The 111,655-nt window shown below is 66.5% G+C and carries 109 protein-coding genes and 1 other RNA gene (2 of these 110 only partly in view); 49 read left to right on the top strand and 61 right to left on the bottom strand.

Annotation, left to right across the window (positions count from 1 at the left end; genetic code table 11):
- The 13 genes from ACQY8M_RS20155 to ACQY8M_RS20095 all read right to left on the bottom strand — a co-directional run.
- Positions 1-549, bottom strand: partial view of a hypothetical protein gene (locus ACQY8M_RS20155; protein ID WP_428658706.1) — the 5' portion only. It extends 462 nt beyond the left edge of the window; 549 of the gene's 1,011 nt are visible here — the first part of the coding sequence; it begins with the start codon at positions 547-549; its stop codon lies off the left edge, out of view.
- A 3-nt stretch (positions 550-552) separates the two neighbouring features.
- Positions 553-1,068: a protein TolR gene (gene tolR / locus ACQY8M_RS20150; RefSeq protein WP_428658703.1), complete on the bottom strand. Its 516-nt coding sequence runs from the start codon at positions 1,066-1,068 to the stop codon at positions 553-555.
- The gene (gene tolQ / locus ACQY8M_RS20145) at positions 1,068-1,802 is read right to left on the bottom strand and encodes a protein TolQ (protein WP_428658700.1); all 735 of its coding nucleotides are present in this window, start codon (positions 1,800-1,802) and stop codon (positions 1,068-1,070) included. Before tolQ ends, tolR begins: the two co-directional genes overlap by 1 nt.
- A 28-nt stretch (positions 1,803-1,830) precedes the next feature.
- On the bottom strand, positions 1,831-2,313 hold the full coding sequence (ybgC, locus tag ACQY8M_RS20140) for a tol-pal system-associated acyl-CoA thioesterase (protein ID WP_428658697.1): 483 nt from the start codon (positions 2,311-2,313) through the stop codon (positions 1,831-1,833).
- Entirely contained in the window at positions 2,310-3,395 is a 1,086-nt protein-coding gene (ruvB, locus tag ACQY8M_RS20135; protein ID WP_428658694.1) for a Holliday junction branch migration DNA helicase RuvB, read from the bottom strand. The genes ybgC and ruvB overlap by 4 nt, the downstream gene beginning before the upstream one ends.
- The gene (gene ruvA, locus ACQY8M_RS20130; RefSeq protein WP_428658691.1) at positions 3,392-4,003 is read right to left on the bottom strand and encodes a Holliday junction branch migration protein RuvA; all 612 of its coding nucleotides are present in this window, start codon (positions 4,001-4,003) and stop codon (positions 3,392-3,394) included. The genes ruvB and ruvA overlap by 4 nt, the downstream gene beginning before the upstream one ends.
- Positions 4,000-4,491: a crossover junction endodeoxyribonuclease RuvC gene (gene ruvC, locus ACQY8M_RS20125; RefSeq protein WP_428658688.1), complete on the bottom strand. Its 492-nt coding sequence runs from the start codon at positions 4,489-4,491 to the stop codon at positions 4,000-4,002. Before ruvC ends, ruvA begins: the two co-directional genes overlap by 4 nt.
- 558 nt (positions 4,492-5,049) lie before the next feature.
- Positions 5,050-5,808, bottom strand: coding sequence for a YebC/PmpR family DNA-binding transcriptional regulator (locus tag ACQY8M_RS20120; RefSeq protein ID WP_428658685.1), 759 nt, complete (start codon positions 5,806-5,808; stop codon positions 5,050-5,052).
- A 301-nt stretch (positions 5,809-6,109) separates the two neighbouring features.
- Entirely contained in the window at positions 6,110-6,916 is an 807-nt protein-coding gene (locus ACQY8M_RS20115; protein WP_428658682.1) for a TIGR00282 family metallophosphoesterase, read from the bottom strand.
- Between the two features lie 3 nt (positions 6,917-6,919).
- Positions 6,920-7,495: a 5-formyltetrahydrofolate cyclo-ligase gene (locus ACQY8M_RS20110; RefSeq protein ID WP_428658679.1), complete on the bottom strand. Its 576-nt coding sequence runs from the start codon at positions 7,493-7,495 to the stop codon at positions 6,920-6,922.
- 141 nt (positions 7,496-7,636) lie between these two features.
- Positions 7,637-7,793: non-coding RNA, 6S RNA (gene ssrS, locus ACQY8M_RS20105), on the bottom strand.
- Positions 7,794-7,958: 165 nt separating this feature from the next.
- Positions 7,959-8,294 carry a cell division protein ZapA gene (locus ACQY8M_RS20100; protein ID WP_428658676.1) on the bottom strand — a complete coding sequence of 112 codons (336 nt, stop codon included), beginning with the start codon at positions 8,292-8,294 and terminating at the stop codon, positions 7,959-7,961.
- 55 nt (positions 8,295-8,349) lie between these two features.
- Positions 8,350-8,589, bottom strand: coding sequence for a hypothetical protein (locus ACQY8M_RS20095; protein ID WP_428658673.1), 240 nt, complete (start codon positions 8,587-8,589; stop codon positions 8,350-8,352).
- 176 nt (positions 8,590-8,765) lie between these two features.
- Here ACQY8M_RS20095 and tkt point away from each other — a divergent pair, with 176 nt between their 5' ends.
- Both tkt and gap read left to right on the top strand, forming a co-directional pair.
- Entirely contained in the window at positions 8,766-10,754 is a 1,989-nt protein-coding gene (gene tkt / locus ACQY8M_RS20090) for a transketolase (RefSeq protein ID WP_428658670.1), read from the top strand.
- A 12-nt stretch (positions 10,755-10,766) separates the two neighbouring features.
- On the top strand, positions 10,767-11,774 hold the full coding sequence (gap, locus tag ACQY8M_RS20085) for a type I glyceraldehyde-3-phosphate dehydrogenase (protein ID WP_428658667.1): 1,008 nt from the start codon (positions 10,767-10,769) through the stop codon (positions 11,772-11,774).
- A gap of 67 nt (positions 11,775-11,841) precedes the next feature.
- Here the strand turns inward: gap and ACQY8M_RS20080 are convergent, their stop codons facing one another.
- On the bottom strand, positions 11,842-12,471 hold the full coding sequence (locus ACQY8M_RS20080; RefSeq protein WP_428658664.1) for a peptidoglycan-binding domain-containing protein: 630 nt from the start codon (positions 12,469-12,471) through the stop codon (positions 11,842-11,844).
- 199 nt (positions 12,472-12,670) lie between these two features.
- Between ACQY8M_RS20080 and ACQY8M_RS20075 the strand changes: the two genes are divergently transcribed.
- The 3 genes from ACQY8M_RS20075 to ACQY8M_RS20065 all read left to right on the top strand — a co-directional run bounded on the left by ACQY8M_RS20075 (position 12,671) and on the right by ACQY8M_RS20065 (position 18,705).
- On the top strand, positions 12,671-16,357 hold the full coding sequence (locus tag ACQY8M_RS20075) for a TIR domain-containing protein (protein WP_428658661.1): 3,687 nt from the start codon (positions 12,671-12,673) through the stop codon (positions 16,355-16,357).
- Positions 16,358-16,697: 340 nt separating this feature from the next.
- Positions 16,698-17,387 carry an FkbM family methyltransferase gene (locus ACQY8M_RS20070; RefSeq protein ID WP_428658658.1) on the top strand — a complete coding sequence of 230 codons (690 nt, stop codon included), beginning with the start codon at positions 16,698-16,700 and terminating at the stop codon, positions 17,385-17,387.
- Positions 17,388-17,490: 103 nt separating this feature from the next.
- The gene (locus ACQY8M_RS20065; protein WP_428658655.1) at positions 17,491-18,705 is read left to right on the top strand and encodes a glycosyltransferase family 61 protein; all 1,215 of its coding nucleotides are present in this window, start codon (positions 17,491-17,493) and stop codon (positions 18,703-18,705) included.
- Here the strand turns inward: ACQY8M_RS20065 and ACQY8M_RS20060 are convergent.
- The 3 genes from ACQY8M_RS20060 to ACQY8M_RS20050 all read right to left on the bottom strand — a co-directional run bounded on the left by ACQY8M_RS20060 (position 18,702) and on the right by ACQY8M_RS20050 (position 21,838).
- Positions 18,702-19,574, bottom strand: coding sequence for a hypothetical protein (locus ACQY8M_RS20060; RefSeq protein WP_428658652.1), 873 nt, complete (start codon positions 19,572-19,574; stop codon positions 18,702-18,704). The two genes, ACQY8M_RS20065 and ACQY8M_RS20060, sit on opposite strands and share 4 nt — an antisense overlap.
- Before the next feature lie 206 nt (positions 19,575-19,780).
- Positions 19,781-20,482, bottom strand: coding sequence for a GntR family transcriptional regulator (locus ACQY8M_RS20055; RefSeq protein ID WP_428658649.1), 702 nt, complete (start codon positions 20,480-20,482; stop codon positions 19,781-19,783).
- Between the two features lie 75 nt (positions 20,483-20,557).
- On the bottom strand, positions 20,558-21,838 hold the full coding sequence (locus ACQY8M_RS20050) for a Zn-dependent hydrolase (protein ID WP_428658646.1): 1,281 nt from the start codon (positions 21,836-21,838) through the stop codon (positions 20,558-20,560).
- Positions 21,839-21,907: 69 nt separating this feature from the next.
- Between ACQY8M_RS20050 and ACQY8M_RS20045 the strand changes: the two genes are divergently transcribed.
- From ACQY8M_RS20045 to ACQY8M_RS20000, 10 genes are all read left to right on the top strand, one after another.
- Positions 21,908-22,822 (top strand): polysaccharide deacetylase family protein, encoded by a 915-nt coding sequence (locus tag ACQY8M_RS20045; protein WP_428658643.1) that lies wholly within the window; start codon positions 21,908-21,910, stop codon positions 22,820-22,822.
- A gap of 46 nt (positions 22,823-22,868) precedes the next feature.
- The gene (locus tag ACQY8M_RS20040; protein ID WP_428658640.1) at positions 22,869-23,963 is read left to right on the top strand and encodes an ABC transporter ATP-binding protein; all 1,095 of its coding nucleotides are present in this window, start codon (positions 22,869-22,871) and stop codon (positions 23,961-23,963) included.
- A gap of 11 nt (positions 23,964-23,974) precedes the next feature.
- Complete coding sequence (locus ACQY8M_RS20035) at positions 23,975-25,009, top strand: extracellular solute-binding protein (protein WP_428658637.1); 1,035 nt, start codon at positions 23,975-23,977, stop codon at positions 25,007-25,009.
- 91 nt (positions 25,010-25,100) lie between these two features.
- Complete coding sequence (locus ACQY8M_RS20030) at positions 25,101-25,946, top strand: ABC transporter permease (RefSeq protein ID WP_428658634.1); 846 nt, start codon at positions 25,101-25,103, stop codon at positions 25,944-25,946.
- Entirely contained in the window at positions 25,939-26,760 is an 822-nt protein-coding gene (locus tag ACQY8M_RS20025) for an ABC transporter permease (protein ID WP_428658631.1), read from the top strand. The genes ACQY8M_RS20030 and ACQY8M_RS20025 overlap by 8 nt, the downstream gene beginning before the upstream one ends.
- A 10-nt stretch (positions 26,761-26,770) precedes the next feature.
- Positions 26,771-27,241 (top strand): ureidoglycolate lyase, encoded by a 471-nt coding sequence (locus tag ACQY8M_RS20020; RefSeq protein WP_428658629.1) that lies wholly within the window; start codon positions 26,771-26,773, stop codon positions 27,239-27,241.
- A gap of 14 nt (positions 27,242-27,255) precedes the next feature.
- Positions 27,256-28,179, top strand: a complete 924-nt coding sequence (locus ACQY8M_RS20015) for an allantoinase PuuE (protein WP_428658626.1) — start codon at positions 27,256-27,258, stop codon at positions 28,177-28,179.
- Positions 28,180-28,185: 6 nt separating this feature from the next.
- The gene (locus tag ACQY8M_RS20010; RefSeq protein WP_428658623.1) at positions 28,186-29,259 is read left to right on the top strand and encodes an autotransporter outer membrane beta-barrel domain-containing protein; all 1,074 of its coding nucleotides are present in this window, start codon (positions 28,186-28,188) and stop codon (positions 29,257-29,259) included.
- A gap of 19 nt (positions 29,260-29,278) precedes the next feature.
- Complete coding sequence (locus ACQY8M_RS20005) at positions 29,279-29,596, top strand: hypothetical protein (protein ID WP_428658620.1); 318 nt, start codon at positions 29,279-29,281, stop codon at positions 29,594-29,596.
- Complete coding sequence (locus ACQY8M_RS20000) at positions 29,593-30,531, top strand: allantoinase PuuE (RefSeq protein ID WP_428658617.1); 939 nt, start codon at positions 29,593-29,595, stop codon at positions 30,529-30,531. The genes ACQY8M_RS20005 and ACQY8M_RS20000 overlap by 4 nt, the downstream gene beginning before the upstream one ends.
- A gap of 426 nt (positions 30,532-30,957) precedes the next feature.
- Here the strand turns inward: ACQY8M_RS20000 and ACQY8M_RS19995 are convergent, their stop codons facing one another.
- The 3 genes from ACQY8M_RS19995 to ACQY8M_RS19985 all read right to left on the bottom strand — a co-directional run bounded on the left by ACQY8M_RS19995 (position 30,958) and on the right by ACQY8M_RS19985 (position 35,588).
- On the bottom strand, positions 30,958-31,578 hold the full coding sequence (locus ACQY8M_RS19995; RefSeq protein WP_428658614.1) for a hypothetical protein: 621 nt from the start codon (positions 31,576-31,578) through the stop codon (positions 30,958-30,960).
- Between the two features lie 702 nt (positions 31,579-32,280).
- Positions 32,281-33,858: a hypothetical protein gene (locus ACQY8M_RS19990; RefSeq protein ID WP_428658611.1), complete on the bottom strand. Its 1,578-nt coding sequence runs from the start codon at positions 33,856-33,858 to the stop codon at positions 32,281-32,283.
- 443 nt (positions 33,859-34,301) lie between these two features.
- Positions 34,302-35,588, bottom strand: a complete 1,287-nt coding sequence (locus ACQY8M_RS19985) for an MFS transporter (protein ID WP_428658608.1) — start codon at positions 35,586-35,588, stop codon at positions 34,302-34,304.
- A 124-nt stretch (positions 35,589-35,712) separates the two neighbouring features.
- Here ACQY8M_RS19985 and ACQY8M_RS19980 point away from each other — a divergent pair, with 124 nt between their 5' ends.
- The 5 genes from ACQY8M_RS19980 to ACQY8M_RS19960 all read left to right on the top strand — a co-directional run bounded on the left by ACQY8M_RS19980 (position 35,713) and on the right by ACQY8M_RS19960 (position 38,993).
- Positions 35,713-35,973 carry an antitoxin gene (locus ACQY8M_RS19980; RefSeq protein ID WP_428658605.1) on the top strand — a complete coding sequence of 87 codons (261 nt, stop codon included), beginning with the start codon at positions 35,713-35,715 and terminating at the stop codon, positions 35,971-35,973.
- Positions 35,973-36,383 (top strand): type II toxin-antitoxin system VapC family toxin, encoded by a 411-nt coding sequence (locus ACQY8M_RS19975; protein ID WP_428658602.1) that lies wholly within the window; start codon positions 35,973-35,975, stop codon positions 36,381-36,383. Before ACQY8M_RS19980 ends, ACQY8M_RS19975 begins: the two co-directional genes overlap by 1 nt.
- A gap of 71 nt (positions 36,384-36,454) precedes the next feature.
- The gene (locus tag ACQY8M_RS19970; protein WP_428658599.1) at positions 36,455-37,375 is read left to right on the top strand and encodes a class I fructose-bisphosphate aldolase; all 921 of its coding nucleotides are present in this window, start codon (positions 36,455-36,457) and stop codon (positions 37,373-37,375) included.
- Positions 37,376-37,809: 434 nt separating this feature from the next.
- The gene (locus tag ACQY8M_RS19965; RefSeq protein WP_428658596.1) at positions 37,810-37,983 is read left to right on the top strand and encodes a hypothetical protein; all 174 of its coding nucleotides are present in this window, start codon (positions 37,810-37,812) and stop codon (positions 37,981-37,983) included.
- Between the two features lie 239 nt (positions 37,984-38,222).
- On the top strand, positions 38,223-38,993 hold the full coding sequence (locus ACQY8M_RS19960; RefSeq protein ID WP_428658593.1) for a Hint domain-containing protein: 771 nt from the start codon (positions 38,223-38,225) through the stop codon (positions 38,991-38,993).
- 148 nt (positions 38,994-39,141) lie between these two features.
- Here the strand turns inward: ACQY8M_RS19960 and ACQY8M_RS19955 are convergent, their stop codons facing one another.
- On the bottom strand, positions 39,142-40,146 hold the full coding sequence (locus ACQY8M_RS19955) for a M23 family metallopeptidase (protein ID WP_428658590.1): 1,005 nt from the start codon (positions 40,144-40,146) through the stop codon (positions 39,142-39,144).
- Between the two features lie 274 nt (positions 40,147-40,420).
- Between ACQY8M_RS19955 and ACQY8M_RS19950 the strand changes: the two genes are divergently transcribed.
- The 3 genes from ACQY8M_RS19950 to thiE all read left to right on the top strand — a co-directional run bounded on the left by ACQY8M_RS19950 (position 40,421) and on the right by thiE (position 43,034).
- Complete coding sequence (locus tag ACQY8M_RS19950) at positions 40,421-41,860, top strand: MFS transporter (RefSeq protein ID WP_428658587.1); 1,440 nt, start codon at positions 40,421-40,423, stop codon at positions 41,858-41,860.
- 80 nt (positions 41,861-41,940) lie between these two features.
- Positions 41,941-42,399 (top strand): N-acetyltransferase family protein, encoded by a 459-nt coding sequence (locus ACQY8M_RS19945; protein WP_428658584.1) that lies wholly within the window; start codon positions 41,941-41,943, stop codon positions 42,397-42,399.
- Positions 42,396-43,034 carry a thiamine phosphate synthase gene (gene thiE, locus ACQY8M_RS19940; RefSeq protein WP_428658581.1) on the top strand — a complete coding sequence of 213 codons (639 nt, stop codon included), beginning with the start codon at positions 42,396-42,398 and terminating at the stop codon, positions 43,032-43,034. The genes ACQY8M_RS19945 and thiE overlap by 4 nt, the downstream gene beginning before the upstream one ends.
- Positions 43,035-43,141: 107 nt before the next feature.
- Here thiE and epmA read toward each other — a convergent pair whose 3' ends face one another.
- Positions 43,142-44,137 carry an EF-P lysine aminoacylase EpmA gene (epmA, locus tag ACQY8M_RS19935; protein WP_428658578.1) on the bottom strand — a complete coding sequence of 332 codons (996 nt, stop codon included), beginning with the start codon at positions 44,135-44,137 and terminating at the stop codon, positions 43,142-43,144.
- Positions 44,138-44,181: 44 nt separating this feature from the next.
- On the opposite strand from epmA, the gene ACQY8M_RS19930 reads away from it, so the two are divergent.
- On the top strand, positions 44,182-44,628 hold the full coding sequence (locus tag ACQY8M_RS19930; RefSeq protein WP_428658575.1) for an MmcQ/YjbR family DNA-binding protein: 447 nt from the start codon (positions 44,182-44,184) through the stop codon (positions 44,626-44,628).
- Between the two features lie 6 nt (positions 44,629-44,634).
- Here the strand turns inward: ACQY8M_RS19930 and ACQY8M_RS19925 are convergent, their stop codons facing one another.
- The gene (locus ACQY8M_RS19925) at positions 44,635-45,393 is read right to left on the bottom strand and encodes a Hint domain-containing protein (protein WP_428658572.1); all 759 of its coding nucleotides are present in this window, start codon (positions 45,391-45,393) and stop codon (positions 44,635-44,637) included.
- A gap of 281 nt (positions 45,394-45,674) precedes the next feature.
- Here ACQY8M_RS19925 and efp point away from each other — a divergent pair, with 281 nt between their 5' ends.
- Together efp and ACQY8M_RS19915 are read left to right on the top strand one after the other, a co-directional pair.
- Positions 45,675-46,244 carry an elongation factor P gene (gene efp / locus ACQY8M_RS19920; protein WP_428658569.1) on the top strand — a complete coding sequence of 190 codons (570 nt, stop codon included), beginning with the start codon at positions 45,675-45,677 and terminating at the stop codon, positions 46,242-46,244.
- 67 nt (positions 46,245-46,311) lie between these two features.
- A complete protein-coding gene (locus tag ACQY8M_RS19915) occupies positions 46,312-47,148 on the top strand; it encodes an inositol monophosphatase family protein (RefSeq protein WP_428675411.1) in 837 nt (278 codons plus the stop codon).
- A 51-nt stretch (positions 47,149-47,199) separates the two neighbouring features.
- On the opposite strand, the gene ACQY8M_RS19910 is transcribed toward ACQY8M_RS19915, so the two are convergent.
- Entirely contained in the window at positions 47,200-48,450 is a 1,251-nt protein-coding gene (locus ACQY8M_RS19910) for a type II toxin-antitoxin system HipA family toxin (RefSeq protein WP_428658566.1), read from the bottom strand.
- Entirely contained in the window at positions 48,434-48,778 is a 345-nt protein-coding gene (locus tag ACQY8M_RS19905) for a helix-turn-helix domain-containing protein (protein ID WP_428658563.1), read from the bottom strand. Before ACQY8M_RS19905 ends, ACQY8M_RS19910 begins: the two co-directional genes overlap by 17 nt.
- 91 nt (positions 48,779-48,869) lie before the next feature.
- Between ACQY8M_RS19905 and ACQY8M_RS19900 the strand changes: the two genes are divergently transcribed.
- On the top strand, positions 48,870-49,064 hold the full coding sequence (locus ACQY8M_RS19900; RefSeq protein ID WP_428658560.1) for an inositol monophosphatase family protein: 195 nt from the start codon (positions 48,870-48,872) through the stop codon (positions 49,062-49,064).
- 85 nt (positions 49,065-49,149) lie between these two features.
- Here the strand turns inward: ACQY8M_RS19900 and ACQY8M_RS19895 are convergent, their stop codons facing one another.
- Entirely contained in the window at positions 49,150-50,460 is a 1,311-nt protein-coding gene (locus ACQY8M_RS19895; protein ID WP_428658557.1) for an amidohydrolase, read from the bottom strand.
- 353 nt (positions 50,461-50,813) lie between these two features.
- Between ACQY8M_RS19895 and ACQY8M_RS19890 the strand changes: the two genes are divergently transcribed.
- Both ACQY8M_RS19890 and ACQY8M_RS19885 read left to right on the top strand, forming a co-directional pair.
- Positions 50,814-52,334 carry a hypothetical protein gene (locus ACQY8M_RS19890; protein ID WP_428658554.1) on the top strand — a complete coding sequence of 507 codons (1,521 nt, stop codon included), beginning with the start codon at positions 50,814-50,816 and terminating at the stop codon, positions 52,332-52,334.
- A gap of 6 nt (positions 52,335-52,340) precedes the next feature.
- The gene (locus ACQY8M_RS19885) at positions 52,341-53,747 is read left to right on the top strand and encodes a peptidoglycan -binding protein (RefSeq protein ID WP_428658551.1); all 1,407 of its coding nucleotides are present in this window, start codon (positions 52,341-52,343) and stop codon (positions 53,745-53,747) included.
- A 290-nt stretch (positions 53,748-54,037) separates the two neighbouring features.
- Here the strand turns inward: ACQY8M_RS19885 and ACQY8M_RS19880 are convergent, their stop codons facing one another.
- Positions 54,038-54,361, bottom strand: coding sequence for an NIPSNAP family protein (locus ACQY8M_RS19880; RefSeq protein ID WP_428658548.1), 324 nt, complete (start codon positions 54,359-54,361; stop codon positions 54,038-54,040).
- 141 nt (positions 54,362-54,502) lie between these two features.
- Positions 54,503-54,937: a cupin domain-containing protein gene (locus tag ACQY8M_RS19875; RefSeq protein WP_428658545.1), complete on the bottom strand. Its 435-nt coding sequence runs from the start codon at positions 54,935-54,937 to the stop codon at positions 54,503-54,505.
- Positions 54,938-55,008: 71 nt separating this feature from the next.
- Here ACQY8M_RS19875 and ACQY8M_RS19870 point away from each other — a divergent pair, with 71 nt between their 5' ends.
- Positions 55,009-56,634 carry a GMC family oxidoreductase gene (locus ACQY8M_RS19870; protein WP_428658542.1) on the top strand — a complete coding sequence of 542 codons (1,626 nt, stop codon included), beginning with the start codon at positions 55,009-55,011 and terminating at the stop codon, positions 56,632-56,634.
- Positions 56,635-56,723: 89 nt separating this feature from the next.
- Here the strand turns inward: ACQY8M_RS19870 and ACQY8M_RS19865 are convergent, their stop codons facing one another.
- The 7 genes from ACQY8M_RS19865 to ACQY8M_RS19835 form a co-directional block, all read right to left on the bottom strand.
- Positions 56,724-56,936, bottom strand: coding sequence for a hypothetical protein (locus ACQY8M_RS19865; protein WP_428658539.1), 213 nt, complete (start codon positions 56,934-56,936; stop codon positions 56,724-56,726).
- 3 nt (positions 56,937-56,939) lie between these two features.
- Positions 56,940-57,506, bottom strand: a complete 567-nt coding sequence (locus ACQY8M_RS19860; RefSeq protein WP_428658536.1) for a hypothetical protein — start codon at positions 57,504-57,506, stop codon at positions 56,940-56,942.
- A gap of 235 nt (positions 57,507-57,741) precedes the next feature.
- Positions 57,742-58,515 (bottom strand): SDR family NAD(P)-dependent oxidoreductase, encoded by a 774-nt coding sequence (locus tag ACQY8M_RS19855; protein ID WP_428658533.1) that lies wholly within the window; start codon positions 58,513-58,515, stop codon positions 57,742-57,744.
- A 95-nt stretch (positions 58,516-58,610) separates the two neighbouring features.
- The gene (locus tag ACQY8M_RS19850; RefSeq protein ID WP_428658530.1) at positions 58,611-58,907 is read right to left on the bottom strand and encodes a hypothetical protein; all 297 of its coding nucleotides are present in this window, start codon (positions 58,905-58,907) and stop codon (positions 58,611-58,613) included.
- Positions 58,908-58,923: 16 nt separating this feature from the next.
- On the bottom strand, positions 58,924-59,463 hold the full coding sequence (locus tag ACQY8M_RS19845) for a hypothetical protein (protein ID WP_428658527.1): 540 nt from the start codon (positions 59,461-59,463) through the stop codon (positions 58,924-58,926).
- A 14-nt stretch (positions 59,464-59,477) separates the two neighbouring features.
- Complete coding sequence (locus tag ACQY8M_RS19840) at positions 59,478-59,885, bottom strand: hypothetical protein (protein ID WP_428658524.1); 408 nt, start codon at positions 59,883-59,885, stop codon at positions 59,478-59,480.
- Between the two features lie 111 nt (positions 59,886-59,996).
- Positions 59,997-61,463 carry a DUF2252 domain-containing protein gene (locus tag ACQY8M_RS19835; RefSeq protein ID WP_428658521.1) on the bottom strand — a complete coding sequence of 489 codons (1,467 nt, stop codon included), beginning with the start codon at positions 61,461-61,463 and terminating at the stop codon, positions 59,997-59,999.
- A gap of 148 nt (positions 61,464-61,611) precedes the next feature.
- Between ACQY8M_RS19835 and ACQY8M_RS19830 the strand changes: the two genes are divergently transcribed.
- The 5 genes from ACQY8M_RS19830 to ACQY8M_RS19810 all read left to right on the top strand — a co-directional run bounded on the left by ACQY8M_RS19830 (position 61,612) and on the right by ACQY8M_RS19810 (position 64,986).
- Entirely contained in the window at positions 61,612-62,847 is a 1,236-nt protein-coding gene (locus ACQY8M_RS19830; RefSeq protein ID WP_428658518.1) for a DUF3300 domain-containing protein, read from the top strand.
- Positions 62,844-63,767 (top strand): DUF2950 domain-containing protein, encoded by a 924-nt coding sequence (locus tag ACQY8M_RS19825; RefSeq protein WP_428658515.1) that lies wholly within the window; start codon positions 62,844-62,846, stop codon positions 63,765-63,767. Before ACQY8M_RS19830 ends, ACQY8M_RS19825 begins: the two co-directional genes overlap by 4 nt.
- A gap of 123 nt (positions 63,768-63,890) precedes the next feature.
- Positions 63,891-64,112, top strand: a complete 222-nt coding sequence (locus ACQY8M_RS19820; RefSeq protein ID WP_428658512.1) for a hypothetical protein — start codon at positions 63,891-63,893, stop codon at positions 64,110-64,112.
- Between the two features lie 10 nt (positions 64,113-64,122).
- Positions 64,123-64,443, top strand: a complete 321-nt coding sequence (locus ACQY8M_RS19815; RefSeq protein ID WP_428658509.1) for a hypothetical protein — start codon at positions 64,123-64,125, stop codon at positions 64,441-64,443.
- A 99-nt stretch (positions 64,444-64,542) separates the two neighbouring features.
- Complete coding sequence (locus ACQY8M_RS19810) at positions 64,543-64,986, top strand: hypothetical protein (RefSeq protein WP_428658506.1); 444 nt, start codon at positions 64,543-64,545, stop codon at positions 64,984-64,986.
- A 146-nt stretch (positions 64,987-65,132) separates the two neighbouring features.
- Here the strand turns inward: ACQY8M_RS19810 and ACQY8M_RS19805 are convergent, their stop codons facing one another.
- Positions 65,133-65,597 carry a DUF1489 family protein gene (locus tag ACQY8M_RS19805; RefSeq protein ID WP_428658503.1) on the bottom strand — a complete coding sequence of 155 codons (465 nt, stop codon included), beginning with the start codon at positions 65,595-65,597 and terminating at the stop codon, positions 65,133-65,135.
- 94 nt (positions 65,598-65,691) lie between these two features.
- Between ACQY8M_RS19805 and ACQY8M_RS19800 the strand changes: the two genes are divergently transcribed.
- Together ACQY8M_RS19800 and pbpC are read left to right on the top strand one after the other, a co-directional pair.
- Entirely contained in the window at positions 65,692-70,674 is a 4,983-nt protein-coding gene (locus tag ACQY8M_RS19800) for an alpha-2-macroglobulin family protein (RefSeq protein WP_428658500.1), read from the top strand.
- A 118-nt stretch (positions 70,675-70,792) separates the two neighbouring features.
- A complete protein-coding gene (pbpC, locus tag ACQY8M_RS19795; RefSeq protein ID WP_428658497.1) occupies positions 70,793-72,838 on the top strand; it encodes a penicillin-binding protein 1C in 2,046 nt (681 codons plus the stop codon).
- Here the strand turns inward: pbpC and ACQY8M_RS19790 are convergent.
- The 5 genes from ACQY8M_RS19790 to ACQY8M_RS19770 all read right to left on the bottom strand — a co-directional run bounded on the left by ACQY8M_RS19790 (position 72,825) and on the right by ACQY8M_RS19770 (position 75,990).
- Positions 72,825-73,412, bottom strand: a complete 588-nt coding sequence (locus tag ACQY8M_RS19790) for a LysE family translocator (RefSeq protein WP_428658494.1) — start codon at positions 73,410-73,412, stop codon at positions 72,825-72,827. The two genes, pbpC and ACQY8M_RS19790, sit on opposite strands and share 14 nt — an antisense overlap.
- Positions 73,413-73,671: 259 nt before the next feature.
- Positions 73,672-73,878 (bottom strand): DUF433 domain-containing protein, encoded by a 207-nt coding sequence (locus ACQY8M_RS19785; RefSeq protein WP_428658491.1) that lies wholly within the window; start codon positions 73,876-73,878, stop codon positions 73,672-73,674.
- Between the two features lie 3 nt (positions 73,879-73,881).
- Positions 73,882-74,787 (bottom strand): hydroxymethylglutaryl-CoA lyase, encoded by a 906-nt coding sequence (locus tag ACQY8M_RS19780; RefSeq protein ID WP_428658488.1) that lies wholly within the window; start codon positions 74,785-74,787, stop codon positions 73,882-73,884.
- Between the two features lie 38 nt (positions 74,788-74,825).
- Entirely contained in the window at positions 74,826-75,158 is a 333-nt protein-coding gene (locus ACQY8M_RS19775; protein ID WP_428658485.1) for an antibiotic biosynthesis monooxygenase family protein, read from the bottom strand.
- A gap of 112 nt (positions 75,159-75,270) precedes the next feature.
- A complete protein-coding gene (locus ACQY8M_RS19770) occupies positions 75,271-75,990 on the bottom strand; it encodes a sulfite exporter TauE/SafE family protein (RefSeq protein WP_428658482.1) in 720 nt (239 codons plus the stop codon).
- A gap of 200 nt (positions 75,991-76,190) precedes the next feature.
- On the opposite strand from ACQY8M_RS19770, the gene ACQY8M_RS19765 reads away from it, so the two are divergent.
- Positions 76,191-77,084 carry a LysR substrate-binding domain-containing protein gene (locus tag ACQY8M_RS19765; RefSeq protein ID WP_428658479.1) on the top strand — a complete coding sequence of 298 codons (894 nt, stop codon included), beginning with the start codon at positions 76,191-76,193 and terminating at the stop codon, positions 77,082-77,084.
- Here ACQY8M_RS19765 and ACQY8M_RS19760 read toward each other — a convergent pair.
- From ACQY8M_RS19760 to ACQY8M_RS19740, 5 genes are all read right to left on the bottom strand, one after another.
- Positions 77,065-77,871: an ABC transporter permease gene (locus tag ACQY8M_RS19760; protein WP_428658476.1), complete on the bottom strand. Its 807-nt coding sequence runs from the start codon at positions 77,869-77,871 to the stop codon at positions 77,065-77,067. The genes ACQY8M_RS19765 and ACQY8M_RS19760 overlap by 20 nt on opposite strands.
- A gap of 148 nt (positions 77,872-78,019) precedes the next feature.
- Positions 78,020-78,838, bottom strand: a complete 819-nt coding sequence (locus tag ACQY8M_RS19755) for an ABC transporter permease (protein ID WP_428658473.1) — start codon at positions 78,836-78,838, stop codon at positions 78,020-78,022.
- Between the two features lie 82 nt (positions 78,839-78,920).
- Positions 78,921-79,946 (bottom strand): extracellular solute-binding protein, encoded by a 1,026-nt coding sequence (locus ACQY8M_RS19750; RefSeq protein WP_428658470.1) that lies wholly within the window; start codon positions 79,944-79,946, stop codon positions 78,921-78,923.
- Positions 79,947-79,966: 20 nt separating this feature from the next.
- Positions 79,967-80,941: an ABC transporter ATP-binding protein gene (locus tag ACQY8M_RS19745; protein WP_428658467.1), complete on the bottom strand. Its 975-nt coding sequence runs from the start codon at positions 80,939-80,941 to the stop codon at positions 79,967-79,969.
- On the bottom strand, positions 80,938-82,242 hold the full coding sequence (locus tag ACQY8M_RS19740) for an aspartate aminotransferase family protein (RefSeq protein ID WP_428658464.1): 1,305 nt from the start codon (positions 82,240-82,242) through the stop codon (positions 80,938-80,940). The genes ACQY8M_RS19745 and ACQY8M_RS19740 overlap by 4 nt, the downstream gene beginning before the upstream one ends.
- Before the next feature lie 98 nt (positions 82,243-82,340).
- On the opposite strand from ACQY8M_RS19740, the gene ACQY8M_RS19735 reads away from it, so the two are divergent.
- Positions 82,341-83,087 carry a GntR family transcriptional regulator gene (locus ACQY8M_RS19735; protein WP_428658462.1) on the top strand — a complete coding sequence of 249 codons (747 nt, stop codon included), beginning with the start codon at positions 82,341-82,343 and terminating at the stop codon, positions 83,085-83,087.
- An 18-nt stretch (positions 83,088-83,105) separates the two neighbouring features.
- Positions 83,106-84,035 carry an aminotransferase class IV gene (locus ACQY8M_RS19730; protein WP_428658459.1) on the top strand — a complete coding sequence of 310 codons (930 nt, stop codon included), beginning with the start codon at positions 83,106-83,108 and terminating at the stop codon, positions 84,033-84,035.
- Positions 84,036-84,099: 64 nt separating this feature from the next.
- Here the strand turns inward: ACQY8M_RS19730 and ACQY8M_RS19725 are convergent, their stop codons facing one another.
- Positions 84,100-85,320, bottom strand: a complete 1,221-nt coding sequence (locus tag ACQY8M_RS19725) for an MFS transporter (protein WP_428658456.1) — start codon at positions 85,318-85,320, stop codon at positions 84,100-84,102.
- A gap of 274 nt (positions 85,321-85,594) precedes the next feature.
- On the opposite strand from ACQY8M_RS19725, the gene ACQY8M_RS19720 reads away from it, so the two are divergent.
- On the top strand, positions 85,595-86,575 hold the full coding sequence (locus ACQY8M_RS19720) for a hypothetical protein (RefSeq protein ID WP_428658453.1): 981 nt from the start codon (positions 85,595-85,597) through the stop codon (positions 86,573-86,575).
- Positions 86,576-86,600: 25 nt separating this feature from the next.
- Here the strand turns inward: ACQY8M_RS19720 and ACQY8M_RS19715 are convergent, their stop codons facing one another.
- From ACQY8M_RS19715 to ACQY8M_RS19705, 3 genes are read right to left on the bottom strand one after another with little or no spacing between them, the layout of a single operon-like run.
- A complete protein-coding gene (locus ACQY8M_RS19715; protein ID WP_428658450.1) occupies positions 86,601-88,613 on the bottom strand; it encodes an acetyl/propionyl/methylcrotonyl-CoA carboxylase subunit alpha in 2,013 nt (670 codons plus the stop codon).
- Entirely contained in the window at positions 88,613-89,395 is a 783-nt protein-coding gene (locus ACQY8M_RS19710; RefSeq protein ID WP_428658448.1) for an enoyl-CoA hydratase/isomerase family protein, read from the bottom strand. Before ACQY8M_RS19710 ends, ACQY8M_RS19715 begins: the two co-directional genes overlap by 1 nt.
- A 7-nt stretch (positions 89,396-89,402) precedes the next feature.
- Positions 89,403-91,010, bottom strand: a complete 1,608-nt coding sequence (locus ACQY8M_RS19705) for a carboxyl transferase domain-containing protein (protein WP_428658445.1) — start codon at positions 91,008-91,010, stop codon at positions 89,403-89,405.
- Positions 91,011-91,240: 230 nt separating this feature from the next.
- On the opposite strand from ACQY8M_RS19705, the gene ACQY8M_RS19700 reads away from it, so the two are divergent.
- Together ACQY8M_RS19700 and ACQY8M_RS19695 are read left to right on the top strand one after the other, a co-directional pair.
- Positions 91,241-92,950 (top strand): N-acyl-D-amino-acid deacylase family protein, encoded by a 1,710-nt coding sequence (locus tag ACQY8M_RS19700; protein WP_428658442.1) that lies wholly within the window; start codon positions 91,241-91,243, stop codon positions 92,948-92,950.
- Positions 92,951-93,164: 214 nt separating this feature from the next.
- Positions 93,165-93,854 (top strand): site-2 protease family protein, encoded by a 690-nt coding sequence (locus ACQY8M_RS19695; RefSeq protein ID WP_428675285.1) that lies wholly within the window; start codon positions 93,165-93,167, stop codon positions 93,852-93,854.
- Positions 93,855-94,049: 195 nt separating this feature from the next.
- Here the strand turns inward: ACQY8M_RS19695 and ACQY8M_RS19690 are convergent, their stop codons facing one another.
- The 5 genes from ACQY8M_RS19690 to dapA form a co-directional block, all read right to left on the bottom strand.
- Positions 94,050-95,108 (bottom strand): TRAP transporter substrate-binding protein, encoded by a 1,059-nt coding sequence (locus ACQY8M_RS19690; protein WP_428675284.1) that lies wholly within the window; start codon positions 95,106-95,108, stop codon positions 94,050-94,052.
- Between the two features lie 111 nt (positions 95,109-95,219).
- Positions 95,220-96,356 carry an acyl-CoA dehydrogenase family protein gene (locus tag ACQY8M_RS19685; RefSeq protein WP_428675283.1) on the bottom strand — a complete coding sequence of 379 codons (1,137 nt, stop codon included), beginning with the start codon at positions 96,354-96,356 and terminating at the stop codon, positions 95,220-95,222.
- A gap of 164 nt (positions 96,357-96,520) precedes the next feature.
- The gene (locus ACQY8M_RS19680) at positions 96,521-97,201 is read right to left on the bottom strand and encodes an SDR family oxidoreductase (RefSeq protein WP_428675282.1); all 681 of its coding nucleotides are present in this window, start codon (positions 97,199-97,201) and stop codon (positions 96,521-96,523) included.
- Between the two features lie 12 nt (positions 97,202-97,213).
- Positions 97,214-97,681: an SsrA-binding protein SmpB gene (gene smpB / locus ACQY8M_RS19675; protein ID WP_428675281.1), complete on the bottom strand. Its 468-nt coding sequence runs from the start codon at positions 97,679-97,681 to the stop codon at positions 97,214-97,216.
- A 53-nt stretch (positions 97,682-97,734) separates the two neighbouring features.
- Positions 97,735-98,613, bottom strand: coding sequence for a 4-hydroxy-tetrahydrodipicolinate synthase (gene dapA, locus ACQY8M_RS19670; RefSeq protein WP_428675280.1), 879 nt, complete (start codon positions 98,611-98,613; stop codon positions 97,735-97,737).
- Between the two features lie 153 nt (positions 98,614-98,766).
- Here dapA and ACQY8M_RS19665 point away from each other — a divergent pair, with 153 nt between their 5' ends.
- Complete coding sequence (locus ACQY8M_RS19665) at positions 98,767-100,845, top strand: transglycosylase SLT domain-containing protein (RefSeq protein WP_428675279.1); 2,079 nt, start codon at positions 98,767-98,769, stop codon at positions 100,843-100,845.
- A gap of 13 nt (positions 100,846-100,858) precedes the next feature.
- Entirely contained in the window at positions 100,859-101,971 is a 1,113-nt protein-coding gene (locus tag ACQY8M_RS19660; protein ID WP_428675278.1) for a hypothetical protein, read from the top strand.
- On the opposite strand, the gene ACQY8M_RS19655 is transcribed toward ACQY8M_RS19660, so the two are convergent.
- Entirely contained in the window at positions 101,958-102,929 is a 972-nt protein-coding gene (locus ACQY8M_RS19655) for an aldo/keto reductase (protein ID WP_428675277.1), read from the bottom strand. The genes ACQY8M_RS19660 and ACQY8M_RS19655 overlap by 14 nt on opposite strands.
- A gap of 228 nt (positions 102,930-103,157) precedes the next feature.
- Here ACQY8M_RS19655 and ACQY8M_RS19650 point away from each other — a divergent pair, with 228 nt between their 5' ends.
- Together ACQY8M_RS19650 and ACQY8M_RS19645 are read left to right on the top strand one after the other, a co-directional pair.
- A complete protein-coding gene (locus tag ACQY8M_RS19650) occupies positions 103,158-103,847 on the top strand; it encodes a haloacid dehalogenase type II (protein WP_428675276.1) in 690 nt (229 codons plus the stop codon).
- A complete protein-coding gene (locus tag ACQY8M_RS19645) occupies positions 103,847-104,830 on the top strand; it encodes a threonine ammonia-lyase (protein ID WP_428675275.1) in 984 nt (327 codons plus the stop codon). Before ACQY8M_RS19650 ends, ACQY8M_RS19645 begins: the two co-directional genes overlap by 1 nt.
- Positions 104,831-105,092: 262 nt before the next feature.
- Here the strand turns inward: ACQY8M_RS19645 and ACQY8M_RS19640 are convergent, their stop codons facing one another.
- The 3 genes from ACQY8M_RS19640 to ACQY8M_RS19630 form a co-directional block, all read right to left on the bottom strand.
- Positions 105,093-106,049 (bottom strand): ABC transporter permease, encoded by a 957-nt coding sequence (locus tag ACQY8M_RS19640; protein WP_428675274.1) that lies wholly within the window; start codon positions 106,047-106,049, stop codon positions 105,093-105,095.
- Positions 106,043-107,587, bottom strand: a complete 1,545-nt coding sequence (locus ACQY8M_RS19635; RefSeq protein ID WP_428675273.1) for a sugar ABC transporter ATP-binding protein — start codon at positions 107,585-107,587, stop codon at positions 106,043-106,045. The genes ACQY8M_RS19640 and ACQY8M_RS19635 overlap by 7 nt, the downstream gene beginning before the upstream one ends.
- 207 nt (positions 107,588-107,794) lie before the next feature.
- Positions 107,795-108,748 (bottom strand): sugar-binding protein, encoded by a 954-nt coding sequence (locus ACQY8M_RS19630; protein WP_428675272.1) that lies wholly within the window; start codon positions 108,746-108,748, stop codon positions 107,795-107,797.
- A gap of 147 nt (positions 108,749-108,895) precedes the next feature.
- Here ACQY8M_RS19630 and ACQY8M_RS19625 point away from each other — a divergent pair, with 147 nt between their 5' ends.
- Both ACQY8M_RS19625 and ACQY8M_RS19620 read left to right on the top strand, forming a co-directional pair.
- Positions 108,896-109,918 carry an adenylate/guanylate cyclase domain-containing protein gene (locus ACQY8M_RS19625; RefSeq protein ID WP_428675271.1) on the top strand — a complete coding sequence of 341 codons (1,023 nt, stop codon included), beginning with the start codon at positions 108,896-108,898 and terminating at the stop codon, positions 109,916-109,918.
- A gap of 142 nt (positions 109,919-110,060) precedes the next feature.
- A complete protein-coding gene (locus tag ACQY8M_RS19620; RefSeq protein ID WP_428675409.1) occupies positions 110,061-110,411 on the top strand; it encodes an endonuclease domain-containing protein in 351 nt (116 codons plus the stop codon).
- A gap of 63 nt (positions 110,412-110,474) precedes the next feature.
- On the opposite strand, the gene ACQY8M_RS19615 is transcribed toward ACQY8M_RS19620, so the two are convergent.
- Both ACQY8M_RS19615 and ACQY8M_RS19610 read right to left on the bottom strand, forming a co-directional pair.
- On the bottom strand, positions 110,475-111,437 hold the full coding sequence (locus ACQY8M_RS19615; protein WP_428675270.1) for a branched-chain amino acid ABC transporter permease: 963 nt from the start codon (positions 111,435-111,437) through the stop codon (positions 110,475-110,477).
- A protein-coding gene (locus ACQY8M_RS19610; RefSeq protein ID WP_428675269.1) for a branched-chain amino acid ABC transporter permease crosses the window boundary here: on the bottom strand, positions 111,434-111,655 show its 3' portion. 660 nt of this gene lie beyond the right edge of the window; only the last 222 of its 882 coding nucleotides appear in the window; the start codon falls outside the window, past its right edge; its stop codon occupies positions 111,434-111,436. The genes ACQY8M_RS19615 and ACQY8M_RS19610 overlap by 4 nt, the downstream gene beginning before the upstream one ends.

The following is a 111,655-nucleotide window of genomic DNA, read 5'->3' as shown; positions in this document are numbered from 1 at the left end:
CGGAGGCCGGGGCGGCTCGGGCTTCCTCACCTCCTTCGGCGGTTCCGGCTTGGCCGGCTCCGGCTTCTTCACCTCGGGCTTGGGCGGCTCCGGCTTGGGAGGTTCGGGCTTCTTCTCCTCCTTCGGCGGCTCCGGCTCCTTCGGCTTCATCGCGATCACGTCTTCCACTGGCTTGGGTGGATCGGGCTTCGGCTTCTCCACGGGCACCGGCGGCGTCGGCTTCGCCTCGGCGACCTGTGGCTTGGGCGGCTCTGGCGGCGGCGGTGGAGGCGGCGGCGGCGACGGCTCGGCCGTCTTGGGCGGCGGCGCCTTGCTCGTCTCCTCCGCGATCTTGGCCTTCTCCGGCTGCTGCTCCTGGACACCGACCTTGGGAGCGGCGGCCTTGGCGGCGATCGCCACGAAGTCGACCATCACCGGCTCGGGCTCCATCGGCGGCGAGCTGAAAAAATTGAAGTTCACGATCGCCGCCACCACGGCAACGAGATGCACGCCCGCCGACAACACGGCCGGCGTGCGCATCTCGATGCTGGATGGATGGCGGCCGGCCACGGCTCACCGACGCGGCGCTGGAGCCGGTGCCGCCGGCCTTGCCGAGCCCGTCGGCGCCCCTCCGCTCGCCGGCGCCGCTCCGCCCCCCTGCTCGCCGAGCAGGCCGAGCTGGCGGAAGCCGGAGTCGATCACCACGCCCATGACTTCCATCATGCGGCCGTAGTTGATCGCCTTGTCGCCGCGGATGAAGACGCGCTGATCGGGCTTCTCCTCGTGCACCGCCTTGAGCTTGGTGATGAGCTCGGCGAGCTCGTACTTCGTCTCGCCCAGGAACACCTCGTCCTTGGAATTGACCGACACGACCAGCGGCTCGTCCTTGCCGCCGACCTGCTGCGCGCTGGTCTTGGGCAGGTCGACCGGCACGCCCACCTGCAAGAGCGGCGCGGTGACCATGAAGATGATCAGCAGCACCAGCATGACGTCGACCAGCGGCGTGACGTTGATCTCGGCGATCGGCGTGAAGCGCCGCCGCCGGAAGCGCCCGGTCGTGCCGCCGCCGGCCGGAACGATGCCGGCCATCAGCCCTGCTCCTCGAGCTGGCGCGACAGGATGGTGATGAACTCACCGGCGAAGGCTTCGAGCTGCAGCGCGTAGCGCTGCACGTGGCCGGACAGGATATTGTACGCACCGGCTGCGGGGATCGCGGCAACGAGACCGATCGCGGTCGCGAACAGCGCCTCGGAGATGCCGGGCGCCACGACCGCCAGCGACGTGTTCTTCGACTGCGCGATATGGCCGAAGGCGTTCATGATGCCCCACACCGTGCCGAACAGCCCGACGAAGGTGGCGTTGGCGCCGACCGTCGCGAGGAAGCTGAGCCGCTTCTCGATCGCCTCCATCTCGCGCTGGATGGTGACGCCCATGACCTGCTCGATGCGCTGGCGCAGGGCGGCGCGCGCCGTGGCGGTGGTCGCCAGTCCCTTGGACACCGAGCGCCGCCATTCGCGCATCGCGGCGGAGAAGATGCTCGACATCGGATCGTCGGGCTTGGAGCCGACACGGTCATAGAGATCCTCGAGCGAAACGCCCGACCAGAAGGTATCCTCGAACGCCTGCGCGCTCTTCTTGAGCGCGCGCAGCCGGAGCATCTTCTCGAAGATGATCGCCCACGACCAGAACGACGCCAGGAGCAGCGCGATCATCACCGCCTTGACGACCCAGTCGGCCTGCATGAAGAGGCCGTAGACCGACATGTCGATCGGAGGAGTGCTGCCGCCAAGGGGGGTGCTGGCGACCTGCGCAAACGCGTCCATTTTTTTAGTACTCCGTCGTTCTAGAGCTTCATATCCGAATATGGCGTGAGCGGGGCGACTCCACAGGCACTGCAACCGCGTCCAACGCCGCCCGGGCATCGGCTGGTATCCGCATTGGCCGACCTGCGTCGTTCATGCAAGCGACGAGAAGCTCGGCATGGAGCAAAACTTCGCCGTCCCTGCGCGCTTCCTGCAGCATCTCGAGCGAGGCGCCGCGCATTTCCCCGCATCGGGTGACGACGTCGATCGTCTCGTCGAGCCGTGCAGGTTTCAGATAATCTACGGTGCAGCGGCGCACGACCCAGCAGATGCCGCGCTCGGCACGCAAGGCGGCATGCTCCAGCCCGAGCAGGCGGAGCAACTCGGTCCGGCCGCGCTCCAGGAACCGCAGCCAGTTCGCGTAGTAGACGATGCCCTGCGCGTCCGTGTCCTCGTAATAGATCCGCAACGGCAGGATGTGCCGGCCGCCTTCGATCCGGCCCGAGGTCGGTCCTTCGTGCGCCGCGCTCACGCCTCTTCGTCCTGCCCGCCATCGCCCGGCATGCCCGTGAGCAGGTCGAGCTGCTGCTTCTGCTCCTTCGGCACGGTCTTGCCGATGTGGCGATAGCCGGCTTCCGACAGGAGCCGCCCGCGCGGCGTGCGCATCAGCAGGCCGAGCTGCATCAGGTACGGCTCGATCACGTCCTCGATCACGTCGCGCTGCTCGGACAGGGCCGCCGCCAGAGTCTCGACGCCGACCGGACCGCCGCCGTAGTTCTCGGCGATGCAGGCGAGGTAGCGACGGTCCATTGCGTCGAGCCCGCGGCCGTCGACCTCGAGCCGGGTCAGAGCGAAGTCGGCCGCCTTGGCGTCGACGATCCTGGTGCCGCCGACATCCGTGAAGTCGCGCACCCGGCGCAGCAGGCGGTTGGCGACGCGCGGCGTGCCGCGCGAGCGCTTGGCGATCTCCGCGCCGCCGTCGGGCGCCATCTGCATCTTGAGCACGCGCGCGGCGCGATGGACGATCGTCTCGAGCTCGGCCGGCTCGTAGAATACCATGCGCAGCGGGATGCCGAAGCGTTCGCGCAGCGGCCGCGTCATCAGCCCCGAGCGAGTCGTCGCGCCGACCAGGGTGAAGGGCGGCAGCTCGATGCGCACCGAGCGCGCTGCCGGCCCCTCGCCGATCATCAGGTCGAGCTGGAAGTCCTCCATCGCCGGATAGAGAATCTCCTCGATCGCCGGATTGAGGCGATGGATCTCGTCGATGAAGAGCACATCGTGCGCCTGCAGGTTGGTGAGCTGTGCGGCGAGATCGCCTGCCTTCTGGATCACCGGACCGGACGTTGAACGAAAGCCGACGCCCATCTCGCGCGCCACGATCTGCGCGAGGGTCGTCTTGCCGAGGCCGGGCGGGCCGTGGAACAGCACATGGTCGAGCGCCTCGCCGCGCCCCTTGGCGGCCGCGATGAAGATCTTGAGGTTCTCGCGCACCTGCTTCTGGCCGATGAAGTCGTCGAGCGTCTGCGGGCGCAGCGCGAGCTCGGCCGCATCCTCCTCGGCGCGTTTGCCAGTCACCAGCCGATCGGGAGGCGGGTTGGGTGCCTGCGCGTTCATCGCGCCAGCTCCTGCAGCCCGCCACGGATCACGGCATCGAGCGGTGCATCAGGCCCGAGACGCTGCGTCACGCGCGCGACGGCACCGAACGCCTCGACCCGTCGATAGCCGAGATTGACCAGCGCCGAGACGGCATCTTCGTTGACCGACGCGCCCACCACCGGCGCCGCCGTGTCGGTCGTGCGCGCCGACGCTGGCACGACGCCGAACGCGGCAGCCTTGTCCTTGAGCTCGGTGGCAAGCCGCGCGGCGAGCTTCGGTCCGACGCCGGCGGGCCGGCTGAGGCTCGCCCTGTCGCCGGCGGCGATGGCCCGCGCGATCTCGTCGGGCGACAGGGTCGACAGGATCGACAGCGCGACCCGCGCACCGACGCCCTGCACCGTCGTCAGGATGCGGAACCAGTCGCGCTCCGCCGTCGCGAGGAAGCCGAAGAGTGCGATCGCGTCCTCGCGCACGATGGTCTCGACCAGCAGGGTCGCGGCACCACCGACGGCGAGGTCGCGCAACGTGCGTGACGAGGCCGAGACCAGATAGCCGACGCCGTTCACGTCGATGACGGCGCCGCCCTCGTCGATCGACTCGACGACGCCCTTCAGCCTGGCGATCAAAGCGCTGCCTCTATGCGCCTGGCGGTGGCGCGATGGTGAGCATGGCAGATCGCGACCGCGAGCGCGTCGGCGGCATCCGCAGTCGCCTCCACGCCGGGCAGCAGGCGGCCGACCATCATCGCGACCTGGCGCTTCTCGGCATGGCCCGCGCCGACGACCGACTTCTTCACCAGGTTGGCGGAATATTCGAACACCGGCAGGCCCGCCCGCGCCGGTGCCAGCATCACCACGCCGCGCGCCTGGCCGAGCTTCAGGGTCGAGCCGGGATTGACGTTCACGAAGGTCTCCTCGACCGCCGCCTCGGCCGGCTGCTGCTCGGCGACCACCGCGGCGATCGCCTCGAACAGCGCACAGAGGCGTTCGGCCAGCGACTGGTCGGCCGGCACCTTCACCGCGCCGTGCGCGACATGGCGCAGCCGGTTGCCGTCGACGTCGATCACGCCCCAGCCGGTCAGCCGCAGACCGGGATCGAGGCCGATCAGTCTCATGGCCGGGAGCGCGGCTCTCCAGAGCCGCTCATGGAGTGTTGCAACCAGCGTCTATGAGCGGCTCTGGAGAGCCGCGCTCCCAGCAGTCTGAAAGAGTCACAAGCTCTCAGAGCTTTTGAATTTATTGGCCGACGGTGAAATGACCGGTCTGGCAACCCTCCCGCCTCATCCTGAGGAGCGTAGCGCAGCGGAGCGTCTCGAAGGATGGCGACTCGAAGGACGTGGCAACGGTGCTGGAAACACGGGAGTTCAGCAAGGTCGTGCGCGTTGCCACCCTTCGAGACGCTCCGCTGCGCTGCGCTCCTCAGAGTTTGTGAATTTTTCGTCGGTCTTGTCCTCGGCGGCTGATTGAAGAAACAAAGATCCCTCGCTGCGCTCGGGATGACAGCATTGTTGTCATCCCGAGCGCAGCGAGGGATCTTTCGTTTCGTCGACTCCACGACTGAAGAAGCTGGATTGAAAAATTCACAGGCTCTCAGGGTGAGGTAAGGGGGTGGCGAGATCGTCATTGAGTCGCGCCGTCGATTTTTTCACAGGCTCTCAGGATGAGGTGCACAGCTACGCCGCGAACTTCGCCAGGGCGTCGTCCGACAATTCGAAATTGGCGTAGACGTTCTGGACGTCGTCGTTGTCGTCGAGCGCGCCGATCATGTCGAGCAGGGTCTGCGCGGCGTCGCCCTCGATCGGCGTGGTGTTCTTGGGCCGCCACATCAGCTTGGCCGACGTGGGCTCGCCGAGCGACTTCTCGAGCGCCTCGCGAACGGCGCTGAAATTCTCCTGCGCACAATAGATCTCGTGCGCGCCTTCCTCGCCCTCACCGCTGACCACGTCGTCGGCGCCGGCGTCGATCGCCTTCTCCATCACCTCGTCGGCCGTGCCGGCCTTGAGCGGAAAGCGGAACTCGCCCAGGCGGTCGAACATGAACGACACGCTGTTGGTCTCGCCGAGATTGCCGCCGTGCTTGGAGAAGATCGAGCGCACTTCGCCGGCGGTGCGGTTGCGGTTGTTGGTCAGCGCCTCGACGATCACGGCAACACCGCCCGGGCCGTAGCCCTCGTAACGCACCTCGTCGTAATTGGCGTCGGCATCGCTGCCCGAGCCGCGCTGGATCGCGCGATTGATCGTGTCGCGCGTCATGTTGGCTTCGCGCGCCGCGATCGTCGCCGCCCGCAGGCGCGGATTGGCGGCCGGATCGGCCGCCCCCAAACGCGCCGCCGTGGTGATTTCACGGATCAGCTTGGTAAATATCTTCGCCTTGACCGCGTCCTGGCGGCCCTTGCGATGCATGATGTTCTTGAATTGGGAATGGCCAGCCATCGCCCTGACAACCAGATTGAGTGAGATGTGAGGCCGGCTATACCACTTCTCGTGGGCTTTGGGACTGTTAGAGACCGCTTGGACGGGGCCCGGAACAAAAAAAGGCGGGGGCCGAAGCCCCCGCAAAAAACGTCGGAACCTTGATTCCGACGCCCCCTCTAACCTGAAGACAGTTTCGCCGGAGCGGCGAAAAATCCTTTAACATCAAAAGGATGCCGCTTTTCCCCCAGGCCGTCAATCGCCGTCTTTTGCCACCGGTAATAGGTGCTGACGGGCCCTGGTAACTACCAGATGCTGAAATTCAGCCGGCCGGCGGCAGCCGTCCGCCGATCCGGATCGGTCGCACTGCCTTCGCAAGGCCACTTTTGTCGTCGGTTTCGACAAGGGCCGCGCACATTGTCCCCTCGCCCTCGGCCGGGGCGAGCCGGTCGCCCGGCACTTTCTTGATGAAGCGCAGCACGGCGCCCTCCTTCTTCATGCCGATGACCGAATCGTAATCGCCGCACATGCCGACGTCGGTCTGGTAGGCCGTCCCGCCGGGCAGCACCCAGGAATCCGCCGTCGGGATGTGGCTGTGGGTGCCGAGCACGGCGGAGACGCGGCCGTCGAGATGGTGGCCCATCGACTGCTTCTCGCTGGTCGCCTCACCGTGCACGTCGATCAGGATGAAATGCGCCGAGCGGCCCAGCGTGTACTTGGCAATCTCCGCATCGACGGTGCGGAACGGGTCGTCGAGCGGGTCCATGAACAGCCGGCACATCACGTTCACGACCACGACCTTCTGGCCGCGCGCCGTCTCGTACTGGCTGGCGCCCCAGCCCGGCGTGCCGGGCGGAAAGTTGATCGGCCGCAGCAGTCGCTTGTCCTGGGCGATGTACGGGATGATGTCGCGCTGATCCCAGACGTGGTTGCCGGTGGTGATGCAGTCGACGCCGGCGCCGTGCAGCTCGGCGCAGATCTTGGCGGTGATGCCGAAGCCCGCAGCGGCGTTCTCGCCGTTCACCACCACGAAATCGAGGCCGAGCTCCTGGCGCAGGCGCGGGATATTCCTGGTTACCGATTCACGGCCGGACCGGCCAACGATGTCGCCACAAAACAAAACCTTCATGATTCAGACAAAGGCGCAAGCCCGCTTGTCGGTCAACAACCAATCGAGCCGCTGATCGTCCGGACCGTGTGGCACATGGGGTATCAGCTGGGCGTCGAAGCCCACCCCGACCGCCGTGATCGTCTTCTTCGCGCGCAAGCCTTCGAGCGTACGGTCATAGAAGCCGCCGCCATAACCGAGCCGCCAGCCCTCCTCGTCGCAGGCAAGCAGCGGCACGATCAACGCATCGGGCTCCACGACGTCGCACCGGGGCGACGGATGAAGTGTGCCGAACACGCCCGCCTCCAGGGGATCGTCCGGCCGCCAGGCACGAAAGACCAACGGCTGCTTCTTGCCGACCACGACGGGCAGCGCGAGCTGGCAGCCCTGCACGAACAGCTCGGTCATGAGCGGGCGGATGTCGAGCTCCTCGGCCATCGGCCAGAAACCCGACACGATGGCCGGCGTCCTCACCGGCCGCTCCAGCCGCCACATCCCGAGCAAGCCGGCAGCCGCCTCCCGCCGTTCCTCCTCGCCGAGGCCGCCGCGCCACGCGAGCATGGAACGACGCAGACTGCGCTTGTCGTCGATCAGGGTCATGGCATTCTTCCGTCGTCCCGAGCGAAGCCGAGGGACCTGTTCATATCAGCAGAAGCAAATGAAGAGGTCTCTCCACTCCGCTTCGCTAAAGCGCGGAGATTACTCCGCGCGAGTCGAGACGCGGAAAGGAGGGAAAAGTGGGGCGGCTCCACGATGGGCCGTGGCACGTGAAACCTCCAAGGCCTGCGTAAGCAGGTGGGCACCGTGTAGCCAAGACCACAGTCAAGGCCAGGAACAGTTCCCAGGAGATCTTATTGGCCCCGGGGTTTTAAGCGAACCACGCACCGCGCAGAATTCCGCCCCGTCGGTAATGTAGGCTTCCCGGGCCTCGACCGCCAGTGAGCCGACGCCCGGATCGTGGATTTCATGATCGGATCGCCGGGAGCGCGGCTCTCCAGAGCCGCTCTTCCTTCGGTTTGCCAGCCCTTGACCGGCTCTGGAGAGCCGCGCTCCCAGCGAAGGGCTAGGCGGCGCCGCTGACCTTTTTCGCGAGCTTGTCGACGCGCGAGGTGATGAGCTCCTCGAAAGCGGTCGCCAAGGTCTCGGCGCTGTCGGCCGCGGACGCGCGCGCCGTCTCCGCCTGCTTGGCGATGCCGCGCGCCTCGCGGCTCTCCTCGGCGAGCAACAGGGCGGCGAACACCAGCAGCTTCACCTCGGGCGTGCCCGGCATCAGCTGCCGGCGCAGCTCGCTCACCTTCTCGTCGACGTAGGCGGCGAGCTCGTGGACGCGCTTCTCCTCGCCTTCACCACAGGCGAGCTCATAGGTGCGGTTGGCGATGTTGATCGACACCTGCGGCATGACCGCTACTCCTGTTTATTGCGCCGTTATTCGGCGTTTGAGGGGGACGTGAACTCTACTGCTGATCCGCCGCGAGAAGCGAGCGGATATATTCCATCGCGCGCTCGAGACGCTCTTCGACCTCCATCGAGACTCTCTTCAACTCCGCGTACTGTTCCTCGAGCCGAATCATACGCCGGGCAAGCTCGTCGGCGCGCTCCCGCTCATCGCGCAGGCGTTCGTCGACCAGCGACTCGAGTCGGGAGAGAGCGGTGTCTACCCGACGCAGTTGGCCGCCGGGCTGCGTTTGGTCCATGCGGCAGGATAAGGGCGGCCGCGGCCGGCGGTCAATATTTTGTCCCTGTGGACCAGTTGTCCCCGCAACATCTTGCATTTCCACCGGATTTCACCCCGATTTTTTGCGCGTTGACGCCATGGGGGGTCGCCGTCATGTTGCCGGCCATCCCCAAAACCCCATGGCATAAGCCTCAAATGACAGATCAAGCCGCTGCCCCTCGCGACCTCGCGAACGCCATCCGGGCCCTGGCCATGGACGCCGTGCAACAGGCCGACTCCGGCCATCCCGGCCTGCCGATGGGCATGGCCGACGTGGCCACGGTCCTGTTCACCAAGTTCCTGAAGTACGATCCGACCCAGCCGCACTGGCCCGACCGCGACCGCTTCATCCTGTCGGCCGGCCACGGCTCGATGCTGCTCTATTCGCTGCTCTATCTCACCGGCTATCCGGACATGACGCTGGAGGACCTGAAGAACTTCCGCCAGCTCGGCTCCAAGACCGCGGGCCATCCCGAATACGGCCATGCCTCGGGCATCGAGACCACCACCGGGCCGCTCGGCCAGGGCCTCGGCAACTCGGTCGGCTTCGCGCTCGCCGAACGGCTGCTCGCGACGCGCTTCGGCACCGACATCGTCGACCACTTCACCTACGTGATCGCGGGCGACGGCTGCCTGATGGAAGGCGTCGGCCAGGAAGCCATCACCCTGGCCGGCCATCTCGGGCTCGGCCGCCTGATCGTGCTGTTCGACAACAACAGCATCTCGATCGACGGACCGACCTCGCTCGCGACCTCCGAGGATCACCTCAAGCGCTTCACCGCCGCCGGCTGGCATGTCCAGGCCGTCGACGGCTTCGATCAGGAGGCCGTGGCGCGGGCCATCCGCAAGGCACAGAAGGTCACCGACAAGCCGTCGATGATTGCCTGCAAGACCATCATCGGCTACGGCGCGCCGACCAAGGCGGGCACCGCGGGGGCGCACGGCTCGCCGCTCGGCAAGGACGAGATCGCGGGCGCCCGGCAGAACCTCGGCTGGCCCTACCCGCCGTTCGACATTCCCGAGCCGATCTTCACCGCCTGGCGCAAGGCGGGCGCCAGAGGCAAGTCGGCATGGCGCAAGTGGGCCCAGCGGCATGCCGGAATGGCCGAGGCCGATCGCGCCGAGTTCGATCGTCGCCAGAACGGCGACATCCCGGCGTCCGTCGACGAGGTGATCAAGGCCTTCAAGGCGAAGATGGCGGCCGACAAGCCGTCGTGGGCCACGCGCAAGTCGAGCCAGGAAGTGCTCGAGGTAATCAATCCGGCGCTGCCCGACACGGTCGGCGGCTCGGCCGACCTCACCGGTTCGAACAACACCAAGACCAAGACGATCAATACCCAGAGCGCCAGCGATCCGTCCGGCCGCTATGTCCATTACGGCATCCGCGAGCACGCCATGGCGGCGGCGATGAACGGCCTCGCCCTGCATGGCGGCGTGATCCCGTACGGCGGCACGTTCCTGACCTTCACCGACTACTGCCGCGGCTCCATGCGCCTCTCCGCGCTGATGGGCATCCGCGTCATCTACGTCATGACGCACGATTCGATCGGCCTGGGCGAGGACGGCCCGACCCATCAGCCGGTCGAGCACCTCGCCGCGCTACGCGCCATCCCCAACATGCACGTGCTGCGGCCGGCCGATGCGATCGAGACGGCAGAATGCTGGCAACTCGCGCTCGAGACGCGGACCGGCCCGACGGTTCTGGCACTCACCCGCCAGAATCTGCCGACAATCCGCGGTGCCGGCGATGACAATCTGTGCGCCCGCGGCGCCTATATCCTGGCCGGCGCGGCGGCGGACCCGATCCGCCTGATCGCCTCGGGTTCGGAAGTGGAGCTGGCGCTCGGCGCGCGCGAGCTCCTGGCCAAGGACGGTCTTGCCGCGGCGGTCGTCTCGATGCCGTCGTGGGAGCTGTTCGCCAAGCAAAGCGAAACCTGGCGCAACGAGGTCATGGGCGGCGATAGCACAGTTCGTGTAGCGTGCGAGGCGGCGACGGGATTCGGCTGGGAGCGCTGGCTCGGCGCCAAGGGCGCTTTCGTGGGCATGACGGGCTTTGGCGCTTCGGGCAAGGCCTCGGATCTCTACAAGCATTTCGGCATCACCGCCGAGGCGATCGCGGAAGCGGCGCGTCGGCTGACGGCGTAACGGAGGAGAACAATGGCAGTTCGGGTTGCAATCAACGGGTTCGGTCGCATCGGGCGCAACATCATGCGCGCCATCATCGAATCGGGCCGCAAGGACATCGAGGTGGTGACGATCAACGATCTCGGCCCGGTCGAGACCAACGCACATCTCTTCCGCTTCGACTCGGTGCACGGCCGCTTCAACGGCGAGGTCAAGGTCGACGGCGACATGATCGATGTAGGCCGCGGCAAGATGAAGGTCACCGCGGAGCGCGATCCGTCGAAGCTGCCGCACAAGGAAATGGGCGTCGACATCGCGCTCGAATGCACCGGCTTCTTCACCTCGAAGAAGGCGGCGAGCGCCCATCTCGACGCCGGCGCCAAGCGCGTGCTGGTTTCCGCCCCCGCCGACGGGGCGGACCTCACGGTCGTCTACGGCGTGAACCACGACAAGCTTACCAAGGACCATGTCGTGGTCTCGAATGCGTCGTGCACGACCAACTGCCTCGCCCCGGTGGCGAAGGTGCTGAACGACGCCGTCGGCATCACGCATGGCTTCATGACCACGATCCATGCCTATACCGGCGACCAGCCGACGCTCGACACGATGCACAAGGACCTCTACCGCGCGCGTGCGGCGAACCTGTCGATGATCCCGACCTCGACCGGTGCCGCCAAGGCCGTCGGCCTGGTGCTGCCCGAGCTGAACGGCAAGCTCGACGGCGTGTCGATCCGCGTGCCGACGCCGAACGTCTCGGTCATCGACCTGAAGTTCGTCGCCTCGCGCAAGACCGACAAGGACGAGATCAACAAGGCGATCAAGCTCGCCGCCGCCAACCAGCTCAAGGGCATCCTGGGCTGGACGGATCAGCCGAACGTCTCGATCGACTTCAACCACGACAGCCACTCGTCGACCTTCCACATGGACCAGACCAAGGTCATGGACGGCACGCTGGTGCGTGTGATGAGCTGGTACGACAACGAGTGGGGCTTCTCCAACCGCATGGCCGACACCGCCGTCGCGATGGGCAAGCTGAGCTGAGCGGCCCTTTCATCTTCGGTCGTTGCGAGGCCCGCGTCACCCCGTGACGCGGGCCTTTGCATTGGCCCTAGTAGCCGTAGCCGTAATAGCCGGGCGGCGGGCCGTAGTAGCCGGGACCGGGGCCATAGTAGCCAGGGCCATAGCCGCGGTTGTTATTGTTGCTGTTGGCGATCGCGGCTCCGATGATCGGCGCGATCTGCGACACGACGTTGCCGAACTGGCTGGTCGCGGGCGCCGGTGCCGATGAGTGGGCCTGGGAGGTTTGAGCCGGCTGGGCAGCCCGCGAGCGTGCGGCGACCTCGTCGTAGGTCAGGCGCGGCGCCGTGTCGGCCTTGAGGCGCGCGAGAAACTCGCCATCGATCGACACGTGGCCGTTGCCGCCCCGACTCAGATCGTACTGCTGCGCGGCGGACGTGGTGGCCGGACCGATTTGGCCATCGGCCGGGCCGGGATTGAAGCCCAGGGCGATCAGCTGATTCTGCACTTCGCTCACGTTCTCAGGCCCGAGGGGTATCGCAGGCTGGGTCTCCGCCGTGCCGGCTGCCGGCAGGGAAGCCTGTTGCGTCGGGGCAGCAGAACTATCAGTGGTGGTCTGGGCGCCGACGCCTGCCGCCCAGCCGATCAGGAGGGCGGCGACAGCTGTGCTCGCGAACAGCTTCAGCGGTTTGGGGTGGGAGCGGAACATCAAATTGGACATGGTTGTTCACCTCAGGGAGGGAACGCCCCAGAGGAATTTGGGTTGCCAGCGGCGCCCCCCGGCTGAGCGGTCCGCCCTTCACTTTGATCTTTGCGAAGCCCGCGTGACGCCGGCTTGTGCATGCCGGAGCTTCATTCCTGCTTCCGACGGTTGATTATTTGTTCACATCACACGTATTGACCGCAATACTCGGCACGCAATGCATGACCCGACGACCCCACGGATATTCGTCACCTACGACCCCAGCGATGTCGCGTTCGCACGAGAGCTACAGGCTGTCCTGCAGGCATCCGGGCTGTCGCTCTACCGGGATCTTGCCGATCTCGAGGGAGCCCAGGATTGGTGGTGGCAAGTCGAGACCACCATCAAAGTAGTCGACCATGTAATTCTGGTGCTCACGCCCAAGGCCCTGACGTCGCACTACATCCCGATAGAATGGCGGCTTGCCCTGCAGGAGGGCAAACATGTCTGGCTGGTTGCTGGCCCGGGACGGCTCGATTTCTCGCGCTTGCCGCGCTGGATGAGACGCGCCCCTCGATACGATATCGCCGTCCCGGAGAGCCGGAATCGCCTCGTCGCCGGGCTAAGGACCCTGGCGCTGCCCCGGCGCGTGCCCTTCATGGTTGACGCCGCGCCGGAAGGATTCGTCCCGCGGCCGGAGAAGGTCAGCGAGATCAAGCGCAAGCTCCTCGATGCTCACGGCAAGCCGGTGCCGGTCACGCTGGCCCTGTGCGGCACCAGTGGCTCCGGCAAGACCTCGCTCGCCAGCGCGCTGTGCCACGATCCCGACATCCGCGAGGCCTTCGACGGCGGAATCCTGCGCGTGACCCTGGGCGAGAAGCCCGACGATCTCGTGCGGACGATGGCCGAGCTCATCTTCATGCTGAATGGCAAGCGTCCGGATGTGACGTCCGCGGAAGACGCCAAGGCCAGGCTGGCCGAAGCGCTCGATGGCCGCCGGTGCCTGCTGGTGATCGAAGATGCCCGACGATTGGGCGATCTCGAGCCCTTCCTCCGCCGCGGGCGCAGGGACAGCTCGACATGCCTGATCACCACACGGGACGATCGCGTCCTTCCTTTGGAAGTCGAACGCATCGCCGTCGACGCCATGACGCCGGCCGAGGCGCTGGAGATGCTGGTTCGCGGCCTCCCCGAAGGAGCGGTGACGGCGGACCCTTCGCGGCTCGCGAAGCTCGCGGCTCGCCTGTGCGAATGGCCTCTTCTGCTGGGCCTCGCCAATGGCGTCCTGCGCAGCCGGCTTGCTCACACTGCGACTGCAGAAGCGTCGCTCGACTATCTCGAGCAGGCATCGAGGCGACCCCGGACAGCAGCTGGAATTCTCGATCTGAGCCTCGAGCAGCTGGAAGCCGACGAACGCGACCGCTTCATGGAGTTGAGCGTGTTCGCGCAGGACGCCGAGATTCCCATCCAGGCCGCGCTCGGCCTGTGGCAGACATCCGCGCAGCTCGGTCGACGTGAGGGCGAGGGTCTGCTGGTGCAGCTCGACGAGCTGTCCTTGCTGCTCCACTTCGACCGAGGCAAGGGAACATTCCGCCTTTACGACCTATTTCGCGAGCTGATGGGCGCGCGCCAGTCGACCGACCGGCTCGCCGCACTGGACCGCGGGCTGATCGTGCATTTGCGCTCGACCTGTCCCGATGGCGACCTCGCTTTTCTGTCGGATGCCTACGGTTTGCGACACGCGATCGGTCACCTGCGCCGCGGCGGTGAGGATGCCGTCGCCGACGCGCTGTTGCTCGATCCGCACTGGATGCAGAACAAGCTCGAAGCGCTCGGCGTCCAGCCGCTCCTTTCCGACTATGCCGGATGCTCGCCCGACACGGCGCAGGGCTTGATCGGCGCAACGCTTGCTCTCGTCGCGAACGCCATAGCGCACCGGCCCCGGGAGCTTGCGCCGCAACTGATCGGACGCCTGAGCGCAGGAAACGCTCCAGGGCTGGAGGCGTGCCTTTCGAAGGCAAAGGCCCTTCTCGGTCCCCCGGTCTTGCAGCCACTCCGTCCAACGCTGGCTCTGCCCGGTCCCGAAATGCGACGGTTCGAGGGGCATGGAGGCTCGGTCACTTGCGTGGCCGTGCTGCCCGACGGCCGATGCGCTCTCACGGGATCGGAGGACAAGACCCTTCGCCTCTGGAACATCGATTCTGGCGCCGCGTTGCGAGCCCTCGAGGGGCATGAAGGCTCAGTCACCTGCGTGGCGGTGCTGCCCGACGGGCGGCACGCCCTCTCGGGGAGCGAGGACAACACGCTGCGCCTCTGGGACATCGAGTCGGGTGGCCAGTTGCGACGATTCGAAGGACATGAGGGGCCTGTCACCAGCGTCGCGGTGCTGCCCGACGGGCGACGCGCCCTCTCCGGGTCCAAGGATAACACCCTTCGTCTCTGGGACATCGAGACGGGTGCGGAGCTGCGACGCTTCGAGGGGCACGACGACTGGATCAATTGCGTCGCGGCGCTGCCCAACGGGCGACACGTCCTCTCGGGGTCTGACGACAACACCCTACGCCTCTGGGACATCGAAGCGGGCGCCGAGCTGCGACAGTTCGAGGGGCATGGCGGCACATTCACCTGCCTGGCCGTGCTGGCCGACGGGCAGCGCGTCCTTTCGGGATCCGACGACAACACCATGCGTCTCTGGGACCTCGAGTCGGGCGCGGAGCTGCAATGCTTCGAGGGGCATGAATATTGGGTCACGAGCGTGGCGGCGCTGCCCGATGGGCGGCGCGCCCTCTCGGCGTCCTCCGACAATACCTTGCGCCTTTGGGAGATCGAATCGGGCGTCGAGCTGCGCCGCTTCGAGGGCCATGAAAGCGCCGAAGGAATTGAAGGCGATATCGCCAGCGTCGCGATCCTGCCGGACGGACGACGCGCCCTCTCGGGAGCCAACGACAACATGCTTCGCCTCTGGGACATCGAGTCGAGCCCCGAGTGGCGACGCTTTGAAAGGCATGAAGGCCCGGTCACGAGCCTGTCGGTACTGGCCGACGGGCAGCGAGTCCTCTCGGGGGCGCAGGACGACACTTTCCGCCTGTGGCACATCGCGTCGGGTGCCGAGCTGCGGCGCTTCGAAGGACATGAAAGAGGGACCACCAGCCTGGCGTTGCTGCCCGACGAGCGGAGCGCTCTCTCGGCGTCCTATGACCACACCATGAGCCTCTGGGACATCGAGTCGGGCACCGAGCTGCGACGCTTCCGCCATAAGGACATCGTCAGCGATCTCGTGGTGCTGCCCAAGGGACGACGCGCCCTGTCGGCACCCCACGACGGCACCCTTTTCCTCTGGAGCATCGCGTCGGGTGTCGTGCTGCGACGCTTCAGAGGGCATAGGGACTTCGTCACCTGCGTGGCGTTGCTGGCCAACGGGCGACGCGCGCTCTCGGGCTCCTTCGACGACAGCCTTCGCCTCTGGGACATCGCGTCGGGCACCGAGCTGCAATATTTCGAGGGCCATACGGACCGCGTCCAATGCGTGGCGATGCTAACCGACAGGCGGCGCGCCCTCTCAGGGTCCGATGACTGCACCCTGCGACTGTGGGACATCAAGTCCGGTGCCGAGCTGCGACGTTTCGAGGGACATCGAGACCAAATCACCTGCGTGGCGGTGCTTCCCGAGGGGCAACGCGCACTCTCTGGATCCTTCGACAACAGCCTTCGGCTCTGGGACATCGCGTCGGGCACCGAGCTGGCAAGCTTGACGTTCGATGAGCACGTCGGCGCTATCGCCTGGTCCGAATCGCTGAAGGCTGCCGTGGTCGGCGACGGTCTCGGACGCATCCACGCCATCGGGATAGTGGATAGCGCTCCAGACAGCGATTGCTGGACTCCGGTGAACGCCGCTAAGCGCCGCTCGCCCGGCGGTCGACTATAGCCAGTGCACGGCCACGACTTCGCCGGCCAGCACGAGAACCGTCAGCGCTGCGATCAGGGTGAGTGGGTCACGAATCAGGTTGATCATGGGAGGCCCTCATATCAACGGCATCGTAATCAGCGGTATCGTAAGGGTAGGTGCAAAGGGTACGCCCAACCTCGCCGCAGGTTACCGTGGCAAAGTTGGGGCATCGGGGGATCGTTTCGGCAGTCGGGCACGCGCCTGGTCTTGACCGGCGTCTTCTTTTCCTTCGTCCCGACGACCGAGGCTCGACGCGCCCCCAGGTCATCGGCAAGATCACGGCAGTACGCTGGGCAGAAGTAACTTGAGCAGATCCGATATGACCGAACTGCATGCTGCAGCAATGCCCGCCGGAAAGCGGCCCAAAGCGCGTGCGGGCAAGGCGACGTACTCGCAGTTCGCCGAGGACATCATTGCACAGCACTATCTCAAGGGAACCGAGCGCGGTACCTACGTGGATGTCGGATGCTGCTATCCGATCCTGGCGTCCAACACCTACGGCTTCTACCAGAAGGGATGGCGGGGCATCTGCATCGACGCCAATCCCGCCACTCGAGCGGCGTTCGAGGAACACAGGCCGGAAGACGTCTTCGTGCATGCGGGCATCGCCGAGCAGGAAGGCGAGAAACCGTACTATCGGTTTTCGAGTCCCGTTTACAACACGTTCGACCGGTCACGCGCCGACAAGGTGATCGCCAAGAACAAGCCGAGCGCCCGCTTTCTGGGCGAGATCAAGGTTGGGCTGTCGAGGCTCTCGACCGTTCTGGATCGATCCGGCAGCCCGACGAAGATCGACCTCATGAGCATCGATGTCGAGGGGCTGGAGCTCAGCGTGATCCGGTCCAACGACTTTGGGAAATACAGGCCTCGGCTGTTGATCTGCGAGCTGATCTGCAAGAGCGTCGCCGACGCCCTTTCCTCGGAAGTCTCGCAGACGATGACGGCCCTCGGCTACCGGCTGATCGCGGCAACAGGACACGACTGCTTTTTCCTGGACGAGCGCAGCTGACGGTTTCATGGCGTCGCCGCCGCCTGATCGTGGCAATGCGGAATCAGACCTCCTAAGCTGAACAAGTTCCAGCCCGACTTTCCGAGCGTTCGAGATCCAGTCGATGACCTTCAAGTACGGCATTCGGTCGATCAGCGATTTTGCAGGTGGAGAGCTCACGGTTTCGCATCTTCCGGAGATCGCGGCGGAGCATCGACCGTTCTTTCACGGATGGTCACGGCCGATGGCCCGTTTTACCCGCGATCATCGCCAGAAGGTAGCCTATCGATTCGGGCCGACCATTACCGAGCCCGGCATCGCCGAGCGCTGGCAGGATTTCGAGGCTCGCTACCGTTCGCAGAAGCGGCTCGACACGTTCTGGATGGCGGCAATCCACGATGTCGTCGTGGAGCCCCGGCTCCTGACCGTCCTGTCGGACGGTCTCTTCGTCCAGGAGAACATCCGGCCGGCAACCGATTTCCCCAAGCTCTTCCCCGGCATCGACGATCACGACATCAAGCGCGTCGTCGATTCACCGAACGAAAGGTTCGATTCGGGAATCGCCTTCACCCCGACCGTTACGGTCGATGAAGCTTTCCTGCTGGGTTCGGGAATTTTCAGAAACTACTACAATTGGACCGTGCGGTACGCGTCGCGCCTGCGGATCTTCAAATCCTTGCCCAAGCACGTGAAGCTGCTCACGCCGCCGTTGAAACGACACATCCTCGGATCTTTAGCCCTGCACAACGTCAACCGCCGGCGCGTCGTGCCGGTCAAGAAGCCGGTCTTCGTACGCACGCTCCATCTCTGCGCCCCCTCCTCCGTCGGTCGTCACGAGCTTTCGCCGCAGCTCGTCCTCGGATTGCGCAGGCCGTCGCTTCCGAAAGGCGGGGAGGCTCCGACTGCCAAGAGGCTTTTCATCCCCCGCGTAAACGTCAAGGTGCGTCGAGTGGTGAACGAAGCGGAGGTCATCGGCGCCCTCTCGAAACTGGGTTTCACGGTCTTCGACTGCGCGCAGCACTCGGTCGCGGAACAGGCTCGCGCATTTCACGCCGCCGAGATGATCGTCGGAACGCATGGCGCCGGTTTCGCGAACATCGTCTATTCGAGACCGGGAACGACGGTCGTGGAGATCATTCCGGAAGGCTATGATCAGGGCGTCACGTCCTACAGGAGCCTGGCCGACCACTTTCGATTGAAATACATACCCCGGTTCGCCCAGGAAATCGTCCCGGACCCGACAGGAAACCGGTGCAACAGCGACGTGCGCATCGACGTAGCGGAACTCGTGAAAACCGTCGTCCACCTCGCCAAAGCGAGGGCTGCGGCCCAGGGCTAGGGGACGATCTCCAACTGCCAGCCGGTCACGGACATGCCGATCTGGGCGAACGACCCCTCGGGCGCGTAGACCTCGGGATTCAGATTGATGTGACGGATCTCGTAGTCCGCGGGATCGTCCGAAAACCTCGTCGCGAGCTCCGGATATTTCGCCTTCATCATGGCAACCGCCGCCCTCACTTGCGGGGCACCGATCACGAAGGTGTAAGAGCGTGGGTCCGAAAACGGCTGACCGCCGAACGCAGTCGTCGGATATCCGCGATCCAGCAACGTGTTCGAGTGCGCGGCCGTCGCCTGGACGATCGGCTGGTTGGTCCCCTTGTCCCACATCGCGTGCTCGAGGCCTTCGCTCCTCCGGTAGGACCAGCCGCGCGAATCGAACAACACCATGCCGAACCAGAAGCTCTGCCTGTGGACCCTGTCGCGGAGATTGTAGTAGGCCACGGCCTGCGACACGCCGCGGTTGGATTGGCGGGACCGCGGAATCTTCGCGACGAAGGAGTATTTTGCCTTCCTGCCCGACGCAAAGGGCCGGGCCGGCGCCGCCAGATCGGCACCCAGCACGATGGTGCCGAGATCGAACCTGTCGCGCAGGTTGGCCGCGATGCTGGCGCTGTGGATGTTGATTCCGATTTCGCCGCCGCAGGCCTGGATGGCGGTGGCGCCGGGTGAGGCGGGAGCGACGGAGAGCTGGCAGTTCCGCCGCGGCGCCGGCGGTGCGAAGCCGGTGTCGTTCGCGAGCGTTCGATCCTCCGTCGGCTGCAGCTGGTAGTGCGCGCCCCAAAGCGTGACGCCCGCGGCGCCCCTCGGCGGATTCGAGTCGACGTACGAGATGGATCGCGCGTCGGTCACATCCGTCGGCTGGCTCACGAGGACCTGGGCGCCTGCCCCGGAAACGTCGAGCAGCGCGGCGACAGCCAGACATATCGCCCGGAATGAGGTAACTGGCGCCGCCGGTCCTGGCTTTCGCATCGAAGCATGGAACCGCTTTTCATCTGAGCGCGCCACTCCAGTGGCGCTCATGATCATGAGATGAGCGCCACTGGAGTGGCGCGCTCCGACGAGCGGAGGCCGCGTCAGTCGCGGAAGGCGCTCTCGAGCGTGATCGATGAAGGCGCCGGCGGCCGCGCCGACTGCAGGGCGACGAGGCCGACGAGATGAACGAGCATCAGCTTGCTCGCCTTCTCCGCCTTGCGCTCCAGGATCGCCTCGACGATGTCGCCGTGCTCGTGCGGGCCGGCGCAGTTGTGGAAGCGCTCGGGCGCGGCGAGCGAGAAGTGCATCGTCGAGCGGGTCAGCAGCGAGCGCACCAGCCTGGTCAGCTCCTCGTTGCCGCACAGCTCCGCCAGCAGGATGTGGAAGTCGCCGGAGAGCGCGAACAGGCGGCCGCGGTCGTTGCTGCGGGTCGCCGCCTTCTCCTGCGCGACATGCGACTTGAGGCGCCGGGCGGCGGCGGTTGAAAGTTCTGCGCTGAGGCGGCGGACGATGGCCGCTTCGAGCATCGAGCGCACGTCGTAGATCTCGCGCATCTCCTCGACCGTGAGGGAGGGCACGAACGTGCCGCGGTTGGGAACGGCGGTGAGCCAGCCTTCGTGCACCAGCCGGTGCAACGCCTTGCGTACCCGCTCGCGGCTCACCGCGAGCACGCGGGCAAGGGCGGGCTCCTGCAGCTTCATGCCCGGCGCCAGCCGGCCCCGATGCATGGCGCGCCGGATCGCGTCGTAGACCGCGGCGTCGGCCGCGACGTCGCCTTTCTTGGGCCTCGACTTGGGGCTCATTGCTGGGAGCGCGGGTCTCCAGACCCGCTCATGAATCTGAGCGGGTCTGGAGACCCGCGCTCCCAGCGATGAGCCCTAAGCCGCATCGATCTCCTCCACGGCGGCGACCAGCAGCCGGAGGCCCTGGGCGAAGTCGGCGAGATCCATCGCCTCGTCGGGATTATGGCTGCCGTGGTCGTTGCGCACGAAGATCATGGCGGTCGAGACGCCTTGCGTGCCGAACACCGCCGAATCGTGGCCGGCGCCGCTCGCCATCGACACGGCCGGAATGCCGAGCTCGCCGGCGAGACGTTCGAGCCGCGCGCGGAGGCCCTTGTCGATCGGGCCCGGCAGCGCGTTGGTGCAGGCGCCAAGATCGATCGTCACGCCGCGCCGCGCGCCGATCTCGGCCGCGACCGTCCGCAGCTCGTGGTCGATCGCGAGCAGCACTTCGTTATCCTCGCTGCGGATGTCCATCGAGAACCAGACCTCGCCCGGGATCTTGGTCATGGTGTGGACGGCGGTGTCGGTATGGAACTGACCGACGGTCGCAACCAGGTCCTTGCCCGCCGCCTCGTGCGCCAACCAAAGCTGTTCCAGCCGACTAACGAACTCCACGGCGGCCAGCACCGCGTCCTGCCGCGACTCCCGCGGCTCGGCACCGGCATGGCCATAGCGGCCGGTCACATGGCAATCACGATAGCGCAGGTTGCCGCGGATGCCGGTGACGATGCCGACCGGCAGGCCCTTCTGCACCAGCACCGGCCCCTGCTCGATATGCAGCTCGAGGAAGCATTTTATTCGCGCGGCATCGAGCTGTTTCTCGCGCGCCCGGATGCGCTCGGGTTCGAAGCCCCGCTCCGCCATGTGCTGCGCAAGGGAACGGCCGGTGTCGGGCCGCTTGCAGAAATCGAGCGCCTCGGGTTCGAGCAGACCGAAGGCCGCGCGGCTGCCGATATAAGGCGCGGGAAACCACGACAGCTCCTCGGCACGCACGCCCATCACGGTGATGTCCCGTTCCGGCTGGCGGCCGGCGCGACGCCAGCGCGCCAGCATCGCCATGCCGGCGACCACGCCCGCCGCGCCATCGTAGTTGCCGCCCTCCGGCACCGAATCGAGATGCGAGCCGGTCATGATCGCGGGCAGGCTGCGGTCCCGGCCCGGCAGCGTCAGATAGAGGTTGCCGGCGGCGTCGATCCGCTTCTCCAGCCCGAGCGTCTGGCCGATGGCTTGCATCAGCTCGTGCGCCATCTGCTCGCCGTCGCCGTAGGAGGCGCGGGTGACGCCGAGGCGGCCCTGCGAATGGCGGCGCAGATGGTCGAACCACTGGCCGGCCTGCGCGGCTTCCGCCTGGAGATCGCTGTGGAGATTTGACATGGGGCCGTCCAGGACTGGTAAGATAATGTGCACATTACGTCAAGGAATGTGCACATCGTTGGGGGGACGATGACGATTGCTCCATATCCGCGCGACCTGATCGGCTACGGCGGCAAGCCGCCGGCCTGGAAGCTGCCGAACGGCGCCAGGGTGGCCGTGTCGATGGTGATCAACTTCGAGGAAGGCGCCGAGATGTCGGCCGGCGACGGCGACCCTTCCACCGAGAAGCTCGGCGAGATCGTCAGCATCATCCCCAACGGCAAATGGGACCAGGGCACCGAGCAGGTCTTCGCCTACGGCATGCGGGCCGGCATCTGGCGCATGCTCGACTGGCTGAAGCGGCACGACCGGCGGATCACCTTCTACATGTGCGGCCGGGCGATCGAACGCTCCCCGCAGATCGCCCGCGCCATCGTCGAGGCGGGACACGAACCGGCGAGCCACGGCTGGCTGTGGCGGCCGCAGTCGGACTACGACAGCGAGGCTACCGAGCGCGCCGACTTCGAGCGCTGCATCGCCGCCACGATCGCTGCGACCGGCGAGCGGCCGCAGGGCTTCTTCAGCCGCGGCAGCGAGAGCCCGTGGACGCGCACGATCCTGCGCGACCTCGGCTTCGCCTACGCCAGCAACGGCTTCGACGACGACTTCCCCTACTGGGACCGCACCGACGCTGCCCGCCCCCTGCTCGTCGTGCCCTACGCGCTCGACAGCAACGACATGAAATTCTTCCATCCCAACGCCTTCGTGAATGCCGACGATCTGGTCGCCTATGTGCGCGATGCGCTGGAGGTGCTGGTGGCCGAAGGCGAGGCCGGCTATCCGCGCCTGCTCAATATCGGCTGGCATCTGCGGATCGCCGGGCGGCCCGGCCGCTTCGCCGCCTTCAAGCGCATCCTCGAACTTCTGGACGGTTACGGCGACAAGGTGTGGGTCACCCGGCGCATCGACATTGCCCGTTGCTGGCAGGAGCAGTTTCCGGCGTAATTGGCATGCGGCTTGCGTTTCACCCCAACCAAGGGAGACGACGGGCGTGCAATCAGCACTGAGGGACAAGGCGGCGCGCACGCTCGATATCGAGGATGTGACGGTCCGCTACGGCGCGGCATTGGCCGTCGACGGCGTCAGCCTGTCGATCGAGCCGGGCGAGGTCGTGGCGTTGCTCGGGCCATCCGGCTGCGGCAAGACCACCCTGCTCCGCGTCGTCGCCGGCTTCGTCCGCCAGGTCTCGGGCCGCGTGCGCGTCGACGGCGCGCCGATCGATCACCTGCCGGCCAACCAGCGCAACATCGGCATCGTCTTCCAGAACTACGCCCTGTTCCCGCACATGACCGTGGCCGAGAACGTCGCCTATGGGCTGCGCGCCCGCGGCACACGCGGACCGGAGGTCGCCGCCACGGTCAACCGCTTCCTCGAGACGGTGCAGCTCGGCGGCTTCCGCGATCGCCTGCCGCGCCAGCTCTCGGGCGGCCAGCAGCAGAGGGTGGCGCTGGCCCGCGCGCTCGCGGTGGAGCCGTCGATCCTGCTGCTCGACGAGCCGTTCGCCGCGCTCGACCGCAACCTGCGGCTCGACATGCAGATCGAGGTCAAGCGCCTGCAGCGCACGCTCGGCCTCACCACGATCCTGGTGACGCACGACCAGGACGAGGCGATGAGCGTCGCCGACCGCATCGCCGTCATGAACAAGGGTAAGGTCGAGCAGTTCGATTCGCCGGTCGCGATCTACGACCGCCCGCAGACGCTGTTCGTCAACGGCTTCATCGGCTCGTCCAACCTGCTCGGCGGCAAGATCGCCACGATCGAGGACGGCATCGCGACCGTGACGCTCGATGCCGGTGCCATCCTGCGGCTGCCCGCGCCATCCGGGCTCGCGGTGCGAAGCGACGTGCTGCTCTCGATCCGGCCCGAGCAGCTCACCCTGTCGACCATTCCCGGCCCGGCGCTGTGGCGCATCGAGCCCGGCCTCAGCCTGCCGCTCGGCGGCCAGCTGGTGCACGAGGCGCGTACCGCCGACGGCACGACCCTCAAGATCGCCGAGCCGCGGCTCGCCGCGCCCAAAGGCCTGCCGCGCGTCTATTGCGGCCTGTCGCCCGACGCCCGCCCGTCCCTGTTCCCGCGTTCCACCTGAAGGAGATCCCCATGTCCAGCCGCAGCACGTTCACCCGCAGAAGCCTGCTCGCCGGCGCCACCGCGCTCGGCGGCGTCTCCCTCCTCCCCGGCCTCGCCCATGCCAAGGGCAGCCTGGTCGCCACGACCTATCCGGGCACCTGGGAGGATGCCTACCGCTCGATCGTCGTGCCGCTGCTCAAGAAGAAGGACGACATCGACCTCGAGATGGCGCCGCTGTTCGCCATGGACCAGATCGGCAAGGCCAAGGCCGCGCGCGGCGCGCCACCGTTCGATGTCTTCGTGCTCGATCCGGGCCCGCGCATCGTGGGCATCGAGGGCGGCATCTTCGAGAAATTCGAGGGCAAGAAACTCTCCAACCTGTCGAAGATCCCGGACGGCTTCACCGATGAATGGGGCGTGTGCGTGAGCGCCCAGGTCGTCGGCATCGCCTACAATCCGAAGAAGCTGCCGGCGCCCAAGGGCTGGACCGACCTCTTGAAGGATCCGTGGGTGTCGCGGCTCGGCCTCACCGGATTCCAGACGACGTTCGGCACGTCGTCGATCATCGAGATCAGCAAGCAGTTCGGCGGCTCGCTGACCAACGTCGATCCGGCGCTGGTCGAGCTCAAGAAGGTGCTGCCCAAGATCGCCGCGGTCGGCCTGCCGGCCGCCATGCCCGGCCTGTTCCAGCAAGGCCAGTGCGACGTGATGTACACCAACACCCAGACCGTCGCGACGCTCAAGGGCAAGGGCGTCGACATCGAGTTCGTGAAGCCGGAATCGGGCGCGATCTCGTTCTACACCACGATGCACATCGCCAAGGGCACGGCGGAGACGGCCAACGCCTACAAGTATCTCGACGTGGTGGTCGGCAAGGACGTGCAGGAGGCGCTGATGAAGGCGCCCTACAACTTCCTGCCGGTCAACAAGGACGTCCCGCTGGCGGCCGACCTGCCGATGAAGAGCCTCGACGAGATGGCCAAGTACGTCAATCACGACTGGGCGAAGATCAATCCTCTGCGCGCCGCATGGATCGAGAAGTTCAACAAGGAAATGGCCAAGTGATTTCGCTGGGGGCGCTCATGGTCTTCCGGACCGCGAGCGTCCCGCTCGCTCGGACTCTTGAGCGAGCGGGACGCTCGCGGTCCGGAAGAGCATGAAGTTTCGGCTGTTCCGCGAGTGGCAGCTCGCGCTGCCGCTGGCGCTGGCCTTCGCGGCGCTGTTCCTGGCGCCGCTGCTGCTGCTGGTCGGCGTAAGCTTCTACAATGACGACAAGATCACCCAGCCGGGGTTCGCGAGCTGGCTCAAGTTCTACGGCGACCCGTTCAACTACAAGGTGATCGGCGACACGCTGCTGCTCGGCGCCAAGACCGTCTGCACCACCGTGCTGATCGGCTATCCGCTGGCGCTGGTCTATCTCGATCTCTCGGCGCGCCTGCAGAAGGTGCTGCTGTTCATCATTGTCATGCCGCTGCTGCTCTCGGTCGTGGTGCGCACCTTCGCCTGGATCGTGGTGCTGGGCCACGAAGGCGTGGTGAATTCCGTGCTGATAAGCCTGGGCGTGATCTCCGAGCCCCTGAAGCTGCTGCAGACGGAGCTCGGCCTGGTGATCTCGCTGACCCAGATCGAGATGCCGCTGATGCTGCTGCCGCTGATCAGCGTGATGTCGCGGCTCGATCCCAACCTGCGCGACGCCTCGGCCGCCCTCGGCGCCTCGCGCTGGCGCACGCTGTTCACCGTCATCCTGCCGCTCAGCATGCCGGGCCTGGTCGCCGGCTGCCTGCTGGTCTTCGCGAGTTCGACCACCGCCTTCATCTCGCAGACCGTGATCGGCGGCGTGCGGCTGATCTACCTGCCGCTGGTCATCTGGCAGCAGTCGCTGGTCGTCTATCACTGGCCGCTCGCCGCCGTCGCCTCGCTCTCGCTCGTCGTCTCAGTGCTGTCGATCGTCGCCGCGCTGTCGTGGGTCGGCCGCCGCTCGGGAGGCTACGTCAATGGGTAGGCGGCGGAGCTTCGCCGACATCACCTACGGATTGCTGATCGGCGGGCTGGCGATTCTCGCCGTCACCATCATCGTGGCGCCGGTCGTCATCGTGCTGATGACCTCCTTCACCGAAGGCCAGGTGCTGAAGTTCCCGCCCAAGGGCTTCTCGCTCGCCTGGTACGACCAGCTGTTCGATCCGGTGAAGTCGCGCCAGATCCACAGGACCGCCGGCAACTCGTTGACGATCGCGGCCTGGTCGACCCTGTTCGGGGTCGTGCTCGGCACGCTCGCCTCGCTCGGCCTGGCGCGCAATCGCACGAAACTGGCACGGGTCGCCGACAGCTTCTTCATGTCGCCGCTGGTGCTGCCCGGCATCACCTTCGGCCTCGCCGCGCTCGTCTATTTCAGCCTGCTCGGCTTCCGCCCGTCGATCGACCTGATGATCGCGGGCCACATGATCGTCACCATGCCGTTCATCCTGCGCACCACGACAGCCAGCCTCTCGCAGCTCGATCCGGCGCTGCTCGATTCGTCGCAGAGCCTCGGCGCCTCGTGGTTCTACACGCTCCGCCGCGTGACCCTGCCGCTGATCGCGCCGGGCATCGCGGCCGGCGCCTTCCTCGCCTTCATGGCCTCGATCGACAACGTGCCGGTGTCGCTGTTCCTGTCGAACGCGCGCACCGACACCTTGCCGATCCGCATGTGGGGCATGATGGAATCGACTCTCGACGTGCGGGTGGCGGCGGTGTCGGGCGTCTTGATCGCGTCGGCCTTCGTGCTGATGCTGATCATGGAATGGACGGTGGGCCTCACCCGCCGCATGCGCGACTAGGGATACGCCAATGGAGATCACGCCGCAGCCGCTGACGAAGGAAGCCTTCGCTCCCTTCGGCGACCTCATCGACATGCCGACCGCCGCCGGCCGCTTCTATTACGACGCCGCGCTCGGCAATCTGCGCCCCGGCGCGAGCCCGAGCCTGTCGGTGGCCTTGAAGGCCGAGACGCCCGAGCGCCCCCTGAAGTCCGAGATGATGGAGCGGCACGAGTTCTCTTCGCAGACCTTCGTTCCGGTCGATGTCGGCCGCTGGCTGATCGTCGTGGCACCGCACGCTGCCAAAGGGGGGCCTGACATGATGCAAGCGCGCGCCTTCATCGCGGACGGCACACACGGCGTGACCTACAAGGCGAACACCTGGCATCACGGCCTGACCACGCTCGACAAGCCCGGCAGCTTCGCCGTTTTCATGTGGAAGGCCGGCACCGAAGACGAGGAGTTCGTCCCGGTCGAGCCCTTCACTGTCAAGATCCCCTGAAATCGGAGACGAGTATGGTCTATCAGGTCCGCCGCGATTTCGTCGGCTACGGCGCCAACCCGCCCGATCCGAAATGGCCCGATGGCGCGCGGCTCGCGGTCAATTTCGTGCTGAACTACGAGGAGGGCTCGGAGCCCTCCGTGCAGGACGGCGAAGGCCACACCGACACCGGCCTCACCGACGCGCACGGCATGGGCCAGACGATCAGCGGGCGCGATCTCGCCGGAGAGAGCCTGTTCGAGTACGGCAGCCGGGTCGGCTTCTGGCGCATCAACCGGCTGTTCCGCGAGCGCGACCTGCCGATGACCATTTATGGCTGCGGGCTGGCGTTCGAGCGCAATCCCGAGGTCTCGAAGGCGATCAAGGAAGCGGGCTACGACATCTGCTCGCACGGCTGGCGCTGGATCAAGCACTACGAGCTCTCCGAGCAGGAGGAGCGCGAGCACATCCGCAAGGCGATCGTGTCGACCGAGAAAATGATCGGCGAGCGGCCGAGCGGCTGGTACTGCCGCTATGGGCCGGGCGAGAACACCCGCCGGCTTATCGTCGAGGAAGGCGGCTTCCTCTACGATTCGGACTACTACGGCGACGACCTGCCGTTCTGGGTCACGGTCGACGGCAAGCCGCAGCTCGTCGTGCCCTACTCGCTGACCAACAACGACGGCAAGTACATGATCGGCATCGGCAACTCCGACCAGTGGTTCACGCTGGTGAAGGATGCCTTCGACATGCTCTACCGCGAGGGCGCGACGCAGCCCAAGATGATGTCGGTCGGCATGCACTGCCGCCTCCTCGGCCACGCCGCCCGCGCGGTCGGGCTGGAGCGCATCCTCGACTATATGGGCAAGCACAAGGGCGTGTGGATCACCAAGCGGGTCGAGATCGCCAAGCACTGGCACAAGACGCACCCGTACCCGGGCAAGGGATTGAACGAGTAGGCTTCGATGCGGACGCAACGTCGCTTCCTGCCCGGCCGCCTGCGCCGGCAGCTGGTCTCGCTCCTGGTGGTCGGCGCAATCGCCACTGGCGGGACGGTTGTGCCTCGTCCGGCTGCGGCATTCGACTTCAACGAAGCGCCACTCGCGCTCGTGGTCATCTTCGCAATTTCCATCGGCGGCATTGATCGTTTCCATCCGTTCGGCATGCAGGACAGGACGGCGTCGCTGAGCTGTCCGGTGTTCATCGGCTCCGGTACTCTCCTGGGCGAGGACGATTGCGCCTGGGTGAAGGCCACTGGCCAATGGACCAGCCAATCGGGAAGCAGCGGCAGCTCTGCAGTCGTTCGCATCGGCGGACAGAAAGAGATTGCGCCAGGCTGGTTCCTGGGCGGCTCCTTTGGTGCCGGTTCGCAATGGCTTCAGGACGGCAACGGCTATCTCGGCAATGGCCAGCTGTTCGATGGCAGCGTGGCGCTGAAACGCACCGTCGGGCCGTGGCTCTTCGCCGGTGCGATCGCCTTCTCCTCGGCGTCGCTGCACGTCGCGCCGATCGGCCTGGGCCTCGCGGGAGACAGCAATATCTACAACGGCGGGATGAGGCTGCGCGGCGCGTACGACGTCGACTTCACCGGCTGGTACGTGCGGCCGCGCCTCGATCTAGATCTCGTCCATTCCTGGCAACCAGGCTTCCAGCTCACGGGGCCTGGCCCAGCCGGGTTCGGCCTGGCCGGCATTTCTGTCGACGGCACGAGCAAGACCAGCTTTGCGGCGACGCCGATGGTCGAGCTGGGCGCTCGCTTCGATACCGAGCAGAAGCTCGTAATCCGGCCCTACGCCGCGGTGGGAGCGAGCTTCCTGCCCGACAACAACACGACGGTGACCGCGAGCTTCACGGGGCCGCTCGCCGGCCTGGGCCGGCTGCAGTCGACGAGCAGCGGTCCCAGCGTCCTGGCGAATGTCGAGGCGGGTCTGCAGCTCTACAAGGCCGGCGGATTCGAGGCGAAGGCCGATTACCGGCTGTCGGCCGGCGACGGCTTTATCAGCCAGGGCGCTTCCCTGCGCGGCGCCTACCACTTTTAGCAGGGTGAAACACAGACTCATGATCGTGCGGGACTGGCGGCAGACAGAAGCGGCGTTGCGAACAGCGCGTGAGGATGGCGCAGCGCCGACGCTGGTCACGCCGGAAGACGCGGCATCGTTCTACGGCGCGGGTTATCTCGCCGCGCTGCAGGACCGCGCCCGCCGGGAATTCCCCGACGTGGCCTTCACCCTGGTCGTCGACTGCGGCGACGCGCCGGGCCATGCGCTGGCCTGCCTGCGCGCGGGAGTGAAACTGATCTCGATGGACCCGATGAACGAGAAGATCGCCGACATCGCCCGGCAGATGGGCGCCGAACTGATAAGGAGACCGACATGAGTGCTTCGCAAGAACATTGGCAACCGAAACGCGACTTCCACGGCTACGGCGAGAAGCCGGTCGATCCGAAATGGCCCAACGGCGCGCGCCTCGCCGTCAACTTCGTGATGAACTACGAGGAAGGCTCCGAGCCTTCCGTGCAGGACGGCGAGGGCTTCACCGAGACCGGCCTCACCGAATCGACGACCAGCCAGGTCGGCATGAACGGCCGCGATCTCGCCGCCGAGGGCATGTTCGAATACGGCAGCCGAGTCGGCTTCTGGCGCCTGATGCGCGCCTTCCAGGAGCGCGGCCTGCCGATGACCGTGTTCGGCTGCGCTCTCGCGCTCGAGCGCAATCCCGCCGCGGCGGCCGCGATCAAGGCGTCGGGCTTCGACGTCTGCAGCCACGGCTGGCGCTGGATCAAGCACTTCATGCTGACCCCGGAAGAGGAGCGCGAGCACATCGCCAAGGCGGTGAAGTCGTTCCAGCAGACCGTCGGCCAGTCGCCGGCCGGCTGGTACTGCCGCTATGGACCCTCGGTCAACACGCGCCGCCTGGTCGTCGAGCATGGCGGCTTCACCTACGACAGCGACTATTACGGCGACGAGCTGCCATTCTGGCAGACCGTCGAGGGCAAGCCGCACCTCATCATCCCCTACTCGCTCACCAACAACGACGGCAAGTACGCCAACACGATGGGCCATTCGGACCAGTGGTTCGGCCTGGTGAAGGACGCCTTCGACGTCCTCTACAAGGAGGGCGCCACGATGCCCAAGATGATGTCGGTCGGCATGCACATGCGCATCATCGGCCACCCCGGTCGCGCCGCCGGCCTATGGCGCCTGCTCGACTACATGCAGAAGCAGCCGGGCGTGTGGATCACGCGGCGGGTGGACATCGCGAACCACTGGGTGAAGACGCACCCGTATCAGGGCAAAGGCTTGAACGAATGAGGCGCTTTTCTTAACGCTACAGAGACTCGATCTGCGGAGCGAGGAAAGCGACCGTTCTTCCGAGACCACAGCGCAGCATGGCCTGGAGCAGTTGCTCCGGGTCATGCGGAGGAGCTGCGCGAAGCCGCATTCGCTTGAGAGCTTTCACTGCGTCGGCTGGATAGATCTCCAGGGCACGGAGGACGAACTCATCCGCAATCAGAGCGTTAAGGCCATATCGTGCCACAATCACGGACGAGAAATCCTTGAGGTTCTCCGTCACGATGACGTTCGTACCGCCGCGAATTGGCGGCCGCGAGCACATGGCGATCACCTATACAGGGCCAATTCCAGGCAGTGAGCGGCGCTGGCACATCCAGTTGCAGCCGTGACATCTATCGAATGTGGTTTCGTCAAGTGTTCGTGCTCTCTCCTCGAGGGCAAGTCTCATTTGAAGTTGCCAATTTGCTTATGGCTTCGAACGCAAGCGACAATTGCGCCAATACCTCCGAACGGACCTGCCGCCTTTTCAGCGCCTTCGACAATCGTTCCCTTCGGACTACCATCCTTCACCGCCTCGAACGTGTATTCGGATGGTCCTCTTTCACCCTGCCCCGGGAAGAACACGTAGAGAAGTTTGGATGGCCAGTTCCGCTTCGGTCGAACGTCGCCCCCGCGCTTATCCTGGTAGGGATAGGGGAACGTCACGCCTTTCTTGTAGGGCAGATTGGCTGCATCGCACTGGGCAGGCGTCATACTCTTGCAGACGTTAGGATCGTAAGGGGGTGCCTCACGCGTTCCGCCATACGCCAAGACTTGATGCACCGCGATCGAACCTTCCCCAAATTTGTTGGCCGGCCCAACGTCGCCGACCACCACAGCAACCGCTCGCGGCGGTGGACGGTCGTTGTCTATTAGGGTTGCTCCATCCGACACAACAAACCCGAACTCGCCTTTGGCGATTGGCAGATCAGTGTCCCTCGGTGCAACGACAAACGGCAATTTGGCCGCATCTAGCGAGCCGCCGTTTCCGTGCCTCAACGCCGTCGACGAATTGAAGTGTTGCATTCTGCGCCCGTTGGCGTCGACGACACGGCTGTGAACAGGCGCGCGAGCTGGAGTGCCCGCCCCCACAAGCCTCGAGCTTGCACCACATTTTTCCCCACCCTCAACCTCAAAACCGAAGACGCAAATGCTGTGCCTCATTCTTGGCGGGAATACTACGTTTCCGTCCACCACTGGAACACCGTCAATCTCAGCTACGGCACCCAAGCAGGCTGCGATATCTTTGACGCCTCTTGGACCATCACCTATCCCAACTGTGGCGCCATCACATAGATAGGAAAGTCCATGCTGTCCTCGCACTGCATAGGCAGCATCGGCGCCATCGGCGTTCACGCGCATATCCTGGCCGATGATCAGTGCTGTGGGTCCATCTGGAAGCCGATACTTCCAAACAGCGAGTTGCCCCTGGTCGTGCGGGATCGGCTGCGCTTTCTCGACGGCGGGACATGACGTTGCCTGAGCAACTCCGGAAGTAGCTGCCAGGCATATAGTGAACGCTGCTAGGACCAGTCGCATTGCAAACTTCCCCTCCAATTTGCGAATCGTGTTGTTCGAAATCGGCGGACCAGATGCCAATTGCTGACTCTGCCGCGACTAGTGCTTGCTGAGACCGGCGGGATCAAAGGGGCGCGTTAGTTTTCATTTGCGACACCATCTGCGGCCGCCGCATGCAATCCAGACCGACTTGGCGAGCCACAGGTCTTATCAGTTTGATGCTATCACCGCGTCGCGCCGTGGAAGCAACGGGGCGTTGGGCCGCGCTGTTCTCTCGTGCCGCTCGCAGTCGGCGAACTCCTGGTTGGTTGGCGGTCGAACCTCAATTAGTTGAGCTGGCGCGCCGGGCGCGGTGTTCTTTGGACCATAAAGAGCCACAACGACGTCTGGCTTGCTGCCGTTCCATAGGAACACCGTTGCACCACGTCGGTTTCCGTCGGCCTCCTGCTTCGGGTAAGCTTCGTTGGTGCAGTGATACCGTGTGTATCCACTGATGGAAGCAAGTTTGCTCAGTGCGCCTTGCTGCCCAAAGGGTTCTCCCCCCCAGAGAACGGCCTGTTCCAGCACCGAACGCGCTCGTTCCTTCGTAGCGGGATCCCCGCCAGCTGCCAGAATGTGCTGGGCGACATCGCCGATCGTATCAAAGCTCAGCCGACCGCCTTCGACAGGAGTAGGGGACGTCGCATAGTCCTCAAGTCCGAGGTCCTTTCCCAACTTCTGGTAGTTTGGAAGGCATCTCGACCACAGTGCAACCTGAAGATCGGAGCGGGTGGGCAAAGGTGATTCATCCTGCAGTAGACGCACCGTAATCACTGTCGCATCGATAACGTTAAAACCAGCCGTTTGCACTTTGCCAAACAAATCCTTGCAGGCGGTGGTCCAAGCTTCCGGTGTCTTGGGATCACGCACCGCCAATTGCAGTGTGGCATCGTTGGATAGCACGGTGCGAACCTGGTCATACGCCGGACCGGGACGAAGTACTCTAAAGGCAGGATCACCAGGAACGGCTGTATTCATCGATGGTAGCTTGTTGTTTTCGATGGACAGGGGGGCTTCTCTCAGCGTTCGTCTCGTCTTAAGCTCAATCTTAACGGTTGCGATTGCGCCAAGATCAAGATCCGTGATCCGCCAAAGCGTGTACTGACGCGCGCCGCCGAACGCATTCACCTGCTCCGTCGCCGAGCTGACTAAGCTAAAGTTCCGTAGGTTCTGTATGCCCTTATCGAGGCCGGCGGTGATCTGATCAACGACTGGCTGCAAAGCGGCTGACAGTGCCCAGCCAGGTGCCGACGCCAGGGTCTGAGCGAGCTTGCCGCCTTCACGGAATAGATTCATCTCTCCGCCTCGAACAGCGGCGTATGAAATCTTGTAGGCATAGTTGCTGCCGCCGCTGATAGCCACATTCGGCGTGATCGAGCTTACCGCTCGTTCAATCGTCAGCTTCGTCCCCGATTGGTCGTCACGTTTGATGCTTATGACCGGCAAAGGTGGCAGTCTAACATCATTGATGGACGGTTCTACGACCACTACGTAAGATTCGGTTCTTGTATCGACATTAAGAAAGGTCCTGACCCGATCCCAAAAATTCCTAGCTGCGGGCCCTTGGACTATCTTGGATTGGTTCGGAGTATCGTCGAACGTCACAGTTACTTCGATCGCGCCGTACCAAGGGATCGGGTTGCCGATATATGGCAGTGCCTCGCCGTATATCGGGCCGACCAAACCCGTGCTGCCCTGTGCAATACACGGCAGCACGCCGGTCGACGCGACGCTCGCGGCCACAACCATCGCGTACAAGTATCGTAGCATAGAATCCCCATCGCTGACGCTCCAGTGGCATACTGCCTTGAGATGATCTACAATCACAAGAAGAATTTTTTACTTCTATGCTATCAACCAAAAGTCGTATTCCTTGATTCGATTATACGGGCGAGCCACAAGCCCCGGCGCTCCGCGTGCCGTCTGTGTTGTGCAGCTTGATCACAGGAAGGCGATAGCCTTGGTATGAGAAGATGCCACAGCGTCGTCGCGCGCCACGCCGACGCATTGTCGTCAGCGCGCCAAGGCGCACTTTGTCGCCTCGGCGCATTTGTCAGATCTCGATCAGCGCGTCGAACGAATGCGGAGGAAGCGACCGAACACGTTGACCTAAATCCTTCGGTTTCTCGTGCCAGAGCACTAACGAGAGATTCATCTTGTCCAGGCAAGGCCCCCAATAAGTAGCCCCATCTTCAAAGACTCCCCGCCACCACCCGCACCTTCCGCGGCGACGCCAGCCACAGCGCCCCCGCGCAGACCACACTGAGCACGATCCCGAGGGCGAACGCGATCCGGTAGTTGCCCGTCCAGTCGTACAGCAGCCCGGTAACCAGCGGCCCCAGCGCGCCGCCGAAGATCAGCGAGACCATGAGCAGGCTGAACACCGAGCCGAAGTGTGGGCCTTCGAAGATCTCGGCCACGACCGGTCCCATGATCGCCGTGAAGGCGTAGCCCAGCAGCCCCTGGCTCAGCACCATCACCCACAGCAGCGGCTGCGACGGCGCGACGGCGAGCAGCAGCAGCGCCACGTAGCAGATCGCGAAGCCCGCGCAGCTCAGCGACCAGACGATCTCGCGCCCGATCCGGTCGGACAGCGCGCCGAGCGCGATCTGGCCCGGAATCGACGCCATCGCGACGATGCCGAGCGACCACGCCGCCTCCATCGGCCTGAAGCCGATCTCGACGAGATACTTCGTCTGATGGACCTGGACGGCGTACCAGATGTAGCCGCCACAGAAGAAGCTGACGACGATCCACCAGAAGCGGGCGGTGCGGATGGCGCGCGCCACCGTCCAGTCGACCGCCGCCCACTCGGCGTCGACGACGTTCACCGGCTTCCGCCTTGTGCCGCCGGCGGGGACCTGCTCGCCGTCGGGCAGCAGGCCGAGCGCCTCCGGGCTCTTGCTGACCAGGAGGTTGATCGGCGCCAGCACCACGACCATCACGACGCCCAGCACCCAGCAGGCCGTGCGCCAGCCCTCGTGCAGGATGATCGACTGCAGCCACGGCAGGAGCACCATGCCGCCGGCGCCGACGCCCGAGAAGGCGATGCCGATGGCGAGCGCGCGGCGGCGCACGAACCAGTTCGGCAGGAACTGCGAGTGAACCGAATAGCTCATGAAGTTGGCGCCGGTCCCGACCAGCAGGCCGAGCGTCAGGTAGAGCTGCCACGGCGTGGAGATCAGCGTGGCACCGACCAAGCCGGCGGCGGTGACCAGCACGCCGATCTCGATCACGAAGCGCGGGCCGCGCCGGTCCATCAGGCGGCCGATGATCGGGCTGAGCACGGCCGACACCAGGAAGCCGAAGGAGAACGCGCCTGCCGCCAGGCCGCGGTCCCAGCCGAACTCGTCGACGATCGGCGGGAACATCAGCGAGAACGCCGTCCGCGCCGACACGCCGAGCGCCACGGTGACGAAGCCGACGGCGATGATCACCCAGCCGAAGAAGAACGGAAGGCGGCCCGCGAGGCGCTTCATGGTCTGCTGCTGCATCGACATGGCCGACGGGACTACCCCGGCCGCGACTGCGGAGCAATTTCGTGGAAGGTAATCGGTACGGCCTTGAACGACCGGGCGGCGATATCTATCATTGGTAGATATCATGGCTCCCAAGTCGACCGCCAAGATCTTCATGCATGGCCGCAGCCAGGCCGTCCGGCTGCCGAAGGAATTCCGGCTGCCCGGCAAGGAGGTGACCGTGCGCAAGGTCGGCAACGGTGTGCTGCTCGAGCCGATCGAGGAGAAGTTCGACGTCAAGGCATGGCGGGAGAAGCTGCGCGCTTCGGGCGCGAAGGACTTCCTGCCGGAAGGGCGACCGGAGCAACCGCCGTGGCCTGAAGATGACGACGTGTCCTTCGACTGATGTTCTGTCTCGATACGAATGTCGTCATCGCCGCGATCAACGAGCGATCCGCCTCTGTCGCCGAAAGGTTGGATCGGGAGCTTCGGCGAGGAACACGCCTCTTGGTTCCATCGATCGTGTTATTCGAGTTGCGTTTCGGGATCGCCAATAGTGCTCACCGCAGCAGCAACGAGCGCAATCTGGAGATTTTCTTGTCTACTCCCATCGAGACGCCGACCTTCGACCAGGGTGACGCGACCGAAGCAGCCGATGTTCGGATGTTCCTGAAGGGCAAGGGCACCCCCATCGGCCCCTATGACATCCTGATCGCCGCCCAGGCCCGCCGCCGCGGCGCGACGCTGGTCACCGCCAATACAAGGGAATTCCGACGGGTCCCGCGCCTGCCGGTCGAGGACTGGGCCAGGCCGTAGACAAAACCCCACTCCAACCGCTAAATCGGCGGCGTTTCGGACCGAATGAACCCCTGCCCGGGAGCACAGCCGTGAGAATCAGCCGCGTCGTCAAGAAGATCCTCGACAACTACGAGAGCGATTGCCCCGGCACCAAGACCAACCTTGCCCGCATCCTGATGCACGGCAAGCTGGGCGGAACGGGCAAGATGGTGATCCTGCCGGTCGACCAGGGCTTCGAGCATGGCCCGGCGCGCTCCTTCGCGCCCAACCCCGACGCCTACGATCCGCACTACCACTTCCAGCTGGCGATCGATGCCGGCCTCAACGCCTACGCCGCCCCGCTCGGACCGCTCGAGGCGGGTGCCGACACCTTCGCGGGCGCGATCCCGACCATCCTGAAAGTCAATTCGGCCAACAGCCTGTCGACCAACAAGGACCAGGCCGTCACCGCCTCGGTGCAGGACGCGCTGCGGCTCGGCTGCTCGGCGATCGGCTTCACGATCTATCCCGGCTCGGAAGACCAGTACGAGATGATGGAAGAGATCCGCGAGATGTCGCTCGAGGCCAAGGAGGTCGGCCTTGCCGTCGTCATGTGGTCCTATCCGCGCGGCGGCAAGCTCGACAAGGCGGGCGAGACGGCGCTCGACGTCTGCGCCTATGCCGCCCACATGGCCGCCCTGCTCGGCGCCCACATCATCAAGGTCAAGCCCCCCACGAACGTTCTGTGGCAGCCGGAGGCCAAGGCCGCCTACGAGAAGGCCAATGTCGACATCTCGACCATGGCCAAGCGCATCGAGCACGTCATGCAGGCGACCTTCAACGGCCGGCGCATCGTGGTGTTCTCGGGCGGCGAGGCGAAGGACCTCGAAGGACTGTTCACCGAGATCCGCGGGCTGCGCGACGGCGGCGCCAATGGCTCGATCATCGGCCGCAACACTTTCCAGCGCCCGCGCGCCGAGGCGCTCGACATGCTCGACAAGATCATCGGCATCTACCAAGGCAAGATGTGAGCCGAGCGCCATAGAAGACCTGCCTGCCCTCTTGGGGTTACCCTCTTGGGGTAACCCTTTTTGGGTAGCTCGGCTCAAGAGCACGTCTCACAGGGCCCGCCATTCGAGTGGCGGGCCCTTCGCGTAGGGTCATGCGCCGGGCAAGGCAACGCGCTCGTGCGTTCTGCGGCAAGGCCGGCCACGCCTGGCTTCAATGCCAAAAGCCCCTCTCGACCGCCGCCATGACGCGCCTTCCGTAGCACCCCTATTGCGCCCACCTCGCTCCAAGGGAGCCATGGTGCGCCGAGGCGGAGACACCATAAATTCGTCCCAACCATAATTCAGTGTCTCCCCATGCTGATTGTGGTCAGGGCCGGGCGGGGAGTTTCCGAAGTCTCCCCCGCCCGTTGCCCGACGAATCATTTCGCCTGTCTGTGGGGCCAGAGAGGGCAATCTTGGAAGCGATGATCTGGGAGACCTTCGGCTGGGCCCTCGATAATCCGATTTGGTCGGCGCTTATCGGAACTATCGTGGTCGTCATCGTCTTTGCCCTTCCATTGCCGACCGCGACAACAAGCAGACAATCGGTATCCGCAAGCAAAGAAAACCCCGGCCGAAGCCAGGGCTGATCGCTTGCTCAATCGCGGCGGATACCCGAAGACGACATCACGGTCGCCAGTAGCCGATTGAACCGGCATTCAACGCCCCAAATGAGGCGCCATTGGGGCGTGCCGCACGCACATCGGTCATGAACTCTTCGGGGTAGCCCCAATGTCCCCGCTCGCTTCTGCTTTCGCTCCATGGCCTGGCGACAGCCCGATGCTCATACTGAGTGAAGTTCAGTGTCATTTATTGTCTGGAGGTCAGCGTGAATAGAACTCCCCAAGTCGATCGCGTACGGCGCAATGCGCTGAAGGCAACCGGTTTGATTCTGGGTGCTATCGTGGCGAACGGCGTTCCGTTCAAGGGGGCATCGGCGCAGTCTCCGCTTGGCCCCAACCTTCCCGGTCCGCCGGTCATGGCGCCGCCTCCCCCGAAACCCAATAACTGGGTCAATTGTTTCGCGCGGGGCACGCAAATCCGGACACGCGCGGGCTATCGCCCGATCGAGACGATGGCCGCGGGCGACGAGGTCGCGGTGCGTTTCGGGGGCTTCGCGCCGATCAAGGCAATGACCAACCACACCTTGAACGGCGTGGCAGGCAAATGGGAAGGCACCCCGGATAACTTGCCCGTTGTCATCCAGCGCGGCGCTCTGGGCGAGAACCTGCCGAGCGCAGATCTCTGCCTCACGGCTTTGCATGCCGTCTACGTCGATGGTTTCCTGATGAAAGCCGGCGACCTGATCAATGGGACCAGCATCCTCCTCAAGGCGCCCGACGGTCAGGATAATCTCGACTTTTTCAACATCGAGCTTGAACGCCACGACATCCTGGATGTTCAAGGTGCATCGGTCGAGTCGTTCTACAGGGCGGGGACAGAGCGCTGTGCTCCGCTGTTGGGCTTCGATGGCAACCGCAGCAGGCTTCGATCCCATATGCGCAGCATCGCATCAGTCGTGATCGACCGGCGACAGCCGATCGACATCATTCGGGACAAGATTGAGGAGCGCGGCCTCGGCTTTGCGCGGGCAGCGTAACTCTTCAGTTCCGATCGAGCGACACTGATTGATCGAGGCCGCGCGGCATTTCGGGCAGCGCGTCCTCTGCGGCACGTGGATCGTGTGGACGGCGGGCAACCTGGATTCGGCGGGCCTTGTATGTCAGCCAGGCGACGGTCGCCAGTTGTTACAGCGAAACCTCAAAGGTCCGCTGGAGCAGGATCTTGCCCTCGCGAACGACGGAATAGTCCGCGCGATACTCGCCCGGCTTGAAGCCCTCCGGGGGACGCTTCCTTCCGGCGAAGATCAGGAACTGTGCCTTGTTCCGTTCGAGCGGCTTTTCGGTCTGGTCCACGATGGTCCCGCCGTCCGGTCCGGTGATGGACAGACGTTGCACGTCTCCCCCCCTCAGCCCGATGGTGCGCACGAAGGCGACGAGGGCCGCCGCGTCATTCCCCGGCCGCAGATTGGCACTGTCGCCCGCCTCGACCTGCTCCATCGTGACCGGTCCTTTGGCGAATCCGGTGTTGAGGACGGCGGGAGCCCGGTACGAGAGCGACTCCCGAAGCGCCGGGTTCCACAACGCCGTGCCGCCTCCGCAGGATCCTTCGGACGCTCCGAAGGCGAACGGGTCGACGACCTCGCCGCGCAGCCGGACTGTCAGGTGGACATGCGGGAATTCGGTCTTGCCGGAGAGTCCGACTTGCCCGAGCGGTTGGCCTAGCTTGACCAGGTCACCCGATTTCACCCGCAGACTGCCGCGCGCCAGATGGCAATATTGCGTTTCCCAGCCATCCGCGTGCGCGACGACAGCACCGTTACCGCATTCTTGCCCGGCAATGGGCGGCGCATCCGGCGCCGAGACCGATATGTCGGCTACACCGTCACGCGTGCGCAGCACCCGTCCGTCGGCCACGGCGAGCACGTCGACGCCGTTGCGTTGCATGGCCAGAGTCGGCAGCCGGAAATCCGTGCCGCTGTGACCATCGTAGGTAAGCGCGCCACACCTATAGTCGCTGGCGCCGTCGGATCGGTCGTGATCGACATAATTCTGGACGAGGCACGTCTGCCCGATCTCGCAATCAATCGGCAGTCCCAACTCGATCGCATCGGCGGCCGCCGTGGCACCGAACGAGAGGACACACCATAGGGCAACACTCCAGCCGGTCCGCGGAACCCTCTGCCTCGCCATGAGCAACCTCATCACCATTCGGTCGTGACAAATCCACAACCACAGCCATGAGGCCGCATGAGGGCGAATTTCCATCTCTGGGCCGAACACCGTCGCTTCGGGCCGCTTCGGACGATCAACGGACGCGTGGCGAAGCAGAGGCGGGCGGCGATGGCCTTGTCATCCTCCATGCCGTAGCCGCTGAAGATTTCCGCCGCAGGCGTGCTGTGGGCCGGCGACAACACCTTGACCGCTCGACGGGCTGTTGGCGATGGGGCACAAGCTCTCGCATCCAATGCCGATGTCCTTCTCGACGATCGAACCGCCGCCTCTCCGCTTTCTGGAACGCCAGTCCTTCCATCCGTGGCTGATCGTCGGAGTGACCTGCATCGGCGCCTTCGTCGGCCAGCTCGACGCCAGCATCGTGCAACTCGCCCTACCCGCCCTGACGCATGCCTTCGACGCCACGGTGAACGAGGTCCGGTGGGTCGCCATCGCCTATCTGGTCGCCTTTGCCGGCAGCCTCGGCGTATTCGGGCGGGTTTGCGACATGTTCGGCAGGAAGCTGCTGTATCTCTGCGGCTTCGCCTTGTTCACCGGCGCGTCGCTGCTGTGCGGCCGAGCGGATGATCTCGGCTGGCTGATCGCCTTCCGAGCCCTGCAGGGCATCGGTGGCGGGCTGCTCGGCGCCAACAGCATGGCGATCCTGGTCAAGTCGGTGCCCGCCGACAAACGCGCACGCGCGATCGGGCTGTTCACGGCCGCGCAGGCGATCGGCGTCAGCGCAGGTCCGATCGTCGGCGGCCTGCTGCTCGATGCGCTCGGCTGGCGCTGGATCTTCTGGACCGCCCTGCCGTTCGGCGTGACCGCCGTCGTGCTGGGCTGGCTCGTGCTGCCGCGCTCGACCGGCGGGCCGGCCGAGACGACGTTCGACTGGATGGGCGCGGTGCTGCTCGTGCCATCGCTGGTGCTGGCGATCCTCGCGCTCAACCAGGTGTCCGTATGGCCGTTGGCCTCTCCGGCGATGATCCTGTGCGTCGTGGGCTCGATCGTCTTCCTCGCCCTGTTCGTCCGGCAGGAGAAGCGAACGGGCGCGCCGCTGGTCGAGCTGGGGCTGTTCCGCAACCCGGCGTTCGCTGCCGGCATCGGGGGCGTGGCGCTCGGCTACGCGCTGCTCTACGGCATGCTCTTCCTGATGGCCTTTGCCCTGCAGAAGGGCCTCGACAACAGCGCGACCGTGGCCGGCCTCAAGCTCGCCGTCATCCCGGTCGTGCTCGGCCTTGTCGCACCGGTCGGCATCGCGTGCAGCGAGCGCTTTTCGGCGCGGCGCGTCGGGACCGCCGGCATGGCAATGTGCCTTGCCGCCGTCGCTGCCCTCGCCCTGATCGCCTTCGGTCCCGACCGCCTCGTGATCCGGCTGTGCGCGCTGGCGCTGTTCGGCCTCGGTCTCGGCCTGTTCATGGCGCCGAACAGCCACGCCACGATCGACGCAGCGCCCGCCGATCGCTCCGCCACGGCCGGCGCACTGGTCAACCTCGCCCGGGTGTTCGGGAGCTGCATCGGGATCTCCACGACATCGTCGATGATGGCGTGGCAGTTGGGGCGGCTGTCCGGCCACGACCTGATGAGCCCGCTTTTCGTCGCCGCCGTGGAGAGCAGCCTGCTCATCCTCGCCGGCTTCGCCCTGATCGCCGGCGCCGCTTTGCAGCTCTTCCCTTCTGCAGCGCGCCGATGACGCGTCGATGTGAGAATTCGGCTAACCTCGAGCCGTGGCCGCGACGGAAAGCGCGGAGAGACGAACCAATGGAGAAGACCATGACAGCCGGCACAGTCGTTGTCCGTGACGTGACGGCTGCGGATTTCCCGCAGTGGGCGCCGCTGTGGGCCGGCTACAACACCTTCTACGAGCGCGTGCTGCCGGATGCCGTGACGCAGGCGACGTGGTCACGCTTCTTCGACCCCGCCGAGCCGGTGCATGCGCTGGTGGCCGAGCAGGACGGCCGGCTGCTCGGTCTCGTCCACTATCTCTTCCATCGCGCCACGGCGATGATCGAGATGAACTGCTACCTCGCCGACCTCTTCACCAACGATGCCGCGCGCGGCAAGGGTGTCGGCAAGCGGCTGATCGAGGCGGTGTACGACAAGGCGCGACTTGCCGGCTGCTCGCGGGTCTATTGGCAGACTCATGAGACCAACGCCGTGGCGCAGGTGCTGTACAACAAGGTTGCCGAGCGCTCGGGCTTCATCGTCTACCGCCGGCAGCTCCAGTCATGACCACGGCCTGCCGGCTCTATCTCATCTCGCCCGAGCGCATCGAGCATCCGTCGATCTTCGCCGACGAACTGCGCGCCGCCCTCACCGGCGGCGACGTCGCCGCCTTCCAGCTCCGCCTCAAGGACGTCGATGACGCCGCGATCGCGCGCGCCGCCGACACGCTGCGCCCGATCTGCCAGCAGCGCGACGTCGCCTTCATCATGAACGACCGGCCCGATCTCGCGGTGAAGCTCGACTGCGACGGCGTGCATGTCGGCCAGGAGGACATGTCCTGCGCCGAGGCCCGCCGCATCGTCGGACCCGACCGCCAGGTCGGCGTCACGTGCAAAGCCTCGCGACACCTCGCGATGGAAGCCGCCGAGGCCGGCGCCGACTACGTGGCGTTCGGCGCGTTCTTCCCGTCGACCACCAAGACGGTCACCGCGCCTGCCGACCTCGAGATCGTCGAATGGTGGAGCAGCCTGATGGAACTGCCCTGTGTGGCGATCGGCGGCATCACGGTCGAGAATGCCGCTCAAGTGATCGCCGCCGGTGCCGACTTCCTCGCCGTCGCCGGCGGCGTGTGGAACCACAAGCACGGCCCCGAAGCGGCGGTCCGCGCATTCAACGAGCTGTTTGCCGCAGCGGGGTCATAGGCTGGGGGCGCACTCATGCTCTTCCGGACCGCGAGCCTCCGGCTCGCTCAAGCTCATGAGCGAGCCGGAGGCTCGCGGTCCGGAAGAGCATGAGCGCACGTGGCAAGTCAGCGGACCGGCAGCCACAGCACGTCCGCTATATGGCGGGCGCCGCTCGCCAGCATGACCAGCCGGTCGAAGCCCAGCGCGATGCCGGCACAGTCCGGCAGGCCGTGGTCGAGCGCGGCCAGGAAATCCTCGTCGACCGGCCAGCGCACGCCGTAGAGCCGCTCCTTCTCGTCCATGTCGGCCTGCAGGCGAGCGCGCTGGATCGCGGGATCGGTCAGCTCGCCGAAGGCGTTGGCAAGCTCGACGCCGCAGGCATAGAGCTCGAAGCGCTCGGCGACCCGCGGATCGCCCGGCTTGGCGCGCGCCAGGGCAGCCATTGCGATCGGATATTCGCAGAGGATCGTTGGACGGCCGATCCCGAGCCGGTGCTCGATCCGGTCGAACATGATGCGAAAGAAGACATCGTCCCACGAATCACCGTCGTGCATCGCCACGCCCGACAGGCGTGAGAGCTTTGCCGCGTCGCCGACGGTGGCGAAGAGATCGACGCCGGCATGGCGGTCGAACGCTTGCGCAACGGTCAGTCGCTCCGGCGCCGCCGTGGGATCGCAGGCCTTGTCCTCCCAGCGCAGCTCCTTCGCGCCGGCGAGCGCGAGCAGTGCGGCACAGTCCGCCATGATCGTCTCGTAGCCCGCGCCGGCGCGATACCATTCGAGCATGGTGAACTCGGGATGATGCAGGGCCGAGCCTTCGGCGTTGCGGAACACGCGCGCGAACTGGAAGAGCTTCGGCACGCCGCCAGCCAGTAGCTTCTTCATCGCGAACTCGGGCGAGCTGTGGAGCCAGCGCGGATGCTCGATGCCGTCGGGTGTCTTCCAGGCCGTGGAGAATCCCGCGAGATGCACTTCGGCGCCGGGCGCGACCTGCAGGATGGGCGTCTCGACCTCGACGAAGCCCTCGGCCGCGAACCATGTGCGCAGCGCAGCCTGCAGGCGCGCGCGGGCTTGAAGATGCGGCAGGCGGCGGGCGAGTCTGTCGGGACGCCAGTCGGTCATGCCCGACCATCGCACGCGCCGTTTGCGCCGTGTAGGGTCCGCGCATGACGCCGAAACAGATCGACAGATTTTGCGCCAGCCTGCCCGCCGCAACGCGCATCGTTCAGTGGGAGGGCGTGATCGTCTTCAAGGTCGGCGGCAAGATGTTCTGCCTGATCGCGCCGGAGGACCACTCGATCGGCCGCATCTCGTTCAAGTCGGCGCCCGAGCATTACGACGCGCTGTCGCGCTCGCCGGGCTTTCGGCCGGCGCCCTACCTCGCGCGCGCCAAATGGGTGTCGGTCGACGATCCCAAGGCACTGACCGACGCCGAGATGAAGGCTTACGTCCGGCGCGCTCACGCCGTCATCGCAGCGGCGCTGTCGAAAAAGAAGCGGAAGGAACTGGGTCTTGCGCCCACCCAGGCTCGATTCAAGCCCTTCCGGACCGCGAGCGTCCCGCTCGCTCATGCTCATGAGCGAGCGGGACGCTCGCGGTCCGGAAGAGCATGAGCTTCCTCAAGCGGCGCGGGCGAGCTCGAGGCCGCGCTCTTCCAGGCTGTCGCGGATGATGTCGAGCGGCTGGCGGCGGTCGACGATGATCGAGGCGGCGCTGCGCAGGCGCGAGCGCAGCTCGTCGCGGCCGCCGTAGAAGCTCAGCATCGGCGCGCACGGCGCCTCGACCGCGGCGTCGCGCCACGATTCACAGGCCGCGCCCTCGGCATCGAGCACATCGTGCCGCGCGAAAGCGACATGGAAGAACTCGAGGGTCTCACGGTCGTCCGCCGTCTCGAATACGATGCTCGTGCCGTTGACCAGGTTGACCACCGGCACCAGCACACCATCGGTGAAAACCGCATGGGAAGCGGTGAGGACCAGATCCTGCACCGGTGACCGGGGACCGAGCGCACCGGCCTTGATCCGCACCGGGCGCGAGGCACCGGCCCAGCTGCCGTTCGGCCCGGTCCGGCCCAGGGTGAAGCTGGCGATATCCTCGATCGGCGACAGGCCGGCGAACCGCGCCGGCAGCCTATCGCCCACCGCGAGGGTCTCGATCGGGCGATAGCCTTCCACCGTCAGGATGCGCGTTCCGCGCGCGAAGCAGACCCGATTCCCGCCGCCGCCACTACCACCGCCGCCACTGCCGCACCACCAGCACCACCATTGCGCGGACGCCTCCTTCCTGGTGACGGAAGTGGCGGCGACTGCTCCAGCGGTGACCCCGATTGCCTTGAAAAGGCTGCGACGCGAGCGATTGAGCTTTTGTCTTTCTGCCATGATTCCCCGACGAAAAATGACATCCCCAGTTGCAATACAGTTACCATTCCCGCGCGATAGGTACAACGTGACGAAGCAGGGCGTGCCCCGGCGGGAGGCTTCCTGCTCGTCGGCGGTGCAGTTCCCAAATCTGCCGGATTTCCGCGCAGCCTGCTGCGGTTGCCACCCCTACCGGCCTTTGATACAAGCCGCCCGCCGGCCTCGTTCCCGTTAGCGCGATTCCGCAGGAATCGCTTATGCGGGCGAGGCCGAATTCCATTCATCGACCGAGCGGTAAGCCCATGAAAGTCCCCGTCAATTCCATCCGCGCCGGCAACGTCATCGAATACAACGGCAAGCTCTGGGTCGCCTCCAAGGTGCAGCACATCAGCCCCGGCAAGGGCGGCGCGTTCGTCGCCATCGAGGCCAAGGCGCTGCGCGAGGGCAACAAGCTGCAGGAGCGCTTTCGCTCGGGCGAGACGATCGAGCACGTCCACATCGACGAGCGCGAGTGCACCTACCTGTTCAAGGACGAGAACGGCTTCACCTTCATGGACAAGGAGAACTACGAGCAGCTTACCGTGGGTTCCGACGTTCTCGATCCCGACCAGTCCCGCTTCCTGCAGGACGGCATGGAAGTCCAGGTCTCGCTCTACGAGGGCACGCCGGTCGGCGTCGAGCTGCCGAAGTCGGTGATCCTCGCCGTTACCGAGGCCGATGCCGTGGTGAAAGGCCAGACCGCCTCCTCGTCCTACAAGCCCGCCATGGTCGAAGGCGGCATCCGCGTGATGGTGCCGCCGCACATCGCCGTCGGCACCAAGCTGGTGATCAACACGGAAGACGGCAGCTACATGGAACGCGCCAAGGACTGATCGCAGTCCGATGGCCGTTCCTCCCCCCAATCGTCCCGTCGCCCGCGTCGGCCGCGGCCCGCTCGAAATGGGCCGCGAGCGTTCCGGTCCGCCCGAGCGCAAGTCACTGGCCGCGCGCTCGGCCACCATCACGGTGATGATCCGCGCCGCCTTCGCCGCGGCCAAGTCGCTCAAGCGCGACTTCGGCGAGGTCGAGCAGCTCCAGATTTCCGAGAAGGGCCCGGGTGATTTCGTGAGCCGCGCCGACGTCATGGCCGAGCGCACGCTGCGCAAGGAACTCGAGCGCACCCGGCCGGACTACGGCTTCCTCGGCGAGGAGGGCGGCGAGACCAAGGGCGACGGCCGCAACCGCTGGATTGTCGATCCGCTCGACGGCACCACGAACTTCCTGCACGGCGTGCCGCATTTTGCGATCTCCATCGGGCTCGAGCGCGACGGCGAGATCATCGCCGGCGTGATCTACCAGCCGATCTCCGACGAGCTGTTCTGGGCCGAGAAGGGCAACGGCGCTTTCATCGACACGCCCAACGCCCGCTCGCGCCGCCTGCGCGTCTCGGGCCGCAAGGAACCGGCGCGCGCGCTGGTCGGCACCGGCATCCCGCATCTCGGCAAGGCCGGCCACGCCGATTACGTGCGCAAGCTGGAAGCGGTGATGGGCAAGACCTCCGGCGTCCGCCGCTGGGGTGCCGCCGCCCTCGACCTCGCCTTCGTGGCGGCCGGCCGCTACGACGCCTTCTTCGAGATGGGGCTCGCGCCCTGGGACGTCGCTGCCGGCCTGCTGATGGTGCGAGAGGCGGGCGGCATGATCAGCGACATCTCGGGCGCACCCTACGTGCTGGGCGGTCCGTCGATCCTCGCCACCAACGCCAGCCTGCGCGACGCCATGGTCGAGATCCTGGCGTAGGCACCCCTCCTGCCACGCACTCCGTTTGTGACGAATGTTTGAAGCGTATCGTCACAGCAAGAGCGCTCGGCGAAAGTCTTCATGCTCAAATGCGCTCGCCATTCGATCTATTTCGTTTGAGCGAACATTCAGTGCCTTGGCAGTAGTCCGCCAAGTCGCGGTCACTTCTGCCACTTCCTTGGCAATTTGCTTCGCGGCTTGAACGTCGAGGCTGAAGTATTCGGCCACGGAGAGCACCAACCCCAGATCGCACGTTCCTTCGTCCAAGCTGATATTTGTCGTGAGAATGCGCGGGCGCACGTCGGTCGGCGTTGGATTGAGGTCATAGACAGGCGACAGGGTCCAGCCGGCCTTCCCAGTCCATAGGAAACCATGATTGCGCAGGTGATCATCGACATTGGAGATCAAGACATTCAGCACCATCCTCCGGTAGATCTCCCTGGCATCGGTTGCTGCTTGAGCCCCATGCTGAGTTACTACATCCACGAGCTCCGGATAGCTTCCCTGCTCGCCATCCCTGAGGCCCATCATCGATAGCGCGGAGAGGAACGGAATCCTTGTATTGCCCGCGCGGTCGAAGCGACGCGAGAGCAGTACAGGTTTCTCGCCGACGCGGACGAGCTCGTGGTCAGGGGTACGAATTCCGGCGCGAGCCGCGAGGCGGAGTGCGATCGCTTCCCAAACCTCAATGCCATAGTCATCCGTCTCTTTTGGGAATTTTGCGATGGAAAGGCGGCCATCTTGATCGATGATTGACGCCTTCGGACGGGCGCCGCCCAACGAGGATCCCGGCGCGAAAATTAACTGAATGTCGTCATCGCTCTCCTCGCCTCGCAGTATCCTTTCGGTCACCGCAAGCAGGCGACCAAGTTCGATTTGCCCTGGCACACCCTTTGTCGTTGACGCTTGGAATTCGTTCTCGCCTGCGCGTCTAAAACGAAGAGCTCCGAGGCGCGCTGCATCTGACACGCCGAGAAGGTAGTCAATCTCCATTAACGTACGGACGGCTCGCCCGCTTCGCTCGGCTAGGCGCCGCTCTGCACGCTGCATCAGCCGCCTTCCCCAGGTATCAGGAGCGGAGTCACCGATTGAGCCAAAGATGGAGGCGCCATTCGCCGGAGCAAATGCGCCACGATGGAGCGTAAGCGCAGGCTCTAGGGAGAATCGAGCAGGATCAGCAAGCCAGTCGGGATGATACTCGAAGGTGGTTGTCTCGTTACGCCCGCGGACTGTGGAATGCAAGACCCCGACGCGCTTCAAGCCTGACTTAAAGTCAATGAATACCTCAACGTTGTCTGTCATCACCGATCTCCCCACGCCGTTTAAGCAAGCGGGCGCGCTTTGGGAGTTCTTCAGCGGCGAGAGCAAGGCCGGTGCTATCTCTGGCTGCATCTGCAATCATCGCCAGGCCGTCAAGGAGGCCGAGCGCCTGAAGAACAGCAGCGTAGATGCCTATGCCGACTCTATGATCTCCAGCTTCGATGCGCTGAAGAGTTGGGCGGCTGGTAAAGGCACGTTGAGCAACCACTTCAGCCGGCAGCCGCCGCCTAAGCCGAGCATCCCGCATATCCACACCCAACTTGCGAAGAGCTCTCTGCGCAGCGATCGACGGTCTGTGGGGCGTAGGCATATGTAAACTTCACTTTCCAATACGCTCCGTTAATGTAACACGAAGATTACATAATTCAAGACACTCGGAGTGGTTAGCCGACCTCGCCTTCGTGGCGGCCGGCCGCTACGACGCCTTCTTCGAGATGGGGCTCGCGCCCTGGGACGTCGCCGCCGGCCTGCTAATGGTGGGCGAGGCGGGCGGCATGGTCAGCGACATCTCGGGCGCACCCTACGTGCTGGGCGGTCCGTCGATCTTCGCCACCAACGCCAGCCTGCGCGACGCCATGGTCGAGATCCTGGCGTAGCGCGCTGGGAGCGCGGCTCTCCAGAGCCGCTCTTCCTTCGTCTTGCCGCACCCCACGAGCGGCTCTGGAGAGCCGCGCTCCCAGCTTACTTCTTCTGCAGCACGTCCAGCACCACGAGGCTCATGGCCTCTGCCCCGGTGCGGATGCTGGGCTCGGGGACCGGTGCGAATTCCGGCGAATGGTTGCCCGGTACGGCGGTCTTGCTCGCGATCGCCTTCGCGAATTCCGCGGGATCGAGGCCGCCGATGCCGAAATAGAACGACGGCACGCCGGCGATCACGAATTCCGAATAGTCCTCGCTGGCCGAGCCCGGCTCGGCATTGAGCCGCGCCTTGTCGCCGAAGGCTGCCTTCAGCACCGCGCCGCTGCGTGCCGCGAGCGCGTCGTCGTTGACCACCGCCTTGGCGCCGGGGGTCAGCCTGTAGTCGGGCGGCGGCGCGCCGGCCATCATCGCGACCGCTTTGGCCGTGCGCTCGACCCCGGCCAGCATCCTGAGCCGCGTGTCGTTGTCCCAGGAGCGGATCGTCCCGCGCAGGGTCGCGGTGTCGGGAATGACGTTGCCGGCATTGCCCGCCTGCACCGAGCCGATCGAGACGACGCCGAACCGGGCGGAGTCCTTCTCGCGGCTGATCACGCTCTGCACGTCGACGATGAAGCGGCCGGCCATCATGATCGGATCGATCGCGGTGTGCGGCCGCGAGCCGTGGCCGCCCTTGCCGTTGAAGGTGACCAAGAAGCTGTCGGAGGTGGAATTGATCACGCCCGGCTTGTAGCTGACGGTGCCGTACGGACCGGGGCCGACGTGCAAGGCAAAGCCATAGTCCGGCTTGGGGAAGCGTGTGAACAAGCCGTCCGCGACCATCGCCCTGGCGCCGCCGCCGGCCTCTTCCGCCGGCTGGCCGACGAACATCAGGGTGCCGCTCCACTGCTCCTTGAGGTCGAGCATGGTCCTGGCGACCGCGACCCAGGCGGCCATGTGGATGTCGTGGCCGCAGGCGTGCATCACCGGCGTCTCGACGCCGCGCAGCATCTGCCTGGCCTTGCTGGCATAGGGCAGCCCGGTCTTCTCCTCGAGCGGCAGGGCGTCGAGCTCGGTGCGCACCATCACCGTCGGCCCCGGGCCGTTCCTGTAGAGCGCCACGATGCCGGTCCTGCCGACGCCTTCGGTGACCTCGTAGCCCAGCGCCTTCAACTCGGCGGCGAGCCTGGCCGCCGTGCGCGCCTCCTGGAAGCTGAGCTCGGGATGGGTGTGGATATCCTTGTAGAGCGCGTCGATGTGCGAATATTGCGCGTCGAGGCTGCGGCCGATCGCGGCCCGCGTGCCGGCGATGTCGGCCGCGGCGGCAAGGCCCGGTAGCAAACCGGCCAGCAGTCCAAGGGTGCCGATCCTGATCATGCGCTCTCCCTGCACGATGGGCTGCAGCCTATCCGGCCAGGATTTGCCGCGCCAGCCTTCCACTCGGGTTCATGGCCGGTTCCATGGCCGTCATTCGCCGACCTCCGTCCCCCTACTGGTTGAGCCGCAAGGGGTCATTGGCTATTGTTTGACCAAGGCTCGCGATGTTCGGCGGATCTTTCGCGAGGGGGGCCGAAGTGCGTTGAAAGGCAAATGGGTCATGCCAGGCTTGTCGGTCGCTGTGCGTAGCTTGGCCACCGTGGACTCGGGTGCAGTTGGCACCCATTTGAGCGCGCTGACGCCGTGATGCCGCCCCAAATCCCGTCCATGCCCACCGCCATGATCGAGAGCGCATGAGCAGTCCCCTCCCCTACCTCATTCGTATGCTCCTGTTCCTCGCCGCCGTGATGGCGCTTGCGTTCACGCTGCATGAGGACCTGTTGCGCGTGTTCCGGAACACGCCGGTCCTCGACAGCGTGATCCTGGGCGTGCTGCTGATCGGCATCTTCTTCATCTTCCGCCAGGTCATCCTGCTGCGGCCCGAGGTGCAGTGGATGCGTCGCTACCAGCACCGCGAGGCCAATGCGCCGGCGCCGCCGACGGAGTCGGTGAACCTGCTGGCGCCGATGGCGGCCATGCTGGGCGAACGCCAGGACGAGATCCGGCTGTCGCCGACCGCCAGCCGCGCGGTGCTCGACGGCATCGCCACCCGCCTCGACGAGCGCCGCGAGCTGGCGCGCTACATGATCGGCCTGCTGATCTTCCTCGGCCTGCTCGGCACCTTCTGGGGGCTGCTCGAGACGATCGGCGCCGTCGCCGACGCGATCAACAGCCTGCAGGTCACCGCTGGCGACCCGCTGCAAATGTTCGCCAAGCTCAAGGGCAGCATCGAAGGGCCGCTCAAGGGCATGTCGACGGCGTTCGGCGCCTCGCTGTTCGGCCTGTCCGGCTCGCTGGTGCTGGGCTTCCTCGAATTGCAGGCGAGCCAGGCGCAGGGCCGCTTCCACACCGAGCTCGAGGAATGGCTGGCGCGCGCCACCAGCCTGTCGTCCGCCGGCGCGCCGCAGGCTGTGGTACAGAGCCTGCCCGCCTATGTCGAGGCGCTGCTCGAACGCAACACCGAGGGCGTCGACGGCCTGATCCGCGCCCTGCAGAAGGTCGAGGAGAGCCGCCAGTCCACGGCGGCGGGCAATGCCACCCTCGTCGAGCGGCTCGCGGCGCTGGCCGAGACGATGCGCAGCCAGCAGAACACGCTCGCCCGCTTCACCGAGCTGTCGATCGAGCTGCGCGCCGCGGTCGGCCAGCTGGCGGAGCGTTCGGCCGCCTCGGAAGCCGATCGCGCCGCCGCGCTCGCGCACCAGGGCAACATCGAGGCCCTCCTCAGCCGCCTGGTCGAGGAGAACATCCACGGTCGCGACGCGCTGCTCGAGCACCAGCGCGGCATCGAATCGAAGATTGTCCAGATCGGCGAGGCGACGGCGGCGAGCGCCACCGAGCGCCATCGGATCGCCGATGGCCTCGGCGCGCTGCTGGCCGATCGCGAGGCTTCGGAGCTTCACCGCCAGACTGTCGAAAGCCAGCTTCAGCAATCGCTCTCCCGTGTGGTCGACGAGAATGCGCGCAACCGCGGTGCGCTCGCCGCGGAGATGAAGGCCGCCGTCAAGCACCTGGCCGAGCGCTTCGCCGACGTCGACCGCGATTCGATCGCCGCGCACCAGCGCAAGATCGAGACCCACCTCGCCCGGCTGATGGAGGAGAGCGAGGTCAACCGCACCGCCCTCGCCGACGAGCTGCGCGGCGAGATCCGCCTGCTGGCGCGCACCATCGCGCTGGCGCGCGCGCCGGCCGACGAGCCGCCGGCGGCGGCGGGCTGACCGGCCGTGGCCGCCATCTCCCGCCGGCGCGAAGGCGCCGCCGACTACACCTGGCCGGGCTATGTCGACGCGCTCACCACGCTGCTGATGGTGCTGATCTTCCTGCTGTCGATCTTCAGCGTGGCGCAGTTCACCCTCTCGACCGTGCTCACCAACCGCGAAAGCGCGATCGACACGCTCAATCGCCAGATCTCCGACATCGCCAGCCAGCTGTCGCTCGAGAAGCGGTCGGCGGAGGATCTGCAGAAGGACGTCTCGCGCCTGACCCTGCTCACCCGCGAGCTCCAGACCGAGCGCGAGCGGTTGAACGTCGACCTCGCCAGCCAGCGCAGGACGGCGGAGGACCTGCGCGCCGAGCGCGAGCGCCTGAACACCGACCTGGCAGGCCAGCGCAAGAGCGCCGAGGAACTGCGCGCCGAGCGCGAGCGCCTGAACACCGACCTTGCCGCCCAGCGCAAGAGCGCAGAGACGTTGCGGACCGACCGGGACCGGCTGAATACCGACCTCGCGGCCCAGCGCAAGACCGCCGAGGAGCTGAAGGCCGAGCGCGACCGGGTCAGCACGGACCTTGCCGCCCAGCGCAAGAGCATCGACGAGGCGACCGCCGAGCGCGATCGCCTGAGCACCCTGCTGCGCGACGCCACGCGCGAGATCGAGACCAAGACCGGCGACATGCAGAAGGAGATCGAGCGCCAGCGGCTCGAGCTGACCCGGCTCGCCGCCTCGCTCGCCGCGGCCAACAACGAGAAGGGCAAGCTGTTTGCCGACCTCACCGAGGAGCAGAAGCAGACCGCCGAGCAGAAGGCCACCGCGATCCGCCTCACCACCGAGGTCGCCGGCCTCAGGGACGAGCTCGCCCGCCTCGGCTCGCTGCTCGATGCCGCCGATACCAAGGCGAAGCAGCAGCAGGCGCAGATCGTCGACCTCGGCCAGAAGCTCAACCGGGCGCTGGCCAGCAAGGTCGAGGAGCTGGCGCGCTACCGCTCGGAATTCTTCGGCAAGCTGCGCGAGGCGCTGGCCGGCCAGCGCGACGTGCAGATCGTCGGCGACCGCTTCGTGTTCCAGTCGGAGGTTCTGTTCCCGTCGGGGTCCGCCCAGCTCCAGCCCGGCGGCGAGAAGCAGCTCGCGAGCGTCGCCCAGCGGCTGGTCGAGATCGCCTCGAAGATCCCCAAGGACATCAACTGGGTGCTGCAGGTCGACGGCCACACCGACAACAAGCCGATCAAGTCGGCGCAGTTCCCGTCCAACTGGGAGCTGTCGACCGCCCGCGCCATCGCCGTGGTCAAATTCCTGAACGAGCAGGGCATTGCCAACGAGAACCTGGTGGCCGCAGGCTACGGCGAATACCAGCCCCTGTCCTCGACCGACACCGCCCGCAACCGCCGCATCGAGCTCAAGCTCACCAACCGGTGAAACGTCTTGCGCTGGGAGCGCGGCTCTCCAGAGCCGCTCTTCTTCGGATTGCCCAATCCTATGAGCGGCTCTGGAGAGCCGCGCTCCCAGCACGCCGATCATAGCCACGAAATAGAGTTAGCGCCTATGGCGCGCCACCTCAGTGGCGCATCTTGTCATGGTCTTTTGGACCGCGAGCTTCCAGCTCGCTCATGAGCTAGAGCGAGCCGGAGGCTCGCGGTCCGGAAGAACGTGACGCGCCGCTGAAATGGCGCGCCCCCGGCAAAAGACCTCATTCCTTGTCTCTCGGGCTATTGCACCGTCGAGCGCGACGTCGGCACGAGGCGCTGGATGTGCATCTTCTCGCGGTCCAGGTAATCCGGCACGCGCGGCGCAATCTTGGTCTTCCAGTGGTCCGTCTCGTACACCGCCTTGTACTGTGCCTCGCGCTCAGCCTCGCTATTGAAACGCCGGATCCAGATATAGGCGGAATCGTCCGTCTCGCCGCGGAAGCTGCCGCAGATCACCATGCCCTTCGAGACCTGGAACGGGATGATCTCCTCTTCCATGATCTTCAGCCACTCGTCCATCTTGCCAGGCCGCACGAAGTACTGGCGAAGCTCGTAGAAAGCCATTCTGTCGTCTCCTCTCGGTTTGCCGTCAGAGAATAGACAGCGTCTCGCCATATGACCAAGGGCTCAAGCGGACCAACCGGTGAAAGAGAAACGTCCCGCCTTTCCTCCCCATTCGCATGGGGAGGAAAGCTTGAGAGTCGCTCAGTCTTTCCAGCCGGTTGGCGGGTCGCAGGGCCGCGTGCCCATCTGGCCGGGGGTCGAGACCTCGAGGATCTCCATCTCGTCGGAGGTACGGATTTCGTTGTGCTTCATGAAGCCCGGGATGAAGAGCGAATCGCCCTCCTCGACCTTGAGCGTCCGGCCGTCCTCGAACTGCAGCTCGACCCAGCCCTTCATGATGTAGATGAACTGGCCGTCGCACTCGTGATAGTGCCAGCCGGTCGGCTCGCTAAGGCCCTGGGTCGCCTTCATGACCTGGGCGCGCATGCCGCCGGCGCTGGCCTCGGACACGCCGAGATCGCGATAGGTGAAGAACTCGCGCCGTCCCTTGACCAGGACAGGCTCTGCGATACGGCCGTGGGCAATCTTCTGGCCGGACGCTTTCTCTGTGGGCATCATGGTGGTGTCGGGTGCCATGGCTTCCTCCTTCTGTTGCGGGAAGGGTCGCGCCACTGCCCCGGGGTTGCAAGAGGAAAGCGGGGGGCGCAATGGCTGGCGAATCCACTTATGACTACATCGTCATCGGTGCGGGCTCGGCGGGCGCGGTGGTCGCCAGCCGGCTGTCGGAGAGCGGTGCCTACCGCGTGCTGCTGCTGGAAGCCGGCACCGAGGGCTCGAATTTCTTCTGGTCGCGGGTGCCGGTCGGCGTCGCCAAGATGATCGACGATCCGGCGGTCAACTGGTGCTACTCGTCGGAACCGGACGAAGGCTCGGGCGGGCGGCGCATCGAGGTACCGCGCGGCAAGATGCTGGGCGGCTCGAGCTCGATCAACGGCATGGTTTTCATCCGCGGCCAGGCGCAGGACTACGATCACTGGGCGCAGCTCGGCAACCGCGGCTGGAGCTACCAGGACGTGCTGCCGGTCTTCAAGCGGATGGAGAGCTTCGATGGCGGCTCGGACGAGTTCCGCGGCCGCGACGGCGTGCTGAGGGTCACCCACACGGCGCGCCACAAGGTGCCGCTGCTCGAAATGATGATCGCGGCCGCCGAGAAGATCGGCCTGCCCTACAATCCCGACCAGAACGGTGCCACGCAGGAAGGCATCGGCATGTCGCAGGTGACGATCGCCAAGGGTCGCCGCCAGAGCACCGCCTTCTGCTATCTCGACCCCGCCCGCTCTCGCCGCAATCTCACCATCGACCAGGGCGCGATCGCCGGGCAGCTGATCCTCGAGGGCAAGCGCTGCGTCGGCGTGCGCTACTCCGTCAACGGCGCGAAGCGGGAGGCCCGCGCCGCGCGCGAGGTCATCGTCTCGGGCGGCTCGATCAACTCGCCGAAGCTGCTCGAGCTGTCGGGCATCGGCCAGGCGGACTTCCTGCGCTCGCTCGGCATTACGCCGGTGCACGATCTGCGCGGCGTCGGCGAGAACCTGCGCGACCACTACTCGCCGCGCGTGAAGTTCGAGATCAAGGAGAAGAACCTCACCTTCAACGACAATGCCCGCGGCTGGCGCCTGGCGCGCGAGGCGATCAAGTACGGGCTGTTCCGCGAGGGGTTCCTGGCCTCGACGTCGGTGCCGATCCGCATGTATTTCCGCACCCGGCCGGGCGCCGAGACACCGGACGCAACAGTTTCAATCGCGCCCTTCCTGTACGAGATGGTGGGCCACGAGAGGCGCGTCTCGAAACGCAAGGGCATCACGATGAACGTGAACGTGCTGCGCTCCGAAAGCACAGGCTCTATTCACATCAAGTCGGCCGATCCGGCCGAGCCGCCGGCGATCCGCTTCAACTTCCTGTCCACCGAGCACGATCGCACCGGTGTGCTGGCCGCCGTCCGCAAGGGCCGCGAGCTGATGGCGACGTCACCGCTGAAGGAGGTCACGGGCGAGGAGATCGCGCCCGGCGCGCACCTGCAGACGGACGACGAGCTGCTCGACTGGATCAGGAAGAACGCCGAGACGACCTATCACCCGATCGGCACCTGCAAGATGGGCGGCGACCCCATGGCGGTGGTCGATTCGGAGTTGCGGGTGCACGGCCTGCAGGGCCTGCGCATCGCCGACGCCTCGATCATGCCGACGCTGACCAGCGGCAACACCAATGCGCCGACCATCATGATCGGCGAGAAATGCGCCGAGCTCGTGCTGGCCGCCGCGGCGGCGCATCGATAAATCCGTCAACGGCCGTCGCGCCGTCCCGGGACGGTAGCGGCGTGCCCTTCGAGCTTGCGGTGCTCGCCTTGGCACGGGCCTGACGCCATTCAGTTCGGTCGTGCCTTCATTGCATCGATGGCATGGACGATCGCGTCGGGTCCCACGGCCGTCTCGCCCAGGTACGGCTGGTCCTGGACGAACAGGAAGCCGATGACGGCGCCGAGCGCGGCCATCTGAGCGATCATGTTGGTGGCGCGAAAGGCGGATGGCTTCAAGGTGCTGCTCACGATCAACAGCATCAGCGCGCCGAACAGAATCACGATTTAGTAGTTGACGGGAATCCTGATCGTTCCGGCCGTCGACAACCGCTCGTCGCGCGCTTCCACGACCTGATTGAGCGACCTCAGCAACTCCGTGAAGATGGACTGCTCGCGCAGGTCGGTCGGCTTGAGGGCAAGGATTCCGCGCGACAGCGGATCCCAGGCTCCGTGCGTCAGCCCGCTTCCCCGCCCGTCGAGCATGACCGACCATTCGTCCTTCACGACCGACGTGGCATAGGCGACGAGATGCGGCCGAAGCGCCGTCGCCTCCTCGGTGCCATAGCGGGCCAGCAGGCGATCCATCCGATTGAGCTGGGAAGCCTCGCCGGAGACGATGGCGTCGACCTTGCGATTGTAGTTTTCGCTCTGGACCAGCGAGAAGGCCAGCAACAGGCTGAGCAACGTGAACAGCGTCCCCTGCAAGCGGATCACGAAATCGGTGTCGTCCTTGGTGGGGTTGATCCAGGGAAGCCGCTGAACCAGCCGCGGCATGACGAGGATCGAACCGCCGGCGAGGAGTGCGCAGCCGGCCATGATGGCGATATCGGGGACGACGAATACCTCGTTCATTGCGAACCTCGAAGGGGAAAAGCGGGCGACGACGCCCGCCACGGGCAGGGATTTTTACCCCTGCACGATGCCGAGATCAGTCCTGCAAAGCTCACGTGACATTCGTGTGATACGCGACGACGATCATGCGCGACCGCCACACGGCGACTCGCTGCTGCGCTTTGCCCGACAACCTTCAGTCCGGCAGGCTGCCCGCCGACCGCTTCCGGGGCGTCGTGCGTGTCGCTTCGCGCGATCAGACGCCGCCGGTCACGTCGATGGTGAGGCCGGTCACGAAGTCGGCGTCGGCCGATGCGAGGAAGCAGATCACGTTGGCCTGGTCGACCGCTTCGGCGACGCGTCGCAGCGGCGTGCGTTCGATCTCCTCGGCCTGCGAGGCCTGGGAGCGCTTCTCCCAATGCGGCCGGATGCGCTCGGTCAAGGTCACGCTGGGCGCGATGGCGTTGACGTTGATGCCCTCGGGCCCGAGCTCGTGCGCGAGCTTGCGGGTGAAGGCGATGATGCCGCCCTTGGCCGCAGCATAGGCGCTCGAGCTGTTGAAGCTGAGCCCGCGCCCGGCGATCGAGGCGAGGTTGACGATCTTGCCGCTGCGCCGCCGCTTCATCACGGGGATCACCGCGTGGGTGAACAGGAAAGTGCCGTCGAGATTGAAGGCAATCAGCTTCTGCCAGTCAGCCAGGGTCAATTCCTCGGTAGTCGCGGTCGGACGATCGATCACCGTGCTGCCGCCGACGGCATTGACCAGGATGTCGATCGCGCCATGGTCGCGCGCCACCTCGGCCACCACCGCGTCGACCTGCGCCGCATCGAGCGCATCGACCAGCCGGCCCTCGGCCTTGCCCGCCCTGCCGCCGGCCGCGCGCAACGCCGGCACCGCCTCGTCGAGACGGCCCTGGTGATTGTCGACGGCGATCACCGTCGCCCCCTCGCGCACCATGATCGTCGCCGTCGCGCGGCCAATGCCGTTCGCCGCCGCCGTGATCAGCGCAACCTTGCCCGCAAAACGCATGATTTCCTCCCGACCGCCTTTGTCACCCCACCATTATCACCTCGTTCCTCAGCATGAGGTGGTGGCGGTTGCGCTGCACAGCTTGACGAACGACATCAGCCGCAGCGGATGACGACCGACGGCCTGCCGTGCACCGCGCGAACGGTGCCTACGGTCGGCATGTTCTCGCTGCTGAGTGTGGTGTAGCTGTTCGGGCGGCACATCGCGAGCGCGCGTTCCTGGCAGCCGCCGGGGTTCAGGCAGGAGATGGCGTAGGCCGTCTTGCCGTCGCTCCAGGTGATCGCCGTCGCATCCGATGCGGAAGCGCGATCGGGACCTGTCTTCGGGCTGGGCCCGCAAGCCATCAGCACTCCGGCGGCACCGGCAAGAACTCCCCACAAGAGCGATCGCATGGGCATCATCTCCCCGTCACGGCTTGGCCTTGGCGACCAGCTTGAAATCCCGCCAGATCAGGAGGCCCGTCGAGTTCTGCAGCGTGGTGCCGTCGAGCTGCTTCTTGAAGTCGTGCGCGCTCGGCCGCCACACCATCGAGCCTTCGCCGGCAACGCCAGCCAACCGCCCGGTGCCGCCGGTGAGCCTCAGCGTGCCGCGACAGCCGACCAGCTCGTAGCCGGTGCACTTCCATTCACCCCAGGCGGTGGCGCCGTCCTGCGCCGAGAAGGAGCAGGCACCTCTGCCGACATGCTGGGCCGTCCCCAGGTCGAAGCGGATCGAGGCACCGCAGACCACGCTGCCGGCATCGACCGGACCTTCGTCGGTCTCGACAAACATCGGTCCCTTGAGCGTGCCGACCACCATGACCTGCTTCTCGCCGGCCTTGATGATGGTGCCGCTTGCCACGGCGACGGCGAAGGCATTGAAGAGCTGCGGCTCTTCCTGCGCGAGAGCCGCCGAGGCGGGCAGAACGAGCGCAACAGCGAACGCGAGCGCGCGACGAACGAAGGTCATGGTCGGCTCCCCGCTCACTTGAAGTCGATGTAGACGGCGTCGGCGCCGAGCGACAGCGCCAGCCCCTCGCGCCTTGTGCGCAGGCTGATCGACACGCCGTTGGGATTCTCGAGCCACATCTCGCCACTGCCGGTGTTGCCCGCGGCCATGCCGTAGCGCGCCTGGCCGTAAGCGCCGGGAAACTGGCGAAGCTCGCGCAGGTTATAGACGTCGCCATAGGCCTGCATTTTCGACACGCCGAAGCCGCCGACGCCGAGGCCGCCGACCGTGAAGCGATAGCTCCTGCCCTGGAAGTGGAGCGTGCCGCCGCCGATATTGCCGCTGCCGATGAAGGCGACCTGCACCTGCTCGATCTCGACGGTGCCGCTCTTGACCCTCTCCTGCGCCGAGGCCGCCCGCCCCAGCGCGACGGCGGGAAGCATCAGTGCGCCTGCCTGCACCAACCTTCGCCTGCCGATAGACCCCATCATGCCGTCCCCCCGTGATCGCGCCGGCAGTTGAGCATAAATTCTTCGGCTTGTCGCGCCGTGCTGCTATCCCACGGCGTTCGCGGCGACCCTGATCCGGCCGATCCGCCGGGCGTTGTCGAGCGCGGCGTGGTCCTGCTCGGTCTGCTTCGAGTACGCCATCGCGAATTTGCCGATCGCCTCGTCGAGCGCGGCCGACGTGCCGCAATAGCCGGCGATCATGGCCGCGTCGCCGCTCTTGGCGTGGGCCAGCGCCAGCGCCCATCCGCACAGGCCGCAATACTCGACGAAACCGCCGAGGCCCGCCGTATCGTGCTCGCCGAACTTCACGCTGCCCTTCATGTCGGCAAGCTGGCGGACGTAGAAATGGCGCTCGCCGACCGTTCCCCAGCCGAGGAAGATGTCGGGTGATCCTTGCGTAAGCCGCTGCCCTGCCACAACGCGCCGACCCTCGTCGGGAAAATGGACTCTGGTCGAGACGTAGGGCGCCAGCACGGAGGGGTTCGCCTGCTTGACCTGCAGAAACAGCGGATCGTCGCGATCGATGCCTTGCAGCAGGATCACCCAACAACTGGTGCCGACGCTGCCGACGCCCACCACCTTGCGCGCCACGTCGACAATCCGGTAGCGCGACAGCAGCGCCCGGCGGTCGATGGTCAGAGAGTCGAGATAGGCATGAAGCATCCTGTCGAGCGCCTCCGCCGCCGGCACGCCGGTATCCGAATGGGTCTCGCGCACGATCAGCGGCACGTCCTCGATGAAGCGGTGCTCCCCGTCGACCTCTGCGGTGAGCTTCTCGAGCGCCCGGACGTGGCCTTTGGTCCGCGCCTTGTCCAAGGTGCGCTCGGTGTTGCGCCGCAGCCTGGGCGAGATGGCCTCGAGCACGGAGTGCTCGTCGATCCGCTCATACCAGACCTGGAGAAAGCCCATCCCGGCGTAGCGCCGGATGCGCTTGCGATACGAGCGCACGACCGCCTGCGCTGCCTCCTCGGCCTGCACTTTGTCCGCGCCCATGAAGTGCGCGGCCACCGCGGCGCTCGCCGCCAGGCGCTTGACGTCCCATTCCCACGGCCCGGGGTGGACCTCGTCGAAATCGTTGATGGCGAAGATCAGATTGCGCTCGGCCGAAGCGTAGACGCCGAAGTTGGAGACATGCATGTCGCCACAGGCCGCGACCTGCATGCCCGTCACCGGAGTTTCCGAAAGGTCGCTGACCATCACCGCCGCCGAGCCGCGCAGGAAGGTGAACGGGGATGCGAGCATGCGCGCGAAACGCACCGGCACGAGCTTGGGCACGCGCCCTTCGTTTTGCCTCTCGAGAATCGACACCGGATCGGCCCGGTCGGCGGGCGGCTCGTAGCGCGCGTGGCTGGCACGCGGCACCGTTTCGCGCAACGCCTTGCCCGCCGCTGCGCGCTCATCGACCGACGGGCGCCTGGCCATGAAGGTCTCGATCAGCGCCTTGTCGCCGGTCGCCTCCTGCATGCGGTAGTAGGACGGATCGATATCGGCGTTGAGAGTGACGACGGTCATGGCTCGCTCCTCACGAGCAGAATACCGGCCGGGATTTGCCGCAAATGCTCATGCGTGAACAGTTGATCTGCCCCTTCGGATGCAACAGTACTGGCAACGATTCCATCTCCGGTCTAGGTTCGACCAGGTCAATTCAAGGAGAGACGCCATGAAGCGTCGAGCTTTTCTGGCGTTGTCGGCCGGCGCCTGTGCGTTCGGCGCCGTGCAGGTGGCCCGTGCCCAGGACGACAAGAAGTTCAAGCCGGAAGAGCTCGACCAGATGCTCGCGCCGATCGCGCTCTATCCCGACGGTCTTCTTTCACAGATTCTGATGGCTTCCGGCTATCCGCTGGAGATCGTCGAGGCGGCGCGCTGGTCGAAAGCCAATTCCACCCTGAAAGGCGACGCCGCGGTCCAGGCGGTCAAGGACAAGGACTGGGACACGAGCGTGAAGTCGCTGGTCGCCTTCCCCGACGTGCTGGCGAACCTCAACGAGCATCTCGAGTGGACCCAGAAGATGGGCGACGCGATGATCTCCCAGGAAAGCGACGTCGCCGATTCGATCCAGCGGCTGCGCGCCAAGGCCGCGGCCGCCGGCAACCTGCAGAGCACGCCGCAGCAGACCGTGACGACGCAGGGTTCGGGCGACAGCATCCAATACGTCATCCAGCCAACCAACCCGGAGGTGGTCTACGTCCCCTCCTATAACCCGAGCTGGGCCTACGGGACATGGCCCTATCCGGCCTATCCGCCGACCTACTATCCGTTCGGCGGGCCGCTCGCCACCGGCATCCTCTGGGGCGTGGGCATCGCCGCCGCGGGCGCGATATTCGGCGGCTGGGCTTGGGGCGGACGTGGCAATTCCTACGCCAGCGTGAACGTCAACCGTGCCGTCAACATCGACAACAATTTCAACCGCAACAACATCAATACCGACGGCCGTTGGAGACACCAGGTCGACCACCGCAAGGGCGTCGGCTATCGCGACAACGCCACCCGCGAGAGGTTCAACCAGGGGCCACGTCCGGGTGCCGCCCAGCGCGACGAGTTCCGCGGCCGGCTTGCCGACCCCTCCGGCCCCGGCAATCGGCCCCAGGCGGGCAACCTCCCGCAGGTCGGCAATCGTCCCGGCGGGGGCGGCGGCGGCGTTCAGCGGCCAAACGCGCCGCAACAGATGAACCGCGGCAACGCACAGCGCCCGAACGCGATCGGCGGGGTCAATCACGGCCAGCAGATCAACCGTCAGGGTCAGCGCGGTCAGCAGCAGATCAACCGGGCGCAATCGCATCCGCAACCCCAGCGCGGTGGCGGTGGCGGTGGCGGCGGTGCGAGAGGCGGCGGCGGCGGGGGTGGCGGTGGCGCGAGAGGCGGCGGTGGCGGCGGCCATGGCGGAGGTCGGCGATGAGCAGCGTGACTAGATCGGTCCTGGCCGCGCTCGCGCTGGTCGTGGGCCTCAGCCTGGGAGCGCTCGCGCAGGCGCCCCAGCAGGCGCCCCAGCAACAGGCTTTCCCGACGGCCGAAGCCGCGGCGGATGCCATCGTCGACGCCCTGCGCAAGAACGACGACAAGGCGACGGCGGCGATTCTGGGCGCGGGCTGGCGCGACTTCGTGAAGGGCACCCCGGACGAGGAGGACAAGCAGCGCGCCGACTTCCTCGCCGCCTGGGACGCCGCGCACAAGGTCGTGGCCGATGGCGACAAGGCGACCATCGAGGTCGGCACGACCGGCTTCGTCATGCCGATCCCGCTGGTCAAGGAAGCGGCGGGCTGGCGCTTCGACGTCGATGCCGGCCGCACCGAGCTCAGGGCGCGCGAGATCGGCCGCAACGAGCTCACCGTGGTGCAGAGCCTGCTCGCTCTCGTCGACGCGCAGCGCGATTACTCGGCGCTCGACCCGATGAAGACCGGCGTGGCGACCTATGCCCGCCGCCTGCTGAGCACGCCCGGCAAGAAGGACGGGCTTTATTGGGAGACCAGGCCCGGTGAGCCCGAGAGCCCGCTCGGCGCGCTGATCGCCAAGGCCCAACCCGGCAGCAACGAGCGCGAAGGCTACTACGGCTATCACTATCGCCTGCTCTACGGCCAGGGACCGGCGGCAAAGGGCGGCGCCTACAGCTACCTCGTGAACGGTCGCATGATCGGTGGCTTCGGCGCGATTGCCTGGCCGGTGCGCTACGGCGAGACAGGCGTGATGAGCTTCATCGTCAACCAGGACGGCGTGGTCTACGAGCAGGATCTCGGTCCCGATACCGCGCAGCGCGCTGCCGCCATCACGCTGTTCGACCCGGACAAGAATTGGCAGAAGTCGGACACGACGCCGCCGTGAGTCATTCCGTAACCCGGAGCGAAGTCGAGGGATCTCTTTGATATCGGCAGAAGCCCATGGACGGGTTCCTCCGCTTCGGCCGGGACGACGGTGTCGAGATAGCGTGAGCATAAGGAGGGAGAGATGATTTCATCGAGACTCGTTGCCATGGCCATGGCGATCTGCCTGGTCGGCGCCTGTGACCGGCCCTGGACGACCCCCGAGAAAGGCGCGGCCATCGGCGCGGCGGCCGGCACCGGCATCGGGCTGGTCGCGGGCGGCAGCTTCGGGGCGGTGGTCGGCGCGGGCCTGATCGGCGGCGCGGTCGGCTACCTGGGCGGCACAGCGATCCAGAACAACCGGTAGGGAGCGAACCATGAGAAACCTTGCCGTCGCCGGAGCCCTGCTGGCTTGCTTCGCCTCGACCGCCGAAGCGCAGTCGCTCAATTTCGATCAGGCAGCCTACGTCACCTGCCGCGAAGCGCATGCCATGACGCCTGATGCACGCATCGCGTTGTCGATCTCGCTGGCCGAGCATTCGGCGCGCGCGCGCGGCGTGGTGCTTCCGGACGACGAGCGCGGCGGCCGTCTCGCGCTGCTGGTGCGCGGCGGCTGCACGCTAGCGCCGGACGCCTACCTCTTCACCGTGATCGATCGGGCGATTCTCGCCGAGAAAGACAAGCTGCCCAAGCGCTAGGGCGCTTGCTGGAGAGCCGCGCCCCCGGCCGCTCGACGCCGGACCGCGATCCTGAACTACGCGTTGCCGTTCTGAGGAGGGACGGCCATCGAGGTAAACATGCCCCTGCAGTGGACAATCGATCATTCGAAGAAGTTCGTGCACATCGTGGTCTTGGACGGACCTCTCACGCTCAAGGACATGGAGGAGCATTTCGATGCGATCGCCGTGGCTGATGCGATGGGCTACGCCAAGCTGTTCGACGCGACACGCTTCCAGCCGGTCTACAGCGACGACGACGTGATGATGATGGGCGCGCGGCTCAGCGCCTACACCGCCACGCTGGAGAGCGGGCCGCTGGCGGTCTTCGGCACGGACCCGGCCCTGGAGTTCGCGTTCCGCCGCTTCACCAACGTCTCGCCGTCGCAGCGCCCGGCCGCGCTCTTCAGGACGGAAGCCGGCGCCCGCGCCTGGCTCGCCGAGAAGGCCGCCGCCCGCATGGCGCCGCCGCAAGGGCCGATCCTGCCGAAGAAGCCCCAAACACGCCTCCGGAAGAAGCAGTGATTTCCTCCCCGGCGAAGCCGGGGAGGTGGCGCGGTAATCCGCGACGGAGGGGTCGGAGGCCACAGCATCGGTGCGGCCGATGACCCCTCCGTCAGCGTAAGACGCTGACACCTCCCCGCGCTGCGCGCAGGGAGGAAATATGAGCCTCACAGCAGCCCCAGCCGCTTCAGCTCGTCGGCCATTTCCTTCGGCATGTCGCCCGTGTCGCCGTGCGACAGGTCGGGCGGGGCGTCGTCGGACGAATAGTAGCGCCAGCCCTGGAAGGCGCGGCACGCGCGCGGCGCGGTGGCGATGATCGGCCGCTTGACCTTGATGCGGCAGTATTTGTGCGCCTCTTCCTTGTCGAAATCCTCCTCGAACCCGACCAGCTCCTGGCGGCAGCGGATCACGCCGCGGATCACCCAGTAAAGCGAGCCGCCCTGCAGCAGCTCCTCGGCACGGCGCGGCGTATTGCGGGTATAGACCCAGTGCGGCGTGCGCGGTCCCTGGCGGCGCTGCTTCCTTCGGGCAGACTGAACCTTCTTCATGTGGGCGAGATCGTCGACGCCGACCGCGAGCTTGATCAGATGCAGCACCATGACGGCCGGTTGATAGCGTGACTTGGCCGCCACAGCATCGGAATATTTGGAACCATCCCCCGACCTCTCCACAGTCCCTGCACAATTGGGGAGATAGAGTCCGGGCACGCGGTGGCGGGGAAAAACGATGAACAAGACGATGCTGTCTGCTCTGATCGTGGCGCTGATGCTGGGATCGGGCATCGCGGGCTATCTCATCGGCAAGCCCACGGACTCCCTCGACACGGCAGCACCGCCCACCCGCACGGCAACCGCGCCGGCGCCCCAGACGCCGGCACCCGCTCCACAGGCGCCTGTCGCGCAACGTCCTGCGCCGACGCCGGCCACCCTGCCAACGACGACACCCGCCCCCACCGCACCGGCCGAAGCCTTCGCCTATCGCCGGCTCAGCATCGACAACTCCGCCGCCGAAGCCGACAGCTGCCTGTTCTTCAACAAGCCCCTGGCCACCGGCGACACGGTGAAATACGCCGACTATGTCCGCATCGCGCCCGAAGTGCGATCGGCGCTGCGGGTGGTCGACGACAAGCTCTGCATCGGCGGCCTCACCTATGGCCAGGACTATTCGGTCACACTGCTGTCGGGCTTTCCCAGCGCCGACGGCTCCAAGCTCGCCGACGAGCGCAAGGTCGAGCTGGCGCTCGGGCCGCGTCCCGCCGTCATTACGCTGCCGGGCAAGGGCTTCATCCTGCCGCGTGGCACCGCCGCCGGCCTGCCGATCACCACGGTCAACGTCTCCAAGCTCGCCCTCTCGGTCTATCGCGTGAACGAGCGCGGCCTCGACAAGTTCATCGACCGCTACGACGCGACCTTCCCCGGCAGCGAGCCGATGACCGAGTTCTATACGCTGCGCCAGTGGTTGAACGGCGACAACGGCAAGCGGATCTGGCGCGGCACCATGGAGGTGCGCAACGTCCTGAACCAGCCGGTCACCACCGCCTTTCCGATCCGCGAGACGGTGCAGGACTGGAAGCCCGGCGCCTACTTCGTCGTTGCGTGGAACGCTGCCGACGGCTCGATCCGCGAGAACGACGGCGACTACGGCGAGGACGACGAGAGCCGCAAGAGCGTCGCCGGCATGTGGGTGATGGATACCGATATCGCCCTCACCACTCTCACGGGCCGCGACGGCCTGACCGTTTTCGCCCGCTCGATCGCCAGCGCCCAGCCGCTGCCCGAGCATGAAGTCGTGCTGCTGTCGCGCGGCAACGAGCCAATCGGCAAGGCTGTCACCGGCGCCGACGGCCGCGCCACCTTCCCGGCCGGCCTGCTGCGTGGCCGCGGCGCCGCCGAGGCCACCTCGGTCATGGTGACCGACGCCAACAAGCAGGAATTCTCGCGGCTCGAGCTCACCAAGGCCGCCTTCGACCTGTCCGACCGCGGCATCGATGGTCGCGCCCTGCCCGGCCCGGTCGACGCCTTCCTCTACACCGAGCGTGGCGTCTATCGCCCCGGCGAGACGGTGCAGCTGATGGTCCTCCTGCGCGACGACAGCGCCGTCGCGCTGAAGGACATTCCTGTGACGCTGATCGTGAAGCGCCCGGACGGCAGCGAGTTCACGCGCTACACGACGGCGCTCGCCGGCGCGGGCGCGCTGCACCAGGCGATCGACCTGCCCAAGTCCTCGCGTCGCGGCCTGTGGTCCGTGGCCGCGTACATCGATCCCAAGGCGGCGCCGGTCGGCCGGGCCGAATTCTCGGTCGAGGATTTCGTGCCGGAGAAGCTCAAGGTCGAGCTTTCGACCAAAGACTCCATCCTGCGCACCGGCAGGACAACCACCTTCGATCTCTCGGCCGACTTCCTCTACGGCGCGCCCGCCTCCGGCCTCACGGTCGAGAGCGACCTGCGCGTCGTTGTCGACCCCAATCCCTTCCCCGCCTTCGCCAGGTACAATTTCGGCTCCGAGGAGGCGCGCAAGAACTTCGAGCCGCCGCTGATCACGCTCGGCGGCCCGGAAACGGACGAGAATGGCAAATCGCGGATCGAATGGGCAGGCGACCAGGTCAAGGACACCGACCTCGCGCTCCGTGCCCAGATCACGGCCCGCGTCTTCGAGCCCGGCAACGGCCGCGCCACCAAGACCGACAAGACGCTGCCGCTGCGCACGCGCGATGTCTATCTGGGCGTCAGCCCGACGTTCGAGGGCCGTTATGCCCGGGAAGGCACCGACACTGCCTTCGACCTCGTCGCCGTCAATGCCGACGGCAAGCAGGTCGCCGACTCGGTCGACTATTCGATCACGCGCATCACCTACGACTACCAGTGGTACCAGAGCGACGGCCGCTGGCGCTGGCAAAGCACGACCCGCGAGCGCGAGGTCGATGCCGGCACCCTGGCGCTGAAGGCCGACGCGCCGGTCAACCTCTCCAAGCGCCTGCAGTGGGGGCCGCACCGCCTCACCGTCACCGACAAGCGCGCCAACACCTCCACCACCGTCACCTTCTATGTCGGCTGGTACGGCGGCAGCCGCGGCGCCGAGGATGCCCCGGACACACTGAAAGTCGCGAGCGATCGCGAGAAGTACGCCCCCGGCGACACCGCCAAGCTGCGAATCGAGGCGCCCTTCGCCGGCGAAGCCATCGTCACCATCGCGACCGACAAGGTGCTGGCGACCTACAGCACGCAGGTCGCCGCCGGCGGCACGACGATCGACGTCCCGATCAAGGGCGACTGGGGCGCCGGCGCTTACGCACTGGTCACCGCCTGGCGGCCGCTCGCCTCGCCCGCGGAGCGCACGCCGGTGCGTGCCATCGGCGCGGTCTGGCTCGCCCTCGATCCCGCGCTGCGCACGCTCGCCGTGCAGATCGCCGCGCCCGAGAAAGTGACGCCGCGCCAGCGCATCGAGGTGCCGCTCAGAGTCGCCAACGCCCAGGGCAGCGAGGCCTTTGTCACACTGGCTGCCGTCGATGAAGGCATCCTGCAGCTCACGCGCTTCAAGACGCCCCAGCCGGCCGAGTATTACTTCGGCAAGCGGCGGCTCGGCCTGGACGTGCGCGACGACTATGGGCGCCTGCTCGATGCCAGGGCCGACGAGCTCGGCAAGATCCGCACCGGTGGCGATGCGGGAGACATCGGCGGCCTCGACGTCGTGCCGACCCGCACCGTGGCGCTGTTCAGCGGTCCGGTAAAGCTCGACGACAAGGGCGAGGCCAAGGTCACGCTCGAGATCCCCGATTTTATCGGCCAGCTGCGGCTGATGGCGGTAGCCTACGACAAGGACAAGGTCGGCTCGGGCGAGGCGCGACTGTTCGTGCGCGACGCCGTCACCGCCGACGTGATCCTGCCGCGCTTCCTCGCACCCAGCGATACCGGCCGCGTGGCCCTGTCGCTGCACAACGTCGACGGCCAGGCCGGTGAGTACAAGGTGACGCTGGAAGCGACCGGATCGGTCGCGCTCGAACGGCCGGTGTCGGAGACAAAGCAACTGGCGGCCAACCAGCGCGAGTTGATGACCTGGCCGCTGAAGGCCGGCGACGTCGGCTTCGGCAAGGTCGCGGTCGCGGTAAGCGGCCCGGGGAACTACGCGGTCCGCCGCGAATGGGACATCCAGGTCCGCGCGGCGCAGACGCCGAGCGCCGTCGACGCGGTCTCCCAGCTCGAACCGTCGCGCGAGCTGACGGTCGATCGCGAGGTCGTCGCGCCCTTCGCGGCCGGCACCGCGCAGGTCAGCGTCGCGCTGTCGCGCATCCCCGGCATCGACGTGCCGGCCCTGCTGCGCGCACTCGACAAGTATCCGTACGGCTGCATCGAGCAGACCACCAGCCGCGCGCTGCCGCTGCTCTACTACAACGACGTGGCGCTGCTCGGGTATGGCCCGGCCGATCCCACGATCGGCGATCGCGTTCAGGATGCGATCTACCGCATCGTCGACATGCAGATGGGCGACGGCTCGTTCGGCATGTGGGGGCCGTTCTCGTCACCCGCGGCGGAGTGGCTGCAGTCCTATGCGATGGACTTCCTGCTGCGGGCGCGCGACCAGAAGATGGCCGTGCCCGCCGCCTCGCTGCAGCGTGGCCTTAGCTGGCTCGCCCGCTCGGCCGACAAGATGTCGCCCAACGCGCAGGCCTATGCCTGGTACGTGCTGGCCAAGGCCGGCCTCGCCGATGCCGGCCGCGTCCGCTACTTCCAGGACACGAGCGGCGGCAAGATCATCGGCGGCCTGGCCTGGACCCAGCTCGCCGCCGCCTTGAACCAGGTCGGCGAGCCTGGCCGCGCGCGGCTCGCCTTCGGCATCGCCCGCCAGCGCCTCGATCAGCGCGATCCGAGCGACTATTACGGCTCAGGCCTGCGTGACCGGGCGGCGCTGCTGGCGCTGGCCCAGGAAGCGGCCGGCCGCGATGGCCTGCTAGCGGTCGCTACCGCGGTGCGCGAGCGCATGGTGGCGAAAGTCGAATACACGACCACGCAGGAGCAGGCGTGGCTGGTGCTCGCGGCAAAGGCGATGTCCAGCGGCGGCGGCGAGCTCTCCTACTCGGTCGACGGTGCCGTTCAGAAGGCGGCGAGCGAGCCCGTCGTCATCAATCCCGATGCGGCAGCGATCGCGCGCGGCGTGCGGGTGAAGAACGAGGGCGAGCGGCCGGTCTGGCTGCAGGTCACCGCCCGCGGCGTGCCGAAGGACCCGCAGCCCGCGGCGGAAGCCGGCCTCGCGGTCGAGCGCAGCTATTACACGCTCGACGGCAGGAAAGCCGATCTCGCCCGGGTGCGCCAGAACGATCGGCTGGTCGTCTCGATCGACGGCTTCAACGCCGGCGGCGGCTATCACCAGGTGGCGCTGCTCGACCTGCTGCCGGCCGGCTTCGAGATCGAGTCGGTGGTGAACAGCGAGACGGTGAAGAACTTCCCGTTCCTGTCGGCAATCACCAACACCCGCATCGCCGAGGCGCGCGACGACCGCTTCTTCGCCGCCCTCGACCTTGGCCGCCAGCCCTACCGCTCGTGGTGGGAGAGCGACGAGGAGCGCAAGAACGACCATGCGTTCCACGTGGCCTACGTGGTGCGCGCCGTGACGCCCGGCAGCTTCGCCCTGCCCGCGGTGCACGCCTCCGACATGTATGCGCCCCGCATCTTCGGCCGCACCGCGATGGGCCACGTGACAATCGCGCCGCGATGAGGACTGCAGACGTCATGTCATCCTCTTGCAGACCGCGAGCTTCACATCATCGCTGGGAGCGCGGGTCTCCAGACCCGCTCATGACTCTGAGCGGGTCTGGAGACCCGCGCTCCCAGCCATGACGCGACACTGGAAGGGCTTGCTGATCGGCTCGGCCTTGGCCGCCGCCCTCCTGGCCACGGGGGCACTGGCGCTCGACCGGATCTTTCCGCCGAACCTCGCGCGCTACCAGGAGCGCTCGACGGAAATCGTCGACGCCAACGGCCGCCTGCTGCGCGCCTTCACCACGACCGACGGCATGTGGCGGCTCAAGACCACGCCCGACGAAGTCGATCCGATCTATCGCGCCCTGCTCGAGGCATACGAGGACAACCGTTTCGCGTTCCATCCCGGCGTCGACCCGCTGTCTGTCGTCCGCGCCACCGGGCAGCTCATCACGCACGGGCGCATCGTGTCGGGCGCGTCGACGCTCACCATGCAGGCCGCCCGCCTGCTCGAGCCCCGGCCGCGCACCTTCGTCAACAAGGTGATCGAGGCGGCGCGGGCCGTGCAGCTCGAATGGCGCTATTCGAAACGCGAGGTGCTGGCGATCTACCTCACGCTCGCGCCGATGGGGGGCAATCTGGAGGGCGTGCGGGCAGCTTCCCTGGCCTATTTCGGCAAGGAGCCCAAGCAGCTCAGTGCGGCCGAGGCCGCGCTGCTGGTCGCCATTCCCCAATCACCGTCCCGCCGCCGGCCCGACCGCTCGCCTGCCGCCGCCCAAGCCGGCCGCGACCGCGTGCTGGCGCGCGGGCTGGAGGACGGCGTGATCGATCGCGCGCTGTACGACATGGCGATCGGCCGGCCGGTACCGGAGCGCCGCCTCGCGCTGCCGATGAATGCACCGCATCTCGCGACCTGGCTCGCCGGCCAAGCCCCCGGCGCGGTGGTGCCGACCACGATCCGCTCCCAGCTTCAGTCGTCCCTGAGCCGGCTCGTCGCCGACGAGCGCGGCCAGATGGACGACAAGGCGCAGGTCGCGATGGTCGTCGTGGACAACCGCACGGGCGGCGTGGTGGCCTGGCTTGGAGGCGGCGACTTCTTCGGTCGCGCCGGTCAGGTCGATCTCGTGCGCGCCCATCGCTCACCCGGCTCGGCGTTGAAGCCGATGATCTATGCCCTGGCGTTCGACGACCGCACGCTGCATCCCGAGACGCTGGTCGAGGACGTACCGCTGCGCTTCAAGGACTGGCTGCCGCGCAACTTCGACCGCGAGCACCAGGGCGCCGTGACCGTGCGACGCGCCCTGCAGCAGTCGCTGAACGTCCCGGCCGTGCTCGCACTGGAGAAGGTCGGCCCGGCGCGCTTCCTCTCGACCCTGCGCACCGCCGGCGCGACACCGCTCCTGCCGCCGGGCGATCCTGGCAACTCCCTCGGCATGGCGCTTGGCAGCGTCACGATCACGCCGCTGGAAATGGCCGGGCTCTATTCGGGCCTCGCCAACGGCGGCCGCTTCGCCGTGCCGCAAGTGCGCCGCGACCGGCCGCGGCCCGAGCCGGTGCGCCTCATCGGCGAGGCCGCCGCCTGGTATGTCGGCGACATCCTGGCCGACGCGCCGCTGCCGGAGGGCTTCGCCTCACTGCCGGTCGCCCAGCGCGATCGGCGGATCGCCTACAAGACCGGCACGTCGGCCGGCTACCGCGACGCCTGGGCCGCAGGCTACAGCGCCAACTGGACGGTCGTCGTCTGGGTCGGCCATGCCGATGGCACGCCGCGCCCGGGCCAGCTCGGCCGGCTCGCCGCGCTGCCGCTGATGTTCAAGGCCTTCGGCCGCCTGCCCGGCGAGGACAACCGCGCCCCGCCGGCGCCGGCCGACGTGATGAAGGTCGCCGCGTCGAAAGAGCTGCCGCTCCGCATGCGCATGCTGGGTCCGGCGACGGCGCAGGCCGGCGGCGCACCGCGCATCGCCTATCCGCCACCGGACGCGAAGCTCGAGCTGCGCGCGCATGAGACGGTGGCGCTCGCCGCCGCGGGCGGCAGCGGCACCCTGCGCTGGCTGATCGACGGCCAGCCGCTCGTCGGCAGCAAATGGACGCCCGACAGCGCGGGCGAGACGCGGGTCGCGGTGGTCGACGACGCCGGCCATTCCAGCGCCGTCACCGTACGCATCGTCAGGCGGCCCTGACCGCCAGCACGACAGACGCCAGCAGCAGCACGGCGAAGGCGACGTTGACGATCCGATTGGTGCGCGGATCGCGGAAGAAGCGCGTCATCATCGCGCCGGCCTGCAGCCACAGCAGGTTGACCACGAGGATCACCATCGTGAGCAGCGCGATCTTCAGCGCCGCGTCGAGTGCCAGCCGATCGCGCAGCAGCACGAAGCCCGAAAACAGCGCCGCCATCGCCGCATAGCCCTTGGGATTGACCAGCGACAGCCCGAGCCCGCCGACGAAGCTCGGCGGCCGCCGCTCGCCGCCCTCGACCGCAAGCGGCGGCGCCGCCGCGATCCGCCACGCCAGCCAGACGAAATAGACCGCCGCCGCGACGGTCACGACCGGCGTCGCCCCCGGCACCGCCAGCAGCAGCCCGACCAGCCCGCTCGCCGTGATCGCCATCACGCCGACCATGCCGACGACGATGCCGGCGAGATACCCGACGACCCGCTGCGCCCCGAACGCCGCCCCCGCCGCCGCAAGACTCAGCGTCGCCGGACCGGGACTGCCGGCAAGAGCCACGCCGGCCAACAGGAATCCAGGCAAAGCTTCCATCCCGCCGATATGGCGGCGATCACACGTCGCGTCTTGAACGTTCGTGCACTGCTGGGAGCGCGGCTCTCCAGAGCCGCTCTTTCATGCTCTTCACACGTCCCATGAGCGGCTCTGGAGAGCCGCGCTCCCAGCCGATTCACAACATCCCCCTGTCGTCCTGAGCAAAGCGAAGGACCTCGCGCCTGCTGCAAAGAACGCCGTTGAGCCTGCCGCCAGATCCTTCGCTGCGGTCAGGATGACAGAAAAGAGCCTATCGTCCGTTGCCTGCATATTCGAGACAGGCGCGCACGTCTTCCCGAGAGAGACCAGGATAATTCGTCACGATGTCCGTTTCAGTCCAGCCTTCGGCCAGCAGGGTACTGACAAGCTCCACGGAAAGCCGCGTACCTCGTATGACCGGCTTTCCCGCAAGGACAGCGGGATCGCGCACGATGCGATCGTAGGCGGTAGCACTCACGAACTACGCCGCCTTCGCCTTCAGCGCCTGTGCCACCTTGGAGGCGGGCTCACGGCCAAGAGCCACGCAGATGTCGCGGCCGGCGGCGGCGATGGCGTCGAGGTCGACGCCGTGGGTGATGCCGAGGCCGTTCATCAGGTAGATCACGTCCTCGGTGCCGACATTGCCCGACGCGCCCTTGGCGTAGGGGCAGCCGCCGAGGCCGGCGACGGCGGTGTCGAATACCGCGATGCCGCGCTCCATCACGGCCATGATGTTGGCCAGCGACTGGCCGTAGGTGTCGTGGAAATGCGCCGCGATCTTCTCGCGAGGCACCTTCTCCGCGACCGCATCGATCATGGCGACGCACTCGCCCGGCGTGCCGACGCCGATCGTGTCGCCGAGCGAGACCTCGTAGCAGCCCATGCGGAACAGCCGGTCCGACACCTCGGCGACCTTGGCCGGAGCGACCTTGCCGTCGTACGGGCAGGCGATCACCGTCGAGACATAGCCGCGCACCTTCATGCCATGCTTTTGCGCGGCCTCCATCACCGGCGCGAAGCGCTCGAAGCTCTCGTCGATCGAGCAGTTGGTGTTCTTGCGGCAGAAGGCCTCCGACGCCGCGGTGAAGATCGCGATCTCCTCGCAGCGCGTCTCGACTGCGCCGTTCATGCCCTGCTTGTTGGGCACCAGCACCGGATAGCTAACGCCGGGCTTGCGCTTGATCCCGGCCATCACCGCGTCGGTGTTGGCCATCTGCGGCACCCACTTGGGCGACACGAAGCTGCCCGCCTCCACCGCGCTGTGGCCAGCCGCCGACAGCGCATCGATCAGTTTTACCTTGGCCTCGACCGAGACCGGCTTCGCCTCGTTCTGCAGGCCGTCGCGCGGACCGACTTCGACCAGCCGCACCGTCTTGGGATAATTCATGCTGTTTCCTCCGCCACCCCGCCCGCGCTCCGGACCGGTCACGCCGCCGAAGCGAGACCCGGCTTCACCGTCTGGACGACCTCGAAACCCTCGAAGCTCGGATGGCCGTGATAGAGCGGCTTGTTGTCTCCGGCATTGCGATGGGCCCGGCGGAACGCTTCCGACCGCGTCCATGCCTCGAAATCTTCGCGCGACCGCCAGACGGTATGGGAGGAAAACAGCGTATGGTCCTCGTGATGCGGCCCGCGCAGCAGGTGGAATTCGACAAATCCCGGCACCTTGTCCAGATGGGTGTCTCGCGACAGCCAGACCTGCTCGAACGCTTCCTCCTGCCCCCGGATGACCTGAAAACGATTCATGGCGATGAACATGCGTCCCTCTCCTCACAATCGACTTGCCGGCTCTCGAGCCCGCGTAAAGTAAACGATAGCACGGCTCGGAGTCGTTGCGGAGCAGCACGCTCCTTCGAGGTCGACGGGAGAATCAAGCAACGAGGGTCGCCCCGAGCAGAAGCAAGCCGGCAAAGAACACCCTGCGGAACGTGGCGGCGGAGATCCGCTGGCGCAGCCATTGGCCCACCTGCATGCCGACCAGCGCCGGCACCAGTGCCAGCAGCGAAAGCCAGACGGAACTCATCTGCCAGGCATCGACCCGCAGCAGGCCGACCGCGAGGGCAACAGTCGAGACGGTGAAAGACAGGCCGAGCGCCTGGATCAGTTCGTCCTTCTCCAGCCCGATCGCCTGCAGGTAGGGCACGGCCGGGATCACGAACACGCCGGTCGCGCCGGTGACCAGCCCCGTGGCAGCGCCGACCAGCGGTCCCAGCCAGCCCTCGTGCCGGGCGGCGACGGAGAGGCGGATGCCTGCAAGACCAACGACCGCGTAGACGATGAGCGCGATGCCGAGCCCGATCTTCGCAAGCCCCGCGACATTGCCCGCGAGCACGCCGGCGCCGGCGATCGTGCCGAGCAGAACCGCCGCCATCATCGGCCACAGTCGCCGCGCCAGCGCGGCGAAGCGCGAGCCGGCCATGAGCTGCCAGACATTGGTGACCATCGACGGCACGACCAGGATCGCCGCCGCCTCGGCCGGCGGCAGGGCGAGCGCGAGCAGGCCCATCGCGACGGTCGGCAGTCCCATGCCGATCACGCCCTTCACGAGGCCGGCCAGCAGGAACGTCGCACCGATCAGGATCCATGACATGGCGCAAAACTGTCGGGCGCTGACGCCCGTCACAATGCGGAAGGTGCCGCCCTAGCCTTCGGCCATTCCGAAGGCTAACGTTGGTACGCTCGGATGCGCTGGGAGCGCGGCTCTCCAGAGCCGCTCTTTCTTCGGCCTGCCACATCCCATGAGCAGCTCTGGAGAGCCGCGCTCCCGGCTATCGACGACGTGGAAGTGAAATGCGTTTTGACCTGATCGATCTGCGGCTGGTCCTGAACGTCGCCGACGCCGCCAGCATCACCCATGGCGCGGCGCGCAGCGGTCTCGCGCTGGCCTCGGCAAGCGAGCGCATCCGCGACATGGAGCAGGAGCTCGGCGCGCCCCTCTTCGAGCGCCAACGGCGCGGCGTGGTGCCCACCGCCGCGGGGCTCGCCTTGCTGCATCACGCCCGCCTCGTGATCCACCAACTCGAGGCCATGCGGGGCGAGCTGGGAGGCTTCGCGAAGGGCCTGCGCGGCCGGGTGCGCGTGCTGTCGAACACGGCGGCGACGCTGGAGTTCCTGCCGCCGCTGCTCGGGCCCTTTCTCGCTGCACACCCCCAGGTCGATGTCGAGATCGAGGAGCGGCCCAGTCCCGAGATCGTGCGGGGCGTGGCCGCCGGAAGGGCGGAGATCGGGATCGTCGCCGACGCCGTCGATTCGGCCGCCGAGCTGGAGACCTTTCCCTTTGCCGTGGATCGGCTGGTCCTGGTTACGCCCCTGAAACATCCCCTGGCCGGGGAGCGCCGGATCGGGTTCAGGGAGGCGCTGGCGCATGACTTCGTCGGCCTGTCCACTGGCAGCGCGCTACAGGAGCATCTCGACAGCCACGCCGCCCGCGCCGGAACGGCCCTGCGGCTACGGGTGCGGCTGCCGGGCTTCGACGCGCTCTGCCGGGTGGTGGAAAGCGGCATCGGCGTCGCCGTCGTCTCGCAAACGGCGGCGGCGCGCTGCCGCAAGTCGATGGCGATCCGGGTCGTACCGCTCGCCGATTCCTGGGCGCGCCGGCGGCTGCGGCTCTGCGTCAAGGCCGGGCGCGACCTTCCCGTCCACGCCCGCGCGCTTCTCGATCATCTCAGACGATCGTCTGCTTGAGCTTTCCGGCGCGCGCCAGGACGACGGTGATCGCGGCGAGCGCGAGCACGGTGAGTCCGATCAGCAGGGTCGCGACTGCGGTGATGGTCGGATTCACCTCGAGCACCAGCTCGTTGAACATCTTCTTCGGCACGGTGTCATGCTTGCCGGCGATGAAGGAGGTGACGATCACCTCGTCGAAGCTGCCGATGAAGGCAAAGAGCCAGGCAGCGAAGACGCTGGGAGCGAGGTTGGGCAGCATCACCTTCCAGACCGTGTAGCGCCACGACGCGCCGAGGCTCCAAGCGACCTGCTCGATGCGCGGGTCGAGCTCGCGGATCGCCACGCCCATCACCATCATGACCAGCGGCACGTTGAGCACGGTGTGTGCCAGCACTAGGCCGAGCAGCGAGCCCAGCAGGCCGATCTTGGCCAGAGCGAGATACAGCGCGATGGCGACGATGATCGTGGGCACGATCAGCGGCGCCATGAAGTTGCCCTCGGCCCAGTCACGTCCGGCGAAGCTGCCGCGCCGCAGGCCGTAGGCAGCGAGTCCGCCCAGCACCAGCGCGAGCAGCGACGAGACCGCTGCCACGCCGGTCGAGATCCACATCGCCTCCATCCAGCGCGGATCGCCGAAGAAGGCCTCGTACCAGCGCAGCGAGAAGCCGGGCGGCGGGAAGGTCAGCGCCTTGGCCGAGGAGAACGACATCGGGATCACGATCAGGATCGGCACGGTGAGGAACACCAGGCCAAAGATGCCGACCGCCGCCAGCAAGCGCCGCGTCCAGGGCGAGCCGGTGCTCATGCCTTCCTCGCTCCAGATTCCTCTCCCCCGCTAGGGGGAGAGGTTAGGTGAGGGGGAACAGATGATCGAACGATCAGGCCTGGCCCCCTCACCCGCCCTCTCCCCCTAGCGGGGGCGAGGAGCCTGAAAGCGGACGACGTGAGGTGCTTCATGCCGACGCCTTGCGGTCGAGGCGGCGGTAGGCGGCGAAGATCAGCAAGGTCACGATCAGCAGGATCGTGGAGATCGCAGAGGCCTGCTCCCAGCGCGGGATCTGGTTGATCAGCGTGTCGAGCAGGTTGGAGATCATCGGTACCCGGCCGCCGCCCAGGATCGCGGGCGTGACGTAGAAGCCGAGGCAGAGGATGAAGACGAGCAATGCGCCGGCCGCCAGCGCCGGCAGGGTGAGCGGGAAATAGATCTTCCAGAAGATGGTGCGCGGCGGCGCGCCGAGGGAGGCCGCGGCCTGCAGCAGCCGGTCGTCGATCCGGATCATGGCGGCGAACAGCGGCAGCACGAGGAACGGCAGCAGCACGTTGGCCATGCCGATGGTGACGCCCAGCTCGTTGTAGAGGAACGACACCGGCGCATCGGTGAGGCCGAGCCATTGCAGCGAGCGGTTCACCAGCCCGCCGTTGCCGAGCACGACGATCCAGGCATAGGTGCGCACCAGGATCGACACCCAGAACGGCAGCACGACCAGCGCGATCGCGATCAGCCGCGCACGGTTCTGCAGGCCGCGCATCCAGTGTGCCAGCGGATAGCCGATCGCGACGTTGGCGATGGTGGCGATCAGCGCGATGCGCATGGTGTTGCCGAGCACGCGCAGATAGACCGGCGCCTCGGCCAGCCCCTCATAATGCTCGAGCGTGAAGCCCCGCCCCTTCTCCCAGAAGGCGAGGCCCAGCATGTAGAGGATGGGCAGGTTGAAGGCGACGACCATCAGCACCAGCAGCGGTGCGATGAAGGAAAAGCCGGTGGAGCGCATCTATCGCGTCATGCTTTGTGGACCGCGCCCATCCTGCGCGCTCATGCTCATGAGCGCGCAGGATGGGCGCGGTCCAATGAAGCTACAAACTGAGCTTGAAGGCCTCCCACTTCTTGTTCACGGCCTCGCCGTTGTCGGCCCACCATTCGGCGTTCTCGAAATACTGCACCGCCTTGTTCTGCTTGCTGGTCGGGAACTGCCAGAGCTTGTCCTGCGGCAGCAGCGCGTCGAGGTCGGGGCTCGGGCCGGTGTAGGAGATCACGCCGGCCGCCTTGGCCTGGTTCTCCGGCAGGGACATCTCGTGATAGAGCTTGTAAGCGGCCGCCTTGTCTTCGGGCTTGGCGCCCTTGACGATGGCGATGAACGACAGGTCGGCCTTGCCGCCCGCAAAGTTCAGCCCGAACGCCGGATCGCCGACCACCCGGCCCGACCAGCAGATCGAATACTGGACCTCGTTGTCCTTCATGAGCTGCGGCGGCTGGGCGCCGGCCTTCCACCACACCGCCACGTCCTTCTTGATCTCGTTCAGCTTCTTGAAGGCGAGATCGACGTCGAGCGGGAACAGCTTGTCGATCGGCACGCCGGCCGCCTGGAGCGCGAACGGCAGGCAGTAGTGCGGGAAGTCGGGCAGGCAGCGCTTGCCGGGAAACGCCTTGGTGTCGAAGAACTCGGTGAAGTTCTTCGGCTCCTTGGCGCCCTTGCGCCACGCCATGATGGTGGAGAAGTATTGATAGCCGAAGCCGTACTCGTTCTTCGCCTCGGGGAACATCGCGGCGGGCTTCACCGCCTCCCAATCGATCTTCTCGATCAGGCCGAGCTTCTTGGCCTGCAGGATGATGCCCGATCCGAGCTCGAACAGCGTCGTCGTGGTCTGGCCGCTCTCGACCAACGCACGCAGCTTGCCGAGCGAGCTCGGGCTCTCGCGCACGACCGTGATGCCGGTCTTGGCCTTGAGCGGATCGATGTAGCCGACCTGGATCGACTCGCCCGACGCGCCGCCCGATTCGATCATGCGGATCTCCTTGGACTGCGCGCGCGCCGCCCCGGAGAGGATGCCGACCGCCGGCAGGCTCGCCGCCGCCGCCGCCACGAATGTACGCCTCTTCATCGCCGTCCCCCTTTTGTTGATCATGCCACCGGCCAGATATCGGCCGCATCCCACGACACGGCAACAGGCTCGCCCGCCTGCCACGCCCGGCCGACGAAGGGCGCCGCGGCCACCATGGGCGCCGCGTCCTTGCCGTCCAGCACCAGGTGATAGCGCACCATCTGGCCGAGATAGATTGCCTCGACCACGCGCGCCGGCCTGCCGCCGTTCACGCCGATCGGTTCGAGCCTCACGCGCTCGGGCCGCACCAGCCCGGTGCGTCCACCGTCGAGGCCGACGAAATTGGCAATGCCCAGGAACTCCGCGACGAAACGATTGGCGGGCTTGAGATAGGCCTCGGTCGGCGCCGCGACCTGCTGCGTCCTGCCATGGTTCAGGACCATGATCCGGTCGCTGAGCGACAGCGCCTCCTCCTGGTCGTGGGTCACGAGCAGCGTCGTCACGCCAAGCGTGCGCTGGAGCTGCTTGAGCTCGACCTGCAACTCCTCGCGCAGCTTGCGGTCGAGCGCGCCGAGCGGCTCGTCGAGCAGCAGGATGTCTGGCTTGAACACGATCGCGCGCGCCAGCGCCACCCTCTGCTGCTGGCCACCGGAAAGCTGCGACGGCCGGCGGTCGTGCAGGCCGTCGAGGCGCACCAGCTTGAGCGCTTCGAGCGCCTTCGCGCGCGCCGGAGGCCCGGTGATCTTCCGCACGCCCAGGGGAAACAACACGTTCTCCAGCACCGTCATGTGCGGGAACAGCGCGTAGGACTGGAACACCAAGCCGATGTTGCGCTCCTGCGCCGTCGCCTCGGTCACGTCGCGCCCGCCGATGAAGATACGGCCCGCCGTCGGCCGGTTGAGGCCCGCGATCAGCGACAGCAATGTCGTCTTGCCCGACCCGCTCGGCCCCAGGATGGTGACGAACTCGCCCTGCGCGACCGCGAGATCGACCTCGTCCGCCGCCGCGACCGTCCCGTAGCGCCTGGTCACGCCTTCGAGGCGGATATCGCTCATGCGATCGACGCCATCGCTCTATCGGCCGCCGCCAGCGTCTCGTCGACGATCGCGTCGTCGTGCGCGGTGGAGAGGAACCACTTGGCCTGCTGGTTGGTGCGGATGCCCTCTTCCTGCAGCGCGCAATGGAACGCCAGCGCCTTGTCGCGGTCGCAGGCGACGGCGTCGCGATAGTTGGACGGCGCCGGGCCGTCGGTGAAGAAGACCTGGAAGATCGCGGGCAATCCCTGCACTCGCGCGGGCACCTTGTGCTTCCTGCAGATCGCGGCGAGCCCCTGCATCAGCCGCGTGCCGCGCGCTTCGAGGTCGCGATAGACCCCGCCGTCGTCCGCCTCCAGCACGTCGAGCGCCGCCAGCGCGGCGGCCATGCTCTGGACGTTGCCGTTGTAGGTGCCGCCGTGCATCACGCCCTTGTCGAGCAGCGTATCCATCACGTCGCGCCGGCCGCCGACCAGGGCGAGCGGAAAGCCCGCCGCCACGGCCTTGGCGTAGACCGTGAGGTCGGCCGTGACGCCGTAGCGCCCCTGCGCCCCACGCAGCCCGGCGCGAAAACCGGTGATGACCTCGTCGCAGATGAACAGCGCCCCGTTCGCGCGGCAGAGATCGCGCACGCCCTCGAGATAGCCCGGCTTGGGCTCGGTCGGCCCGCCGTTGACCATCACGGGCTCCATGATGACGGCGGCGATCTCGCCCTTGTGGCGCTCGAAGGCCTGGGCCAGCAGCTCGAGATCGTTCCAGCCGGCGACGACGGTGTCGTCGAGCACGCTCGGCGGCATGCCGGGCGAGCCCGCGACCGGCACCGGCGCGTCGGCCGGGCCGGCCTCGTTCAGCGACGGCCGGGCGCTGATGTAGGCCTGGTCGGTCCAGCCGTGATAGTGGCCTTCGAACTTCAGGATCTTCGTGCGTCCGGTGAAGGCGCGGGCCAGGCGAAAGGCCATCAGCACCGCTTCGGTGCCCGAGGTCGCGAAGCGCACGACCTCGATGCCCGGCAGCAGCCGGCACAGCCGCTCGGCCAGCTCGGTCTCGCGCGGATGCTGCGCGGCATAGACCTGCCCCAGCGCCAGCGTCGCGGCCACGGCGTCGACCACCGGCTTCGGCGCATGGCCCAGGATGGCCGGGCCGTTACCGAGCACATAGTCGATATGCACGTTGCCATCGACATCGTAGAGCCGCGCGCCCTCGCCGCGGTCGAAGAACAGCGGCACCGGCGTGGCGGCATAGCGTACGTTGCTGCTGACGCCGCCCGCCAGGGTCTGCTTCGTCCGCTCATAGAGTTCGATCGACTTGGCGTAGTTGCGCATGATCCCTCACCCAGCAAGAACGATGCCTTGAGCCCTCTCTTCGGGCAATCGAAATTTGTGATCACAAATTCGAGCGAGCTCGGCTATGCTGCCGGCCGATGGCGCCGAAAGCCTCCGACGACACCTCCCTGCGCAGCCATGTCTACGACTGGCTGCGCGAGGCGTTGACGGCCGGCCGGTTCACGCCGGGGCAGAAGCTGTCGTTCCGCTTCATCGCCGGCACCGTGGGCGTCAGCCTGACGCCGGTGCGCGAGGCGATCCGCCGGCTGGTCGCCGAGGGCGCCTTCGAGATGCGGCCCAATCGGTCGGTCCGTGTGCCGCTCATGACGCGCGACAGGATCCTCGAGCTGCGCGACATCCGGCTGGCGCTCGAAGGATTGGCGGCAGAGAAGGCCGCCGCCGTCGCCACCCGCGAGCAGGCAGCACGGCTTCGCCGGATCGCCAACGAGCTGCTCGCCGCGCGCAGCCGCGGCGACACCGCGGCGGACCGGGCCAAGATCCGCGAATTCCATTTCGCCCTTTACGCCATCGCCGGCCAGCCGACCCTGCTACGCGTCATCGAAGGCCTGTGGCTGCAGACCGGCCCCTACATGAATCTGCTCTATCCCGACTTCGTCGCCTCGCCGCGCGGACCCGAACGCCGCCTGCGGATCATCAAGGCGGTGGCGGCGCACGATGCGGTCGCGGCACGGCGCGACATCGAAGGCGATATCGGTGACGCCCTGTCCTATGTCGCCGCCCTGGCCGACGAGGACGGCATGATCGCTCCCGCCCAGCCGGTCGATGCGAAACGCCGGCGCGGCCGGCCTTCCCCATCGCCCGCCAGCCCCTTAGGTTTCGTCTAACCAGCAGAGGACGTCTCAATGGCCCAGCAACTCAGCAATCAGCGCATCGCGTGGTTCAACGGCAAGTTCATGCCGGAAGTCGAGGTCGTGATCCCCTTCCGAGACCGGAGCTGGAAGTACGGCGACGGCGCCTTCGACATGACGCGCACCTTCGAGGGCACGCCGTTCCGGCTGAAGGAGCATATCGACCGGTTCTACCGCTCGCTGCGCTACCTGCAGATCGATCCGGGCATCTCGCCCAAGGAGATGGTCGCCAACAGCGAGGCGGTCGTCGAGAAGAACGAGCACCTGCGCGGCGCCGTCGGCGACTGGTGGGTCGGCCAGAGGGTGAGCCGCGGCGTCGATGCCGTAGGCGACGAGGGCTGGGAGCACACCGGGCCGAACGTCGTGATCGAGGTGCTGCCGCTGCCGCTCGCCAAGCGCGCCAAGCTCTATCGCGACGGCGCCGAGGTGATCACCACCACGGTGCGCCGCACCGCGCCATCGATGCTCTCGCCGCGCGCCAAGACGCACAACTATCTCAACATGATCATGGCCGAGAAGCCGGTGAAGGCGATGAACCCCGACGCCTGGGGCCTGCTGCTCGACGAGAACGGCAACCTGGCCGAGGGGTTGGGCTCCAACATCTTCATCGTCACCGGCGGCGAGCTGTTCACGCCGTCGGAGCGCTACGTGCTGCCCGGCGTGTCGCGCCAGATGACGATCGACATGGCCAAGCAGCTCGGCATCAAGTGCACGGTGGGCGACATCGACATGTTCGACGCCGCCAACGCCGAGGAGATGTTCCTGACCTCGACCAGCCTCTGCATCCTGCCCGTCCGCAGCTTCAACGGCGCGCCGGTCGCCGACGGCAAGATCCCGGGCCCGATCACCAAGCAGCTGATCGACGCCTATGCGAAGGACGTCGGCTGCGACTTCGTCGGCCAGTATCTGAAGTTCCTCCAGTAATCCGATACCTCCAGAGTCTCGAGCCTCCCTCCCCCGCTTCGCGGGGGAGGAAAGTGCAAGGCTCTCACCCCGCTGCCGACACGGGCCGTGCGCCCGACCATGTTCCGGAGGGTCCCCCGAACAAGATCTGCACGAAGCCCGCAACGATGCCCAGCGACACGCCGAATCGCCAGGCGAAGTCGTAGTTGCCGAACATGTCGAAGATCATGCCGCCGCCCCAGGCGCCCATGACCGAGCCCATCTGGTGGATGACGAACGAAACGCCCAGCAGCGTGGCCATGTTGCGCGTGCCGAACAGGTCGGCCACATAGCCCGACACCAGCGGAATGACGCCCAGCCACAGCATCCCCATCGCCGCCGCGAAGAGGATCGTGGTGACGGGAGTGGGCGGCAGCAGGAAATAGACCATCAGCACGATGGATCGCGCGAGATAGGTCAGCCCGAGCAGGACGTTCTTGAGGTGGCGCTGTCCCAGGTAGCCGGCAAGCAGGCAGCCCGCGATGTTGATGCCGCCGATGATGGCCAGCGCCGTTGCACCGAGCATCGGGTCCTGGCCGCAGAGCGCCAGGTAGTTCGGCAGGTGCGTGTTGATGAAGACCAACTGCAGCCCGCAGACGAAATGCGTACCGCACAACACGACGAAGCGGCGGTTGCGCAACGCCTCTCCGATCGCCGCAGCAGCCGACGCCCGCTGCAGCGACGGCTGAGGCAGGCGGTCTACCCGCCCGGTGATCATCGCCGCCGGCACCATCGCCGCCGCGAGCAGCACGAACAGCGCCGCTCCCCATCGCCAGTCCCACGCGCCGAGCAGCGCCTGCAGGACGGGCGCGATCACGAGCGTGCCGACCGAGGAGAAGGCGCCGACGATACCGAGGACCACGCTGCGCCGCTCGGGTGACGCAGCGCGCGCCGTAGCCGTCATCGCCAGCGACGATCCGGTGCAGGCGATGCCGACGCCGAGCAACACCTGCGCCAGGGCAAATGTCCAGAAGCCCGCGGCGGTTGTCAGGGCCACCATCGCGGCGACGTATGCCATTGCTCCCAGCACCATGACCGGACGCAATCCCCAGCGGTCGCCCATGGCGCCCAGCGGCGCCTGTGCCAGCCCCCATATGACGTTTTGAATGGCTATCGCGAAGGTGAAATCCGAAGCCGACAGGCCCAGCGCATGCGTCATCGGCGGCAGGAAAAGCCCCAGGCACTGGCGCATGCCCATCGCGAGGCTCATCATCACCGAGGCGGCGATCAGGATCGGCAAGGCGTTGGCCCTGCTCATAACGGTCATGCTGGTGCGTTTCCTCTTTTGCGTTTTGCGCCAGCGTGCCGCTATCGGGCCACGGGTCAAGAGCTGCTTGCCCGAAGTGTCGCTGCACGAACGGCCGGCCTGGACGGGACAACGCCGTTTCGCTGCCCTGCGTGTCAACCCGCTCGAACGTCCCGATCTTCGGGCATCTCCAATGTTTCCAGATCGCCGGTCGAGCGTCGCCGGGCTTCGACCGCTAACTCTCAGTCCGACAGGTTGCTAGGCTGAGGCTGGCATTTGCCGCGCGGAGCAAACAATGGCCTATGAGTTGTGGGCGACCTACTCGGTCAAGGATCATCTGGAGCCGCGCCGCCTCGCGGCCGATCTCATGCTGTTCGACCGATTGGTGTTTCCGGTGCCCGAGCAGGGACGCTTTCCCCCGAATAGCGGCTCGCCGGTTGATATCGGGCCGGTCGAATGGGTACGCGACGAAGTGGAATGGGCGCGCTGGGAATTGCAGGCGTGGGAACCCGAGGCTCAACAGCAGTTGCTGGAATGGCTGGGTCCTGCGGTCCGGAAGGTGTCGTGGTCGGGCGCCGGCTTGGTGCGCGAGCGCTATCGCGCGGAGGCGGCGCGGCTCGCCAGCATGAACGTGCCCGACTACGCCTTCGTCGCGACCCGCACCGCGATGACGCGGGACCTGCCGGCCTATGTCGAAGGGGTGGCCGCAATAGGCCCGTCCTATCGGAGCTTCGTGGATTTCGAGAAGGAGTGCGCAACCGGGCCGCTCGACCAAGCGCGTGATCTGCCGGGTAGCATGTTGACAGTGGTGCTGGGTGCCGAATTCCTGACGCCCGATCCCGAGGATGATCGGACGACCGAGCTCCTGCTGCGTGAAACGGCCGAGTTCGTTTCGGGCAACGCGAAATTCCGGTCGAGCCGCGCCGCCTTCCATGAGTGGCAGCGCAAGTTCCTGAATCCCGAGGACAGGACGGACGCCGCCTCTGTAAAACGCGCCGTCGAAGAGATGCGCGACCTTGTGGCCGCCGCCAACGCCGCCGCCGGGCAGCTCAAAATCCGCAAGACGATCCGGAACGTCTTCCGCCTCGCGCCAATCGGGCTCGGCCTTGCCAGCGCCTTTGCCGGCGGCGGGCTGGTCTTCGCCGTGAGCGGCGCTTGCATCTCGCTGGGATCCTTCGCGATCGACGAGAAACTGTTCAAATCGTCTGAGCAGGGCCAGCCGCCGCCCGCTGCCTTCGTGCGCGACGCGCGGCGGCATTTCGGCTGGAAGGACTAGGCGAGGCAGGGGGAGAGGATGAGGCTCACTCGAACTCGACCAGCTCGGCGCCCTCGGGGACCTGCTCGCCGACGGCGTAGCGCACGCTCTTGACCGTGCCGTCGGCCGGGGCCGCGAGCGTGTGCTCCATCTTCATCGCCTCGAGCACGAGCAGCGGCTGGCCCTTGCTCACTGTGTCGCCCGCTTTGACCCGGAGGTCGATGATCTTGCCGGGCAGCGGCGAGCGCACGGCCGTCTCGTCCGCGGCCAGCGCCTCGTACTGCGTGACATCGAGCGGATCGACCAGCCGCAGGCGGCGGCTGCGGCCGTCGGCGAACAGCGTGTAGTCGATGCCGCCATCGTTGGCGGTACGGCGCACCACGGCGGCCGTGAAAGTGTCATCGCCCAGCCGGATCGCGAGCCGGCCTTCCTCCGCGCGCTGCACCCATGCCTCGAGCGTGCCGCCCGGCAACTGAAGGGCGATCCCGCCGTCGCGATGGCGGCGCGCGATTACAGCGACCTCGCGCTCACCGTCCTTCCAGCGCACCTCGTCGTGGCCCTCCTCGAGGAAGCGAAAGCCGGTCTGCGCGCTCCACGGCGACCACGGATCGCCCGACGCCGTCGGTGGTGGCGCGGCCTCGCGCCATTCGACGAGGCGGGCCAGGGTGGCGACGGCAAAGGCACGATCGTCGGCCTCGGCCAGCTTCGCAAAGAGATCGCCGCGATAGCGCTCGATGAACCCGGTATCGACCTCGCCGCCGACGAAAGCCGGATGAGAGCACAGCGCCTTGAGCAACTGGGCGTTGGTCGTCACGCCGACCACCTCGGTCTCGTCCATCAGCGCCGCCATGCGCCGTAACGCGGAGGTTCGGTCGCGATCGTGAACGATCACCTTGGCGATCATCGGGTCGTAGAACGGCGTAACGGTATCGCCCTCGCGTACGCCTGTATCGACGCGGACATGCGCGTTCTCCTGTGGCAGCCGGAGATGGACCAGCGTGCCGGTCGAGGGCAGGAAATTCCGCGCCGGGTCCTCGGCATAGAGCCGGACCTCGACCGCGTGGCCGTCGATGCGGAGAGCGTCCTGCGTCAACGGCATCCGGCCGCCGGCCGCCACGACGAGCTGCCATTCGACCAGGTCCTGCCCGGTGATCATCTCGGTCACCGGATGCTCGACCTGGAGACGCGTGTTCATCTCCATGAAGTAGAAGCTGCCGTCCTGGTTGGCGATGAACTCGACGGTGCCCGCGCCGACATAGCCGATTGCCTTTGCGGCGGCGACGGCCGCCTCGCCCATCTGCCGGCGGCGCGCCGGGTCCATGTTCGGCGCCGGCGCCTCCTCGATCACCTTCTGGTGGCGACGCTGGATCGAGCAATCGCGCTCGAAGAGGTAGAGGCAGTTGCCGTGCGTGTCGGCGAAGACCTGGATCTCGATATGGCGCGGCCGGGTGAGATACTTCTCGACCAGCACGTGATCGTCGGCGAACGACGCCTTGGCCTCGCGCTTGGCGCCGGCCAGCGCATCGGCGAACTTCGCCGCCGCCTCGACCACGCGCATGCCCTTGCCGCCGCCGCCGGCCGAGGCCTTGATCAGCACCGGGAAGCCGATGCACTCGGCCTCCTTCGCCAGCAGCTCGGGCGACTGGTCGTCGCCGTGATAGCCCGGCACCAGCGGCACCGCAGCCTTCTCCATGATCTTCTTGGCTTCGCTCTTGGAGCCCATCGCGCGGATCGCCGCGGGCGGCGGTCCGATGAAGACGATGCCGGCCTGGGCGCAGGCCTCGGCGAAGCCGGCATTCTCCGACAGGAAGCCGTAGCCGGGATGGATCGCCTGCGCGCCGGTGCGCCGGGCCGCGTCGAGGATCTTGTCGACCACGAGGTAGCTGTCGCGCGCCTGCGAGCCGCCGATATGGACGGCCTCGTCGGCCATCGCGACATGGCGCGCGCCGCGATCGGCATCGGAGAAGACCGCGACGGTCTTGATGCCGAGCCGCCGTGCCGTCTTGATGACCCGGCAGGCGATCTCGCCGCGATTGGCGATCAGTATCTTGGCAAACATCAGACGGCCCACTTCGGCTTGCGCTTGGCGAGGAACGCGCTCATGCCTTCGAGCGCCTCCTCGGTGACGGACTGGTTGGCAACGTGCTCGCCCAATATGTCGGCGGCGCTGGAATCGTGCGGCACGGCGTCGATCCGGGTGACGAGCTTCTTGATCAGCGTCTGCACCGAGGGCGCGCCGAGCTTCAGCTCCTGCGCGAGCGCCGCCACCGTGGCATCAAGCGCGTCGTCCTCGACGACCTGGTCGACGATGCCGAGGCGCTGCGCCGTCGCAGAATCGAACATGCCGCCGTGCATCAGGAGCTGCCGCGCCACGCGGGGCCCGACCGTCTCGATCAGGACGGGAATGGCGATCGCGGCCAGCAGCCCGTTGCGGACCGAGGTAAGGCCGAAACGCGCCGACGAGACGGCGACGACGAAGTCGCAGGCCAGCATCATGCCGATGCCGCCGCCCACCGCCGCGCCATGGACGCGCGCAATCGACGGCTTGGGGAAGTCGTAGATCGCCTGGACCGCGCCCATCATGGCATCGGCGCCGGCGTGGCGCGTGATGGCGTCGAGCTCCGGCCAGCTCAGCACCCAGTTGAAGTCGCCGCCGGCCGAGAAGACCCTGCCCTCGCCGGCCAGCACCATGACCCGCACCGCGTCGTCGGCGGCGAAGGCTTCGACCGCGTCGCGGATCGCCCGCGCGGTATCGGCGTCGAGGGAATTCATCTGCTCGCCGCGGCAGAGCCGCAGGCTCGCGATGCCGTCCTCGACGGACGTCTGGACCGATGCACTCATGTTCCGATCACATCCGGAAGACGCCGAACTTGGTCGGACCGATCGGCTGGTTCATCGCCGCCGAGAGACCGAGGGCCAGCGCCATGCGCGTGTCGACCGGATCGAGGATGCCGTCGTCCCACAGCCGCGCCGTGGCGTAGTAAGGATGCCCCTCGCGGTCGTACTGCTCGAGGATCGGCTGCTTGAATGCCGCCTCCTCCTCCTTGGACCACTGGCCGCCCCTGCCCTCGATGTTGTCGCGCCGCACGGTGGCCAGCACCGAGGCCGCCTGCTCGCCGCCCATCACCGAGATGCGCGCCGAGGGCCACATCCAGAGGAAGCGCGGGCCGTAGGCGCGGCCGCACATCCCGTAGTTGCCGGCGCCGTAGCTGCCGCCGACGATCACGGTGAACTTCGGCACGTTCACGGTCGAGACAGCCGTCACCATCTTGGCGCCGTCGCGCGCGATGCCGCCCGCCTCGTACTTCTTGCCGACCATGAAGCCGGTGATGTTCTGCAGGAAGAGCAGCGGAATGCCGCGCTGGCCGCACAGCTCGATGAAGTGCGCGGCCTTGAGCGCCGATTCGTTGAACAGGATGCCGTTGTTGCCAATGATGCCGATCGGATAGCCCCAGATTCGCGCGAAGCCGGTGACGAGGGTCGTGCCGTAGAGGTGCTTGAACTCGTCGAGCTCGCTGTTGTCGACCAGGCGGGCGATCACCTCGCGGATGTCGTAGGGCGTACGGCCGTCGGGCGGGATGACGCCGTAAAGCTCCTCGGCGGCGTAGCGCGGCTCGGCCGGCGCCAGCAGCGAGGCCGACGGCTGCTTCTTCCAGTTGAGGTTGGCGACGATGCGCCGGACCATGCCGAGCGCGTGGCTGTCGTTGTGGGCGTAATGGTCGGCGACGCCCGAGACGCGGGCGTGGACGTCGGCGCCACCGAGGTCCTCGGCGCTGACGATCTCACCGATCGCCGCCTTCACCAGCGGCGGCCCGCCGAGGAATATCGTGCCCTGCTTGCGTACGATGACGGTCTCGTCGCTCATCGCCGGCACATAGGCCCCGCCCGCGGTGCAGGAGCCCATGACGCAGGCAATCTGCGGGATTCCCTGGGCGGACATGTTGGCTTGATTGTAGAAGATGCGGCCAAAGTGGGTCTTGTCGGGGAAGACTTCCGGCCATTGCGGCAGGTTGGCGCCACCGGAGTCCACGAGATAGATGCACGGCAGCCGATTCTCCATGGCGACTTCCTGCGCCCGGAGATGCTTCTTCACCGTCATCGGATAGTAGGTGCCGCCCTTCACCGTGGCGTCGTTGCACACGATGGCACATTCGACGCCGCTGACCCGGCCGACGCCGGTGATCACGCCCGAGCCGGGCGCGTCGTTGTCGTACATGTCCATCGCCGCCAGCGGCGACAGCTCGAGGAACGGTGAGCCGGGATCGAGCAGCGCCCGTACCCGCTCGCGTGGCAGCAGCTTGCCGCGCGCGACGTGGCGCTTGCGCGATTCCTCGCCACCGCCCAGCCGGATCGTGTCGGTGCGGGCCTTGAGGTCGGCGACCAGCGCGCGCATCGCTTCGGCGTTGCGCTTGAAGGTGTCGGAACGGGTGTCGATCTGCGAGGAAAGGACGGTCATGTCCGGACCAAACTGCCCGGACCGCGGCATCGGTGCAAGCCGGCCGTAAACGGCGGTAGCGGTGCGGGCGCCCGACTTCGGCCTCACCCCACGTCGCGAAATTCCGGAGATGAAGCGGTACAATCATGGGCTTCTCCCGAAGAATACCGGCCTACTATCGCCGAAAGCTCACGCTCGGGCCGACGACACCCTCCAGGCGCCCTCGAGCGCCGAACAATCCGGGAGCTCGCATGTTCGATCTGATCGTCACGAATGCCGACATCGCCGACGGCCTCGGCAGCCCGTTGCGCAAAGCCGACGTCGCGGCGAAGGACGGCCGCATTGCCGCGATCGGCCACGACCTCGGGCCGGCGCGCGAAACGGTGGACGCGACCGGCCTGGTCCTGGCGCCCGGCGTGATCGATGTCCATACCCACTACGATGCCCAGCTCACCTGGGATTCCACGGCCTCGCCGTCTCCGGCGCTGGGCGTCACGACGGTGGTGATCGGCAATTGCGGCTTCGGCATTGCGCCGGCGACGCCGGCGACGCGCGACACGCTGCTCAGGAATCTCTCCGAGGTCGAGGCGATGTCGCTCGACGCCCTGCGCGAAGGCGTCGACTGGCAGTTCGACGATTTCTCCAGCTACCTCGATTTCATTGCCCGGCGCGGCGTCACGCCCAACGTCGCTTCCTTCTGCTCGCATTCGGCGCTGCGCACGGTGGTGATGGGCGACGCGGGGTCGGAGCGCGAAGCAACGTCAGACGAGCTGGCGAAGATGGCGTCACTGTTCGACGAGGCTCTCACGGCAGGGGCGATCGGCCTGGGCTCCTCGACCTTCGAGAACCACAATGGCTACGGCGGCATTCCCGTGCCATCGCGCCTGGCCAGCGACGATGAATTTCGCGCCCTGGCGCGGGTGATGGCGCGCCACGGCCATGGCGTCACCATGGCGACCTGCGGCCAGCGCTCGACGATCCCCTTCATGGAGGAGCTGGCCGCGCTGTCCGGCCGGCCGGTGATCTATTGTCCGCTGCTGGACTATCCGACGAAGCCCGAGCATGCGCCGGCGATCTCCAGCGCCTGCGCCGACGCACGCAGCCGCGGCCATGCGGTCTATGCCCAGGCCTCGTGCCAACCGCTCAACATGAATTTCGGCCTGCTCAACGCCTATATGCTGCAGACGATCGCGCCCTGGCCCAAGAGCGGCGACGCCGCGCACCACCGTGCGCTGTTCACCGATCCCGCCTTCCGCGCGGCCTTCAAGCAGTCGTTGGCGACACCGGTGACCGGCGGCCGAATCTTCAACGGCACCTGGCATCTGATGGAAGTGGCCGTGTCTTCGACCCAGAGCGAGCTGGAAGGCCGCACGATCGAGGAGATCGCGCGCGAGCGCGGGGTCGATCCGGTCGATGCCCTGCTCGACATCGGTCTGGCCGACCAGCTCGAGACGACGTTCATCGTGCGGCTACTCAATGTCGACGAAAAGCGTGTCGGCGACCTGATCGCCGACGACGGCAACCTGATCAGCCTGTCCGACGCCGGCGCGCATCTCACTCTGTTCTGCGACGCGGGCTATGCCATGCATCTGCTGGGGCGCTGGGTCCGCGAGCTCGGCCGTTTCAGCCTGCCCCACGCCATCCGCAAGCTCACCAGCGACCCGGCCCACATCTATGGCATCGTCGATCGCGGCCGTATCCAGGTCGGCGCCTGGGCGGACCTCATGCTGTTCGATCCCGAGACAATCCATGTCAGCAAGACCCGGCGCGTTGCCGACCTTCCGGCCGGCGCCAACCGCCTGATCCGCAGTGCCCCCGGCCTCGCAGGCGTATGGGTCAATGGCATCCAGGTCTTCGACGGCCAGGACTACGTCAAGGTGAAGCCGCCGGGCCAGGTGCTGCGTCGCTTCAGCACCGCCAGGCCGACGCTCGCAATGCCCTTGGCACAGGCCGCGGAGTAGTCCACGCGACGGGAGGTGCGCGAGCTGCCAGTCCTTCGCACACTACCGGGTATTTCCTGCGATTGTGCGCTGGGCGACGACAGCAGGTTTCGTCGGCGCCTTCTTCGACAAGCGAGCGGTTTGGATCCTGCGTGCAAAGACTTGGCTGGATGCCTCATGCTGCCTGAGGTATCTGGACAGCCGGTCGACGTCGCCGCGAAAGGAAACCTACTCAATGGATCTGTCGGCGACGGCCCTCTACACGGCGTCGACCTGGATAATCCCAGTGCTCCTGGCAATCACCCTGCACGAGGCGGCCCACGGCTTCGTCGCGTACCGCTTCGGCGACGACACGGCCTGGCGACTTGGCCGCGTCAGCTTGAATCCCTTCAAGCACATCGACCCGTTCGGCACCGTCCTGCTGCCGGCCCTTCTCCTGTTCCTCCATGCGCCCTTCCTGTTTGGCTATGCCAAGCCTGTCCCTGTGAAGTTCGGTGCCCTACGCAATCCAAGGCACGACATGGTGCTGGTGTCGGCGGCTGGACCTGCCACGAACCTTCTGCAGGCCTTCGCGGCGGCGTTCCTCGTCCACATCGTTGTCTTCCTGCCGGAAGGCCTCGATCAGTGGATGTTGGCCAACCTCAGGAATGCAATCGTCATCAACGTCGTTCTTGCGCTCTTCAACATGATCCCCCTGCCTCCGCTCGACGGCGGTCGCGTTGCCGTCGGCTTGTTGCCGGACGCGCTCGCCAGGCCGCTAGCCAGCCTGGAACGACTGGGAATGCTCATCATCATCGGGCTGTTGTTCATCTTGCCGATGATCGGCGCCCAGTTCGGGGTGAATCTGAATCTCCTCGGTTGGGTGCTTCGCGGACCTGTCGATTGGGTCATCGGGACCATTCTCCGGGTCGCCGGGCTCACTTGAACGCATCTCTCACGGCCAAGACGGGCATTTCGCTGGACTGCAGACGACCATTCGGCGGGTAAGGGTTCACGGCTATGAACGCCATCGCGTTAAGGCCTGAGCACCTCGCCTTCTGGTACGGCAAAGCCAGAGAGCGTCGAGCAGGTTGCAGGGGTCGCGGTTGGCAAGTTTCTCGGCCGCGCTCGGGATGCCGAGCTACGGCAGGCGAGACATCGACCGCCAGTCGAGGCCCTGGGCCATGAACTTCTTCATGTTGGCCCAGGCCGCGGCGAAATCGGCGTCCGCCTCGGCGCGTTCCTTGAGCACGATCTCCGCATTCTTGCGGAAGGCGTCGAGGATGGCGGGCGCCCACTGCTTGATGACCACGCCCGAGGCCCGCAACTTCTCCAGCGCAAGTGCCTGGGTGTGCGGCGAGCGGCTCAACATCCAGGCGATGTTGGCGCGGCACGCGGTCTCGATCTGGGCGCGCTGCGGCTTGGGCAATGCCTCCCATTTGTCCTTGCGCATCAGGAAGTCGATCACGGCCGACGGCTGCTGCCAGCCCGGCAGGTAATAGGGCAGCCCGAGCTTGTCGAACCCGAGAGCGGCATCCATGGCCGGAGTCGACATCTCGCCGCCATCCACCTTGCCCTGCTGGAGCTGATAGAAGAATTCGCCGGCGGGCACCGGCGCAAGCGTCGCGCCCATCCGGGCAACCACCTCTCCCGGGATCTGGCCGTAGCGCAGCTTCACGCCCTTGAAGTCTTCCGGGGTGTTGAGATCGGATCGGAACCAGCCGCCCCCCTTGGCACCCTGCACGCCACACGGAATGCCGGCGACGCCGAGCTTGTCGTAGGCGTCGTGGTGGATGCGCCCGCCGTCGCCGTCGAGCAGCCACGACACCATCACGCTGGGGCCCGGCCCGAATGGCACAGTGCCGAACAGGCTGAAGACCGCCGACTTGGAGGTCGCGTAACCCGCCCAGGTGAAGGCGGCCTCGAGGTCGCCCGCGATCACGGCGTCGAGCATGTCCTTGGTCGGCGCGATCCGGCCGGGCTCGACGATCTTGATGGTGAGCCCGCCGCCGGACATCTGCTTCACCGTCTTGGCGAAGACGCGCACACCCTCGCCCGCACCGGGCAGGCCGGGATTGAAGGCCGTCTGCATCTGCAGCACACGGGCGCCGGGAACGTCCGGCTCGCCTGCCATGGCAAAGGGCGCCGCGGTGCAGAAGACTGCAGCGACGACCCCCAGAATTCCGACTCTACGGCGCACGGTTCCCATCCGCCGCCCAGGCTCCCCTGCCTTTGGAGCCGCACGGGCGGCCCTTCTTCATAGAGAGTGAGTATGCACGTTGCAGGGCCTACGACAAGCGACAGGCAGGTATCACAACGCCGCCAGGCCCCGGCCGATCAGAAGTCGTTGCACGTCGCTGGTGCCCTCGTAGATCTGGCACACTCGCACGTCGCGCCAGATTTTCTCGGCAAGGTAGTCGGCGACGTAGCCGTACCCACCGTGGATCTGGATCGCGGCCGAGCAAACCTCTTCAGCCATCTCGGAGGCATAGAGCTTGGCCATTGCGGCCTCAGTTAGGCACGGCTGGCCGGCATCCTTCAGGCTGGCGGCATGCAGCACCATCTGCCGCGCGACGGTCACTTTCGTGGCCATGTCGGCCAGGCGGAATTGCACGGCCTGGTGGTTGATGATCCGGGTGCCGAAGGCCTCGCGCTCACCGGCATAGGCGCGGGCGAGCTCGAACGCGGCGCGCGCCATTCCGACCGCCTGGGCCGCGATTCCGATACGTCCGACCGACAGATTGGCCAGCGCCACCCGGTAGCCCTCGCCCTCGACACCGAGCAGGGCATCGGCGCCGACCGCGCAGTCCTCGAAGGCGATCTGACACGTGTCGGACGATTTCTGGCCCAGTTTCTTCTCGACCGATGCGACACGGTAGCCGGGCGTCCGGGTCGGCACGATGAAGCAGGAAATGCCCCGCTTGGCCGATCCCGGATCGGTGACTGCGAAGACCAACGCCATGTCGGCGGTCTTGCCCGAGGTGATGAACTGCTTCACGCCGTTCAGCACCCAACCGTTGCCTTTGCGCACCGCGCGCGTCTTGAGGTTGGAGGCGTCGGAGCCCGCGTGCGGCTCTGTGAGGCAGAAGGCGCCGAGGATTTCGCCGCGCGCCAGCGGCTTCAGCCATTTCTCCTTCTGCTCTGGCGAGCCGTAGGTCAGCAGCGCTGCACAGTCGGGTGAGTTGTTGACGCTCATGACCGTCGACAGTCCGCCGTCGGCGGCCGCGATCTCCTCGAGCGCCAGCACGTAGGACACCATGTCGGCTCCGGCCCCGCCCCACTCGCCCGGCACCGTCATGCCCAGGAAGCCCAGCCGCCCCATCTCGGCGAGCAGCCCCCGCGGGATCTCGCCGGCCGCCTCCCAGGCCCGGACGTGCGGCAGGACCTGCTCGCGCGCGAAGGCGCGGGCGGTATCGCGGATCAGCGTCTGTTCTTCAGTGAGGATCATGGCTTCTCATACTCCCTCCCCTGTCTTCGGGGGAGACGACGGAGAAATCACCTACCCGTCGTCCCGACCGGAGCGAAGCGGAGTAGAGGGACCTGTTCATGCAACGTCTGCCGGATTGAACAGGTCCCTCGAGTACGCTTCGCTCCGCTCGGAACGACGAGGCCTTACCACGCCAGTTCCGTACCGTCGTACTGGAGGAAGCGGCCGTTGTCGGACGGCTTCAGCGCCGCGATGGTCTTCACCATCGGCGGCACGCTCTGGTCGATGGTCAGGGACGCCGTCGAGCCGCCCATGTCGGTCTGCACCCAGCCGGGATGGAGCGCGATGCAGATGATGCCGCGCGGCGCGAGATCCTTGGCGAGGCAGCTCCATTCCATGTTCAGCGCCGTCTTGCTGGCGCGGTAGGCATATCGGCCGCCATTGTTGCTGGCGAGGCTGCCCAGGATGCTGCTGATGGCGATCAGCTTGCGCTCGGTCGATCGCGCGACATGCTCGGCAAAGGCTTCCGCCATCATCAACGGCGCGAAGCTGTTGACCTCGAACACATGTCGCCACAGCACCGGATCGAAGCTGCCAAAGGCCTGGCCGGCATGACTGCCCTCGCCGCCGACACCGGCATTGCAGATCAGCACGTCGATCGCCTCGGCCGACAGCTCCTTCGCCAATGCTTTCACGGCGTCGTAGTCGGTGACCTCGAGCTTGTGCGGATGGATGTCGCCTTCGATGCCTATCAGGGACTCGGGGTTTCGCGCGCAGGCATGGATCTTCCATCCCTTGGCGGCGTACTGCTTGGTGAACTCGAGGCCGAGGCCGCGCGCGGCGCCGGTGATCAACACTGTACTCATGACAACGCTCTCCTAGCGATGGGCAAGCAGCCGCGCGCGCTGGCGCTGCCAGTCGCGGTCCTTGATCGACTGGCGCTTGTCGTGCGCCTGCTTGCCCTTGGCCAGCGCGATCTCGATTTTGGCGCGGCCGTCGTCGTTGAAATAGACCTGCAGGGGGACGACCGTGCGGCCCTCGCGCTGGATGGCGCCGATCAGCTTGTTGATCTGGCCGCGATGCAGCAGCAGCTTGCGCGCCCGCTTGCGCTCATGATTGTTGCGATTGCCCGCGGCGTACTCGGGGATGTCGGCGTTGACCAGCCAGGCCTCGCCGCCGTCCTCGGTGACATAGGACTCCCCGATCGAGCTGCGTCCGCCACGCAGCGATTTCACCTCGGTGCCGGTCAACACCATGCCGGCCTCGAAGGTCTCCTCGATGAAGTAGTTGTGCCGCGCCTTGCGGTTCTGGGCCACCACGACGCGGTCCAGGGGCTTCTTTGCCAAAGGGTAGGTTCCCTAATTCAAGTCACTTCTTCTCATCGTCAATGACGATCGAGTCAGTTCACCAAACCAGCATGGACCAGCGCCTCGCGCACGGCCTTCTTGCTGCTTTCGGCGATCGGCACCAGCGGCAGGCGCATCTCGGCGCTGCATTGGCCGATCAGCTCGGCGGCGTATTTCACCGGGCCGGGGCTGGTCTCGCAGAACATCGCCTTGTGCAGCGGCATCAGCCGGTCCTGCAGCTCGAACATCTTGTCGAGGTCGCGCGCCTTCCAGGCGTCGTGCATGTCGCCGCACAGCCGCGGCGCCACGTTGGCGGTCACCGAGATGCAGCCGTCGCCGCCCTGCGCCATGAAGCCCATCGCGCTGGCATCCTCGCCCGAGAGCTGGATGAAGCCCTTCTTCGCCTTGAGCTTGGTCAGGGTCGGACGCGCCATGTCGTAGCTCGCGTCCTTGATGCCGATGATGTTCCTGACCTGCGACAGGCGGATGACGGTCTCGACCTGCATGTCGCCGCCGGTGCGCGGCGGAACGTTGTAGAGCAGGATCGGAATGTCGACGGCTTCCGCGACCGCCTTGAAGTGCTGGAACAGGCCCTCCTGGGTCGGCTTGTTGTAGTACGGCACGACCAGCATGGCGGCGTCCGCGCCGGCCTGCTTGGCATGGCGGGTGAGCTCGATCGCCTCGGCCGTCGAGTTCGAGCCGGTGCCGGCGATCACCGGCACGCCCGAGCCCTTGGCCGCGCTGATGCAGATGTCGATCACCCGCTTGTGCTCTTCCATCGAGAGCGTCGGCGATTCGCCCGTCGTGCCGCACGGCACCAGCCCGTCGGTACCTTCCTCGATCTGCCAGGCCACGAACTTCTCGAATCCTTTTTCATCGACCGAACCGCCCTTGAACGGAGTGATCAACGCGACGAGTGATCCGGCGAACATGGTTTCCTCCGCTTTTTTCTGCGAATATCCACTTTAGGCTGCACATGCCATCGCGGCAAGATGAGCAACTTGCCATAGTGATGCCGCCGTGACCTGCGTACGATTCCTGGTGTGAAACAGCCAAAACTTCCCCTCATCTTGCTTGCTGCCGCCTTGTTCGCTGCGCCCGCGACGGCCCAGCAGGGCGGCGCCCCCGTCCTGCGCAGCGAAAGCAGCGATCAATTGCGCCAGGCCACGCCGGATATCGGCGTTCGCCGTGCACCAACCCTCAACCAGCCCCCCGCCGCTTCGCCGCCCGGCAACGGGGTTTCGGCGCCGGCCGCGCCGAGTGAGCTGTCTCAGGCAACGGCCTCGCCCAAGGCGCTCAGCGCCGCCGAAGCCGCTGCACTGGCCGCTGCCTTCAAGGCGGCCGACGACGGCCGCTATGGCGATGCGCGCGCCGCGGTCGCCAATTTCAACAACCCGCTGCTCGTCCGCATCGTCGACTGGACGATCCTGCGCACCGCGCCGCGCAGCGACGCGGACTTCGCCTCGACCTGGCGCTTCCTGCGCGATAATCCCGATTGGCCCGAGCCCGAAGTGCTGCGCCGCCAGGCCGAGGACCGCATCATCCCTGGCGCGCCGGCCCATGACGTATGGCGCTACTTCATCGCCTTCCCGCCGCTCACCAGCGCCGGCCACATGCGCCGCCTCGAAGCCGCGACGATTGCGAGCCCGAAAGCCGTGCCGGGCTTTGCCAGCGACAGCTGGCGCATTGCCACCTTCCGCAAAGCCGATGAAGAGGAGTTCCTCAACAAGTACGGCCGCTTTCTCTCCGGCGAGGACCATATCGTCCGCTTCGACCGCATCCTGCGCAGTGGCCGCGCCGAGACGGCGCGCGACCTCGTGCCCAAGCTGCCGCCCGACTACCAGCCGCTTGCCAATGCGCGGCTGGCGATGGCCACGCGGGCAGCAGACGCCACGACCCTGCTGCGTGACGTGCCGGCCGCGAAGCTGTCCGATCCGGCGATCAAGCTCGAGATGCTCGCTTGGCTGCGCCGCACCGGCAAGCTCACCGAGGCCAAAGCGCTCGCCTTGCAGCCGCCGCCCGACCAGAGCGCGGCGTGGTGGAACGAGCGCCAGCAGCTGGCGCGCGACCTGCTTGCGGCGGGACATCCGGCCGAGGCCTATGCGGTGACCATGCCGCACGGCCAGACCAAGGGCGTGGCCTTCGCCGAGGCCGAATTCCTCGCCGGCTGGATCGCGCTGCGCCGCCTCAAGAAGACGTCCGACGCGCTGAAGCACTTTCAGACGCTCTATGACGGCGCACCGACCGACGCTGCCCGCGGCCGCGGCGCCTACTGGCTCGGCCGCGCACACGAGACCGCGGGACGCTCCAAGGAGGCGCTCGAGTGGTTCGGCCGTGCGGCCGCCTTCGGCCAGACGTTCTACGGCCAGCTCGCGGCGCGGCGCCTCCCGGGCGGCGCGCGACAGGTGCCGAGTGGCCCCGCGACAACGCCTGCCGATCAGGAGGCGCTGGCCGGCCGCGAACTGGTCGCTGCGGCGCGCTACATTGGCCAGGCGGGGGAGCCCGATCGCGCGAGGCCCTTCCTGCTGCGACTGGCGCGCCAGGTGACCGCGCCCGGCGAGACCCTGCTGCTGGCCGAGCTGGCGGCCGAGCTCAAGCGGCCGGACGTGGCGCTGACTATCGCGCGGCGCGCGACGGACAGCGGCGTAATCCTGTTCGACGCCTTGTTCCCCGTGGTCGATCTCGGCGCCACCGGATCGGTCGAGCGGGCGCTGGCGCTGGCGCTGGCCCGCCAGGAAAGCGGCTTCAACGCCGCTGCCGTCTCATCGTCGGGAGCGCTCGGCCTGATGCAGCTCCTGCCGACGACGGCACGCGAAGTGGCCGGCAAGCTCTCCCTGCCCTTCGTGCAGGACAAGCTCACGAGCGATCCGGCCTACAATGTGACCTTGGGCAGCCAGTACCTCGCCCAGATGCTGCAACGCTTCGGTGGCTCCTACGAGATCGCGCTCGCTGCCTACAACGCCGGTCCGAACCGGGTTGCGCGCTTGCTCGACTCCCTCGGTGATCCGCGCACCAACAAGATCGACATGGTCGACTGGATCGAGATGATCCCGTTGCGCGAGACCCGCAACTACGTGCAGCGCATCATGGAAGGCCTCGCCGTCTATCGCGAGCGGCTGAACGGTCCCTTCCGCCTGCAGGCGCCTGCCACGGGCCGCAGCTAGGCGCGGCCGTATCATGACGGCAGCCTGGCTCGAGGCGCATGCGCGCCAGGCGGGCCTCGCGATCCTGCTGACCGCGTTGGTGCTGCGTCTTTACATGGCGTTCCTGGCCGGCGTGCCGCATCTCGGCAGCGACGGCCTGACCTACATCGAGATGGCGGACGCCATCCTCGACGGCACGCCGATGTCGTTCTTTCCGAACGGCTACCCGATCCTGCTCGCCGCCCTTGCGCATTTGATGGGCGAGGCCGATCCGCAGCCGGCCTGGCTCTTGATGAATGTGCTGATGTCGACCGGCATCGTTGCCTTCGTCCTTCTGATCGCGGGGCGATGGCTGGACCCTGCTCTTGCCCTCGCCGCTGCAGCCGTCATCGCGGTATGGCCGACCCAGCTCTATTACACGGCGCAATTCCTGTCCGACATTCCGTCGGCCTTCTTCCTGACGTTCGGCATTCATCTCGCGTTGCGGCAGCAGCCGGTTGCCGCCGGTTGCGTGCTCGGCATCGCGGCCTTGGTTCGCGATTCCCTTCTGCCCTCGGTGTTGCTGCTCGCAGCCATCGGCATGGTCGCCCCCGAAAGGCGACGCGGCGTGGCGAGGCTTCTACTTGCCGTCGGTGTCGTGCAGGCGCTCGAATGGATACTGGAAGCGCGCGGGGTGACGGCGCCGTCCTCGACGGCCGGCCTCAATCTGCTGCTGGCGGTCACCAGCATGAGCACGGAGGGGATTCCTGCCGCGCCGCCGGGCCTCTCACCCGAACAGATGGCGCATCCCTGGGCGACCTATTTCCGGTTTGCCCTGGAGCATCCGGGAACATTCATCCTCCAGCGCCTGGCGTCGCTCTACGAGCTCTGGGGCCCCTGGCCCAACGCGGGCGACCCGGGCGACCCGCGCGGCGTGCTCGTCCGGCTGGTCATCGGCCTGCGCTTCCCGCTGCTGATGCTGGCGCTGGGCGGCCTGTGGATCGGCCGCCGCCATCTCGAAACCTGGATGATCGCGGCGCCGCTGATCGGCCTGACCGCGGTCCACATCGCCTTCTTCTCGGCCTCGCCGCGCTTCACCATCCCGATGGAGCCGACGGCGATCGTCCTCGCGGCCTTGGCTGTGCAGCGCCTGGTCAAGCAGGCTTGAAGATCCTGTCGACGACCGCTTGCGGCAGCGGGCCTTTCTCCACTGCGGCCGCCGCCTGCTCGAGCTGGTCGAGGGTCGAGTAACCGACCAGCATCGTCGTCACGTTGGGATTGGCGATGACGAAGCGCTGGGCGAGCTCCGTCAGGCTGCCGGCAAAGCTCTCGCGCAGCAGCGGCTCGAGCTGATGGGCACGCGCCACGTCGCCGGCAAAATCCGGTGCCGAGCCGATCGGCGGGACGACCTGCATGGCCAGCGGATGGCGCGCCTCGGTGCCGGCCAGCGCGCCTCCCGCCAGGGCGCGGATGATGATCGTGCCCATGTCGGCCGCCCTGGCATGGTCGAGCGAGCGGGCATAGTCGAGGCCCGGTGCGCCCTCGGGCATCGGCCCGCCCGCGCTGGGGTTGAGCGCGTTGTAGACGACCTGCACGGTGTCGAACGCCTTCGAATCGATGGCCTTCAGGATCGCCGCCGGCTCGCCGACGCCGCTGAAGCCGATGAAACGCGTCTTGCCCGCCTTCTGCAGCTTCTGCAACGCCGGCACGACCTCGTTCAGCGCGATTTCGACATCCATGTGGTCGTCGGCGTCCCTGGCGACCAGCGGATTGTGGAGTTGCAGAAGATCGACGTGATCCAGGCCGAGGCGCTTCAGGCTCTCGTCCATCGACTGCGCGACGAATGCCGCGACCCGCGAGCGGTCGGCGGCCTTCAGCCGGAACTTGGTCCCGAGCACGACATCGGGCTTCAGCGCCTTCAGCACGCGGCCGAGGTTGCGCTCGGACTCGCCGTTGCCATAGAGCGAAGCGGTGTCGATGTAGTTGATGCCGAGCTCGACGGCGCGTGCGATCGCCCGCTCCTGATCGGCCGGCGCTCCCTTGGTCATCAGGCCGCCGACGGCGCCGGCGCCGAAGCCGAGCACGGATATCTCGAGGCCGGTGCGGCCCAATTTACGCTTCTGCATTTTCGTTTCTCCCGATTCAGTTTCCTCCCTGCGCGAAGCGCGGGGAGGTGTCAGCGTCTTACGCTGACGGAGGGGTCATGAGCACCCATGGTGTTGCTCATGACCCCTCCGCCCGCGATTACACGGGCACCTCCCCTTCGCGGAGTCCGCGAAGGGGAGGAGATATGGTTTCAGCTCTTGGCTACAGGCATTTGAACCATGACGACGAACATGCGAGTAGCCTAGCACATGACTAGCTCCGCAATGACGGCCATCGAGCTCTGCGTGTTCGACGCCTACGGCACGCTGTACGACTTCAATTCGGCGGTCGCGCGCCATCGCGCCGCCGTCGGGCCGAAGGCCGACGCGCTGTCGGAGATGTGGCGCAGCAAGCAGATCCAATACACCTGGCTGCGCAACAGCATGGGTGCCTACGCGCCGTTCTGGCAGGTCACCGGGGAGGCCCTCGACCATTGCCTCGCCGCCCATGGAATCACTGAACCGTCGGTGCGCGAGAGGCTGATGGGCGCGTACCTGGCGCTCGATCCCTTTCCCGAGGTGCCGGCGACGCTCGACCGGCTGAAGCGCGCCGGCGTGCGCCTCGCCATCCTGTCCAACGGCAATCCCGAAATGCTCGATCCGATGGTCCGCGCATCCGGCCTCGCCGACCGATTCGAAGCGGTGCTGAGCGTCGATGCGGTCGGCGTCTTCAAGGTCGATCCCAGGGTCTATGCGCTGGTCGAGCAGCGCTGCGGCGTGACGCCCGGCAAGGTCTGCTTCCTGTCGTCGAACTGCTGGGACGCGCACGGCGCGGCGCAGTTCGGCTTCAACACGGTCTGGGTGAATCGCGCCGGCGCGCCGGACGACAATTTGCCGGGCAGGATCGTCACCCAGGTCAAGGACCTTTCCGCCCTCCCTTCTCTGCTTGGTGTTGCCTGATGTCTTCGCTGCCGACCTTCGCCGATGTGCAAGCCGCCGCCCGCCGTCTCGAGGGCGTCGCCATCCGCACACCGCTGCTCGAGAACGCAAGGGTCAACGCCGCACTCGGCGGCCGGCTGTTCATCAAGGCGGAATGCCTGCAGCGTACCGGCTCGTTCAAGATCCGCGGCGCCTACAATTTCCTCGCCTCGATGAGCGACGCCGATCGCAGGAAGGGCGCCGTCGGCTGGTCGTCGGGCAACCACGCGCAGGGCCTCGCCGAGGCCGGCCGCCTGCTGGGGGTGAAGACCACCATCGTCATGCCGGCCGACGCGCCGGCGCTGAAGGTCGCCAACACCCGCGCCTCGGGCGCCGAGGTCGTGCTCTACGACCGGGTGAAGGACAGTCGCGAGGAGATCGGCCTCGGGATCGCGAGGAAGACCGGCGCCACCGTCGTGCCGCCCTACGACCATCCGTGGATCCTGACCGGACAGGGCACGGCGGGGCTGGAACTCGCCGAGCAGGCCGAGGCGCTCGGCGTCACGCTCGATGCCGTCGCCGCGCCCTGCTCCGGCGGCGGCCTGTCGACCGGCGTGGCGCTGGGCGTCAAGGGCCTGAGCCCGAGCACGACCGTGCATGCCGGCGAGCCGGCCGGCTTCGACGACCTCGCGCGCTCGCTCGCGAGCGGCAAGAAGGAAACCAACGAGAAGCTCTCCGGCTCGATCTGCGACGCGCTGCTGGCGCCGACGCCGGGCGACGTCACCTTCCCGCTGGCGCAGAAGGTCCTCGGTCCCGGCCTGGTCGTGACCGACGACGAGGTGCTCGACGCGATGGAAGTGGCGTTCCGCGAGTTCAAGCTGGTGGTCGAGCCGGGCGGTGCCGTGGCGCTGGCCGCCGCCCTCACCGGCAAGCTCCCGGTCAAGGGCCGCGCCGTCGCCGTGATCTGCTCCGGCGGCAACGTCGACCACGCGACGTTCATCCGCGCGCTGTCGCGTCACTCATAGGAGCGCGCCACTAATATGAAACTGGATTTGGGAAGAGGATGAGATCATCCCACCAACGGTGTCATCCCGAGCGCAGCGAGGGATCTATGGGCCACAGCATAGATCCCTCGCTGCGCTCGGGATGATACCGGGTGTGCGGCGCGGCCGGGGCTCGCCGCCAGTTTCATTCCCGAGGGTCGGCGCTGCCGACGGTGAACTACTCCAGTGGCGCTCATGGTCCGAGCGCCACTGGAGTGGCGCGCTGCAATGAAGGGCAGGCGCTTCAGACCTTCGTACTTCGGTTCCGGTACCGTGTGAGCTGCTGGTCGGCGAGGACGCCGATCAGGATGACACCGCCCATCACGGCGAAGTTGAGCGAGCTCGGGATGCCCAGCAGGTTCACGAGGTTCTGGAGCACCTGCAGCAGGATCGCGCCCAGGACGATGCCGAGGATCGACCCCTCGCCGCCGCGCAGCGAGCAGCCGCCGAGCACTGCAGCGGCGATGCCGTAGAGCTCGTAGAAATTGCCGTGGCTCGCGGGCGAGATCGAGCGCGTGTACATGGCGAGATAGATCGACGACAGGCCGGCCAGGGCCCCGCAGATGATGTAGGCCGCCGCGATCACCCTTGTCGTACGGATGCCGGAATAGCGCGCGGCCTCCTCGTTCTTGCCGACCGCGAAGAGATAGCGGCCGAACACCGAGCGGTGCAGCACGACGGCCATCACGCCGGCAACGAGCAGGAACATGAGAAAGGAATGCGGCACGCCCACCGTGCGGCCGGCCGTCAGCCATTCCAGCATCGGGAAGCTCTGGCCGAACTCGAAGCCCGCCGTGCCGTCGTTGGTGTAGTAGCGCGCGATGCCGCGATAGATCAGCAGGCCGCACAGCGTGACGATGAAGGGCTGCAGCTTGAGCCGTGTCACGAGAAAGCCGTGGATGGCGCCGAGCACAGTGCCGCCCAGCACGGTGACGATCACGGCCAGCCACCAGGGAAGCTCCCAGGTCACCAGCAGGTCGACGAAGATCACGCCGAGCAGCGCGAAGATCGAACCGATCGACAGCTCGATGCCGCCAGTGATGATGACGATGCCCTCGCCGAGGGAGAACAGCCCGAACAGGCCGATCAGGTTGGCTGTATTGGCGAGGTTGATCGGCGACAGGAAGCGCGGATTGAGGATGGCCACGACACTGCCGACCACGACGATCAGCAGGAACAGACCGAGGTCCTTCTTCAGCACGATCCTGGCTCCGCCTCGCGCCCATCCTGCTGCCCGACTTCCCGCTGCCCGACCGCCAGCCGCATCACGTTCTCCTCGCTGAATTCCGCTCGCGCGAGGAAGCCGGCGATCCGGCCCTCGCGCATCACCAGAATACGATCGCTGACGCCGATCACCTCCTCCATGTCGCTGGAGATCATCAGCACGGCGACGCCGGCATCGGCCAGCCCGCGCATCAGGCGGTAGATCTCGGACTTCGAGCCGACGTCGATGCCGCGCGTCGGCTCGTCGAAGATCACCAGCCGCGGCTTCATCGACAGCCACTTGGCGAGCACGACCTTCTGCTGGTTGCCGCCGGACAGGGTGCCGACGAGCGTATCGATCGAGGCCGTGCGAATATCCAGCGCAGTGCGCTGCTCGCTGGCATTGCGCCGCTCGGCCCCGCTCTTGATCAGCAGGCCCGAGGCGAAGGCCATCAGGTTCGGCAGCGAGATGTTTTCGTTGACCGACTGCTCGAGCACCAGCCCGCTGCGCTTTCGGTCCTCGGGCACAAGGAATATCCCGCGATCGATGGCGTCGCGCGGTGAGCGGATCGAGACCGGCTCGCCGTCGAGGCGGATCGTGCCGCCGGCGATTCGGTCGACGCCGAAGATGGCGCAGGCAAGCTCGGTGCGTCCAGCGCCGACCAGGCCCGCCATGCCGAGGATCTCGCCGGAGAGCAGGGCGAGGTCGAGCGCCTGCGCTTCATGCGCCTGGGTCCGCAAACCGGCGACCTCCAGGACCGGGCCGCCCGGCGGCCGTGCCGGCGGGATGTAGAGCGACCTGAGATCGCGGCCGATCATCAGGCGGATCATCGTCTCGTGCCGGATCTCGCCGGGGGCCAGCTCGCCCACCACGGCCCCATCGCGCAGCACCACGACCCGGTCGGCGCAGTGCTCGACCTCGTTCAGGCGGTGGGAGATGAAGATTATCGACACGCCGCCGGCCTTGAGCTCGGCGATCACCTTGAGCAGCCGTGCTGTTTCCGAGGCGGTGAGACTGGAGGTCGGCTCGTCCATGATGACGATGCGCGCATCGAGCGACAGCGCCTTGGCGATCTCGACGAGTTGGCATTGCGCGAGCGACAGCTCGGCGACCGGCGTATGCGCCTCGAAGTCGGCGCCGAGGCGGCGCAGCAGCGGGGTGACCTTGCCCTCGAGCGCGCGGCGGTCGATCAGCCGCAGTGGCCCGGCGAAGACCGGCTCGCGCCCGATCATCACGTTGGCCGCGACGTCGAGATTGTCGAACAGGTTGAGCTCCTGATGCACGAAGGCGATGCCCGCCGCCATGGCGCCGGCGACCGTGAGTCCGGCATGCTCGACGCCGTCGATCCGGATCGCACCTTCGCTCGGAGCGACCACGCCCCCCAGGATCTTCATTAGCGTCGATTTGCCGGCCCCGTTCTCGCCGATCAGCGCCAGCACCTCGCCGCGTCCGACCGCGAGGCTGACACGGTCGAGCGCCTTCACGCCGGGATAGGTCTTGCTGACGGCGAGCAGTTCGAGCAGCGGCTGGGTCATCCCGGGCGCATCCGTCGAACAGACAAGTTCCTCCCTGGCGAAGCCGGGGAGGTGGCGCGGTAATCCGCGACGGAGGGGTCATGGGCCACACCGATACTGTAGCCCATGACCCCTCCGTCGCCGTAAGACGGCGCCACCTCCCCGCGCTGCGCGCAGGGAGGAACGGAGCGAGCGGGATCTGCCAAAATCGGAGCTTAAAGCGATAGCCTACTTCTTGCCCTGGCGCGCCTTCAGCTCGGTCCAGAAGTCGTCGACGTTGCTCTTGTCGATGATCCTGGTCGGCACGATGATCAGCTTGTTGGCGGGGATGAAGGACTTGTCGCCCTCGAGATACTTCGCCATCTGCTTCATGCCCTGGTAGCCCCATTCGTAGGGCTGTTGCACGACGGTGCCGACAATGGTGCCTTCCTTGATGCCGCCCAGCGTGATCGCGTCCTCGTCGAAGCCGATGATCGTGACCTTGCCGATCTTGCCGGCCTCCTTCAGCGCCTCATAGATGCGCGGCGTGTTGTAGGAATAGAAGCCGACCATGCAGTTGATCTCAGGACGCGCGGTGAGCGTGTCCTCGACGTTGCGCTTGGCGCGCGTCTGGTCGATGTCGTCGGCGCGGACGTCGACCAGCTCGATCTTGGTGCCCTTGATCACTTCCCTCACGCCCTCGATGCGCTCGCGCGCATTGTCGGCGCCGGGGAGGCCGACGAAGCCCATGCACTTGCCGCCGTTTGGCATAGCCTTGACCATGAGCTGGCCTGCCTGCTTGCCGGCATCGACGTTGCTCGAGCCGATATAGACGATGCGCTTGCTGTTGGGCGCGTCGGAATCCGTGGTGAACAACGCCACCTGGCCGCCGACCCGGTTCAGCGCGTCGCCCATGGTCTTGGGATCGACCGGGCTCACCAGGATGCCGGCGACGCCGGCGGCCACCAGATCGTCCATGATGCGCGTCTGGATCGCCGCGGAGGACTGCTCGGGATACTTGAAGGTCAGGGTGTAGTTCGGCAGCTCGCTCTGCGCCTTCTTCATGCCGGCCTCGGCGGCCTTCCAGAAGTCGGACGCGCCGTTGACCACGAAGGCCAGCGTCTTCTTGCTCTGGGCGTCGGACGTGCCGCCGAGCGCAGTCAAGGCGAGGGTCGCCGTGGCAGCCAGCAGAAGCTTCTTCATGATCATCCTCCCGGGTGATGATTTATCGTGACCTGACCAATGATCGACTTCATATCGATTGAAAGATCGGTTCGTTGTCGAGCAGGCTAGACAGGCGGAGGGCGAATCGTCAATCGGCGCGGAAAGACCACAAGCTATGCAGACGACATGATTCAGTCGCGACGCGACCGCCGCGACTGGCGGATCTTTTCCTGGGTCAGCCTGGCAAGCGCGATCGTCAGCGCGATGTTCAGCCTGAACGTCTCGCCGCCCGAGGAATCGTGGCCGCATGCCATCGCCCAGGGCATCGCAACCTCCCTGCTCGTCGCCACACCAATACTGTTCTTCGAGTTGCGCAGCGCGAGGGCCGGTGCCCTGCGCCGGCTGAGGCGGTTGCCGCTGGCGCTCTATTTTGCGGTCAAGGTGCTTTACTACGTCGTGGTGATCCTGTTCGGCCTGATCGTGGCGAGGCTGTTGATGACGGCGCATTTCGAGGTCGACACGATCTTTCACCGCTCGGTGTTTTTCGCTGTCGGCATGTCGGTCGTCGGCAACCTGATCTTCGAAATGGGCGGGCTGCTGGGCTTCGGGACACTGAAGAACCTGATGACCGGGCGCTACGTCCAGCCCAAGCGCGAGCTGCGCGCCTTCCTGCTGATCGACATGAAGGATTCGACGGGCATGGCCGAGCGGCTCGGCGGCGTGCTGTTCCATGAGCTGCTGAACGACTTCTTCCGCGACGTCGCCGATGCCGCCCTCGAATGCGAGGCCGAGATCCACAAGTACGTCGGCGACGAGGCCATCCTCACCTGGGAAGGCGGCGCAGCCCTGGCCGACGGCGAATGCCTGCGCTGCCCCTTCATCGCGCGCGACTTGATGGCGCGCCACGGACCGGCCTACCTCGCACGCTTCGGCGCAATCCCCACCTTCCGAGCCTCGATTCATTACGGCGAGATCGTCGCCGGCGAGATCGGCGAGGTGCGGCGCGAGATCGCCTATGTCGGCGACACGCTGAACGTCGCCGCCCGCCTGCTCGACGCCGCCAAGGAGTTGGGCCGCGACGTGCTGGTGTCGGACGACCTGCTGGCCCAGGCGCCTCTGCCGGAGGGCCTCAGGACCGAGAAGCTGCCGGTGCTCACCGTCCGCGGCCGCGCCGCCCCGCTCGGCGTGTCAGCTCTGGAGAGCGTGTAGACGAGGCGGATCATGTTTCTCCCTGCGCGCCAGCGCGGGGAGGTGGCGCGGTAATCCGCGACGGAGGGGTCATGTGCCGCACACACGTTTTTGTTGTAGCTCTCATCATACTTCATCCGCAAATAATGCTGCCCTTCAGTCTATGCTCAATTTCTCTCGCAACTTGCGTCAGAACCTTACGAATGCCGAGTGCCTGCTTTGGAGCCGGCTTCGCCGTCGTCAGCTGAATGACTTCAAGTTCAGGCGCCAGCACATGATCGGCTCGTACATCTGCGACTTCGTTTGCGTCGAGGCGCGTGTCGTGATCGAGCTCGACGGAAGCCAGCATCTCGATCACGCACCGTACGATGCGCATCGCGATCGGTTCCTGCGGTCGAAAGGCTATCGTGTCCTTCGATTCTGGAATGGTGACGTCTTGAACCAGACTGGAAGCGTCATGGAGACAATTTTCGAGGCTCTGCATCGCGAAGAAATGGACGGGCGCTTCGATTGAGGCTCATGACCCCTCCGCCCCTCCGGGGCACCTCCCCGGCTTCGCCAGGGAGGGACGTATGAATCAACGCCGCACCTGAAACCGGGCCAGCGTGCTGCCGAGGATGCCCTTGGGCAGGAAGATGATGAACAGCACCAGAAGCACGCCGTAGATCAGGTTGTCCCAGCCGACCGCCTTGGTGCCGAAGCCGATGCGCAGCACCTCGGCGAGCAGGATCGTGATGATGGCACCGACGGTCGGGCCGAGCGCCACGTAGATGCCGCCGACCACGACGGCGAACACCATCTGCAGCGACACCGCGATGCCGCTCACCGTGTCGGGCGAGATGAACATCTGGTACTGGCAGTAGAGAGCCCCGGCGAGCGCCGTCATCAGCGCGCTGATCACCGTGATCTTGAGCTTCTCGTAGGTGACGTTGACGCCCGCCGCCGCTGACGCGTCCTCGTCCTCCGAGATCGCCTCGAGGGCATAGCGATCCATGCTGTTGTCGACCCAGCGCCAGATCAGCAGTCCGCACAGCCAGACGCCGAGCGCGATCAGGTACCAGACGGTCTTGTCGTCGAACTGCAGCGCGACGAGGTGGTTGCCCTTGGTGCGTTCCGGCGTGTAGCCGAGCGAGCCGCCGGTGTAGTCGCGCGTGGCGGTGATGACCTGCAGCACGATGCCCGAGAGCGCCAGCGTCACCAGGACGAAATAGTGGCCGGTGATGCGGAAGCGAAAGCACGGATAGGCGACCACGAGGGCAAGCACGCCGGCGCAGACCAGCGCGATCGGGATGCCGATCCAGGGCGAGACGCCGAGATGGTTCCACAGCAGCGCCGTCACATAGGCGCCGACGCCCATGAAGCCGCCATGGCCGAGCGAGACCAGGCCGAAGCGGCCCATCATCGACCAGGAGGTGTAGGCGAACGACCAGATCAGGATCAGGATCAGGATGTGCAGGTGGTAGGGGTCGCGATAGACGAACGGCAACGCGATCAGCGCTGCGATGCCGACCGCCCAGCCTGCGCGCGAAGTGTTGGTCACGAGCGCCTCGCCAGCAGGCCGGCGGGGCGCACGAACATCATCGCGATGAAGAAGGCAAAGGCCAGCACGTAGCCCCATTCGAGATCGGAGAAGAGCCCACCCAGCGAGATGATCTCGGCGAACACGAAGGCCGCGACGAAGCCGCCGACGAAGTTGCCCAATCCGCCCAGCACGCAGATCAGGAAGGTGATCGGCCCGAACGACAGGCCGACGAAGGG

The sequence above is a fragment of the Reyranella sp. genome, assembly GCF_965279465.1.
In the GTDB taxonomy this organism is placed as follows: domain Bacteria; phylum Pseudomonadota; class Alphaproteobacteria; order Reyranellales; family Reyranellaceae; genus Reyranella.
Note: the sequence above shows the minus strand (reverse complement) of the source record. Positions and strands in the feature narration are given on the sequence as shown.

Coding starts and splice junctions, on each gene's coding strand:
- ACQY8M_RS20050 (WP_428658646.1), bottom strand. CDS start 21,838: ATGTCAAATCTCCACAGCGATCTCCAGGCGGAAGCCGCGCAGGCCGGC.
- ACQY8M_RS19625 (WP_428675271.1), top strand. CDS start 108,896: ATGATTCAGTCGCGACGCGACCGCCGCGACTGGCGGATCTTTTCCTGG.
- ACQY8M_RS19765 (WP_428658479.1), top strand. CDS start 76,191: ATGCGTTTTGACCTGATCGATCTGCGGCTGGTCCTGAACGTCGCCGAC.
- ACQY8M_RS19620 (WP_428675409.1), top strand. CDS start 110,061: ATGCTCAATTTCTCTCGCAACTTGCGTCAGAACCTTACGAATGCCGAG.
- ACQY8M_RS19990 (WP_428658611.1), bottom strand. CDS start 33,858: ATGGTTGTGGCCGCGAGCGTCGCGTCGACCGGCGTGCTGCCGTGTATT.
- ACQY8M_RS20065 (WP_428658655.1), top strand. CDS start 17,491: ATGACCTTCAAGTACGGCATTCGGTCGATCAGCGATTTTGCAGGTGGA.
- ACQY8M_RS19930 (WP_428658575.1), top strand. CDS start 44,182: ATGACGCCGAAACAGATCGACAGATTTTGCGCCAGCCTGCCCGCCGCA.
- ACQY8M_RS19995 (WP_428658614.1), bottom strand. CDS start 31,578: ATGCAACACTTCAATTCGTCGACGGCGTTGAGGCACGGAAACGGCGGC.
- ACQY8M_RS20010 (WP_428658623.1), top strand. CDS start 28,186: ATGCGGACGCAACGTCGCTTCCTGCCCGGCCGCCTGCGCCGGCAGCTG.
- ACQY8M_RS19895 (WP_428658557.1), bottom strand. CDS start 50,460: ATGATCAGGATCGGCACCCTTGGACTGCTGGCCGGTTTGCTACCGGGC.
- ACQY8M_RS20110 (WP_428658679.1), bottom strand. CDS start 7,495: ATGACCCTGATCGACGACAAGCGCAGTCTGCGTCGTTCCATGCTCGCG.
- ACQY8M_RS20000 (WP_428658617.1), top strand. CDS start 29,593: ATGAGTGCTTCGCAAGAACATTGGCAACCGAAACGCGACTTCCACGGC.
- epmA (WP_428658578.1), bottom strand. CDS start 44,137: ATGACCGACTGGCGTCCCGACAGACTCGCCCGCCGCCTGCCGCATCTT.
- ACQY8M_RS20025 (WP_428658631.1), top strand. CDS start 25,939: ATGGGTAGGCGGCGGAGCTTCGCCGACATCACCTACGGATTGCTGATC.
- ACQY8M_RS19735 (WP_428658462.1), top strand. CDS start 82,341: ATGGCGCCGAAAGCCTCCGACGACACCTCCCTGCGCAGCCATGTCTAC.
- ACQY8M_RS19645 (WP_428675275.1), top strand. CDS start 103,847: ATGTCTTCGCTGCCGACCTTCGCCGATGTGCAAGCCGCCGCCCGCCGT.
- efp (WP_428658569.1), top strand. CDS start 45,675: ATGAAAGTCCCCGTCAATTCCATCCGCGCCGGCAACGTCATCGAATAC.
- ruvC (WP_428658688.1), bottom strand. CDS start 4,491: ATGAGACTGATCGGCCTCGATCCCGGTCTGCGGCTGACCGGCTGGGGC.
- ACQY8M_RS19985 (WP_428658608.1), bottom strand. CDS start 35,588: ATGAAGCGCCTCGCGGGCCGCCTTCCGTTCTTCTTCGGCTGGGTGATC.
- thiE (WP_428658581.1), top strand. CDS start 42,396: ATGACCACGGCCTGCCGGCTCTATCTCATCTCGCCCGAGCGCATCGAG.
- ACQY8M_RS19825 (WP_428658515.1), top strand. CDS start 62,844: ATGAGCAGCGTGACTAGATCGGTCCTGGCCGCGCTCGCGCTGGTCGTG.
- pbpC (WP_428658497.1), top strand. CDS start 70,793: ATGACGCGACACTGGAAGGGCTTGCTGATCGGCTCGGCCTTGGCCGCC.
- ACQY8M_RS19685 (WP_428675283.1), bottom strand. CDS start 96,356: ATGATCCTCACTGAAGAACAGACGCTGATCCGCGATACCGCCCGCGCC.
- ACQY8M_RS20100 (WP_428658676.1), bottom strand. CDS start 8,294: ATGCCGCAGGTGTCGATCAACATCGCCAACCGCACCTATGAGCTCGCC.
- ACQY8M_RS20020 (WP_428658629.1), top strand. CDS start 26,771: ATGGAGATCACGCCGCAGCCGCTGACGAAGGAAGCCTTCGCTCCCTTC.
- ACQY8M_RS19760 (WP_428658476.1), bottom strand. CDS start 77,871: ATGAGCACCGGCTCGCCCTGGACGCGGCGCTTGCTGGCGGCGGTCGGC.
- ACQY8M_RS20075 (WP_428658661.1), top strand. CDS start 12,671: ATGCATGACCCGACGACCCCACGGATATTCGTCACCTACGACCCCAGC.
- ACQY8M_RS19655 (WP_428675277.1), bottom strand. CDS start 102,929: ATGCAGAAGCGTAAATTGGGCCGCACCGGCCTCGAGATATCCGTGCTC.
- ACQY8M_RS19740 (WP_428658464.1), bottom strand. CDS start 82,242: ATGCGCAACTACGCCAAGTCGATCGAACTCTATGAGCGGACGAAGCAG.
- ACQY8M_RS19810 (WP_428658506.1), top strand. CDS start 64,543: ATGCCCCTGCAGTGGACAATCGATCATTCGAAGAAGTTCGTGCACATC.
- ACQY8M_RS19770 (WP_428658482.1), bottom strand. CDS start 75,990: ATGTCATGGATCCTGATCGGTGCGACGTTCCTGCTGGCCGGCCTCGTG.
- ACQY8M_RS19745 (WP_428658467.1), bottom strand. CDS start 80,941: ATGAGCGATATCCGCCTCGAAGGCGTGACCAGGCGCTACGGGACGGTC.
- ACQY8M_RS19780 (WP_428658488.1), bottom strand. CDS start 74,787: ATGAATTATCCCAAGACGGTGCGGCTGGTCGAAGTCGGTCCGCGCGAC.
- tolQ (WP_428658700.1), bottom strand. CDS start 1,802: ATGGACGCGTTTGCGCAGGTCGCCAGCACCCCCCTTGGCGGCAGCACT.
- ACQY8M_RS19880 (WP_428658548.1), bottom strand. CDS start 54,361: ATGGCTTTCTACGAGCTTCGCCAGTACTTCGTGCGGCCTGGCAAGATG.
- ACQY8M_RS20055 (WP_428658649.1), bottom strand. CDS start 20,482: ATGAGCCCCAAGTCGAGGCCCAAGAAAGGCGACGTCGCGGCCGACGCC.
- ACQY8M_RS19710 (WP_428658448.1), bottom strand. CDS start 89,395: ATGAGTGCATCGGTCCAGACGTCCGTCGAGGACGGCATCGCGAGCCTG.
- ACQY8M_RS19870 (WP_428658542.1), top strand. CDS start 55,009: ATGGCTGGCGAATCCACTTATGACTACATCGTCATCGGTGCGGGCTCG.
- ACQY8M_RS19950 (WP_428658587.1), top strand. CDS start 40,421: ATGCCGATGTCCTTCTCGACGATCGAACCGCCGCCTCTCCGCTTTCTG.
- ruvB (WP_428658694.1), bottom strand. CDS start 3,395: ATGAACGCGCAGGCACCCAACCCGCCTCCCGATCGGCTGGTGACTGGC.
- ACQY8M_RS20070 (WP_428658658.1), top strand. CDS start 16,698: ATGACCGAACTGCATGCTGCAGCAATGCCCGCCGGAAAGCGGCCCAAA.
- ACQY8M_RS19845 (WP_428658527.1), bottom strand. CDS start 59,463: ATGACCTTCGTTCGTCGCGCGCTCGCGTTCGCTGTTGCGCTCGTTCTG.
- ACQY8M_RS20015 (WP_428658626.1), top strand. CDS start 27,256: ATGGTCTATCAGGTCCGCCGCGATTTCGTCGGCTACGGCGCCAACCCG.
- ACQY8M_RS19905 (WP_428658563.1), bottom strand. CDS start 48,778: ATGCCTACGCCCCACAGACCGTCGATCGCTGCGCAGAGAGCTCTTCGC.
- ACQY8M_RS19830 (WP_428658518.1), top strand. CDS start 61,612: ATGAAGCGTCGAGCTTTTCTGGCGTTGTCGGCCGGCGCCTGTGCGTTC.
- ACQY8M_RS19835 (WP_428658521.1), bottom strand. CDS start 61,463: ATGACCGTCGTCACTCTCAACGCCGATATCGATCCGTCCTACTACCGC.
- ACQY8M_RS19840 (WP_428658524.1), bottom strand. CDS start 59,885: ATGCTTCCCGCCGTCGCGCTGGGGCGGGCGGCCTCGGCGCAGGAGAGG.
- tkt (WP_428658670.1), top strand. CDS start 8,766: ATGACAGATCAAGCCGCTGCCCCTCGCGACCTCGCGAACGCCATCCGG.
- ACQY8M_RS19815 (WP_428658509.1), top strand. CDS start 64,123: ATGAGAAACCTTGCCGTCGCCGGAGCCCTGCTGGCTTGCTTCGCCTCG.
- ACQY8M_RS19955 (WP_428658590.1), bottom strand. CDS start 40,146: ATGGCGAGGCAGAGGGTTCCGCGGACCGGCTGGAGTGTTGCCCTATGG.
- ACQY8M_RS20045 (WP_428658643.1), top strand. CDS start 21,908: ATGACGATTGCTCCATATCCGCGCGACCTGATCGGCTACGGCGGCAAG.
- gap (WP_428658667.1), top strand. CDS start 10,767: ATGGCAGTTCGGGTTGCAATCAACGGGTTCGGTCGCATCGGGCGCAAC.
- ACQY8M_RS19945 (WP_428658584.1), top strand. CDS start 41,941: ATGACAGCCGGCACAGTCGTTGTCCGTGACGTGACGGCTGCGGATTTC.
- ACQY8M_RS19725 (WP_428658456.1), bottom strand. CDS start 85,320: ATGACCGTTATGAGCAGGGCCAACGCCTTGCCGATCCTGATCGCCGCC.
- ACQY8M_RS19860 (WP_428658536.1), bottom strand. CDS start 57,506: ATGAACGAGGTATTCGTCGTCCCCGATATCGCCATCATGGCCGGCTGC.
- ACQY8M_RS20035 (WP_428658637.1), top strand. CDS start 23,975: ATGTCCAGCCGCAGCACGTTCACCCGCAGAAGCCTGCTCGCCGGCGCC.
- ACQY8M_RS19910 (WP_428658566.1), bottom strand. CDS start 48,450: ATGACAGACAACGTTGAGGTATTCATTGACTTTAAGTCAGGCTTGAAG.
- ACQY8M_RS19755 (WP_428658473.1), bottom strand. CDS start 78,838: ATGCGCTCCACCGGCTTTTCCTTCATCGCACCGCTGCTGGTGCTGATG.
- ACQY8M_RS19980 (WP_428658605.1), top strand. CDS start 35,713: ATGGCTCCCAAGTCGACCGCCAAGATCTTCATGCATGGCCGCAGCCAG.
- ACQY8M_RS19715 (WP_428658450.1), bottom strand. CDS start 88,613: ATGTTTGCCAAGATACTGATCGCCAATCGCGGCGAGATCGCCTGCCGG.
- ACQY8M_RS19650 (WP_428675276.1), top strand. CDS start 103,158: ATGACTAGCTCCGCAATGACGGCCATCGAGCTCTGCGTGTTCGACGCC.
- tolR (WP_428658703.1), bottom strand. CDS start 1,068: ATGGCCGGCATCGTTCCGGCCGGCGGCGGCACGACCGGGCGCTTCCGG.
- dapA (WP_428675280.1), bottom strand. CDS start 98,613: ATGTTCGCCGGATCACTCGTCGCGTTGATCACTCCGTTCAAGGGCGGT.
- ACQY8M_RS20005 (WP_428658620.1), top strand. CDS start 29,279: ATGATCGTGCGGGACTGGCGGCAGACAGAAGCGGCGTTGCGAACAGCG.
- ACQY8M_RS19635 (WP_428675273.1), bottom strand. CDS start 107,587: ATGACCCAGCCGCTGCTCGAACTGCTCGCCGTCAGCAAGACCTATCCC.
- ACQY8M_RS19750 (WP_428658470.1), bottom strand. CDS start 79,946: ATGAAGAGGCGTACATTCGTGGCGGCGGCGGCGGCGAGCCTGCCGGCG.
- ACQY8M_RS20030 (WP_428658634.1), top strand. CDS start 25,101: ATGAAGTTTCGGCTGTTCCGCGAGTGGCAGCTCGCGCTGCCGCTGGCG.
- ACQY8M_RS19695 (WP_428675285.1), top strand. CDS start 93,165: ATGGATCTGTCGGCGACGGCCCTCTACACGGCGTCGACCTGGATAATC.
- ACQY8M_RS19630 (WP_428675272.1), bottom strand. CDS start 108,748: ATGAAGAAGCTTCTGCTGGCTGCCACGGCGACCCTCGCCTTGACTGCG.
- ACQY8M_RS19660 (WP_428675278.1), top strand. CDS start 100,859: ATGACGGCAGCCTGGCTCGAGGCGCATGCGCGCCAGGCGGGCCTCGCG.
- ACQY8M_RS19850 (WP_428658530.1), bottom strand. CDS start 58,907: ATGCGATCGCTCTTGTGGGGAGTTCTTGCCGGTGCCGCCGGAGTGCTG.
- ACQY8M_RS20095 (WP_428658673.1), bottom strand. CDS start 8,589: ATGGACCAAACGCAGCCCGGCGGCCAACTGCGTCGGGTAGACACCGCT.
- ACQY8M_RS19875 (WP_428658545.1), bottom strand. CDS start 54,937: ATGGCACCCGACACCACCATGATGCCCACAGAGAAAGCGTCCGGCCAG.
- ACQY8M_RS19890 (WP_428658554.1), top strand. CDS start 50,814: ATGAGCAGTCCCCTCCCCTACCTCATTCGTATGCTCCTGTTCCTCGCC.
- ACQY8M_RS19700 (WP_428658442.1), top strand. CDS start 91,241: ATGTTCGATCTGATCGTCACGAATGCCGACATCGCCGACGGCCTCGGC.
- ACQY8M_RS20080 (WP_428658664.1), bottom strand. CDS start 12,471: ATGTCCAATTTGATGTTCCGCTCCCACCCCAAACCGCTGAAGCTGTTC.
- ACQY8M_RS19705 (WP_428658445.1), bottom strand. CDS start 91,010: ATGACCGTCCTTTCCTCGCAGATCGACACCCGTTCCGACACCTTCAAG.
- ACQY8M_RS19975 (WP_428658602.1), top strand. CDS start 35,973: ATGTTCTGTCTCGATACGAATGTCGTCATCGCCGCGATCAACGAGCGA.
- ACQY8M_RS20120 (WP_428658685.1), bottom strand. CDS start 5,808: ATGGCTGGCCATTCCCAATTCAAGAACATCATGCATCGCAAGGGCCGC.
- ACQY8M_RS19925 (WP_428658572.1), bottom strand. CDS start 45,393: ATGGCAGAAAGACAAAAGCTCAATCGCTCGCGTCGCAGCCTTTTCAAG.
- ACQY8M_RS19800 (WP_428658500.1), top strand. CDS start 65,692: ATGAACAAGACGATGCTGTCTGCTCTGATCGTGGCGCTGATGCTGGGA.
- ACQY8M_RS19720 (WP_428658453.1), top strand. CDS start 85,595: ATGGCCTATGAGTTGTGGGCGACCTACTCGGTCAAGGATCATCTGGAG.
- ACQY8M_RS19855 (WP_428658533.1), bottom strand. CDS start 58,515: ATGCGTTTTGCGGGCAAGGTTGCGCTGATCACGGCGGCGGCGAACGGC.
- ACQY8M_RS20115 (WP_428658682.1), bottom strand. CDS start 6,916: ATGAAGGTTTTGTTTTGTGGCGACATCGTTGGCCGGTCCGGCCGTGAA.
- ACQY8M_RS19820 (WP_428658512.1), top strand. CDS start 63,891: ATGATTTCATCGAGACTCGTTGCCATGGCCATGGCGATCTGCCTGGTC.
- ACQY8M_RS19680 (WP_428675282.1), bottom strand. CDS start 97,201: ATGAGTACAGTGTTGATCACCGGCGCCGCGCGCGGCCTCGGCCTCGAG.
- ACQY8M_RS19775 (WP_428658485.1), bottom strand. CDS start 75,158: ATGTTCATCGCCATGAATCGTTTTCAGGTCATCCGGGGGCAGGAGGAA.
- ACQY8M_RS19915 (WP_428675411.1), top strand. CDS start 46,312: ATGGGCCGCGAGCGTTCCGGTCCGCCCGAGCGCAAGTCACTGGCCGCG.
- ACQY8M_RS19730 (WP_428658459.1), top strand. CDS start 83,106: ATGGCCCAGCAACTCAGCAATCAGCGCATCGCGTGGTTCAACGGCAAG.